Raw genomic sequence first — 115343 nt, 5'->3', positions numbered from 1 at the left:
TTACTTGGAACATTTACAGGAGAAATTACGTCCGTATTTTAACAGTGTTAAAATACGTTGCTAATTTTCACTTTTGAATTGGCACTTTTAGCAACAATATGGTATTATAACCACATTGCAATTGAATGGAGAGGTAAATATGCGAAAAAAATTTATGCTAATAATTTTAGCAGTATCTTTAGTTTTTACAATGGCTGCTTGCAAAAAAGAAGTTGCCCCAGACCCCAATAAAGTATTAGTAGTTGTGAATGATGAAAATATTATTCAATCCGAATTTGATATTGAATATACTAAAAATATTGAGTACTTACAAACTAATGGTACAACCTTAACTAAAGAACAGGACACTCAACTTAAAAACAATATTTTAGACTCAATGATTAGAGAAATGCTGATTGAACAGTATGCAGCTAAAGATGAGTATGAACCAACTCAAGAAGACATTGACAAAGCATACCAAGCTATAATCGACAATTATGAATCAGTAGAGAAATTTAATGAAGCTCTTAAAGAAGCAAAAACAACTGAAGAAGAGCAAAAAGAAATTCTTAAAAAGAAATTAAATACAGATAAATATTTAAATGACTATGTTAAAGAAAATAATCTATATAGTCAAGTGGTTGTAACTGACAAAGAAGTTGAAGATGAGTTTTTACGTATAGTAATGCAGTCTGGCAATAAAGAGTTAAAGCTTGAAGATGTAAAGGATTATATTTCAAGTCAAATAAAAAATGCTAAAATGAGTAAACTTATAACAACAATTACAACTACTTTAATGACAGAAAGTAAAATTGAAAATAAAGTTATATTTGAGTAATAAAACAGGGCATTGGGAAGTAACTTTCCAATGCCTTTTGTTTTGGGTGCTTTTGGCACATTGTACTTACACTAAATCCACAATTGTTCATTATTAATAATTATTAATTCTATTATTTCTCGCTAATTTTCTTTTTTCTTTTTTTGCCATATAGGCTGCCTCTTTTTGCAGTTTAAAATAATTATTTAACCTTGTTTGGGTGAGCTCTCCATATTCTATTGCCTGTTTAACAGCACAGCACGGCTCTGTTTTATGCTGACAATTCTTAAATTTACAGTGTTTTGCTAAATCTTCTATATCCTTAAAGGTATTACTTACAGCATTAGATACTGCTAATAGATGAAACTCACGCATACCTGGAGTATCTATTACTATTGCTTTATTTTTTAACACAATTAATTGTCTGTGTGTTGTAGTATGTTTTCCTCTATCGTCTTTTTCTCTTACCGTATTGGTTTTAAGAAGCTCTTCTCCCGCTAAATGATTAATTAAGGTAGATTTACCTACTCCAGATGAACCAACAAGGGCTATTGTGTTACCCTGCTTGCAATATTTGTTAAGTTCACAAATGCCTTCTCCTGTAACAGAACTAATTGCATGTACATTCACTGCTACTGCTATGTTTTTTACTTCATTTATTTTACTATCTTTGTCTGTAATTAAATCGCATTTAGTAAGAATGATAACAGGTATAACACCACTATTAAAAACCATTGTTAAATAACGCTCTAACCTGCTAAGGTTAAAGTCATTATTAAGAGAAATACAAATAAATAAGTAATTAATATTTGAGGCAATGATTTGCTCGTTTAGTTTATCTCCTGCCACTTTGCGAGAGAATTTACTAAAACGTGGTAATATATCGTAGATAATTGCGTTACTATTGCTGCATTGACTTTTTTTATAAACTACCCAGTCACCAACGGCTGGCTGACAATCAAAGCCATTTACAAACAAATATTTGCCAGTAATTGTTGCTGGTATCAAACCATGTTCACAATATACTGTAAATAAGTCTCTTTGCACAACAGCTACTCTGCCAGCTTTGTAGTTAGTTTGATGTTGTTTATTGTAGTTTAAAAGTGCTAATTTAAGTGATTCATTAAAACCTAAATCAACTAATGTTATTGTGTTGTTCAATAAAATACCTCCATAATTTTGTTGCCAACTTTATGGATTATTAATAAAATATAAAAAAGTCCCTATGTCATAGGGACTCACTTTATTATTAAGCTATAAATAGCTACCTATTTAAAATCCCTAAAGCCAGCATAGGCCTGCTATAGGGATATAAGTTTACTTTATCCTAATATGCAAGGCATTCAGTTTACTAGCTAAAATATTATTTTGTAGTTTTTTCATTGTGAACACCCTCTTTCATGTTATTACTTTTAGTATAGTTTAGCTTAATATTAATGTCAACAAATAAGCTAATAGTATTTATTATATAGCTTTTTTGTGTAGAGATAGTATGAAATAATTATGTGAATTGCTATTGTAGCTATACAAGTTAAGATACTAGTTGTTGTTATATTATTAAAACTTAGCAAACCCTTAAAGATTGGATAACTAGGCAAAATATTAAATAATATTTTTACTTTTTGTAGGTTATCTGGCATTATAATAGCAATAAATGGTAAAAAAATAAATGCTAATAACACAACTTTTGTGTTAACGATTGCTGTAATTAAATCTTTAGATAAAGACCCTATAAATAATCCTAAGCTAACAGTACTGAGTGATGAAACTGTAATAAATAAAAATAATAATGATATGTTACTAGTGTCTACTAAGAATAGAGCTACTATAAAACTAACTATACATGTAAGAGAAAATCCTAAAATAATTTTTATTAAAGCAAATTTAGATTTTGAAATTGGTGATATTTTAAATACCTGATTTAATCCCTGCTCTTTTTCACTTACTATAGTAAATGTAACAAATGTACTTCCCATATAAAAAGCAATTAAAATGACAATAGCAGAAATTAAATCTTTGCTATTGAGTCCTTCTGAAGAACACTTTAAGATTTTAATATTACCTATAGTGCTGTAGCCATTGGCATTAAAGGCAACTAATGAACTTGCTATTTCTTTGGTACGGTTTGTTTCGTTTCCTTGCAAAATGTAACTATATATATTTGTTTTTTCATCATATATAATGCCAATGGTTTCATCACTAGTTACTTTTACTTTATTCTCTAATTCGTTTACACTCTTAAACAATTCAACATCAGCATAGTTTCTTAATTTTTTAACCATTACGTTACTTAAATTATTCTCTAAAATGGCTATTTTAGGATCAACAAGTAAGCTTTCTGGAGTATAAAATTTTATTATAATAGCCAGTACTAAAGGCAAACAAACTGAAATAATAATAATTTTATCTCTAAACATATTTTTTAGTTGTAGTTTTATCATAGTAAACATTTTATCAGCTCCTTTTCATTTCATTTCTTATTAACCTAGTATTAATTATAAATAAGAGTATCAACACTAAGATATAAACTAGGTAGCTTACTAGAGACATGTTTAGCTTGTTATAAAGCGCTTTATGTAAGTTTGTATATAAATAGTAGGTAGGAAAATACTCTATGGCAGACCACTTAAAAGGGGTGTTAACAAATAAAAAAACAGGTGAAGTAAACAAAATAATTATACCAGTATAGGCAAATATAAATTGTTTAAAGTTTCTATACAATAATGAAAAAATAAATCCTAACATAACCATTATTGGTGATAACAATAACACTTGAATTAGCACATTTATTAACACAGTCATAAAATAGCTATAACCTATGTTTAGTAAACACAATATCACAACAAAACAAATATCTAGTAACAGAAAAACTATAATTTTTGATAAAATAAGGTAGTGTTTTTTAATTGGCATAATAGAACTTATTTTTAAGATACCCTGCTCTTTTTCTTTAAAAAATAATGCAGCAATGGTTAAAAAGCTAATGGCTGTAATCTCGAAAAAAATCACTACACTAGTCATTTCTATTCTCTTATGTTGTTTAAAACTAATTGTACCAAGCACCTCAAAATCTGCTTTAATGTTTGTACTTTTAAGCTTACTTGTTACATATAGCTTTTTTAGGTTGTTAATTTTTTCACTACCAGAATCAATTATTACGATTTCTGATTTTTTATTAGCTGTTTTAACTGCTATAGCTTCCTTATTATTTTGTAATTCTTGATATAGCTGTTGTTCATTATCAACATAGCTTACATGTGTATCACTAATTAAACTGGATTTGTAGGAATCCAAAATTATTATGGGATATGGATTAACATTATTATTAATATAGATACAGTTAATATACAGGGTGTAAACTAGTAATGAACATATTAATATAAGATACTGATTGCTCTTTATTACACATTTAAAATCGTTTTTAAGAATGGCTATAAATTGTTTAACCATTGTGTAACCTCTTGCCAGTTAGTTTTATAAAAACATCTTCCAGATTATCTTGTTTAGAATTAATACTTACAATATTATCGAAGCTAGCTGCTATGCCTCTTTTAAACTCTTCAATGGATATAACCTGAACTTCTTCTATCCCTTCTCTTAAATATTTAATTTCTAGAGTATTAGCTGCATAATCTTGTTTTAATTTTTGGGGAGAATTTAAAGCCTTTATTTCACCGTCAACTATAAATGCAACTCTATCACAGAGCTGCTCTGCCACAAACATATTGTGTGTTGTTAAAAATATAGTTGTTCCTTTCTCTTTTTCAGCTCTTATTATGTTTTTTATTAATACAGCTCCACTAGGGTCTAAACCACTAACAGGTTCATCTAAAAATAATATTTTGGGGTTATTAACTAAACACCTCGCTATACTTGTACGTTGTTTCATGCCTTTTGAATAATGCTTTACCTGTTTGTGAAAGTACTCAGACTTTAGACCTACTAATCGTAATAATTGAACTATATCTCTAGTTTTTTGACTATAAAAACTAGCAAAGTATTTTAGGTTATCTACTGCACTTAGTGTATTATAGAGATACGGCATTTCAAACAGAACCCCTATGTCTTCATAATAATGTTTATTTATTTTCTTTAGATCTGTATTATTTACTTTTACGTTTCCAAAATAATTTGGTAATATTCCCATTAAAATTTTTTGAGTAGTTGACTTTCCTGATCCATTAGGTCCTAAAAAACCAAATATTTCACCTTTTTTAACACTAAACTTAAGGTCGTGTAAAACTATATTATTGCTATTGTAGGCAAATTGGAGATTACTAACTTTAATCATCTTTATGTTTACTTTCTTTAGTTGATTTATTTAATAGTCTCTTGGTTAGCTTAATCTTTAAAGGCAATGCACCTACAAAAAGCACTATCAAAACCAGCCACCAATACCATTGTAATCCTAAAAACATAAAAACAACTCCTTCACTTTATTTATTTGCACTATAACAAATAAATTTGTTCCGGAGTTTTCGAGCATGTGTCCTACATGTGAACTTTTATATTATTAATGAAAAATGAAAGCCATTATTTTTATATTTAGCAGTAAATTGGTAATTATGAAGTTTTAATATATGATAAACAGTTGACAATCCTAAGCCACTTCCACCAGTATTTTTACTGCGTGATTTATCTATTCGATAAAACCTTTTCCATATATTTTTTAACTGCTCATTGCTAATAAACTCACATGAGTTATACAGCTCAAACAGTACTGTATTATTTTCATTTTTTATGGTAATTTTTATTGTGTTATTTTCATCTACATAAAGATAAGCATTCAATACTAAATTTGTAAGAGCTTTTGCTAGCAAGTCTTTATCTGCCTTAATAAAAATACTCTGTGGTAAATTACATATTATATTTAATTCCTTTAAAGACTGATCTATTAAAATTCTACCCGCTATTTCCTCTACTAATTCTACTAAATCAAAAGATTGGGCATTTATGTTTAATACACCAGACTCATATGCAGATATATTTAACAGCTTAACCAACAGGCTATTTATTTTTGTTACTTCTGAGAGTATTGTACACAAGTAAGCATTATTTAATTGAGGATTGATATTATCTTTTATTGCCTGAGTATAGGCAGTAATTATACTTAGCGGAGTTTTTATTTCATGAGATAAATCGTCTATTAATTCTTGTTGTTGTTTCAATAAATTTGTGTTTTTATTTAACTCATTTTCAAGCTGATTAATAGTAATTTTTAATTTTTTAGACAATAAATTAAGATTATGACCCAGTTCTCCAAGTTCATCTTTATGATGAATACTTATGTTAGTTTGAAATTGCAAATCAGTTATTTTCGCTACAGCCTCATTTATTTTAATTAAAGGTTGGGCTAACATTTTATTATAAGTGTAAAATAGTATGAGTATAAAACAAATACTTATTATTGAGATTAGGTTGATTTCAATAGTAGCAAAACTAAAAACTATAATATTAGGGGTAAAGCTTAAAAGAAGCAAAATACAGATAAAGATTTTAGCTATTAAAAATAATTTTAGAGAAATTCCATGAAAATATTTCTGTTTTACTTTATTTAAATTTATCATCTTTAGCCTCAAATTTATATCCTGATTTTATAAGAGTTACAATATGTTTAGACTGAGTACCTAACTTGTTACGCAGTCTTTTAATATGGGTATCTACTGTTCTTAAACTGCCTTGATAATCATATCCCCAAACTTTATTTAATAGTTGTTCTCTTGTAAAGACCCTGCCAGCATTTTTCATTAGAATTTTTAATAACTGATATTCTTTATAGGTTAAAGTTATTTCTTGATTATCTGCTATTACCGTTTGAGCTGAGCTATTTAAACATACCCCACCTAAGTTAATAAAATCAATATTACTACCCCTGTTAGCCCTAGTTATCATGGCTTTTACTTTTGCAACTAATACCTGGGGATTAAATGGTTTTACTACATAATCATCTGCTCCCAAATCATAACCTTTTAGTTTATCATGGTCAGTGCTTTTTGCTGTTACCATTATAATTGGCACTGTATTTGATTCTCTAATGTATTTACATACTGTAAAACCATCTAAATGAGGAATTAAAATATCTAAAATTACTAGGTCTATATTTTGAGTCTTTATGATAACCATAGCTTGCAAACCATCACTAGCTTCAAGCACCTTAAATCCATTTACCTGTAAGTATTTTTTGACAATACAACGAATAGCTTCATCATCTTCTACAACTAAAATATTAGCTAACATTTAGTTCACCTTTTTATTAAAAAGAATTTCTACAAATGGTTTTAATTCTGGTTTTAATTTGTTATATATTAAACCTATGTCTAATTCGTCTAAAAAGCGTTTTGTGTAATGCCCTTTATAATATAGCTTATTGGCTTTATAAAAAAGCCTTTGCATACGCTCATTTGCATCTTTGCCAGCTGGTACAACTGTATTTAAGGGTAAGCCTAAGTGTTTACATAAACCCTTTGAGTCTAGTAAAAACCAATCTTCTATCATATATTGTTGTTCTACGTGAATTACATCTAAGGCTCCATAAGCTCTAAAAGCTTTGTCAACCTTTTTCCAATTAACTGGTGGTTGGTTACTATACTCAAATACATCAGTATCATAAGCTAATACAACATAAAATTTAGTATTTACTTGTTTAGGAAGTATTTTATTTAAGTAATAACGTAAGGCAATCCTTTTAAACCCACCAATTCCGTGTAGATTTTTAATAATAACGGGACCCTTTGTTTTTGATTTATAACCATGTCTTTTTAACCACTCTATTAAAAATTTATAAAACTCTACTTCGGTGTCTCCCTCAACAAATATGATTACTCCATAGTTCTGTTTAACCATGTTTATAGCCACTCCATTAATACTTGGGGATCATAAAAGGACTCTATTAATAAATCAAAAAGATAAACACCTAAAGATATTTCAAGTTCTTCAGCTTGCCTTAGTAATTTTGCTTGTAAATCGGTGTTTATGGTTTTAAAACTTGCTAAACCATTTTTTAATGGTAAAGATAAATAAATACTATTGATTGGAAGATGTTGTATTAAATAAGGTGAATGACTGGTTAACACTATATTACTCTCTATTGCTAGTTTACTTAAAGACATTAAGAGTAAAGGTATTAGTCTGGGGTGTAAACATGCCTCTATTTCTTCAAAAAACAGGACTTGAATATTAAGTTCTTTTGCTTTTATAGCCATGTATAATAGTGCTAAAAGTCTACGTGAACCCATAGATAATTGCTCAAATAGGGTTTCTGTTTTTACATTATCTTCTTTTACAAGTATTCTATACTCATTATTTTGGATTTGTGGTTTTAAGTATTTAATGCTGGGCATTAATGATGTATAAGCTTCCATTAATAGTTGGTACTCATTGCTAAAATTATTCTGCAAATCATAAAGTGCTTTGGCAAGTGTAGAGTGGTGCTCTTTATGTACTACTGTATTTGATTTTATGTCTGTAACTAAATCAGCTCCATAAGCAGAAATTGTTTTAATCCACTTATACAACTCTTGTAAGTTACTATCCTTTTTATCTATTAATAAACCTAAATTAGGTACTACCTGAGTGTTTGTGTTTCGGTAGTGTATTACTAAATTATCTCTAATAAGTTCTTCGTTGTAAACCTCATCTGTATTCCAATACCAACTATACGAATACGAATAACAATGTTTGTTGTCTTTAAACTGGATAGAAAATTTGAAAGGCTTACCTTTTAAATCTATTATAAGTGGCTGTACTTGAGAGTTAGACATCATTTTTTTTCTATTGCTCATGTTTGCTTTAATGAACTGTAGACCAAAGTTAATTGCATCAAGAACATTTGATTTACCATAGTTATTAAACCCAATTAGGGCAGTAATTTTATTACTGAAATTTAGTGTTACTGTTTCTATGTTTTTAAATCCACCAATAGATACTCCTGTTATCTTCATTGTTATCCCCTTAATATATTTTGATAATAACCCACATTTCTCTTACTATTAAAGCTCTAACCATAATAAATGTCAATATACTGTTTATGACATTTTCTAGTTAGCAATAATTTCTTATATAAAAAGCTCGCATAATAGCGAGCTCACTAAGATCTATAGTTTAATAAAAATCATCTCTTCTTTTCTGCTTACTATAAAACAGTTTAATAAGCACCATACCTGCTACAAATCCGCCAATATGAGCCCACCATGCTACCGATGAAGCCCCACCAACTGTAGATACACCATTGATAAATTGCAGTGCAAACCAGCCTAATAAATAAACAAAAGCTGGTATTTCTACAGTTGTAAAAAAGAAAAAGATTGGTATTAAAGTTACTACTCTTGAACCAGGACAACAAATAAAATAAGCACCTAAAATACCCGCAACTGCTCCACTTGCACCAATAACAGGAACAAGGCTATTTACATCAGTTAACATTTGGGCGAATCCAGCTATAGCAGCTGCTAATATGTAAAATAAAATAAACTTAAAATGACCTGTTTTATCTTCAACATTATCACCAAATATCCATAGATACAACATATTACCTATTAAATGCAACCAACTACCATGTAAAAACGCAGAGGTTATGAATCTCCAAGGTTGGTAAAATCCTAACACTGGTATTATTGAATATTTTGCGACAAACATTTGATAAGCTCTTGTACCAAGTGAATTTTGATATAAAAAAACAACAATATTTATTGCAATTATGATTATTGTTATAATAGGCTTTCTTCTAGACCTAACAGTATCTCTTATAGGTATCAATTCTCCACCCCAATTCTGCGGCATTTTATTACTATGTATAGTATAGCATATTACAAAAGATTTATTATTATAAGGAAATTAAAAAAATAATCGAAAACATTTTCGATTATTTTTTAGGTTATTATTATTATACTAGCTAATTAAAGCCTTTATTTCAGCTAGCTTTGGAATTCTGCCAACAATCTCTACTTTACCATTAACAGCTAAAGCGGGTGTTTTCATTACTCCATAGTTAATTATTTCAGTCATATTTTCAACCTTCACAACCTCGGCATTTATACCTAACTCTGTAACAGCCTTTTGTACACGTTCATATAACCTGCGACATTTTGTACAACCTGTACCTAAAATCTCTATTTTCATGTTTTTGTCTCCTTACATTAAATAGTTGCTCATAAAATTCATATAATAGCCTACTATTATTATAGCAATACCTGTAATAACTACAAATATGGCAATTAACTTGGTCTTTATAACCTTACGAAGTATTATCATTTCGGGTAGTGACAATGCTGTAACAGCCATCACAAATGACAATGCTGTACCTATGCCTACCCCCTTATCAATTAAAACCGCTGCTATCGGTAATGCCCCCATAGCATTAGAGTATAATGGTATGCCAGCAACAACACCAATAAGTACAGCAAAGGGGTTGTTTGGGCCAGCATGAGTTGCTAAAAAGTCTTTGGGTACTAAACCATGAATAGCGGCCCCTATTCCTATACCAATTATCACAAACAGCCAGACCCTTTTCACTATCTCAATAACGTTTTCTTTAGCAAATTCTAAACGTTGTTTTAGGGTTAATACCTCTTCTTTGTGTGAACCCATTTTCATTTTATAAACATATTCTTCTACGTATTTTTCTAATTTTAACTTATCTATAATAATACCGCCAACTACTCCTATAACTACACCCGCAATAATATAGGTTAAAGCTATTTTCCAGCCAAAAGCTATAAACAACATGCCCATAGCAAATTCATTAACAATAGGAGAGGTTATTAAAAATGAAAAAGTAACTCCTAATGGTATACCAGCCTCCACAAAGCCAATAAATAATGGTACTGATGAACAAGAGCAAAAAGGAGTAATTATGCCCAACAAAGAGGCCACAACATGAGCCTTTACACCAGTTATCTTTTCTAACACCTTTTTTGTTTTTGTAGGTGAGAAATAACTACGGATATAGGATATAATAAAAATCATACAAGACAATAAAATTAAAATTTTTGTTACATCCCACACAAAAAAGTGAACAGCTCCTCCCAGTTTACTGGTTAAATCCATTTTAAATATATCTCCGACTAACCAGTCTGCAAATGCTTTAAACATTTTATATCCCTCCATATAAGTTAAACATTATATGCGTAATCTCTTATATAACAATCACATTATATGCATTACTATATTGTTTTGTCAATAGAATAACGATATAATATAAGAAAATTATTATATAAGGTGATAATTATGAACATAGATGCATTTGTAAAGGGATTTAAAGCCTTAGGTCAGCCTACCAGATTGCAAATAATAAGGCTTCTTGCTGAGAATGATTTATGTGTATGTGAACTTACTGAGGTTTTGCAAACTAGTCAACCTAGGATTTCACAGCATTTAAAAGTGTTAAAAGATGCTGGTATAGTTCAAGAAAGCATTGAGGGTTCTATGAGGATTTATCATTTACAGTGCAATGATCTACAAAATTTTCTTAGTGGTTTTAGTTCTTTTTTAAGAGATGATAATATAAAGGATCATAATATGGCTAGTATTGTTAAGAGATTAAAGGAACTTGAAGATGGCTATCGATATAACAGATAATTTAATAAAGACCTATTAAAGATGATAATTTCTTTAATAGGTCTTTATTAATAAACCAGCTATTGATGTTGTTATTATTGAGGATCTATAATTTGCTCTTCTTCAACCTTCTTTTGCTCTTCTTCTAGTATTACTTCACTAGCCTCTGTGTCTATAACAGTTGTTTGATTTTGTTGTTCAGCAAGTTCTTCTTCTTCTATTTCTTTTTCTAACTTAGTACGTAGCTCATCTAGTTTTCTACGCTTTAGTGTGCGTTTATTTAAGTATGTTGCAAAAAATACTATACATGCGGTTATAAACATTTTTACGAATTTATCTTCAAACATCTGTACTAATACTATACCGCCAATTATTATTAATAAAGCTGCTAATATTCTCTTAATAGTTTTTGACACTTATGGCACTCCTTTTAAATGATTGCTATTATAGTTCTAGCTTTAAAGAAATTATCCTGCACTAGTGTTATAATTATATATCAAAAACTGTGATTAAGCTATTTTTTGTCAATATCTCGTAAACAAGCTGGGTACGTTTTAATTTTGCGATGATGAGCAACACACTCACAACACATACCATGGTTAGTACAATTAGTTTTAACACAAGGACAGTCCTGTTCATTTTTTTCTTTATTTACACATTTTATTGTCATTATGTTCATTCCTCTCTACTCTTTTTCAATATAAATAAATATATTACCATTGTCAAGTATTTAGATAAGCTAAATTTTTACAATTTGCTATATTAACAACCTTATTTGACTTTTAACATAAAATATTTTATAATTACCGACAAAGCTATGATTAGGAATAGTACAAATGTATGTTTATGTAGAGAGTTGCTGGGTGGTGTAAAGCAATTAAACATAGTTTGGAACTCGCCTAGGAGCTAATAATATGAACAGCAGAGTAGTATTATTCGTTAACATGCGTTAAATGTTCTTTAAGTGCTAAGTTTTAAACTTAGAATAAGAGTGGTACCGCGGAAGCATTCCTTTCGTCTCTATGTGGAGATGAGGGGTTTTTTATATTTATAGGAGGGTTTTTACATGGAAAATAGTTATTCACGCCAAACTGATTTAAAATGGCAACAAATATGGCAAGATACTAACCTATATAACTTCAAAAGTGATAATATTGATAAAAAGTTTTATTGCTTAGAAATGTTCTCTTATCCATCTGGCTCTAAGCTTCATTTAGGTCATTGGTATAATTATGGCTTAACTGATTCTTTTGCAAGATTAAAGAGAATGCAAGGTTATGAAGTATTTGAGCCTATGGGCTTTGATGCCTTTGGTTTACCAGCCGAAAACTACGCTATTAAAACAGGTATTCATCCTAAGACTTCTACAGAAAACAATGTTAAAACAATGCAAAAACAATTAAGGTCTATGGGTGCTATGTTTGACTGGGATTATGAACTTGCTACCTGTGAACCAAATTATTATAAATGGACCCAATGGCTATTTTTACAGCTCTATAAAAATGATTTGGCTTATAGATCAGATGCACCCGTTAACTGGTGTCCTTCTTGCCAAACAGTCTTGGCTAATGAACAAGTTGTTAATGGTTTTTGTGAGCGTTGTGATGCTGAAATAATTAGAAAAGATATGACTCAATGGTTTTTCCGTATTACAAAGTATGCTGATGAACTATTAGCAGGTTTAGATGATTTAGATTGGCCTTCACGTACTATAGCAGCCCAAAAGAACTGGATTGGTAAATCTGTTGGAGCTGAAATAAAGTTTGAAGTATGTGGTGAAAACAATTCGTTTAAAGTATTTACAACAAGAGCAGATACCTTACTGGGCGTTTCTTATGTTGTTTTAGCACCCGAACATAAGCTTGTTGCTAAAATTACTACTAAAGAGCAAGCTGAGGCTGTAAAAGAGTACCAACTTTATGCACGTAAACAAAGTGAAATTGAACGCATGTCTACAGATAAAGAAAAAACAGGTGTTTTCACTGGTGCTTATGCCGTTCACCCCTTAACTGGTGATAAAATTCCTATTTGGATTTCGGACTATGTATTAGCTAGTTATGGTACTGGTGCTGTTATGGCGGTACCCGCACATGATACTAGGGATTTTGAATTTGCAACAAAGTTTAAATTGCCTATACCTCGAGTAATTAAAGGTAAAAATAATAATAATGATGACTTACCATTTACAGAATATGGAGTTATGGTTAATAGCGAAGAGTTTAACGGGCTAAGCTCAGAGCAAGGCAAAAAAGCTGTTGTAGAAAAATTAGCAAAAAAACAAGCAGGAGAGTTTTCGATTAATTTCCGTTTAAGAGATTGGTCTATATCTCGGCAGCGTTACTGGGGCGCTCCTATACCAATTATTCATTGTGATAAGTGTGGTATGGTTCCAGTTCCTGAAAAAGATTTGCCAGTAACATTACCCTTTGATGTAGACTATAAACCACAGGGTAAAGCTCCACTAGCAACAAATGAGCAATTTATAAATACAACTTGCCCTATTTGCGGTGCAAAAGCTAAGAGAGATCCAAACACTTTAGATACTTTTGTAGATTCAAGTTGGTATTTTTTACGCTACCCAGACAATAATAATGAGAATAAACCTTGGGATATAGATTTAGTAAATAAAATGTTACCAGTAGATAAATATGTAGGTGGTCCGGAACATGCTTGTATGCATTTACTGTATGCTCGCTTTATTACTAAAGCATTAAGAGACTTGGGTTATTTAAACTTTGACGAGCCTTTTAAATCATTAACCCACCAAGGTATAATTTTAGGTCCCGATGGTAAAAGAATGAGTAAGTCTAAAGGAAATGTTGTTTCTCCTGATAGATATATTGAGGAAAATGGTTCAGACGTTCTTCGTTTATTCTTAGCCTTTGGTTTTGCTTACACTGAGGGAGGTCCATGGGACGAAAAGGGAATAAAAGCCATTGTTCGTTTTGTGGAACGCGTTGAAAGACTAATAAAGAGAGTTAACCAACTTTCTATGTCGTGTAAAAACACTTCAACAGAAATGGGTAAAGCTGAAAAAGACCTTAACTATATACGTCATTATGCTATTAAAGGTGTATCTATAGATGCTGCCAGAATGCAATATAATACCTGTGTATCTCGTATGATGGAGCTAACCAACGCCTTATATAAATATGACCAAAATGTTGAGAGTAAAAATGTTAAGCTAATGAGTGATTGTGTTCGTGACTTAATGTTAATTATGGCACCTTTCGCCCCTCATTTTACTGAAGAAATGTGGAGCCAAAGTGGCTATGAGTACTCTATATTTAATCAAGAGTGGCCTAAGTATAATGAAAAAGCCCTAGTGCTAGATACTGTTGAGATTGCAGTGCAGATTAATGGCAAGGTGAAAACCAGATTAACTATAGATAGCTCTTTAAGCAAAGATGAAATAGAAAAATTAGTATTGGCTAATGAAAATATCACCAGCTCGCTTGAAGGTAAAACTATTCGAAAAGTTATTGTAATACCCAAGAGATTAGTAAACATTGTAGCTAATTAGTAGGATGTTAGTTTTGTTGAATTGCGTTTTACTCTTAGTATAATGTAACTTCTATAAATGCGTTTTTTCATAAGAATAAAAAAAAGGGTAATTGCACATTTATGTTTTGTGCAATTACCCTTTTTATTGTTAAATAAATTCATACTTTTGTTTTTATTTAACCAAAAATAAATTTCAGTATAGAAACTACTATAACCAGTATAATAGCAATCAAAATGAATGGACTGGCTATTATAAATGTTATTATTGTTGTGGCAATTGTTACTCCAATTGCACTTAGGATAATTAGGGCAACTACAATAATAATTATAAAAGTTATTAAACAACCTAATGGTCCTTTTACATTACCCTCATAATGATATCTCATATTAGTATCTCCTATGTAAAATATATTTTAATTATACTGCAAAAAGATACAATGTTATATAATATTGTTATAAATATATTTATTATGTTAGGAGATATAAAATGACTCTAATACTTGGACATAGAGGTGCAAGTGGATATGCACCCGAAAATACAATGAGCTCTTTTAAGTTAGCCATACTTCAAAATGCTGATGGCTTAGAGTTTGATGTTCACTTAAGTAAGGATAATATACCAGTTGTAATACATGACAGAACAATAAATAGAACAACAAATGGAAGTGGCCTAGTAGCTGAATACACTGCTAGTGAACTACAGCAATTTGATGCTGGCAGTTGGTATGGCAAAAAATTTAGAGGATTTAAAATTCCATTATTAGCTGAAGTTTTACAATTATGTAAAGTTGTAGATAAACAATTATTATTAAATATCGAGCTCAAAGCTGGCTCTAAGATGTATAAAAATATTGAAAGAATAGTAATAGATATGGTTAGCGAATATAGGCTTGAAAAGCAGGTTATTATTTCATCTTTTGATCACTTCGCTCTGCAAAGGGTTAAAGAAATAAACCCCAATATTAAAACAGGTGTATTGTACGCGGCCTCATGGATTAAGCCGTGGCGATACCGAGAGGTATTAAACTTTAATGCCCTGCACCCAGCTTGGCACACCCTAACACCCGAATTATTAAAACACTGCCATGAAGCTGGCTTAGCTGTAAATACCTATACCGTAAATGACACAAAGTATGTTGACCAAATGATAGCTCTGGGTGTTGATGGCATTATTACAAATTACCCGAATAAGCTAATTGCTTGTAGAGATGAAATTAAATATAAAGAGTAAAAATTAAAAATAATTTTACTGTTATGTGATATTGTAAATTTGCATCCCTGATAATTAATTCTTTTAACAGTATTTAATACACATTACCTAAGTATCCACAACGGAATCACACAGAGGTGATTCCCTACATAATATTTATTATAATGACAACAAATATATAGGTAGTTTTGAGTGCCTTTATACAGCTTTAAAACTAAAATTAAAAAAATAACTAAATACTCTAGTGGAGTATCATAGGCAAAGATATTGATATCTCTCTGGAATAAGTGGAATATTGTAATTTTTATGTTTGTTTTAAAAATACCTTACACTTAAATAAAACGAAGATACTACAGCTATAAATACTAATATCTCCATAAACATAACCGTCACTTTCAGTATGAGTTTCCCTCTTGACATTAATTATAACAGAAAAATAATTAAGAACTGCGCAAACAGTTCTTAATTTTTAATAAATTATGTACTACCACCTAATAGCCTCAGAGTGTCATTATGTCGTGGCTTTCAGAATTGAATCTAGATTAAGGAATAGCAAAAAAACACAAAAATATAATACAAACTGGTATATATTTTTGTGTTTTTTTGTGTATGACGAAGATATAGATTTAATTATGAAAGCGTCCGTGGAAATAAACTATAACCTAACTATAGTGACCTCTATACCTGGGACTCATCAACTCGGCAATCTTGCCCATACAAAAATCTGCAGCATATCTATTAAAGTCTTCTACCTGCACTTTGCGTTTATCTGGTAAGGTAAATGCCTCACCAAATTTCACATGTACAGTTGCTTTATGTAGTTTTTCTCTACCCATATTACTATCGTTAATAGGTAATAATACCTCTGTTCCTTCTAAAGCTATAGGCATAATTGAGGCACCACTTAATCTTGCTAATAATACAAATCCTTTTTTAGCTTCACTCATTGCTGCACTTCTGCTACGTGTTCCTTCTGGAAATATCACCAATGAGCCACCACTTTTAAGAAGGGCTACACAATTTTTTATAGCCTGTTTATCTGGTGTACCAGGGTTAATGGATATTGTAGATAAAGTCTCCATAATATATCTCGTAACGGTTACGTCATTTAATTTTACACCTGCTACAAAGGTTGCTTTGTATGGTTTAAGATAAAGGTTTAAAACTGGGGCATCTATATTGCTTAGGTGATTGGCAATATAAATAGTTGGTTTACCCATTCGTTGTTTTAAGTGTTCACGCCCAGTAACTTTAAGATCAGCATGATACTTAATTGCTGTTTTTAAAACATTATGAATGATGGGCTTTCTTACTCCAACAGGCAACTTTGATACTAACTCAACTGTTCTATTAAACCTATTAGGCATAATTACCCTCCCGATCTGTGTTTGGAGCTTTAAATACTCTTGGTATTTTAGCATTTACAGCTGCTTGTAAAATTCTTACATTAGCTATATCGCCTTTGTGTATATCATTATAATCTGTTATATCTAATGCCAAATGCTGCATTCCTACTTTTCCAATGTATGAAATTTTATGCCCATTTATTAATGCTGTTTCTAAAACTCTCTTAAATCCAAAAAACCTAAGGGTTGTTTTAGCTATATCTTTTATTAACTCTTTTAGAGTGCTTTTTCGATGAACAGGCCACATACTTATACCGTCTGCAAAGCCTAATTGAATAATAGCTAATCGTGAGTTTCTTTTAACTTTATACGTTGCTCCATATCCTATGGCTGAACCTTTAGGAACATTTATTATATTAACAATTTTTGCTTGCAAGTGCCATGCCCTTTTTAATTTTAACTTACTATTAACTCGGCATTGACCTATTAGCAAAGTACCAACTCTTACCATATCAAGGTGAGTTTCAGGCATATGGGCTGTTGCACTACTATTAGCACAATGTAGTATTGGTACATCTATACCTGTTTGTTTTATACTTTTTACAATTTGCATAAACTGCTCTAGCTGCTTTCGAGTGGCTACTTTGCTTTCTGCTTTCGCAAAATGAGTATACAAACCTTCAAGCTCTAGGTTCTCTTGATCTATTATTTTTTTGGCCAAAGCAAGTGCCTCGTCAGCATTAACTCCATAACGATACATACCAGTATTTATGTTAATATGAACCCTTACAGTTCTGCGAGCATTGGCTGCTACTTGTTGAAGATATATAACATCAGATATAGAATTAATTGTAAGGGTACATCCAGCAGCCACAAGCTGTACAAACTGATCTGGTAATGTTGGACTCATTAATAATATAGGCACAGCAATACCTGCTTGTCTTAGCTCATATACCTCATTTGGTAATGCTACCCCTAAATAATTTACTTGTTCTTCTAACATTAAATGGGCCATATTAACAATACCATGACCGTAAGCATCTGCTTTAACAACACCTAATAATCGGGTATCTCCAATATGTTTTTTAACCTCTTTAATGTTATGCCGAATAGCTGACTTATCTATATATATCCAGCTATTGAAATTCATATCTGACATTAAATTTTCCTCCCTAGCGACGTAATAACTTTAAGATTTGAGCTCTCTTTTTAATTGCAAATGGCATTAGTTTGTCCCACATTGAGTAATGTAATTTAGAGAACACTAAATCATATTCGCCAATAAATTCAGTTACACCGCCACCAAAACCTTTTTTAAATCTATACACACCATACATGGGGTGAGTTTCATCGGCAAATCCTGATACTCCACCAAAATCATATATATCACAGTTATTTTCAATTGCCCATTTTATCATGGTCCACTGAACTAAAGAGTTGGGCTGTTTGTTGCGCATTTTATTATCAGATGCTCCATAAGCGTACCATACTTTATTACCACAAATTAAGTTAAAAGCACCGGCAATATAAGTGCCTTCATATTCCGCCATAAACAATTTTCCATAACCATTTTTAACTAAATGATTCCACATGTTAACGTAATACTCGTAACCCCTTGCTCCAAAGTTATCTCTATTTGCGGTAATTTTAAGTAATCTATAAAACTCTTTTAGGTCGTCTATACTACAGTCATCTTTAATTACAACACCCTTTTTAGCCGCATAACGAATATTGTAACGGGTTTTACTCGACATCTCTGCTAACAATCTATCTTCGTCTTTATTTACAGCTAATCTGTGTACAAACTTAGGCTGTATTTCTTTATAATCTTTACGATTAGCTATATGTTTAAAATCTCTACTAGTTAAATAATTGTGCAGTTCTTCATCACCTGCATAAGCACCTGGATCTATTTTCAAAAATGCTACATGTTGCTGTTTAGCAATTTTGCTAATGTTCTCCCATAAAAAATCCATTGTTTCATAATCAGTTAAACTACATACCGGCCCCCTCGGAGCATAAAAAAAGTATTTACCAATTGCAGGTATTCTTTTTTTTAATAAAGATATAGCTGCCTTTGCTGTATCTCCATCATAAACCATATATCTATAGGGAACCCAGTTGGTTTCATTTTTTAGTTCCCCCCACTCATATAGTTGATAAACATGACTTTGATGTGATTCTTTTATATAGTCATTATATTGCTTTTTATTATTTTCATTTATTTCAATAAACTTCATGCTATCCTCCAAAGTTAGTAGCTATTTTTTTATTACTTTAAGAACTTTTTTACGAAGTTTTTTGGCAGCAGGCATTGCCTTTTCCCAAAGGGTATACATTAATGGAGAAAATACTAAATCGTATTCTCCAATATACTCAGTAAACTCTGCACCAAAGCCTTTTTTAAATCTATATAGTCCATATAAAGGATTGTTTTCATCTAGATCTCCAGATATACCCCTAAAATCATAAACATCACAGTTGTTCTCTAATGCCCACTTTATCATATTCCATTGAATTAAATAACTAGGCTGTTTATTACGGTGTTTATCAGAAGCTCCATAACTATACCATACTGTTTTACCACAAATTAAGGCCAATGTACCAGAGATTATCTCTCCTTCATACTCAGCTAAAAAGAGTTTTCCATGTCCTGTTTTTACTAAATATTTATACATATTCTCAAAGTACTCAAAGCTTCTAATACCAAAATTATCTCTTTTAGCTGTTTCGATTAAAATTTCGTAAAACTTCTTTAAATCACTATCATTACATTCACTACGTATGCTAACACCTTTTCGGGCTGAATAGCGAATATTATAACGAGTTTTACTGGCCATTGCTGCCAAAAGATCTTGCTCAGATTTATCCAGTTTTAAACGCATTACAAACTTTGGCTGTATACCATTAAAGTCTTTACCTGTAGATAATTTTTTAAATTTTCTACTCTCTAAATACTCTTGAAAATCTTTGTTTTCTACACTAATATCAGGATCTATTTTAAGAAAAACTGCTTTGTGTTCTTTAGCTAATTTAGCTATTTCAGCCCATAAAAAATCCATTGTATCATAATCTTTAATATCACAAATAGGTCCTCTTGGAGCATAAAATATGTTTTTATTAAGACCTGGAATTTTTCTTTTTAGTATTGATATGGCTGCTTTAGGTTTATTATTGTCAAAAACCATAAAGTATAGTGGTTTCCATCCTGTTGTGCTTTTTAGCTCGCCCCATTCATATAGTTGAAATACATGTGCTTTTGGAACGTTTTGTATATAGTTATTAAACATTTCACGCTGTGAAGCGTTTATTTGTTGTAGTCTCATAATTACCCCCAGCTTAACATCTTCTTCTTAGCTATTATACCACTTTTATATGATATATAAAGCATACTAACCCTCCTCTTTATGTTAAAATATATATTATAATAACGTTAAAGGTAGGTTTTTTTAATGACAATGAATATTAACCCTAAAGTTAAAGAAATTGAGATCTCTGGAATTAGAAAATTTTTCAATATGATATCTGGTAAAGATAATATAGTATCTTTAACTTTGGGTCAGCCTAATTTTGATACCCCTCAGCATATAAAAGATGCTGCCATTAAAGCTATTAACAATAATACTACTCGTTATACCCATAATGCTGGTTTTATGGAGCTAAGAGAAGCTACCTCAAACTGGATGAAAAAAAAGTACCAATTAAGCTACCAAGCAGAAGATGAAATTATTATTACTGCTGGCTCTAGTGAAGCTATCGACATTGCTTTAAGAGCGTTATTAACTACTGGTGATGAGGTTATTTTACCGGCTCCTGTTTACCCTGGTTATGAACCTGTAATTACAATGTGTGGAGCAAAAACAGTTTTAGTTGATACTACTGAAACAAACTTTAAACTAACAGCCACTCAGTTAACTAAACACTTAACTAAAAATACAAAGGTAGTTATTCTACCATACCCATCTAATCCAACAGGTGCAATTTTAACAGAGCAAGAGCTCAAAGATTTAGCACAGTGTTTAAAGGATAAAGATGTAGTTATTATTGCAGACGAGTTATATAGCGAGTTGGTTTTTGAAGGTAATCATAAAAGTATTGCTAATTATGAGAATATGCGTGAAAAAACTATAATTATAAATGGTTTATCAAAAAGCCACGCTATGACAGGCTGGCGTGTAGGTATTTTATTGGCCCCTAGCTACTTGGCAAATCAAATACTTAAGGTACATCAGTACAATGTAACTTGTGCTAGCAGTGTAAGTCAAATAGCTGCTTTAGAGGCCTTAACAAATGGTTATGAAGATGCCTACCCTATGAGAGACTCATATTATGAGCGTATAGAATATACTTGGAAAAGATTAAATGACATGGGCTTAAAAACCCACAAACCAGGTGGAGCATTTTATATTTTTACTTCTATAAAACACCTAGGTGTAAAGTCTTTTGATATGGCATTGCGTTTGGTTGAAGAAGCTGGAGTAGCTTTAATTCCTGGAGACGCTTTTTCGCAGTATGGAGAGGGATACTTACGCATATCTTGCGCGGTATCTATGGAGAGTTTGGTTGAAGGGTTAAATAGAATTGAAGAGTTTTTAAGTAAATTGTAGTTTTAATTTACAAATTTTCTTTTTAATATACACGGGCTGGCATGGAAGCCAGCCCGTACATTTGTTTAAGTATTTATTGACTTGCTATTAAATCATGATACATATTTTCGTATTTTGCTTGCAAAACAATACTCCAGGGGTAATCATGTTCTTCAAATAACATACCTGTGTAAATATCTGCTATCTCTTGTTTATTGATTGTTTTACCACTTTTAAAGCGTTTATAGTATTTATTTAAGGTATTTATGTCTATCTCTATTTTTTCGGTGTTGAGCCTCATTTTACCCCTAACGGATTCTATGGGTATGGTAATATTTTGGGCCTGTTCTTGTTGCCTAATATAATATAGTGTTGTATAAAGGCTACTCATTGCTTTTTTACAATTGGAGCCCGGCCATAAGTTATCTATTATTTTATCTTTAGAAACATAATTACCTTGCTCACATATTAAATAGGCTATTAATTCATCGGCTTTTTTGGTACGCCAATTATTATTTATTATTTTGTTGTTAAAATACATTGTTAATCTTTTAAAACACTGTATTTTGAATTTACTATTAGTTATCTCTGTTTTCTGCTCATTTAATTGATAAAACTCTACGGCCCTGTTTACAGATTTTTTTAGTCTTTCAAGTTTAAAAGGTTTTAATAAGTAGTCTATAGCATTTAACTCAAAGGCTTTAATGGCATATTGGTCATAAGCAGTAGTAAAAACAATAGGAATAAAGCGCTCAATATCCATAATTTTTTTGAAAACCTCTAAGCCATTCAGAGGCATTTCAATATCTAAAAATATGATATGGTGTTTTTTGTTTTGCATATAACTAAGTGCTTTATTGGCATCTGTAAAAGAGTTTATTTCAGTAATATCAGGTATCTGTTGTAGTAGTTTTCTTAATCTGTTGATAGCATGTTGCTCATCATCTATTACCAAAGCTCTCATTAATATTCCTCCCCAATAATATTCTCTGGTATTTCAATTATAAATCTACACCCTTTTTGTATGCTACTATCTATTTTAAGACCAACACCATAATAGTGCTGTAATCTCTTATTGATATTTTTTAAACCAACACTTTTACTTACTGTATCTGTATCACTTAAGATTGTGTTAAGTTTATTCTTAGAGATACCCACACCATCGTCTTCAACAATTATATATATCTTTTGGTTTTTTTTATAAATACTAATGTTTATTTCACCATTACCAACCTTTTTAAGAATACCGTGTTTAATACAATTCTCCACTAAGGGTTGTAGTATTAACGGTGGAATCATAAACCCTGTGTATTTTATATTAAAATTGCACTTTATTTTATTCTCAAAACGTACCTGTTCAATAGCTAAATAGGACTTTATATATTCTATTTCACTCTCAATAGGTACAAAGTTTTTAGTATTGCTAAAATCGAAGCTCTTTCTTAAATAGCTACTAAAATCTATTAGCAGGTCACTGGCTTTATTTGGGTCAGTATCGCATAAAGAAACTATTACATTTAAGGCATTATAGATAAAATGGGGTTTTATTTGAGCTTGCAAAAAAGCAACTTTATTATTAATTACCTCTATTGCTGATGTTCTCATATTTATTAAGGTACTAATTCTGGCTTTTAGCTCTTCACTACTAAAAGGCTTAGTTAAAAAGTCATTAGCGCCTAATTTAAAGCCATGGATCATTGCCTCAGTATGGGTTTGAGCTGTAATCATTAAAACTGGTAACTGATATAAATTATAGGTTGACCTTATTATCTTACATAAATCATAGCCTGAGATTTCATCCATCATGATATCTAGTATTGCAATATCTATTTTATATTGTTCAATAGCTTTAACCGCTTCTTTGCTATTGCATGTAACTATTAATCTATAGTCTTCGGTAGATAATATATTAATTAAAACTTGCAAATTAGCTGAATCATCATCAACAATTAAAATTGTGTTTTTATTATTCTTTTTAAGAATTTTTATCTTTGAAAAACTCTGTTGCTTAATGTTTTTAAGCCTAGGTTTTGATCTAAAATTAAGGGATAGTTGCGATACTGTGTTTTTACTTGCTTGTAAGGTAAAGTAAAATTTAGAGCCTGTTTTAGAATCGGATTCAGCCCAAATTTCACCTCCATGTAATTTTACAAGCTGTTTTGAAATACTCAAACCCAGCCCTGTTCCTAATACTGAGTTTGTATGATTCACTTGATTATAGGCCTTAAATATTTGCTGTAGTTTATCTAGGGGAATTCCACACCCTGTATCTTCTACACATACTCTTATCAAGGTATTCTGTTTAATACAGCTAATTTTTATCTCACCTTGTTTAGTAAACTTTAGAGAGTTAGATACTAAATTAGTTAGTATCTGTATAAGTCGATTTTCATCTCCATAAACTCTTATTTTAGGGTCTATATTGCAACTTATTTCAATATCTTGATTGTTAGCTAAGTATTTTTGAGTATTAATTACAAAATGTGCTACGCTTAAAAGTGTTACATTTTTTAGTTGCAGTTTTATATCATTATTTTTTAGTTTTGCATAATCAAGTATATTATTAACTAACTGCGATAATCTTCTTCCACTCTTCACCGCATAAGTTAGGTTTTCTTTTTGGGTATCATAAAGATTCTCGCCATTTTCAATAATATGTTCTATCAACCCAATCATTCCTTGTAAAGGAGTTTTAATTTCGTGTGAGGTATAGGCTAAAAAATCATCTTTTATTTTATCCTGTTTAATTAACTCTGTAGATAGTTTTCTAATATCCTCAAACGACTTTTCATAACGATGTGCTACTATAAATACCTGTATTGTTAGTATTGAAAATACTGAATAAGGGGTTATTCCTCCATCAATTATATTTATAATATTCATATAGTATAAAACATCTAAAATACAGGCACATATTACTGATGAGTAACCTATAGTACATAAAACCGAAAATGTCTTATCTTTTTGAATTGCTTTATAATTACAATATATTAAATAGATAAATACTAATATATAGATAATTTCTAATACAATAACATAGTTTGTATAAACATAGGTTGGTAAAATAGTAATAATTATTGTGCAAAATACGGCATAACCAATTGTTAATTTTATACTTAATTTACTTACAATATCTTCAAAAAGTGTATAATTAAACAGTGCAACAGCTGATGGACCCCAGATTATAGTTAAGTACTCTACCCTAGCAATAAAGGCAACGGAAATATTAGGAAACAAACTTGTAATTATATAATCACCAGTAAATAGAATTCTAATAAGCATAATTGATAAGCTAATAATTAAGTATAGATTAGTTTTGTTATTTTTTTTCTGTAAAAAAAAGATTCCAACATGATAAATAAGGGTAAATAAAATACCACCCAATAAAAACACTGCTCTATGAGTTGAGTGTTTTTTAAGATTCATTACTTGCTGGTATTCTCCCAAAATCATGCTATGCCACATACCCGTACGATTATAGGTGTAATTAGCAACCTGAACAATAATATCAAACTCATGATTAGTATTGTTAAAGACAACAATTTGGGGTCTAAAACTACTTTTATACCCTTGTTTATTGGTTGCTACTATGCCATTAGTTGCTACAACTTCATTATTAATCATTAGCTTATATGAGGTAGACATTGTTAAGATTTTAAGGCCTAGAATTTTGTTTATATCGTTTGTTTTTACTTTAAGGCGATATGTACCATATCCATAACCTTTTATGTTAGAAATGTGGGTTGGTTGAAAACTACCTGGCACATTTTGCAGCTGTGCTTGATAGTGATTATTTTGAAAGTCTTCATAGGTAAGTAATTGGTTTTTATACAACTCCCACTCGCCACTTAATTTAATTGGTCCTTCTTGAAGATTATAATGAGATAAATCTAAACAACCATTAACCACTTGCAATGTATTTGTATTTGATATTTTTGTTATATCAAAAACAACACTCACAACTAATATTATTAATGAAATAGTGATAAAAAGTGAGTATTTTTTTAACATTTTCATAGTTTATGCCTTTCAGGAAGGGAATCATTTTAGGTGTAAATAAAGATTATTTTATTAAAATTTTATACTAACAAGTCTGTGTTAGCAAGAGGGTGCAGCTATGTTTGATTGATTATATTTATTATATTGCTATTTCAACAATTTACTTTAACATTTTCACTTAGTATTTCATAGTAATTGCTTTAAAAAAACGGGTGAAAATGGATTTCAGCCCGTTCAATGCATAATTTTATTTAAGTTGTTGGTATTAAACTTGTTAAATCTAATTAGTTTTTAATAATATCCAATACCACTTCTAATGCCTTTTGAGGATTGCACTCAATATCGGGTGGGGTTCCCTCAAGAACAGTTCGTATAGTGCCATCTGGAAACAGTATTCGGGTATTAGATATTCTTACTTGTAATTTTGTATTTGGTAGGGTATACATTTTACTATAGCCTGAATCTATTCCACCTGATTTTGAGCCAACAATTGTACCTGTATTGGAGTATTTAACCCAGCTAATTAATTGCTCTGATGCAGATAAACAATGTTGATTAACCAGTAAAAATAATTTATCATATCCTTTTTTACTGTTAACAGGTTTTACTTTAGTTTCAACTTCAAAAAAATGTGAATAATTAGCTGTGATAAATGGATCAAGAGTTGCCACTGGTAGGTTACTAAGCTCAAGAATGTTCTGTTCCTTAAGTTCATTGGTAACTTGGCTTCTCTTTAATAGCCCATATTTTGATACGCTAGTTTCGTTCTTTATAATTGCAGGTAAGATATATTCAGACCAATCATCAATATAACCACCAGCATTGTCTCTGATATCAAGAATAATATTTGATGTTGCTTTATTTAATAAATACTGTTTAATTTCTTCTCGCTCATCTGTAGTTAACGTAAACATTGGAATCTTTACATATATTGTATTTAATTCTGGATATTCTTTTACTGAATATCCGCTACTTGAATATGAATAAGCCTTATTCTTTTTATAGTTATGAGATATCACTCTACTCCAATACTTATAATTCTCACTACTTAAATCATTTAATTCTTTGTATGTATTGTATGCTTCTTCACCTATGTACTCTCTTTTTAACTCTATATTAGAAGCTATTATCCAAAACTCTTTTGGATTAACAAGATAAGAATGGGGATCTCTTATTTCTATCATAAACTCGTTTAATAAGTTTAAAAATTGTTTATCAGTATCTGTTTTTAATATTTTAGTTTTAAATTGTTCTCTTAGTTTTTCAAAACTTAAAGGATAACTCTCTTCCCAATCTTCAAAAAAACAATAATCAGCTTCAATTGTTTCACATAAGTAATTAAAGTCTTCCAGCTTTTGATCCACTGAATACAACCTAAATAAATAGTCTCTAACTATGCCAAAATATACTAAAGCTACTACTAAACATAAAGATACAACAACTATAATGATTTTCTTTGCATTAAGTTTTTTAATATTTTTCACTTTACAGCTCCTTTCATGTTGTCTTTAAACCCTAAACCTATGGATGTATAATTATGTTATCTCGTATATTCATTGTATTATCTAAATAGCTATATGTCAAATATATTTTACATATTTCCACATAAAATTATTAATTAACATCTTTTAAATTATTTTAAAATAATGTTTAATTGCATATTGAGTTCACTTAATATAATTGGAGAGGCTATGGATTGTAGTATAAAACAAAAGTTTAGAGAGGTTATTTAATAATTTGTGTAGATACTATATATTACTGACTACCAAAAAGATTTGTAAGAAGCAAAATGGTACAATATTTTTTAATTATAAAAAAAGAAATGCTCACAATTTGTGAGCATTTCGTATTTTACTACATCATTGGCATTCCGCCACCCATGCCTGGACCTGCTGGCATTGCTGGCTCTTCTTCTGGAATATCAGCAACCAATGTTTCTGTTGTTAAAATCATAGCAGCAATACTTGCAGCGTTTTGTAAAGCTGAGCGAGTAACCTTAGCTGGGTCAACAATACCAGCTTCTATCATGTTCACATAACGCTCATTTAAGGCATCAAAACCAACGCCTGAATCAGATTTAACTACTTCTGATACAATAACACTGCCCTCTAAACCAGCATTAAAGGCGATTTGACGAACTGGCTCTTCTAAAGCACGCTCAACAATTTTAGCACCTGTTTTAGCATCGCCTTCTAGTCTCTCTACTACCTCTTTAACTTTAGCTTGAATCTCAAGTAAAGCTGTGCCACCGCCAGAAATAATTCCTTCTTCTACAGCTGCACGTGTAGCAGATAAAGCATCTTCTATACGTAGCTTACGCTCTTTTAACTCTACCTCAGTAGCGGCACCTACCTGAATAACTGCAACACCACCAGATAATTTAGCTAAACGCTCTTGAAGCTTTTCGCGGTCATAATCAGAAGTTGTATCTTCTATTTGGGCTTTAATTTGACGAACACGGTTATCAACTCCACCTTGCTCACCAGCACCATCTATAATAATTGTTTCTTCTTTAGTAATACGTACTTGATGTGCTTTTCCTAACATGTTCATATCTGTATTCTTTAGCTCTAAACCTAAGTCTTCAGAAATAACTTGAGCACCTGTTAAAATAGCAATATCTTCTAACATAGCTTTACGACGATCACCAAAACCAGGAGCTTTAACAGCTACAGCATTCATGATACCACGTAGTTTGTTTACTACTAATGTAGCTAATGCTTCACCTTCGATATCTTCTGCAATAATAATTAAAGAGCTTCCTCTTTCAACCATTTGTTGAAGTAAAGGTAATAAGTCTTGAATATTTGTAATCTTGCGATCTGTTAATAAGATATATGGATTATCTAAAATTGCTTCCATTTTTTCAGCATCTGTAACCATGTAAGGAGATACATAACCACGATCAAACTGCATACCTTCAACAACCTCTAAAGTTGTTTTCATGTTTTTAGATTCTTCTACAGTAATAACACCGTCGTTACCAACCTTCTCCATTGCCTCAGCAATTAACTCACCTATTTGAGCTTCATTTGCTGAAATAGAAGCTACCTGAGTGATATCTTCTTTACTACGTACGGTTATGCTTCTGCCTTTAATTTCTTCAACAGCGCAAATTACTGCCTCTTCAATACCACGACGTAAAATCATTGGATTAGCACCAGCAGCTACGTTTTTTAGTCCCTCACGTACCATTGCCTGAGCTAATAAAGTAGCAGTTGTTGTTCCATCTCCTGCTACATCATTTGTTTTTGTAGCAACTTCTTTAACTAATTGAGCACCCATGTTTTCAAATGGATCTTCTACCTCAATTTCGCGAGCAATTGTTACACCATCATTAGTAATTAATGGGGCACCAAATTTTTTATCTAATACTACATTACGACCTTTAGGTCCTAATGTAACTTTAACTGCATCAGCTAATGCATTCACACCACGTTCTAAAGCTTTACGTGCATCTTCATTGTACTTAAATTGTTTAGCCATTTATGTACACCTCCTGTTTAGTTTTCGATAACAGCTATTATGTCTTCTTCTTTCATAACAAGGTATTCACTACCATTGTGTTTCACTTCATTACCAGCATATTTTGAGAATAGTACTGAATCTCCTGCCTTTACTTCCATTGGCATTAAGTTTCCGTTATTATCTCTTTTACCTATACCAACAGCAATCACTTTACCCTCTTGAGGTTTTTCTTTTGCTGAATCAGGCATTATAATTCCACCAATTTTGGTCTCTTTTTGTTTAAGTACTTCAATTATTACACGATTAGCCAAAGGTTTTATAGCCATCTGTATGCCTCCTCTGTATAGTTATTTTTTGATTATTAGCACTCTTACTAAGTGAGTGCTAATCATATACATTAATATACCAATATTATTGAAAATGTCAAGTGTATAAATAAAAAAGCTTACGACAAAAAGTCACAAGCTTCATGTTTTTGTTGTAGCTTAATAAAAAAATGGTTAATATAAAGTTAATATATAACTAAAACTTTACAAAAGCAACCTGAAAAGCTTTAAATAAATATTACCTGTTTTTAGTTTGTTTATTATATGCAAAGCAGTATAAAGCTCCTACAAAAAAGGCTCCTCCTATAATATTGCCTATAGTTACAGGAAGTAAATTAGAGGTAATCATACTTCCCCAGTTAAGTGAGCCTAAATCACCAAACTGAGCTATATTAGCAATATAACTAGTACCTTTTAACATAATTCCAGCAGGAATATAAAACATGTTAGCAATTGAGTGTTCAAATCCACAGGCTACAAATGGAGTTATAATTGACACACAGGCAATAATTTTACCCCACACTGTTTTAGCCGATGTGGCAACCCAAACAGCCAAACATACCAACCAGTTTGCTAACAAACCCCTAATTAAGGCTTGCATAAATGGCATACTTACTTTTGCCTTGGCAACTTTTAAGGCAACATTAGCAGCAAATCCATGGTTAGTTGCCCATAAACCCGATTTTGCTATTAAAAATGCTACAAAAACAGCTCCTATAAAGTTTGATAGATAAACTAATGACCAATTTTTTAACATAGCACCTACAGAGATTTTTTTCTTTTGACAAGCCATTATTAACAAATTGTTGCCTGTAAATAATTCTGCTCCTGCTAATAAAATTAAAATTAAAGCTAAACTGAATATAACACCCGCCATCATTTTAGACATACCATATCCTAAAAATTGGGATACATCTTGTGAAATTATAATTGAAGCAAAGCCAGCAAAAGAAATATAACAACCTGCTAAAAATCCTAACAATAAGGTAAGCCAAGCTGGTCGAACTGATTTTTTTATGCCAACATCTATTGTTGCTTCTCTAATTTCTCCTGGTTTTAAATTCCTCATCCTTCTTGTTCCTCCCAATAATTCTATTCTCTGTAATTATAAAGTTAACTGGCACATCAAATATTCCAGTAGGAATTTTATCTACTATTTGTGTTTCGTATGCTAATGCAATTCTTGAACAAGTAGAGGATAGTTTAGCAACTAATCTGTCATAATAACCTCCTCCGTAACCTAGTCTATTACGGTTTGTATCAAAGGCTACTCCTGGAGTAATTACTAAATCTATTTTTGATAGGTCTATTGCTGTGCAGTGCTCTTTGTTAGGCTCCATAATACCGTAGTTTCCTTTTATTAAATCATTTTTAGATTTAATTTGGTAAGCAAGAATACTTCTGGTTTTTGGTATAGTTATAGGCACGCATACTATTTTATCAGCTTTTAAGGCTGTGTCAATGAGTTCTTTTGTGGACACTTCACCACGAAAATCAACATAATACAGAATTATATTTGCTTGTTGATATTGGGCAGTTTTCTCAAGATTTTCTTTTATTTGTAAGTCTGCCTTTTCACGTGTATCTTTATTAATAATACTGCGTTTTTCAATAATTTGTTTTCTTAGTTTTGTTTTTATCTCTTTTAAGTTTGCCATTGTATTCTCCTTATTGGGGGTGTTCAGTAATAGGCAAGGTAGCATAGGCATTGGCATTTAACTTAGCTATTAAACCCTGTTTATAGTAGTGATAACCAGCTACTCCTACCATGGCTGCATTATCTGTACAGTATACTTTTTGAGGGTAAAATAGTTTTATATTATGTTTCTGCAACGCCTTAGTTAACTGCTGTCTTAAAGCAGTGTTTGCGGCCACACCTCCGGCTAATGCAACCTGATTAACTTGTTTGAGTTTAGCAGCTTTTATAGTATTTTCTACTAATACATCAACTACCGCCTGCTGAAAAGATGCCGCTATATCATTTACGGGTAACTCTATATTCTTTTGCTCGTGTTTATGAATTACATTAATAACAGCAGATTTTAACCCGCTAAAACTAAAGTCAAGGGTATCTTCTTTGGCAAAGGCTCGCGGAAAAGCAAAGGCTGTATTATCCCCTTTAAGGGATATATTTTCAATTACTGGTCCACCTGGATAACCTAAGCCTAGTCTTCGGGCAATTTTATCAAAGGCCTCGCCCGCCGCATCATCACGGGTATGAGCAATGCGTTCAAATTTTAAGTGTTCTTCCATATATATTAATTCTGTATGTCCACCCGATACTACTAAGGCAATTAAGGGTAGCTGTAGGTTTGGTCTATCAATAAATGATCCATATAGATGTCCGGCTAAATGATTAATTGTAACAAGTGGTTTATTGTATCCAAAAGCTAATGCCTTAGCAAAAGATAAACCTATTAATAAGGCTCCTATTAAACCTGGACCTGCGGTTACTGCAATGGCATCTATATCTTCCATAGTTAAGCCAGCCTGTTGTAAAGCGGCTTTGTATACTGGTACTATGTTTTTAATATGGCGACGAGAGGCTATCTCTGGCACCACCCCTCCATATAACCTGTGTAGGTCTATTTGAGAAGAAATTTCATTGGCTAAAACCCTGTGGCCATCTTGAACAATAGCAACTGAGGTTTCATCACACGATGTTTCGATAGCTAAAATTGTTGTAGTTGTTTTCACCTTAAATCACCAACTCTACTAGAGGTTTATGCAGTTTATTAATATCTTTTTTCCACATTACTAAGGCATCTTCATTATTATCACTGTAATATTTTATACGCCTGCCACCCACTAAAAAACCGTTCTTTTTGTAGAGATTTATGGCCTTTTCATTAGATTCTCTAACCTCAAGGGTAATAGAGGTGGCTCCATTAGTAACTGCCTTCGAAAATAAGATGTTAAGCATAGTATTACCATAACCTTTGCCCTGATAGTTAGGGTCTACTGCTATTGTTGTTATATGAGACTCATCCAATACCTGCCATAAGCCACCATAGGCAATTATGGTTTCGTTTTTTAGTAATACCATATAACTAGAGTGATCGTTATGAGTTAACTCTGTGATAAAGGTATTTTTACTCCAAGGATTTGTGTATGTTAAGTGTTCAATACGAGTAATATTATCTAAATCACTTTGAAGCATGGGTCTATGATTTAACATTTTTAGTTTCTCTTTCTAGCCGCTGTTCTTCAGCTGCAGATAATCTCATATAAAATGGTTCTACTGTTTCTGTATTACATGGTTTTTGTTTGTTTTTGATTGCATCAACTACTAAAGGCAAAATTAAAGATGCCCTGGAATAGCTATGAAAAGGGGTATTATTTATAACTTTATCAGCAAATAAACTAACAATCTCTTGCGCATTTGCCTTATTATCATTGCTTATTAAGTGTACCTTATCATGTGCCAAAATTAAATCACTTATTTCGTTTTGTAATTTACCAATAAAGTAGTCATTTATAAGCTTAGGTTTACCCTCACTGCAATTAAATTGACCAACATATACTTGTCCTCGTTGAGCCGGAATAGTTGCTATTACGGGTTCTTTTACACCCCAATAAGATGCGGCTAAAACCTCAAGCGAGGTAAAGCTATATATAGGGCAGTTAGCGGCTATTGCTAAACCCTTGGCTACAGTTAAGCCAATTCTTAACCCCGTAAATGACCCTGGTCCTTTTACTACCCCAATTGCATCTAGCTCATTGATTGTTAAATCAGCCACTCTTAAGGCCTCTTTTATTAAAGACAATAGGTAATCTGAGTGAGTGTAATCAAGGTTTAGGGTATACTCTATAAGTAACTTTTCATTAGTACCTAAAGCAATTGTACAGGCTTTGCTTGAGGTATCAAAGGCTAAGATTGCCACTTATTTTCAGCTCCTTTAGTAAATGTTTTTTTGTTTTAGGAGGTATTATTTTAATTATTCTTTCATTTATCGTATCCGTATAGCTTATATTAATTTGCCAATACGGGTCTAGTATTTCGGCGATAAATTTATCCCCCCACTCCATTACAATTAAGCCATTGTTATATAGCTCTTCGTATCCAAGCTCATATACATCGCTAAAACTATGTAACAGATACACATCCATATGAAAAACTTTTATGGGTGCCTCATATATATTTAAATAGGTGTATGAAGGACTCGTTACCATATCCGCACTGCCCCCTACCCCCTTAAGAATACCTCTAACAAAAGCAGTTTTACCTACCCCTAACTCTCCATTTAAAAGTAAGATATCATTTTTAGTTAAAATATGCCCTACTTTTTGCGCTATATTTTCAGTGTTTTCTACAGAATTAGATTTAAGCGTTAACATAACATAACCTACTTTCTCTGGGTCTAATAAAATCTAATTTCTCAATACCCTATTATAACAGACATGCTTAATTGAAAAAACTAGCTTGACATATTTATTAATATAATACTATACTGTTGTTGTAAATAATATTTACCTTCGGGGCAGGGTGCAATTCCCTACCGGCGGTTAAAGCCCGCGAGCAGTAATGCTGAATTGGTGAAATTCCAATGCCGACAGTAAAGTCTGGATGAAAGAAGGCTTGTTTTTAAACAATTTACCCCGACTTTAAATATAAGTCGGGGTTTTTATGTTTTAAACATCAAAGTATAGACTACTGTATATATTCATGGATAAAGTGAAAAAGTTAGTCTATGGGCTCCAGAGGTTTTGGGAGGATAATTATGCGATACCAAACAAAAACAATGGTTGCTATAGGTTTTTTAGCAGCCCTGTCTACTGTTTTAATGTGGTTTCAAGTACCACTACTACCTGCTGCTCCTTTTTTGGAGTATGATTTAAGCGATGTGCCAGTTTTAATGGGTGCTTTTTCTTTAGGACCTGTTGCGGGGTGCTTAATATCTATTGTAAAAGCTTTTGTTTTTTTACTAACCAAAGGCAAAAGCGGCATTATCGGAGCGTTTATGAACTTAGTTTCTACCGTGTCTTTGGTTTTTGTAGCTAGCTACATTTATAAAAAGCTTAAAAAGAGCTTTACAGGCTCAGTAATTGGTTATGTTTTGGGTACAATCACAATGACTATGCTTATGGTATTAACAAATATGTATATCGCCTTACCTATTTGGGGTATTCCAGTTGAGCAAATTAAACCATTAGTTATATCTGCAATTATTCCATTTAACTTATTGCGTGGTTTAATAAGTTGTATTATAACTGCTGTGTTATACAAACGTTTTAAAAATATCATGGACAAATTTGTTTCACAATAAAGTATTAGTCATATATTAATTATGAGCTATACAATAATTTGGGTCATTAAAATTATTTACTAATTTTAATGACCCTATTTCGTTAAAACTACTATAACATCTTTAAGGCATTTATTACAGCAGTAACTAAAGCACATACTCCAGCAAGAGCCAGCCATTTATACCATATACTTGATTCTGTTTTATTTTTACTTAAGAAAAACCCTATTAAACTAATTAAGAGTAAAACAATGCCCAATATAGCACCTAAAATTATCCCTATTTTCATTTTACTAAACCTCCATTTTGTTAATAACCTTATTCGTAGAATAAGCAGCCAAAATACCTACTGCTAAAAGTACCATACTACCAATAACCATATAGAGATTTGGGTTGATACCAATAATTACATTTCCAAAAATAACAGATAATATAATTGCTGTTACAATTGTTGTTGAAACTGATTTTTTAATAAAACCTATTCTTAATGATATTAAGCCAACTGTCATAATAGCAAAAACAGAGGTAATAACTCTTAGATATTGGCTTAGAATATGTTGGTTTGTGATCTTACCACTTAATATTGGTTTGATGTTTTCAGTTAAGAAAAAAATACTACTTGGTATTAAGGTACATATTAAAAAACCAAAAGCAATAAAGCTTGTGACCAACATAACTTTACTAAAAAATACTTTGGTTTTAGATACCGGATACGAAAACATGAGCATAGCTTTTTGGCGACTGTAATCTTCTATAATAAATTTAGAAAAAAGAACTACAGAAAAAACTGAAAAGACGATAAAACATATACCCGTATGCATCTTTAACAGATTATCGTAACTCTGAAACTGTATATCATTTTCAACTTTAGCTATCATAGCGATCATATATATAAAAGCAAGCATTAATATGGAAATAATAATTAAAGCAATATAATATGAGGTAAGTCTATTGCGTTTAATCTCTAATTTAATTAGTTTTATCATTTGCTTTTTCTCCTACAATACTAAAATAGTATTCTTCTAATCCGCCTCTATACTGCTTTTTTATATCACTCATTTTTGCTTGTTTTGTTATGCCATTTGCTAATACTACTATAAAATCTGCCACCTGTTCTACTTCGCTTAACGTGTGGCTTGATAATAAAATTGTTTTATCTTCTTCTTCACAAAGCCTTTTAAACAACACCCTCATATCCTTAATACCTTGAGGGTCTAGCCCATTAACTGGTTCATCTAAAATTAATAGTTTAGGTTCATGTATAATAGCCCTTGCAATAGCCAACCTAGCTCTCATTCCTAAAGAGAATTTAGAAACTGAGCGGTTATTCACACCCTCAAGTCCTACCATTTGAAGAGTATTTTTAATATCAGCTTTAGAGTCCATGTAAGCTAAGTGAATCTTTAGATTCTCTTCTGCGCTTAAATGCTCATAAAATACGGGTGTTTCTATAGATAGTCCAATATATTTTAATATTTCATTACGCTGCGTATCGATATTTAAATCAAAAATACTTATTGAACCCAAATCTCTTTGTAGTAGTCCGGTAAGCATTTTTAATACGGTTGTTTTTCCTGCCCCATTAGCACCTAAAAGACCATATATCTTTTTTTCTTTTACTGAAAAGCTACCATCTTTAATTACTTTTAAATCACCAAAACTTTTTTGAAGCGTTTTAGCTTCTATTACAATAGTCATAAGTATCTCCTACTCACAAATATCGTTAATGAGGTTATCAACCATAAAATCAAAAACCTCCAAGTGGTCATAACACATTTTTTCTTTTGATGAAACCATAGCTAGCAACGCTGTTATCACAGAAATAGCTTTTTTTTGATTGATTTTAAATTTTATATAGGGCTTGTTTAAAAAGACCTGCCCTGCTTTTTGACTATACTCGGCTATTGCTGTTAATTGTATTGGTGATAATTTATTAGTAAATGATATAAAATCAACACTTGTTGTATTGCATATAAAACTATGTTTACAATACTGTCGATACGTTACTTTTAGTACCTCTGCTAAACCATACTTGTTGGGAGAGTTAGCCATTATTTCATTTGCTTGTTTATAAAGATTATCCTGAACTAAACATAAAGCTTCACAAAACAGGGCTTCTTTTGAGTTAAAGAATGTATAAAAAGCTCCTTTAGATATTCCAACATTAGCACAAAGGGTGTCTATACTTGTTTTTTTATATCCATATTTCGACCATTGTTGAGTACATTCTGTTAGTAGTTTGTGGCGTATGTTCTTTTTTTGTTGTTCACTAAAGCTTTTTGGCACAAAATCACCTCCATATGACTATTTATATTATTTTAGTCATATAGATTATAAATAAATTACCTTGCTCTGTCAATTAATAATTCTAATATCAACAATAAACTGTAATTAATATACAACTAAGTATCCACAACGGAATCACACAGAGGTGATTCCCTACTGGCGGACAATTTATACTTTAGGTTTAAGTAACAACAAAAACGAAGGTATCTTAAAGTGCCCAACTTTGTATCCTTGGAGTTCTTAGTGGTTTCTCAATTAAATGTTTATTATCTAAGTTGTGTCTGATTTTTCAAGCTTTAATTACATATTTAAACGTTCTTTGCTAACCTTGTGATAAAAATACTATTCTACTATTACATCTGTCATACTATTCTGTTTCAAGCACAAGGTATATGCCTGTTTTAGATATTTATATAGCTACAAAGCTTAAAATTGCTACTGGGAGTATTCTAAATTCTGTAATAATATATCAAATCATAGCTTTTACTAAAATGTGATACAGAGTGAATATACGCGAGGTTGTACTATATAGCAAAAAGAGATAGCCAGCAAACTGAAAAAAATTATTGCCGACTATCTCATTTTTGTTATATTTTGTAGGTTTATTGTTTATCTAAAAAAACCTTTTTTAGGTTCTTTAGCTTTCATTTCTTCTAATCTACATTGAATTTTTTCTATATTAGCTCTTTTCTCAATAAAAAATGCATACTGCTCAACGGTTTTAAAGTCTAAAAAAGGTGATAAAATTGGATTAGCACCGTGTACTATAGAGCTTAGTATAAAGGAAAAGGGCTTAGCAATTTCTCCTAAGAAAATTGCTGGTACCTCTAATTGACGTTTATAAATCTCACGGGCTAACTTATCTATAATCTCTTCTTCACGTTCTTTAGTAATTTCATCTTCGTTTAAAAAATAATGATACTCTCTTTTCATACCTTACCTCCTTTTGTTTATTGTTTGAAAAAGTCTTTGCTAAATATGCAGTGATATAAATAAATTTTATTTTTTTTGTTTAAACACAACAATGTATAGTAAGATAAGGTATAACATTATCATTATTACTTAAACTAAAGTAATTATGATAGCTTTTGTTAAGCAGTATTAAGTTAGCTGTAAAGGAGCATATTATGGATAAAGTAAAGGTTGCCTTTGTATGTGTGCATAATTCATGTAGAAGCCAAATGGCAGAGGCTTTTGCTAAGCAGTTAGGCAGTGATGTTTTAGAGGTTTATTCAGCAGGAACTGAAACTTATTCACAGGTTAAACCCAAGGCTGTGGAAGTTATGCAAGAAATAGGCATTGACATAAGCGACCAGTACCCTAAACTGCTTGAAGACATTCCTGAGGAACTAGATTACTTAATTACAATGGGTTGTAATGTAACCTGCCCATTTGTGCCTTGTAAACATGAAGAAGATTGGGGTTTACAAGATCCCTCTGGTGGTTCTCTTGAGGGGTTTAGGCTTACTAGAGATTTAATTAAAGATAAGGTTATTGATTTAATTAAGAGAGTATCCTCCCAGTAGGGACACATTTCTTGAGGCAATAACAAACGTTAGCTTTACAGCTTTACGTTTTATTAGTTTAATTAGAGAGATAGGAGCTGCAGCCCTAATGATGTGTGCCAGTGTTTAAAACTGGTATTTGTAAACCGTTGCTATTTAAATACTAGCAAACCATGAGGTTTGGGGAACAACTTTCAATTAAGTTGATGTATAGCAAAACATCTTTTCTCCGTACCGTTACTTATTGATTCAAGCTTTAATTACAATAAGGGTCAGGCCTCTTGCATATAATTTAGTTTGTACTTTCAGCGTAATGTTAACTTTGTCTACCAAGAAAAAGTCAGTCCTGTTGAGGCCAGACCCTCCCGTGAGATTAAAAAGACGCCCACTGGGCGCCCCTACATTGTTTATTTTTAGATGTAACACTTTTTACTCTTTATCTGTTCTCATCTCAATAATTGGTATATTGAGATATGATGTATCGTTTTCTATGTAGTAAGTAGAACCTACAGCTACTCTAATTGAATAGGTTTTACCATTTACTCTCCGAATTCTGTTTTTAATTAAAGAACTGCTTATTTTTAACACTTCATATGGATAACCTTGAAAATTTGTAAAGTGACCGTAATCTGTATCATACTGTTCTCTTAAGGAAATATAAAAGACCAGTGCATGATTATTATTTGATCTATTAGGTAAATATATATTCTCAATTAAAACGCTATATCTGTCAACATTTTTTTTACCGGGTGATATTATAAGATATAAATCATCAATATCAAAGGATGTTACTGCTGTATCTGATGGTGAAAAAACGTATGCAGCTGGGACATCTTTAAACTCATAATAATTTAACTTATCTAGTATAACATCAGGTATATCTTTTTTGTTATTAATAAATTCATAAGAAAACTGCTTTTTTGATAAATCTCTTCGACTACTACCCCACCAGTTAATAATAGGGACTTTATCACCATTATTAGTGGCTACAGATACTTCAAACATTAGAGATTTTTCTGATATTCCTGTATAGTCTTTAACCCTGTAAACTACTATAGGATATTTATAGTTAGTACCATATTCAACCTTTTTTTGTGAGTCAGATTCTTTAATTAATACATTATGAAATGTGTGAAAGTTATTCTTTTTTGACAGCTTTTTAACTGTTACATCATAGTTATTTTTGTAATGTTCTCCACCGCAAAATACTAAATAAACATAACCATCAACAAAATTCCTGGTAAATACATAAACACCTCTCTCTAAATTAGTGTTATTTAATTTTTCTAATACAGCCTTTGGAATATCACTTTCTTTTATGACTTTCTCATATGAAACATGATTTTCGAAAAAAAGACCAACAACTATAACAACAACTATAAAAATAATTATACAAACTAATTTTTTACTCATAATTACCTCTGTTTTTTTAAGTTTTTATATCATTTAACTATTATGTAAAGTTCTCACTTTAATCATGTTATAGTAGTATAATATAATTGTTTATTAATTTCTATATTTATGCAAGTTATTTATTAATTTCTAACCAGAAATAAACAAAGATAAATGTAGCATTTACTCTACAGAAATACAAAAAGAGCTTTTTCCTTAATGAAAAAGCTCTTAATTATTTGATTTATATTATTGTGAAGTAATTATTCTTCAATTAACTCAACGTTAGCACGTGGAACACGAACTACTGAGCCATCACCTAATTTAGCAAATAATACACGAACCCATGTTTCAGATTCTACTTGCTGTAACTCTGGTGGTAAACTGTCAACTGTTGCAATCTGACCAAAGTAAGGAGCACGGATAATACGGATTTCTTTTAACGTACTTGAGTAAGCTTATAGTTACTTATTCTATATTCAGCGCTACAATAATCAGCTACTTGCTGACTATGGGTAGCAATTATAATACGTTGACCTTTCTCTATGAGTAAGGATAAAACCTTTAAGACCTCTTGTTCAGAGGTTTCATCTAAAGCCCCCGTTGGCTCATCAGCAAGTATTAAATCCGGATTTTTAACTAAAGCTCTAGCTATAGCTACACGCTGACACTGACCTCCAGATAGCTGACTAGGGTATTTTTTTTGCAAATCACTCAGTTTTAATAAATCCATAGTTACTCTTACCTTATCTAAAATATCATTCCTTTTCATCTTTTTACATTGAAGAGGAAATGCAATATTGTTAAATACATTTCGGTCAGTTAGCAAATGATAGTTCTGAGTTATGATACCTATATGCTGTAAGCGGTAATCTGCCATATCCTTTCTATCTTTACTGAGTAGTTTTTGTTTGAAATAATAATCACCAGAATATTTTAAATCCAATCCTGCTATAATGCTGAGTAAAGTTGATTTTCCAGAACCGCTTCTTCCTCTAATAGCAACTGCGCTATTGTCTCCCATGTCATAATCAGTATTACTGAACACCTTACAACTATTATTTTTACCGTAATTATATTCTTTATTAATATCAACCAATTTTATCATAGCTTTCTCCTATTACATTATCTTATGAGTTTCTTCGATAAATATCTTTTTACATGAGTTAAATGTAATGATAAATATTAAAATTGCAACTACAAATGTCGAAATAAGAGCAAATAAATCAACATAATCAAAACAATTATTAATAATAATATTAGCAAGAACGTATGCTACAGGGTAAGGTATAAGTATATCCCACTTAAAAATATTTTTTGATTTTTGGTAACCCATAAGTTGGTATGTTTTATATAAGTTTAAGCGCCTTGTTAAAACCATGCGAGCATTTCCGTGCTGAATAAATGTAATTAAAGTAAATAATATGATAATGCTATATGCTAAATGTTTTTTATTCTCATTTATAACTGAAATCATTTCAGCATACCTATAGGTTAATCGTTGTAACCCAAGTATGTCATATTGCTGAAAACCAGTTTTTTTTCCAATTTTCTGAAGCTCTAAAAGTATTTCTTTTTGAGAACTAGAGCTACTAACCAAATCTCCGTTAATCATACTTAAGGATATTATATTTAATATATCTCCTTTAGAGTAATTAAAATCTTTTATTTTAGGATAGGGTATAATAATATGCTGATCTATATAATATTCTGGATTACTTTGGTTATTAATGAATGTATTAGGTGCTATGAATCCTTTTATAACAAAGTTAAAATTTTTGAATAAAAACTTCCCAGTTAACTTATCTCCCAACTTATAAACACCTTTATAATTAGAGCCTAATAAGATAGGTAATTCATGGCTATTAAAATTTATATCATTCCAATCAATCCCATCACCAGTTGTCAATTTAATTTTATAAAAATCAAATAAGTCTTTGTTAACTTGAATAGACTTAATATACAATGGCGCTTTGGGGTTAGCTTCACGAAAAGCCTTTGAACTTTGATAAAACTGCTCATTACCTTGAAAATTATTTATGACAACTGCCTGATTATACCTAGAGAGAAACTTAAATTTCGACGATGACGTAAGTGAATTGTAAAAGTTAATTACTCGAATAATTCTGTCACTACTTTTAAGATGACTACTAAATGCATCAGACTCATATAATGAATCTACTATAGTGTACGATTTTATTCCATTTAAAGTTTGTTGCATATAATTTTCTCTACTTTGAGCTGATGAATACAATGTTGTTACTAAACCTACAATAACTAAGAGAGAGGTAAGAACAATAATACTCAGAATATAGAATAAGCTATTTGTTTTAAATAAAATAGCTATTTCACGGATTTTATTAGTCATAAGCTGTCTCCTTAGTTACTCGTTTAGTAGATAGTTTAAAATAAGTTACTACCATAGTGCAATAAGACAATAAGCAATTACATATGACTTTCAAAATTGTCAAACTAAAGATACTATAATAGGCTAACAAAAATAAAATTATAATAGATATCAAAGTAGTAGTAGTTAACATTATTAAACCTCTAAGAAGAATATTTTTTAAGTTTACTCCAGTTTGATAACGTAACAAATTAGCTTCACAAGTTGCTATTTCAAAAAAATAAGCAGCCAAAGCCGACGCACCTATTATAACTATTAAAACTGTCCAATTAATTAATTTTGAAATAAATGTAAGATTAAACCAACGTTCTACACCCTTAGTCTCAAAAGACTGACCCTTAAGCCAAGTTATATTTTTAATGTTATTACCATCGAACACAAGAGGAATACTGGGCTTATTTAGTAAAGCTGTATCGTTAATCAATACATGTTTCTTCAATGGGCTATCTTCAGATATACCTATTTTACCTATAACTCTATATTTTTTATCGTGATAATAAAAATATTCTTTATTATCTATAGTTATGGTTTGAACATCTCTACCTACCACTGCCTCTTGACTATTGGGTCTAGAAAAAGATATACCACTATGTAGTGGAGGTTTAAACTCAGTATAATCTGTTGAATAAATGCTCATAACAGTATATCTTACACTTTTTTCAATCAACCCAAAAACTCTAAAATTATCTTGCTTATTTTGTAGGTTATTCCACTCTAAAGCAACTGAATTATCTGCAAGGAGGTGATGTGGTGAAAATAAATCATTGCTTTCTAAGATGAGTGCATTATGTACATTTTGAAACTGATTCTCGTAACACATTAATAATAAAATAAATGTTACTGTTAAAATAAAAGATATAAGCTTTTTGTATTTCATTTTCTACTCCATCTCCTCCTACAAAGATTATAATCTATATCTTAATATTAAGGTCTACCATAGTAAGTGCGGGCTTTTTCATTAACATCTGGATCAAATGGCCACCAAGGTGACTTTGCTTCTGTACCACTAGTACCATATTGTTGGCCAGAATCCGTTAATACTCTTTTTAGCTGACCAAAAATATTTCTTTCTTCCATTCTTGCTCTAGTATAGTGGTATACATCAACCCATGTTGTCCATCCGTGAGCCCTATAGTTAGTTGTACCGTCAATATCCTCCCTCTCTCGTTTACCAGTATGCTTTGGATCATTTTGTGCACTTAGTTTTATGTTCAATGAATCCCTATTTACTAACTTAGTTTTAAAATACCCTGTATCTTCATCCCATCCACCATGCACGTCAGCAAAAGCTGGCACAATCATAGCTACACTAAGAGCCATTACAAGCAAAAATACTGTAATTTTACGCATCATTTGTTTATCCCCTTTTGTAGTAATTTGAATTACATTCTCTTATTTACATAATTTTGAATATAATCCAATTAAAATTTATATTATATTATGCTTATATATTTGTCAAGTTTTTTATTAACTAATTAACAGTACATATTTTTTTAACATATTTTATATTTTGAAAATAATAACTATTTAAATACTCTAATAATCGTTATTTTTAGGAGAAAGCATAACAAAAAGAGCTTTTTCCTTTACGAAAAAGCTCTTTATTATTTGTTTTATAATTGTGAAGTAATTATTCTTCAATTAACTCAACGTTAGCACGTGGAACACGAACTACTGAGCCATCACCTAATTTAGCAAATAATACACGAACCCATGTTTCAGATTCTACTTGCTGTAACTCTGGTGGTAAACTGTCAACTGTTGCAATTTGACCAAAGTAAGGAGCACGGATAATACGAATTAATGTATCTTTACCCATTCCACCTTCTTCAATATGAGATTTAGTCTCAACGTAAGCAGTATCATTAGCTACGATGATTTCAGGTCTCATTACACCAGCACGAATTTGTGTAGCACCATTTATAGAAGCCATTCTACCATTAAACTCTTTTAACATATTGAATGTTTTAGTAGCCATACGGATTTCACCAAAACCTTCAGTTAAAATTAAAGTAATAGGAATATCTTCTGTACCTGTAATAGCAACACCAATATCGTATCCTAGGTATTCAATTAGGTCTACGTCAATGATTCCGCCACCTACAATACCTGTACATCCAACTTCACCAGCTTTTCTTAAAGCTTCTGCTGTTACTAGTGAACCACCAACAACAATTTTATCTTTACAAGCTGGAGTTATCATATCTGCTGTTAGTACTTGATCTGGAGAACTGGCTACAACCATAATTTCGCCATAAGCCTCGCCACCAACACCAAAAATACCTTGAATCAAACCCGCGTGAGTTTCTACTACAACGCCTTCTTCTGGAAGAACGTCAATAACTTCGCCAGGAATATATGCTTCCATCTGAATTGGTACTGGAGGTTTACGAATTGTTAACTGACCAGTTATTTCAGATAAACTATCTATAACGCCTGAAATTGGAGATTGAACTTTTGTTGCAAAAAATTCAATACCAAACAAGCCTTTTTTCTTAGCAAGTAAATCGCCTTTTTTTACCTCTTGACCCATTTCAACTACTAATAATTCTTTAAGCATTTGAATCTCTTCAGCCATACTTACATCGTAGTTAAAAATTTGAGCTAGGTTCATAGTAACAGGTTCACCAGGTAAAAATGTTTTAGCCACTTCGTCATGAGGCTTAACAGTTTGACCTTTTTGAACTAATACGTCACCCTTAAGAGGCAGTTTACGAACTTTGCGTACAATTGTTGATCGAGTAACTTTCAAACCCGGTGTATATGCACTACCCATTATTCTTCACTCCTCTTACACTTATTTCAAGTATTCCTTAAGTGTTTCAAGTGGATATACGTTCATAGCTTCAATCCACTCTAACAACTTAGCAACACGCTCTTTTGGCTCAGTAGGTAAGTACATAGGACGACGACCACGGGCATCAATAATAACACCACATAATCCGCCTTCAACTTCCATAGTAATGTTTGTACCAGAACCTTTACCACAATCAAATCCTCTAGCTGGTTTAATCTCTGCAGAAGCGGTCTCACCAACTTCAAGATCCAAACGAGCAATTGAACCAAATGGAACACTTACAGAATCTGTAGATCCATCTTTACGCTTTAATGATACAGTTACACACTCAGTACCAGGCTTAACTTTACTGTTAGCACCTTGAACTGGAGCAATAGCTGTACCTAAGTGAATTAGACAGTCACGTTCAAATACCTGAGTAGCAGCAACAGGATGAACCTCGGATAATACACCAAGCTGAGGCATCATAAAGATACTATCTACTGTTAACTTTGTAACACCCTCTGGTTGGAAAGCGTCTAACATCATCATAACTGATTGTACACGACGTGGAGCATGTGATAATACACCACCTGAACCAATAATCATATCAAGATGCATCATGTTAACCAATGTTTGACCAGAACCTGTTTGATCAAACGCTTCAGAAATATCACGCTGGGTTTGTACACCCTTTAGACCTACTGCTAATGTCTTGTGATGTTCAAAAGCTAAACGTAACGCTTCACGAGCAATAGCTTGTTCAACTACTAAATCTTCTAATGATTGAGGAATAGTAGTTGGACGAATCATCTTATTACGAATACGGTTACGTAATTCAGAGATTTCGATGTGTAATGGAACCCAACGTAATAAGTTCTCAATACCAGCTTCGTTTAATACGTTACAAATACTATAACTCATACCTAAGTTAGCACTTACAGTACGGTTGAAAATTTCATCGAATACAGAGAAAACGTCTGTGGTAGCTCCACCAATATCTACACCAACAATTGTGATGTTATTTTGACGAGCTGTTTCTTCGATAAGTTTACCTACAGCACCTGGTGTAGGCATGATTGGGTTGTCTACCCATTCCATTAATTTATTATAACCTGGAGCCTGAGCCATAACGTGTTCCATAAATAAATTATGAATTTCGTCACGAGCTGGACCTAGGTTTTCTTTCTCTAATACAGGACGAATATTATCTACAATACGTAAATCTGTTTCTTCGCCTAAAATTTTATCTACCAATGGTCTTGCATCTTTATTACCTGCAAATATAATAGGAATTTTAAAACCAATACCTAAACGAGGGCGAGGCTGCGCAGCATGTACCATTTCTGCAAGTTCAGCTACGTGAACTGTAGTACCGCCATCGATACCTCCAGATAATAAAATCATGTCAGGACGTAACTCACGGATACGCTGAATCTTTTGATAATCAGCACGACCATCATTCTGAGCAATAACGTCCATTACAATAGCACCAGCACCTAAAGCTGCTCTCTCAGCAGATTCAGCTGTCATAGAGCTAACAACGCCAGAAACCATCATTTGTAATCCACCACCAGCAGAACTAGTAGATACATACAAATCAACACCTGTATACTCATCTCGGTTGGGTTTACGACTTCGTGTAATAACACCCTTGTCGTCTAAATAGTTTACAGCAGCACCTTTAGCTTTAAGGTCTTCATTTTTAAGCTCTGCAATCTCAGTGATAGCATTCCTAACACCCATAGTTACATCTTCAAATGGAGCCTCAACAGTTGTTGGTGCTTCGCCACGTTTAACTAAACGGTACTCACCATTTACAAACTCAATTAGAATTGCTTTTGTTGTAGTACTACCGCAGTCCGTAGCCAAGATAGACTTAATATTCTTCGGATCTATAGCCAATAGACTCTCCTCCTTCGCCAGTTATGCACCTTAAAGATTATAGCACAATAAAAACACTTTTAACAAGACATTCAGTTTATATTGTATGTTTTTACACCCATAATACTAGAGAAAATTTTAAAATTTTCACAATTTATGACTATTTAGACCAAGGGAATTTAAAACCTTTCTTTTTTTTGGAATTACCTCCAATATTTTCATTTTCCTCTTTCATCTTAGCTTTTAATCTCTTAATTCTAATTTTTTCCTTCTCTTCTTCAATTTGAACTTCAGCAGCACGATCTTGCATACGTTCAATTAACACATTAAGATTTTTTCTGTCTTCGAATATTTGAGCATAGTCTTCTACTCTGGTTTGTCCATCCTGAACTAATACCTCTGTAAATGGTGCTCCGCCATAAGCAAGCTGACTAAATACAAAGCTTAATGGTTGTCCGGTTTCAAGTAAAAATAATGCAGGTACAAATACCCCATATTTTTCAACTTTAGAAATTATAAAGCTAATCATTTCATCACGACGTTCATCTGAAATTTCCTCGTATTCTTTAAAAAATGGCACTATATCTAACCTCCTTTACAAATTAATTTAAAAATAATATAACTATGCTTGTTTCTTAGTTGATTCTTTTATGAACTCATTAAATAAGTTATCATAGTTGTAACTACTGTTCCACATTCCCTCAGGATGCCACTGAACTCCAATAATAAACTCCTCTTTATTTTTTGACTCAATGGCCTCAATTATTCTATCTGGAGCATATGCAACAACTTTTAATCCTGGGGCTACGTCTTTTACAGCCTGATGATGGTAACTATTTACTCTTATTTCAGTACCCAGTAATTCTGCTAATTTACTATCTTCTTCTATTTTAACAGAATGAGCTGCGTATTGTCTTGGGGCTTGCTGTCGATGTTGAATTGTTGTATCCAACTGGCTGTAGATGTCTTGATATAGTGTACCACCTAAGGCAATATTTAAAACCTGTTCTCCTCTACAAATTCCTAAAATAGGAACATTTTGAGCTGCTGCTCTTCTGATTAACTCGATTTCGAATTCATCCATGAGGGGAGAAATACCACCTAAGTCTTTATGGGGTTCTTCTCCAAAAAGATGAGCACCAACATCTGGGCCACCAGATACTAATAATCCATCAATTCCATCTAACATACCTTGAATAACCTCTTCATCGTTTACTGATGGTAGTAAAACTGGGATTCCACCAGCCTTATGCACTGCATTAACATAGGTTTGATTTTGTCTCATTACTTCGTTTTTCCAGTCATAAAAACATGTTATTCCTATCATTGGTTTCATAATTAGCTTCCTCCATTTTGCTCTTTGAAATTAATAATAACTTCAAATTTCTTTTTATTATTATGCACTTTGTATTTTTTTTCGTGGGCGTTTTATTCTAGATTAAAGGCTAAAATCCCTTCTTTTTTTGATATAAAGCTTATGTATCAGCAATAACATATTTTGTTTAATTATTTATTCTATCCATAAAAAACTTAATGACAGTGTAAATATTGTAAAAAAAATGTGTACACAGTTAATCTACTCTAAGTATTTTTAAGGAATGTTTAGCCGTAATTTCTAAAAGCTCATACTATTATATGTTATCAATAGCCCATACCCCTATTTTTTAAAACTAATAAAGCACTAAAGGAATTACCTTAGTGCTTTCAGTGTATTTATTGGTTTATTTAATTAGAAACATACTAGACCTAAACTTATTTTTAAGGCTTCATTTACATAAGACATTATTTTAGGGTCAAGTTCTGTAATTCTTTGTATTAATCTTTGTTTATCAATGGTTCTGACTTGCTCTAAAAGTAGTACCGAATCTTTCTCTAAGCCACATTCTTCTGCTAGTAATTCAACATGGGTAGGAAGGCGTGATTTATTAATTTGAGATGTTATTGCGGCAACAATAACCGTTGGACTATAGGCATTTCCTATATCATTTTGAATCACTAGAACGGGTCTTTTTCCTCCTTGTTCAGATCCAACAACTGGGTTTAAATCTGCTTGATATACTTCTCCACGTTTAATAATCATCATATGTTATCCTCCGACAACTTATGACAATATATGAATTCTTGCATGACTTCAGTCTCAGCAAAGAATGCCTCCGTAGCTAATAATAAGTTAATCTCACTCATTGATTCATAGCCATTCTTTAACCTAGCTATTAATTCTGCTATATCAATATCCTCCAGCTCATAGCTTTCGGCAGTTATGAAGATTCTTTTACGCTTATCCTCATCTTGATGTATTTTCATATGATGTAACTCCAGTTGATCAGAGTAAACCCATCTCCCCGATCTTGACATAGTTTTCACTCCCGCCATAGGCAGATATTGAGCTTGCCATAAGTATAGCATACCTGCATAAAATATTTCATTACGTTTCTGTTGGAAACATAAACCATAAAACCATAAACATTCATTTTTACTATAAATTTCAGCAACCAACAAATAAACTAAGCCACTACGTTTAGTAGTATTGATTAATATTATTTCGCACTACTAATGTATTATGCATTTACTATGTAAAGCATAAAGATGTATGAAGTTAGCCTAGTACTCACTGTACTTTAGTTTATTAGCCTATTTTAATTATGTTACAAAAGGCTCCATAATACTCGTATCAATTTTAATATTTGTTTTGTATTCTCTAAACACTATCTCCCATGAGCCAGCTTTTTCGTTTACTGTAATTTTAATAGGTTCTCCTTTTTTACTAAACTCTAACTTGATCTTTGGTTTGTTTAACCCTGGCAGAGCTAAATAATAGCCATGCTCTTGTTTAAACGCTGGCTGACCAGCTAGTTTACTAAAAGATTGCCAAACAGTTGATGGTACATATTGAGCAACTTTTAATGAATCACTTTGAACTACATTCCTCCAGACAGTGCCATTACTGCTACTCCAAATTTGAATTGTTACCTCTCCATTTACTGATCGCTCTTGATAGTATTGATGGGGGCTAATATACCACTCTCTTACTAAAACTTGGTCGTTGCTATTGCTATAAAATAAATCGTATTCTATGTAATAGCTTTTTGCATCTAAAAATAGTGATATTATATTTTCCCCCCGTTGCCAGTAACTTATTACAAGATTTCCAATGAAAATAAGTATAAATATTAAACCAATTAAAACTACATGCTTTTTTTTAATCATTTTTTTACCTACCTAAACCTAAATATGTTTAAATTTATGATTTAAGCAAGACATATATTATAATTTTTTTTGAGCTGTTATGAAAATTAAAGCTGCAGATTAAATAGAGAAAGAGATTATAGTTTCTTAAAGAATCAATAACTATTTAGTAACCATCACTTTTTTGAGTAACTTTGTTGTTAAAAATCCTAATATCATTAATACTGCTAAACTAATAATTGAGGTTATTACAATATGTGTAAACATGCTTGTAAAAAATTTTAAGGGCATTATTTGAATTAAGGTATCGGTTTGAGGATTTAACAACCATGAATTATTAGTGAATATAATTTTATGAAAAATGTTAAACCAGTAATTAAAGTCTAGTAAAACAACCGATATTATTATTACGCTCATTATTATTAAAATAAAGGGTGTTATTACTGTTATTTTAATTATTGATTTTAGGCATTTATTTAATAGTAGTTTAATAATTACTATAACAATTATTAAACTAGCTACTGCTACAAAAACATAACCATATATAAAAAGTTTTTTTACATCTACCATATGAGATATTTCTTTAGCATTAAAGATATGAGTTGATTGAATTGGACACTTTATATCTATACTATTTAACCTTAAGGTTAAGTATTTTATAATACTTTTATTTATAGTATTAATTTGCTGCTGATTTAGTTCTACTACACTACTAACCTTATTTTTAAGTTGTGTTTGTTCATAAAACTCACTATTAGTAGCCCAATAAAACAGGTTAACTAACAGTATTGTGGAAAAAATTAAAGCAGCTATAGTTAGGAATGCTATAGTACGCCGTATTTTTTTCAATATAAAACCCCTTTTATTATTAACTATATATTTTTTATATTTTTAACTAATTTTAGTGGTTTTAAACTTATATTTGTTATAGTACTAAATAACTGAATTTTTAAAAAATAAATGAACAACACAGAGTTGTTCATTATAGTAAATATCGTTACACACGATACTAAATTATATTTAAAGTAATGTGTTAAATAACAATTTAAATGTACCCTCAAGCTGAGCTCTAAAATGAACTGGAACTGATAAAAGAATAATATCACCTTTGCCATGATGAGTTTTAATAGCAGCTGCCTGACCTGACAATAGTTTTTCGCCATTTAATTGTCCACTTTGAAGAATGTTTTTTTCTACATACCTCATATATACCTCATAGTTTTGGGCGCTAAAGCGATCATCTACTTGAAAAATAGGACTATCCCAATTAAATACAAGGGCTTTTTTAGGCATGCCATACGCTAAGCTATGATTATTATTTACGTCTACCCAAAGTGTTGAGCCATGAGTCATATATTCTTTTGAAGATTTTTCTTTTACAATATTATTAATCTTTAGATCAAAGGCTTTAATAGCAATATTACAAGATTCATCTAGCGTAACTAATCTACCACCATTTTGCACAAAGTCTTTTAAGGCTTGCAAACCATGATCACCAATACCACTTCGATACTGTGGTGGTATAGTATCACCAAACCATTTCAACAACATTTTAGTTTCTTTAGATTTGGCTTTTGTAACATCTATAACAACGTCTTCTTCGTCACAAGGAATAATCAACACATCTATTTTTTCGTTAAGGCTTGGTAAGTCATTGTCTTTTATAGTGATATATTTAAAGTTATATTTCTCTAATACTAAACGGGTCCACCCCTCATCGGTGTTGCCACCCCAATAGCGCTGGAACAAGCCTATTTTTAGCTCTTTAAGCTCTGTTTTATGATAGTCTTGTAATTGTATATCATTAGCTTTTATAAAGCTTACATCTGCTAAATTTGCCACCTCACAAGCAATACTATGATTACACTCAACATAAAAGCTACCAGCAGGCCAAAGCTCTTTGTTTACATATACACTGCTGTTTATTCGATATACCTTAAGACCCTTATTTTGCAACAAGTTAAGTGCCTTAAAGCTATTATTAATTCGGTTATCAAAAACGTAACAGTTGCCCTCTTCTACAATAATATTGGTATTTGGTACAAAATCCACTACTGCAAACTGCCCTTCAAACTCATTACCTAGTGGAATCACTGTAACTCCCATATACTCTGCTATTGTATCAGTGGCTGTATCAAAAGCCATAGACTCTCCATTTAAATTTTCGGTATAAAAATTATCTGGATAACTGGTTTTACTTAACAGGCTTTTTATAACCCCCATTTTGGGTTGAGCTAAAAATACAATATATGAACCCTCAGGATAAACTGCACTTGCTACTGTTAAATCTGCTGTATTTGTTTTGACCTCAATTCCTTGGTTTAATAGCAGTTGAATAAGCTTTTTAACTACTTTACTATCATGTTGTTTAGCTGGTATTAAATAAGCATACTCTTCGTCTAAAGAGCCTCTCTCAGTTTGATTTACAGCCTTTATATAGGTATTTTTAAGTATTGTTTCTTTGTTACGGGCAGCCATATCTAATAAAGCCCAAGCGGATATTTTTTGCTGGTTAACTATATCACTTAAATGCCACCAACCACCTTTCCAAGGGTTAGGAAAGTTACTTTGAGCTTGGTACTCTGGAAACGACTTGCTATTACTGCCGGTTAAAAGTGTTGGCTCTATGTATTTAGGGCTTGCCAAATTGGCACTTGCAGACTCGGTTAACATGCCTGCTATATTGTGATGGTTAGTAAGCCAATGGTAGCCAAAGTGACCCCAGCCAGGGAATTGACCTCCACTTAAAACCCCAGCAATACCTTCTTCTTCTAGTTTATAGGCCATATGAGAGCCATACCAAGCTAGTTCTCTCCAGATTAAGGGGTCTGCATAAGGGCGTATTGGATCACAATAAGGTGCCACGTAAAAGCGAGCCCCATAACTACCCATATGGTGGTGATCTTGAAATGCCTGTGGAAACCATTGTTTAAACAATAGTTGAGCCATATACTGTGATTCTATAAGATTTAAGGCAAAGGCATCACGGTTATTATCATGACCTGCATATTTATGGTAAAGCCATGGCATGCTACAACCCTCATACTCTGTATCAAGCCAATCATTATACCAATCAGTAACCATTAGCTGACCATCTGGATTAAAACAAGGTACCATTATAAATATTACATTCTCTAAAATGCTGTTAGTCTCTTCATCTGTTTTGGTAAGCAAATCATAGGCAAGTAAAGGTGCCATTTGGGTGCCTCCAATCTCTGATGCATGCAGGCTCATGCTTTGAACAATTACGGCCTTACCCTCTTTAATTAAATCATTAATGTTTTCATTAACTATGGTGTTGGGGTTGGCTATTTTTTCACTTATATTGCGGTAGTGTTTAAGATTTTTTAGGTTATTTTCAGCAGTTATATATACCGCTAAAAATGGATTACCTTCTGTTGAAGGACCCATATTAACAACTTTTATTTTATTACTCTCTGATTCTAGCTTAAAAAAGTATTCTACAATTTTATCCCAACGTGCTATTTTGCGATCTGCTCCCATTTCATGTCCAAAAAAGTCAATAGGGCAGGTTAAGTTTTTTGCCAATGTTTACCCCTCCAATTTATTGTAATACCTTGTTAGTTCTTGATAGACTTGAAAAAACCTTTTTAATACAGGATATTTAGGTTATATAAATAGATTGCTCAAACAAGACCTGTGCTGTACTTGCCTAATATTTATATTGGCTTCGCCTGTTTTTAAGGTAATGTTTTATTTCTTTGCTTACCTTTTACTATTTCTTTTTATAAATAATCTTGATATAATTATATTTTTTTATCTTGAATATTCAGTAACTCTTATATATTATTGTTTTGAGGCATAATCCCAGTCCTTTCGTTTTTTTCTTAGCAATTAAAACTACTACGTTCTGGGGTTATGTCCTTCTTATTTTAATAAAAAAATAGTATGGATGTTTTTTCACCCACACTATTTCTTATAAGAGCCCTTTATTATAGAGCCTAAAAAAACTAAGGTATTAATACCTCAGTTTTTTTAAACTTTAAATAATCACGTTTACAAAACAAACTCACCACACTCAACCAAAGGTAAGTACACTACGTATTTCACCTTGTAAAATACACACTACACGATGCAATATGTTTTATGGAGAGCAACGGAATAAAATAATTACCTTAAACAAACAGGCAAATCCTAAATATTAGGCGAGTACACAACAGCGCTTGGTCTTATTGCCCTAGCTCTTTAGTTACTGCAACTTGGTTAGTAGCTTGAGCCTCTTGGCAAATACCTACAAAGTTACACATTTTGCAATGTCTACCCACATTAGCCTCAAACACTAGTTCATTTTTAGGTTGATTTTGCTCTTTATTCTCTAAGTAGTTTTCCATTTTAGTTATACTATTTTCTAACATATCTCTACAGTCCACTACATCTTCACTTGTAAAGTTATATTCTATGGTTTCACCTGAGAGTAAGTATTTATTAATCCCTTTTATATTAGCAAGAGATATATTTTGGTATTGGCTTAAAACGTATAAAGCATACACTACCATTTGTCTGCGATTTTCTTCAGCTGCAGGTTTACCTGTTTTCCAATCTACTATATAGTAGTTGTCACCCTTTTTATAGAGCATATCAAGGATACAGTATATTTTATAATCGTTAAATGTAAAATGAGGAAAACCTTGCTCTTCATTTTCTATTATTTTAATAGTTCCAGCTTTAAAATCATGATATATATCACTCTTAAAAAAGTTAGTTAAACAGGTTTTCATACGATCTATTATTTGATTCCCTAACTGTTTATTTATGCCCTTACCATAGTAGTACTCATGTAACATAGTAAGCCTATTAGGCTTTTGCTGCCAATAAGACTTTTTGTGTATTGAATTTTTAACAGAGTCATTTAAGCTAGTTCTAATAGCTGTCAACATGGTTTGAGGGTTATCAACTCGATAATTAAATACATTTTTAATCTGTTCGTGTAATAGTTGACCACTTAAGGTGTAGCAATTTTGAATCTTTTTTAATCTATATATTTGTTTTGTACGCTCGTCTGCATCAAACTCCCAACCATTCCAATGACCATAGGCATTAAAGTAGTACTGTCTTTTACAGCTATAAAAAGACTCTAACTTTGAAGCTGACCAAGATTTTTCGGGATAATCACGATGTTGATACATGGTATTTACTCACCCCATATTGTTATTTTATTTACATAACAAGTTATTAGCTAACGCTTTTTGTAATAATCTTAAAGGCTGTTGTGCAAAAAAGTGCAAATCGTGTAATGCTCTGGTAGTTAATGTATATAATAATCTACGTTCTGTTTTACTGTTGTAAGTAGCTTCATCTGCATCTAAAACTATAACTGCATCAAACTCTAACCCTTTACTAACATAAGAGGGCAATATGGTGACGCCATTGGTAAATTTGCGTGAAGAACCTGTTAACATTTTTACTTGCATACCCTGCTGTTCTAGTTCTTTATAAACTTCTTTACACCTACTAAGGGTTTTGCAAATAACTGCAATAGACTCATACTTACTTAGAGACCTTAGTAGATTTACAAGTTCGGGCATAAGATTATCTTTAGCTATAGTATGCAGTGTGGGTTTTTGACCCTCTCTCTTGATAATTTCGAGCTTTTGTTGAGGTAATATAAATTTAGCTAATTCAGCTATTTCGATGGTTGATCTATAACATCTGTTAAGTTCAACTATTTTGCAGTTTTCAGTAAAGGACTTGCTGCCTTCTGCTAGTTGCCAAAAATTAAGAGGATGAATACTTTGATTTATATCTCCTAAAAGTGTGTAATCAGCATCAGCAAACATTGCTCGAATTAACCTAAGCTGCAATAAGGTGTAGTCTTGAACTTCATCTACTACCACATGGTTTACAGTTGCATCTATATTGAGTCCTTCTATAAAATTCTGCATATACATTAAGGGAGCTACATCTTCATATAACAGTTTTCCTTTGTTTAAACTCTCTACTGTATATCTACACAGTTGATCTAACTTTTTGGGCAGATCTTTTACCCCAATTTCACTCCATAATTGGGGGTTATGATAGAGCTTTTTATAAAGTCTAAAGGCATTTATTTTAGGAAACGCTTCTATTACTGCTTGTTTTAGTTTTTCTTCATGTACACTTTTATACTTTGAACTAATTAAAAATACAATTCGATTTTTTACTTGTTCAATTCTCTCACTTAAAGGTAAATGAGCATACTCTTGATTGAATAAATACTCTGCATCTGAGGCAGTAAAAACTTTGCGTTTGGCAAAAATAACATTCCTAAATTTCCATTTAAACTGTTTTAGATACTGTAAATATAAATCCAGCACCTTTATAAACTCTGGACTCATTTTATATTTTGCTATCTGTTTTCTTTTGTTTGGTTTTTGTTGCATTAGTAGCTCTAATTGCTCACTAACGTCTTCTATTTGCAAGTTATAATTAGCTAGTGTTTTAACAGCACAGTCAAAAAAGGTTATTTGACGAGCATTTTCCTCACCTAGTTCGGGTAAAACATCTGAAATATAATCTATAAATACCTGGTTAGGAGAGAACACAATAAAATTATCTGATTTTAAGTGTTTACTACGATGGTATAATAAATAAGCAATTCTATGCAAAGCTATTGAAGTTTTGCCACTACCCGCAACGCCTTGAATCCATAAATATCTACTGCTTCTATCTCTAATTACTCGATTTTGCTCTCTTTGGATGGAATAGACTATTTGCTGCATGTGCGGATTACGAGATTTACTTAGGGTTTGTAATAATATTTCATCATCTATACGTATACCAGTGTCTACTGCCAAAACTAACTTGCCGTTTTTTATTTTAAACTGTCTTTTTAAGATTACCTCACCTTCAATTAAACCATCGGGTGCTGTATAGGATGCTGGCCCTACTTCAAAGTCGTAATACATACCTGCGGCTGGGGCACGCCAATCTGTAACAAGTATTTCAAACTGTTCTCGATTTATGATTGAGGCTAAGCCAATATATAGGTTATCTGTAATTTTTTCTCCTGTTTCTATAAAATCCACTCTTCCAAAATAAGGCATTTTTAAGGCTCTCTCTAGTACCTTCTTTCGATGCATAGAAACCTCATAACCTCTTAAATCTTCTCGTAAGCGGTCTTCATATTCGGCTATCTCGAATAAGTTATTAAAATCTCTTCGATTTTCCCATAAATACTTACGATAGTCATTTAGCTCTCCAGATCTTTTATCACATTGGGCAGTGGTCTGCTCATAATCGTCTTCTATAACTTTCATTACTCTATTAAGGTATTTTTCTTCTTCATTCCACTCTGGTTTTGAAATCATACTCAATTTAACCCCTCCGATCTGTTGAACCAATACCACCTAACCGTTGCTGTGATACAGGATTTTCTCCATCTACACATAAGTATTTCATAAATATACCCTGAGCAAAGGCCTGTGAGGCTTTAACTTGCCAAGTTCTGTTTCCCTCATTTTTTAAGGCCACAAAAATGTGCCCCTCATTACTTGGGTTATTGTAATAATCTGCATCGATGACTCCAACTTGATTCATTAATCGCAGATTATATTTAAATCCGTGGCTACTTCTCACTAATATAGCAAGCCACTCATCTGGTTGCATATAAGCTTTTATACCAGTAGGCACAACAATTTGCTCACCTGGCTGTAGCGTTATATTTTGCAAGGCATAAAAGTCGTAACCAGCTGATACAGCTGTACCTCTTTGGGGAACTTGATAATTTGCATAACAAGTTTTAAGATGTGATTCGGTTATTTTTATATCTTTGACAAATTGGTTAATGCTTATTTTCTCAAAGCCTCTTACTTTACTCATATAACTCTTCTCTTACCTCCAAGCAATGGCATTATTTTAAACACTATTATAAATAGCGAAAGAGTATCATTATATCAATTACTAGGTCTAAAAGTAAGTGTTTTTACTATTTTTTTGATATATTTTTAATTTTGGGTTGTTAGAGTAAGTAGGCTATTGATATCAATAGCCTACTTTAATTAGTTATTAAAATGACTCAATAATCTCAGGGGTAATATTTTTAATAATTGCCAAAGCCCACTTAATAGAATTCACATAATCCTCATAAGCAGCATAACAATAATGAGTATGAGCATATCTGGTTGGAATGCCAATTACAACTGTAGGAACTGCTAAATTACCTAAATGAATTTTCCCAGCATCTGTTCCACCAGCCCAACGTACTGCATCTTGAAAAGGAATATTGTTTTGCTGCGCAATCTTACGAGCCCATGCAGTAAAACGTGGATTGCTAATCATTGATTTATCACGGTGTCGTATTTGTGGTCCTTTTTTTAAGGCACATTGAGTTGTATGTTTATTTTTATACATGTCATCAGAAGGGCTTCCTTCAAATACTATAGCTAAGTCTGGCATAACAGTTCTTACAGTTACTTCTGCTCCCCGAGTACCAATTTCTTCTTGAGCAGCTGCCGCTGCCACTACATCCACAGGAAGTTCTTCATTTTGTAGTTTTATTAAAGTCTCTATAGCACACGCAGTACCTAACCGATTATCAAACGCCTTACCCATCATAATGTCTGTATTTTCATTGTAGTTAAAATCAACTAAAGGCACTATAGGAGAGGCCACATCAATTTTATATACATCAACAACCTCTTCATAACTTGAAGCACCCACATCTATAGTCATTTCATTGATTGGTTGCAAGCGACTTCTTTCATCCACTGACATAAAGTGTGGAGGTTTAGAAGCAATTATACCTGTAATATACTTACCATCTCTATTTTTTATTTTTACTAAATGGGCGGGTACATTTTGGGCATGCCATCCACCAAGTGGTAAAAAATTAATTGAACCATTGGCGTTAATTGACTGAACCATAAAGGCAACTTCGTCGGTATGACCATCTAACATTATTACTGGCTTATTTCCTTTATGGTTTTTTCGATAAGCTATCACATTACGCATTTTATCTTCATATATTTCACCACAATAGGGTTTAGCATAACGCTTTACTATTTCTACTATTTCATCTTCAAAACCTGGAGCACCATTTGCATTTGTTAATTCTTTTATGAAATCTAAAGAATTAAAGTTCATCTTAATTCACCCCTACTCACTTCTTTTTATATAGTAATAGTTTTTAAAACTATCACAAACTACTTTAATTATTTGAATAAAATAGATTTTATAAGTAAATCAGCAAAGCCCTTGTTTTTCTGCCTCTTTGTAACATAGCCATACAGCTACAGTATCATACCTAGCATCATGTGCACTAACAGAAGATTTAAATAGTTCAAGTGTTTTGCTTTGTACTCGCTCTTTAGTAATCTTAAAAAAATCCATAAGTTCTACTAACGATGGATATTTGTAACCATTTTTTTGAGAATGTGTTAGCTTGCAAACATTAGTAAAATGGTACATTGTACAAAACCATTCTCCTTTAGGTAGGGCTACGCCACTTCTACGTAACTCTGTTTGCAAAAATATACGATCGAAGTTAACATTATGGGCTACTTTTCTTGCTCCATCAAAAATATTGGCTATTTTAAGAGCATAATCGTCAAACTCATCACCATTAGATAGTTTTTCTAAATCTTTACGGTTTAAACCGTGTATTCTGAAGGCGGTTGGCGTTACATAGCGTACAGTAAAAAACCAGTTACCATTTGTTAGTTTATTATTCTCCTCACAAATATAAGCCAGCTGACAAATTTGACCTGGTCTTAAATCTGTAGTTTCTAAATCAAAAAAAATCTTCCGCACACCATTCGCCTCTAATTCTGTATAAATTTTATTCTATTATTATATCAAAAATAATGATTGTTAGCAGAAAAATATTTAACAACCCAAATTTAGTTATTATTATTAACTGTGCTAATTAATAAATTAAGCAGATATTATAGTAATTTTTATAAAATCTATTTATTTGCACATTGTTGTTATTAATTATTTATTTTTGTTATGTTCTTGATAAATTATATGGCTTAAACCCATAAATAAAGCATCTTGAAATACCTCTTCATAGTTACAATAATCATCTGAACATTCTAAAACCTTATCAAATACCTCTTTTATTTTTCCCTCTATCATTAGTGTTAAACCTTCTACCTGCTGTTCTGTTTGAGAGTTATTAAATTTCTCTTTTAAGATAGTCATTTTATAGTTATCCATAGTTTATTCCTTTCAAAACATTGCTAATTATACTAAACATGAATATATCCTATTTTGCAGTTTTGAGCAAATGCATATTAGCTGTTATTACAACATTAACATACTTTCATTATGTTATACTAATAGATATTAAAAAAGAGGAGGGTAAAAACATGACTAGTAAGAAACGTATTGATTTGGTTAGAGGGATTGTAAATGAGGTTTTAGAAAAACAAACTGATAAGATTCACGCTAATTGTGGCTATATTCATTTATATGGGGTTTCAGCGTTGTGTCATCAATTAGCTCTATCAAGATCACTTGACCCTGAGCTAGCTATGATAATTGCGATGTTACATGATATATATACATACCGTACTAAAATATCTAAACTCCATGCCCACAATGGTGCTAAAGATGCCCTTATAATTTTAAAAAAACTAAATGTTTTTACCGAAGAGGAGCAGCAAATTATTACCAATGCAATATATCACCATAGCTCAAAAAGTGAAATAAATGATAGTTATGATGAGTTATTAAAAGATGCAGATACACTTCAATACTATTTACATAATCCTAATCGTGCCTGTACTTTAGCAAGATTTAATAGATTAAATAGCATATTTAAAGAGCTTGGTTTAAACACGGAGGTGCTTAGTAATTGTAAGATAGTTGAAAAAATGTAGAGTTGTTTAAAATCTTTGGTATGAAGTGTTACTATATCATATGCTTTTACCGATTCTCATGCCCTTGTTGCAATTAAAGCCTGTAGTTATTACCTCACTTTTGCAAGCTAAATGTTTGATTAACATAACGTATATTGAAACTCTCTTCCGCAAGCCTTATGGCTTGCTAGTTTTTAAATAATCAACGGTTGCGAATGCTATTGTTTATACAGGACACGTCATTCGGATACAGCCACCTACCACGGTGCAAATATAATATTAATAAGTGCTGTAAAGTTATATGTAGTTATGCCTCAAGATGTGTCCCTTCTTAGAGGATATTGATACTTTTGACTGCTAGTCTTTGTCGGAGCAAATTCCATATCTCCTGTTTTTATATATCGATAATTTCCTAAAAATCTCCAACACAATTCTATGCAAATTGCCGCTAAAAAAAGATATAAATACCAATTAATATAATCTAATTCAATTTTTAACTGAATAAATGCAATATATATTTGACATAATGTAATTTAAATCATATAATAAAAATACAGGAGATGATTTTGTGTGAAAAATAAGAGAATGAAAATTGCTCGGGTTGAGTGCGATGTTTCACAAGAACAGCTGGCTGATATAGTAGGTGTAACAAGACAAACTATTAGCATGATTGAGTCTGGTAACTATAACCCTAGTCTTAAGCTTTGCACTGCTATTTGTAAAGCTCTTAATAAAACCTTAAATGACTTGTTTTGGGAGGTATAATTATGAATTATTATGAAGAAGATTTTAGACTAAGAATTAAAACTAACCTAATTATCGGTTTTATATTGTTAGGCTGTGCTTTATTTACATTGTGGTTAGATATTAAAATATTTGCCAAACCATTGTATTTATGGGTTCTAGTAATTTTACCATTCGCTTGGACTTTACTACACTATTTAAATTATTTATATAACAAAAGAAGTGAGAAGGCTTTAAAAAAGGCTAAAATATTAGCTAATGATGAAAGGCTGAGGATTCTTAAATACAGAGAAGAAAGTTTTATTTATTATACTATGGGTGTTATTAATGTATTATTCTTTTCAGGTTTTTATTTTTATTTAGGAGCTGAGGGCATTGGCAATATTTTTTATCATCTTTGGGGTTTATATGCATTAGTATTAATAACAGTATCTAAACTAGCAAAAAACTATGTGAAAAATGGTTTAAAGACAAAGGAGGAAAAAGATGAATACAACAAAATTCACTAAGACTCAAAAAACATTAATTATTAGCAATACAATATTATGTTTAACCCTCTTTACATTAGGATATTTTATTAAGCCCAATTTGCAACATATATCAAACAAATCCTTAATTGCTTTAGCTGTTTTTCCTTTTGGTATTGTTATAGGCTCAGTATTAAACTTACTAATACTAAAGCGTAAGCCAAAATCTATGAAAAATATAATTTTAAATGAAAACGATGAGAGATTAGTTTTAAGAAAAGTAACTGCTGAGGCAATGTCATTTAGGGTAGTACGTTTTATGCTTTATTTATTCTTTATGGCTTATACCTATAGTAATCCTAACGAAATATTTGTGTCAGCAATATGGTGGATACTATGCGGCATTATGTTTGCATCAATGTTTTTAACTGTTATTTTTGAAGTAGTTTATGATTATAAAGAAACAAAATGCGATTAGAACTTAATAATAAAGGGAATATACAAGTGGGATATTTTAGAAGTATTCCACTTTATCTTATTTAAGGAGGCTTTTTATGAAAAAGCTAAAAATTTTGGCTTTAAGTTTAGTTGTTTGTTTGCTTATAGTTACTTCATGTTCAGCGCCTGTTAAAAGCAAGCCAGAAAGTCCTACTACCAATATTACTCAAATAGCTTACAATGAAACTCTTACCGTTAAACAAATGCAGGAAGATGTAGATTTTTTAGTAGAAAAATTAAATTACTATCACCCACTTACATACAAGAATAGCCCAGACAAACTGAAACAGGCTATTAAAGAAGTTAAAGAGGCTATAAAACAGCCAAAAACAGCTGGTGAGTTTTATTTTTTAGTTTCAAAAATAGCAGCCAGTCTGCAGGATGCCCACACAGCTTTTAGCTACTATTCTACAATTGGCACTAAAGAAATAAATTTACCTATTATTTGGCTTAATGAAGGAATATGTATTAATAAAAAGACGGATATTTTTGAATTAGGGGACCAAATTATAAAAATTGGTGGAAAAAATAACACTGAATTGTTAAATGATTTGAGAAGCTTTACATCTGCTGAAAATGATAACTGGATACGATACAAGGCAGAAACGAGTTTAAAGCAGGAGTTAATATTAAGGAATTTTAATTTAGTTAATAAAGACAACACTGTTACTATATACTACCTAAGAGATAATAAAGGCTATGAGGTTAATCTTCCCTTTAACACTATAAACAGCAAACATGCTAGTCTTAGTGAATTAAGCAAAAAAAACAATTGGATTAGTTGGAATATCAATAAGGAAAAATCTATAGGCTACTTTAGATATGATTTTTGCTTATGTAATGACTATTTTAAAGACGAACTAAAAGCCTTTTTTACAGAGGTTGCTAAAAGTGAAGCAAAAAACCTTGTTGTAGATCTACGTTACAATGTAGGTGGCGGTAGCCGAACAATGGACTATACTATTGCCTATTTATCTGGAGTAAAGGAATATAAAATGTATGGTGGAACTAGTAGAGTTAATAAAGCGGCCGCAAAAGAATATGAAATTAAAGAGGGTATGAGAGAGCAATTAGCTTATGTTGCTAAGCCAGTTATAGAAGTACCTGAAGAACAAAAGTTTAAAGGCAAGTTTTATATGCTTATATCAAATAGAACCTTTAGTGCCTCAAACATTGCTGGCTTTATGGGTAAAGACAATAATTTAGCAATCCTTGTAGGTGAGCCAAGTGGTAATAAACCAACCAGCTATACATCTCGTGTAGAATGCTTTTTACCTAACACAGGATACAGGTTTATTGTATCTAAATTTTTAGTTAAACGAATAGACCCAAGCAAAGAACATGAAGATGCTTTAATGCCTGATATTACTGTTTATGCTACTCATAATGACATAAAAACTGGTAATGACGCAGTTATGACAAAAATTTATGATTTAATAAAGGAAAAGCAATAGTACTAAAAGGCTGTACACTAAACCAGTGAACAGCCTTTTTATTATAATTTATTTTTAATCTATCGGCTCGAAGAGTCTTATAGTTTTAATTTTAACATCATTAGGTAATGTATCTTTAGATTCATAATGACCTTCTTCTGAGTCATACTCCCAAGTAATAACCAAACTTGTTTCTACTAAATCACCATTACTCTTTTCTTGGTACTTAAATACATCGAATCTATGCTGTTCATTATGGTGATTAAACAGTTTTTCTAGCTTATTAGCTTCACATAATTCAATTGCCGATACTGCTGTATCTCCTACCTTAAATTCATAGTTAAATTTATAGTTATTTGAAGTTATTCTTATCTCACTTAAGTGGGGCTTTTCAGGTACTTCTTCTTCATCGTGTCCATATACAAAGGTAATGCCATCATAGGCAATTGTTGTAGCATAGTTATAAGCAAATCCATCTTCTTCTGTTTTTATTGTGTAATTTTCACCTAAAAGAGATGTTATATCTTCTCTAGACATTAATACCGATAAGGTTGTAACAATTGGTTCTGGTTCTACAGGGTCGGGTACACTAGGTGGAGTTGTAACAGGTGCTGGATTATTATTATCTGTAGGATCTTGTTCACTTAGATTAGCATTTTTAGTACAGCCACTAAAAATAACTAACAGAATCATAACTACAGCTAATATACTACTTAGTCTTTTCAATATTAATGATTCCTCCTTAAGTAGATATCAATAAAATTTAGTTCTTTTGTTATCATGGTAAGCATTTTTTATAAGTTGCTCCTATTAGGCTACTTTACTATGACTACTGCTATTGTGCAATACCATAAGTAATAATTTAATAGAAATGATACATTAAATTTAGCCAATCTTTAACTGATTAAAATTGATATATACTTAAGACACTATAATATTTTTTTTTGTTCCACCTATAAAATACTGAGTTTTAATCTAAAACTTCGAAAATAAAAATTGTTTTTATAGTTTCATTATGGGGAAATTCAGTTAGTGATTCATATCCACTACCCAAGTTATACTCAAATTTAATTGAGAATTTTGTTTTAATTAAATCACCTTTTTTATTACACTCTTTATAATCAAAGATATCTACTAAGTATTTATCTTGGTGATGAGTATAAGCATTTTCATAGATATTGCTGCATTTCTTAATAGCATTTAAAGCATTCTCTCCAACTGTAAACTGATTGCTAAAGGTATATTTATTAGATGTTATATAAGCTGAATCAATAGTTTTAAACTCACTTAGTTCTCCGTTTTCATGGGTAAAAATTAGGCTGATACCATCGTATATTAATTCAGTATATTGACCTACATAATCACCATAGCTAGTCTTTTCTTCGTAATCTTCACCTAAGGCTTCAATTATATCTTTTTTGGTCATAAACATAGATAAGGTAATTACATTTTTACTGTTGTTAGCTGTTACCTGTTTTTGAAGATTATTTTTATAATATACAGTAATTATTAATAGTGAGGTTATTAGAAATAAGATAATTATTTTATTTTTCATTTTATATATCCCTATTTAGTTTTTAAAAGCTTTTAACTTAAACTTGTTAGTCACTCATTGAAAATAAATGGATTAACTCAATGGTTGATTCTTTATCTATGGCGTCTTTGTTTTCAAAGTATTTATCTGAAGTATATTCAAACCTAATTTTAAAATCAGTATTTATTAATTTATTATTTTCGTTAAACTCTTTATAATCAAAAATATCAAAAAAGTAAGTATCATTAAGTTCATTAAGAGTTAAATCAAAGAGTTGCTCACATTGATTTAATGCCTGAATAGAGTTTGTGCCTATGGTAAAACCATTACTAAAAGTATATTTTTTAGAAACTGTTATTATAGTGCTAGGTGTTATATCTTGAGGGCAGGTCTCTTCTTTATGACTAAAGCCAAAGTATAAGTCTTGGTAGGACAAGGTACTGTAGTAATTAGTACCGCTTTCATCTTTTTCGGTTGTGAAGGAATAATTGTCACCTAATAGCTTAAGTATTTCAGCTTTAGTCATAAAAACAGATAAACAAATTGGCTTATTGGGATCTTGGATCTGGTTGGTGGTTGGTATTACCTTAACGTTACTTATTGCTAATATTAAAAGAAAAATAACTATAAAAGTTAATATTATTTTTTTCATAACCTACCTCCGAGAAGAATGATTTTATACCATTTTTTTCATGGTAGCATGACCTTTAAATACTAACAATGACCCAAAAAGTGAACAGTTTTTGGGCCATTTTATAGTTAGACAATATTCTTCACAATACTTTGGTATATGTCGTTTAGTGAAGTTTTTTATATTACAAAAAATAAATTAATATGTCGAGTAGCTAGGGTTTTAGCAAATACAGCCCAAAGAGGAACTCTTGAAGTATTATGAATTACGAGGTGGTCTATTAGCTATAAATTCAAAAAGAGTCTTTCAGACTATCCACATCTAAAAAACTCTTTTTAATAATTTAATTTAATTACCAGAATCAATTGAGCCTTTATTACTAAAGCGTTGCTGATATTTTAGTAAAACCTCATTTAAACAGCTTTGTAAGTTAGTATTCGTACTATTTGCTATGCATAATAATGCAAAAATACATCACCAAGTTCGGAGCTAAAGTTTTCGGTAAGCTCTATATCTTTTTTACCATAACTAGTAGCCTTAAGTACTTCTTTGCTTAATTCTCCTACCTCCGAAACTAAATCTAAAAGTCGCGTTGCTAAATCAGTTTGCAAATTGTAACTATCAACAAACTCTTTCACTTTGTGTTGCATTTTGCTTATACTCATTGTTTATTCCTTTAATACACTAACAAAATAGTTGCTTAATACTGTAGCGCCTTTAAATCTGCTCTCAAGTTCTGTTTGTAATTTATGTTTTGATTGCTGATATTCTTTAGTAAATTGCTGTTTATTAGTACCATAATATAATACTTTATTTAAATCATCGTGAGGGTTTAAAAACTGTGCTTTTTTAAGCATTTTAGTACCCTGTTGTTGTTTTTGCTGGTAATCACCAAAGAATAGTGGATATTGCTGTATCATATAGCCAAATATCATTAAAAACTCATTGTGATGATTAAAGTTGGTTTGCCCAAATTTACTAACCTCATTCAAGATTAAGTTTACATCATCTTTACTCAGTTCATTTATAGTTAAGTTATCCCAATAAACTAAGAGATACCAGCTTAAAAAACCAAGCCTAATTAAATGCATTAGTTCAAGCTTATTATCTACCCACATATTATATGCATATAGTAATGCCTCATGCCACTGCTTATTTTGCTCTAGTTTATCTAGCTCTGGATATCTCCAGTCTATTCTTTTATTATTACTATATTTATTTTCGTTTAAATCAAAGACATTTACAAAAAATTCTTTAAACTTTTTAGCAAGGTTATCGTCTCTGCTTACTAGTGTTAAATAACTACTGTCACAACAGTCTATTTCTACCATAGCTTGGGGATGTTGAATATTCACATCATCCCAAAAATCATAATTATCTCTAATATAGGGTTTTACTTTTAGGTTTTTAACATTAAGCGAAAAGTCTTTAGGAAATGCCGAAAAAACTGCCCAAATAAATTGCACATCTGTTTTATTTAAAATCTCTGTTAGTTCTTCATCCGACATAAAACTGTTCTCAGTTATTTGGGCAATCTCTGGATAACACTCTATGTCAGTTATTAGCCAATTATATTTGTTTTGCAAACCATCAAGCGATTTAAACACTATTCTCATATCATTAAAGTATTTTATTTTGGTATTATCTTTTAATAGGTACTTCATAATATCTCCTTTAGCAATACTACTTTTCATACCATGAAATTATAATTGATTCTCTTAAAAAAAACTAATATGTTTAGCAGTGAATCTATTATATCTCATTTTACTAAAAAAACAGAGGTGCTTATAGCAACCTCTTCTACTTATTATTATGTATCAATTATTGTCTTGCAAAATTTTATTTGCTCTATCAGTCATATTTGGGTATAAATCTAATGGTACAAACTTTTTACCTAAAGCTGTAGCCACTTTGTAACGAGCACAGTTTGTTTTATCACCTTCACAGTATTTTCTTCGATATATTTTACCTATTGCAGATTCTATGTTCATTTTACCTTGGTAAAACGGACAAGCTGCAAACTTTTCACATTGAGCCATAATAAGTACCTCTTTATTTATATTTTATCTATTTATTATAGGACCATTTGTAGCTCTAGTAAAGTGACAATATAACCATATTATTTACACTATACATTGCATAAATATTAAATAAATATATTATTTATAACTTTTTTATTAACTTGCAAAGGGTAACAAGATTTATTGTCGAATGTTGAACAGAGTATTTCTACTGTAGAAGGAGTGTGAAATACAGCTATAAAATTTGGGGGTTACAATATGTACGACATTATAATTAAAAACGGAATACTAGTAGATGGACTGCGTAACAAACCATATAAAGCTAATATAGCAATTGCAAATGGAAAAATAGTAAAAATATCGCCAGATATTAAGGAAGATGCAAAGCAAATAATAAATGCTAATAATAGTATAGTATCTCCAGGGTTTATAGATATTCATACTCACTCTGATGCTTCATTTATTGAAGATGATCGGTCTGAGTCAAAAATATATCAAGGAGTGACTACTGAAGTTGTAGGTGAATGTGGTTATACAATGTATCCAACTACTACTGCCAATATTGATAATTTACGAGCGTATTTAAAAAACACTAATGATGTTGATACAGATTTTTATGCTTCATGTTCTTTTATAGAATTTTTGGAGAAAGCCAAAAAAAATCATAAAAAGCCTGCAAACAACTGGTTAACTCTTATTGGTCATAATGCCTTAAGAACCAGTGTTATGGGTTTAGAGGGTCGCAAGGCAACTAAAGATGAAATTAATCAAATGGTAACTTTACTAGAACAAGAAATGAAGGCAGGGGCTTGGGGTTTGTCTTTAGGTTTAGGATATGCACCTGGTATCTTCGCTGATATTGAAGAGTTAGTTGCTTTAGGTCATGTAGTAGCTAAATATAATGGCATGGTAGCCTCACATATGAGAAATCAAAATGATTATATTTACGATGCCTTAGATGAAATGTTTGAAATTAACAAACAAAGTGGCGCCCATGTTCATATAGCCCACCTAAAAGTTGGTGGCAAACAAAATTGGGGAACCTCAGATAAAGTGCTAAAACACATTAGAGATGCCCAGCAACGTGGCATAAATGTAACCTGTGACATGTATCCTTATGAAGCAGCTTCATCGGGCATAACAAATGTTTTACCGAAGTGGACACTAGATAATGGTGTTGAAGGTGCTGCAGCTAAGTTTAAAGGCCCCGAAAGAGCTAGACTTATGGCTGAGCTAAATGAAAAATTTCAAGAAGATGCTGATGGTCATAGAGTTTATATTGTTTCAACCAATGGGCTTTATCCTTTTGCAGATGACAAAACAATTACAGATATTGCTAAGCAGTTAAATATAACAATGGCTGAAGCTATTGAAAAGGTAGTAATAGAAACAAACGGACATTGCCGAGAAATAAGCTTTGCTATGGATCCTAAAGATGTATTAAACTTTATTAAGGAAATTGATATTGCCATAGGCAGTGATGGCTCAGGTATGCCATTAGACTCTAACCTAGCAGATGGCAAGCCACACCCACGTAGTTATGGTACTTTTCCTAGGTTCTTAAAGCTAGCTAGAGAACATAACTTAATGCCAATTGAAGATGCTGTATACAAAGTGACTGCTTTATCTGCCTCTTTCATGGGAATTAAAAATCGTGGAGTATTAAAAGAGGGTTATGTTGCTGATATAACAATCTTTGATGCAGACAATGTAAGCGATACAGCCACCTATAGAGATCCTTTTAGTAAACCTGAGGGCATAGATTATGTTATTGTTAATGGTGAAATTGCTGTCGATAATGGTAACCAGACAGAGGTTAGAAACGGAGAGTTTTTGTTTAAAAGATAGGGTTTATTTTATAGGGATAAGTAAATAATAGATAGCCGTGGGTGACCACGGCTTTTTGTTTATTTTACCACGTTGTAGGGGCAAGATGGTCTTCGCTTTTTTTGTTGTTTGAGGTATTACTTAGGTGAACACGAGGTTCGCCACTACGAAGTCACTTTGAGGTTTTATTTTAATTAACCAATAGAGTTAATACTTTTTATTGATTTACTATATATATTTATTTAATTACACCAACAATAACACTTACTATTAATATGCATAGAAAAACTACTACCCTTATCTTGTTTTGTTTAGATGTTTTACCATTACCTCTTAGGTAACGATCAATTTCTTTGATAACTGGCTTTAGCTCTTCATATTTTGGCCTAGGTAATTTGAGTATCATTGAGTTATCTTTATATTTTAATTCTATGTTATAACCTTGTTTAAGGTATTTATTTAATATTAAATTTATATCAGTAACGTTTTCATTGGCAACATTTATTATTTTATATGATAGATATGGATTTTTATATTTATGTATAGCAGCAATAAGCATTATAATTAGTATGATACATAGGAGTACATCATATTTTTTGAAATATGCTAGCCAATAGGACATTAGATAATAGTTAATATTAAAAGTTGATGTTATATTTGTGATTTTTAACATCATTAAAATACTCTCTATGCTTAAGATTACTGCACAGATTATTATATAGATATTTATGTAAGTCATAGTTTCCTTTCTCGTATATTTGGCATAGTACTTAATTTTTCGTTTTAGTATGAATGCTTATATAATTTATATATAAAATTATAACTAACTAAAATATAAATAGTGTAAATACCCAAACCATAAGGTATTAAAATACATCATATACAACAATAAATATTGTAAAGACTATAACCAATAATTCTTGTCCTATAGACGATAATGATACTGTTCCATTTCCTCTTAAATAGTAGTTAATTTCTTTTAACATAGGTTTAATAATTTGCTTTTTTCTTCTTGGAATTTTTATTATAATAGAACTTTTTTCATGCTCTATAAATATATCCTTATCTGTTGTTAAATGCTTAGCAGTTATCAACTTAAAATCTTCTAAGTTATTATTGGTAATATTACTTATTGTATATGAATATTCTGCATTTACATATCGATAAATTTTTTTTAATATCACATATACTAAAATCACATAAAATGTTATATCAGTTTTAAAAAATAACGCTAATCCAAGATATATAAAATCTAAATTATCGGCATTATTAGATATATTCTTTATTTTTAGCACCTGTAGTAGCATATCTATATTCATAATAATTAACAGAATAATTCCGTATATATCTTTTGCTGTGTATGTCATTATTTTTCCTCTCAAGTTTTTACTATTAATAATTATTTACAAACTATTTTATCATTATTTGATTTTATTAGATAGTATTTATAATAATTAAAGATATTACTAAGAAATATTTCTTAATTTACAATTAATGCTTGATATGTATTATTTTTTAATTTATATTAATAATGTAGTACATATTATAATTGTGAGGTTTTTTAATGAAAATTGAAAATGAAACATGTAGTATTGGGTTAAATTATCACCATGCTGAATATCTTAACAACCTTGAATATAATAAATTTATTCAATTAGCTTTACAAATAGCCACCTACATTGATAGTCATCAACAAGAGCCTGTGTCTAAAACAAGAATAGTAAGAAATTGCATAGCGCAAGTAATACCGCCTTTAAAAGTAGCTAAAACATCTGTGAGTGATGTAGCAAAATATGAATATATGAGTGTTTCATCGTATTATAATTTAAATTTATATAACATGTTATTAGACTTCTTACTTGGTTTTTATATTTCATCTACAAGCAAAATTAAAATGGTTATCAAGCCACAAATAATAGAATGTATAAATATAATTCAAGCTAAAATAAGCCACATGGAAAAAATTACAGATAATAGTAAGCTATTAAACATGCCAAATTTAACACTGTTTTTTAATAAATATGGTTCAAGTATTAATGACTTTAAAAGTCTCCTTGTAAAGAGTAATAGCTTAGAAAACAACTCAATCTCCAAATTAAAAAAGTTACATAATAATATAAAAATGGCCTTAACCAATCTATTTAACGAAACTAAAAAAACTAGTCCCCAAAAAATTAAATCCCTAAAAGACAAAGCAAATGATTTTTTTGATGATTGGGAAAAAAGCCAAGATATTGATGACGCTAAGGAATTTGTTGAAAACACATCAAACATAATTACTGGAGTTATGGAACTAGGCACTCTTATTGCAGGCAGTAAAGGTAATAAAGAACTAGAAGAGACATTAAATTGTACAGGAGTAATAGTTGGGGCAACTCTTAATGTGGGTTTAGCACTTATTAGTTGTTGTTTAGGACCCTTTGGAGTTCTGGGAATACTAGGTGTAGCCTCTAGTTTAGTTGGGGGAGTAACATCAATCACTTCTTATTTTGTTAATAAAGATAAGAAATCACCTGAAGAAATAATTATAGATCAAATTGCTCAATTAGGTAAGATGATAGAACAAAATTTTAAATATGTGTATAAATATTTAAGCAGTATTGAAACAACTATGATTGAGAAATTTATTGATTTAAAATATGATTTAAAAAATATTGATAAAAATATTGATGAAATAAAAAGTATGCTAGATACTATGTTTGATATTCTTTTAGATGAAGAGTATTTTAATAATCGCAATAAAATGTTAACATATCATGAAAACTTTGATACAGATATGCCTTATGATATGCAAGTTAACAGCTTTTTTAACTTTGTAAACTGTTGCACAGTGAAATCCAAAAATAAATCTAAACATTTAGCCGATGGTATAACCTACTGTATAAATGGTATTAAAGAAAAAGGCATTGATTTTTACATACCCTTTTTAGCTGAGTACGCTAACATGTATCTATGTAATATTAAACTATGTAAAGAGTATATATCCCCTATGTACTGGGGAGAAGGGTGCCTTAGCTTAGTAGAGTTTATTTTAAGAAACCCTGAGTTTAAAACTATCCCTAAGCAAAAAGAGACTTTTAACGAAATTATGCAGTTAGGCAGTGATGTTATAGAGCTTACTGAACAGCTTTATAATAAGAAAGTTTTAGAAAAAATTATTTTAAGATATATTGATTGCATTGAAAATTATCTTCCTGAACTAGCACACCTAGACTTACTGAAAGTAGATAGTAAATATGTGAATGAGTATCTCGAAAACGTTACAAAAGCAATTGAACAGGTCAAAAAGTCAGGTATAATTCAGCAACTAAATGAATACTGTATTTTAGTTAAAGCCTATTTTAAACTAATACATAATGATGCTTATATTAATAATATTGATGTAATTGAAGCTTTAAGTAATTTATGCAGTGGCCAAGACTTACTCGATTATCTTAATGACATTATTAAGTATATTAACAATAATATGTTTTCAATTAATAAGGAGTACGATAAATTAGTAGTTTCACAGGCTGGTTACACCGAGCAAATTACATTGTTTATTAAAAATAAATATGGAGTTTGGAAAAGACTTCAATATATTAAAGAAGAGTCAAAAAGAAATTGCCGCAAACTAATAACTTATAGCAAAGCACCTAAAGAGTCTATAGGAGACTTATTGACTAAAAATATTTTAAGCTATTTATTAAGGTTTAGTTCAGAATTTTATGGAACTGAGTCTGCCTCTTATAAATCAGCTCAAAATAACGTATTAGATTATAATTTTATAGACTTTGGTAACGTATTAGATTTTAATAGTAAAATTAACTTTGATAATAAGGAACTTAAAATTATTGGTAATGGTAATGCTATAGTAAAATGTTTAAGTAAAGACTCTATCAGCTCTTGGCAAGTACTAGATGGTAGTTGGCATACGCCATTAGAAAGAAGTAATTCTTTTAGTATACTTTTTAATCTTAATAATACAAATAATCCTCTTTATTTTCGTTTGAATAGTAGATTTATTAACATGGATAATGAAGGTTATTTTAACAGACATGTTTCCTTAGTTTTGACTAATGATTTAGGCAGTTATGTTATTGCTGACCAGTATAGGCCTGAAACTTTTATTAACAATGAAAAAGAACAGATAACCTGTTTTAATGGCTGTGTTGTTAATAGTAAATTAAAAAATCCTTTCTTTAGCGAAAGTGTATTTGTTATTCCTGCAGAAAATCTTTGCGAAAAAAATAATGAGATAAGTGTAGTTACTAAAAAGGAATTAATGATTCAAAATATAGAAATAGCAACAGCTGTTTTTAAACAAAATGATTGTGAATATGCTTTGTCTATACCTAATAGTAAATTATATTTAACTATAGAAGAATATGAGAAAGGTAAACATAGAGTGAATTTCACACCACAATTAGATGAAAAATGTTATTTTAAAATTGAATATAAACCTTTTACTAACTATATTCAGTTATACTCTACTTATTTAAATGATTATGTTATTTCAACAAATTATGATACAAAACAATGGGATAAAGAACTAAATTTATGCCCTCTTAATGAAGTAAAAGAACAAATAGCTAAAACAATGCTTCCGGAGATTTTAAGAAATCCTTGGCTGTATTTAATAACTTATGAGGCAAATAAATTTGCTATTATAGTACCAAAATTTAGAAGAAAATATCTGGATAACTCTTTTGGCTATTTATGCAAAAATAAAAACAAGAATAAGTATATTTTTGCAGCTGAGGAACATAGTATTTGTGATCCTTTATATATTGAATTAGAAGAAAAGTGATGTTGTTATAGAGATTAAATTAGGCTTGTTAAATGCATATTTATTGGTATTAATAATCTGGCAAATCGTGACCTTATAAATTTATAATAAAACCGTGGATTTTGTCCACGGTTTTTGCCTGTATTGATTAGGCTGTATTAACTAATATTTATCTTCAATTCAAGAACTTTCTTACTAATAATCTTCTTATCTGCTAATTGTTTAAATAGAAGAATTAGGCATTACTTCGTAGCCTTATTATTTTCCAGCTTCTAGCATTCATTCGTCTTTTCCAAAAGTCATTATATTGACCTTTTTGTTCTATAAGCTCATTATGATTACCTCTTTGAATAATCTCACCTTTATCTATAACTAGTATTTGATCAGCATTTTTCACAGTGGATAGTCTATGAGCAATTACAACAAGGGTTTTGTCTTTTACAAGCTCATTGATTGCCATTTGAATATATTTTTCGTTATCGGGATCAACACTTGCAGTTGCTTCATCAAGTAATATAATTGGTGCATCCTTAAGGATAGCTCTTGCAATTGAAATTCGCTGTTTTTCTCCCCCAGAGAGTGTAGATCCTCCTTCTCCTATCATGGTATCATAACCATTTTTAAGCTCTGTTATAAAGTCATGGCATCTTGCTTTCTTAGCTGCTTCTATTACTTCTTTTTCGGTAGCATCTGGCTTACCAATTTTTATATTATTTAAAATTGTATCGTTAAATAAATATACCTCTTGAAATACCATACTAATATTTTTAAGAAGGCTATCGCAGGTCATTTCTTTAACATTAATTCCACCTACTAATACTTCTCCTTTTTGTACATCCCAAAACCTTGCAACAAGATTAGCTATTGTAGTTTTACCACAACCTGAAGCCCCTACAAGGGCTGTCATACTATGCTCAGGAATCTCAAAGTTAATATTCTTAAGTACATTCTTATCTTCATAAGCAAATGAAACATCTTTGAACTCAATATTAAAGTTATTAAGCTTAATATCTTTTCCATTTTCATCAATAATCTTTATATCTTTAATATCATCATATCTATTAAGCGCGGCTTCCATAACACGAATATCAGCTGTAAGTCCACCTAATGCTTTAAATGGAATATAAATTTGAAATATAAATATTAACATCATTAGCATAAATGATATGTTTATAGTTTGATTAAAAGCAAAATATGAAGATGCTAAAATTGTAAATCCTATTCCTATAGAAAAGCAACTTTCGTAAAGAAAATTAGGTGGTACAAATTTTTCTTCAAATTCGAGGCATGTATCCCGAAATTTGTGAAATTCTTTGGTAATTATTTTTGATTTATCACCTACCATATTGAGTGATTTAATAACAGAAATACCTTTTACATATTCAATCACAACATTAACAAGCCTAGATTGAGCCTCCTGCCTAATTGCCGAATGGTATTCTCCCACATTCTGAATTTTTTTAAGAGCTAAAATAGCTAAAATAATGGTTATGATAGAAATAATCCCTATTCTATAATCTAAAATGGTTATCATTATTGTACCAAGTGTAACACTTAAATACCCTGAAGTTATTTTTGAAAGTGTTTCCATAGACCATTGTTCTACAAACTCAAAATCAGATGTAATTACTGCTGTAATATTACCAATGTTACCCTCCGTAAAATATCCCATTGGAAATCTTTTTAATCTATCACCTATCTTCATTCTCTCTCTTGCAAAAATTTTATAACCTGTACCACTTTGTAACATATCTACTGACCACTTAGCTAAAGTTCTAAATATTATACTAACAAACACTACAATACCTGCAACCCAAGCATCTTTAATCGTTACACTTTTTGAGACTATTTTAATGAGTATATATAAAACTGTCATAATAGGTAATTGAGCAAATATTGATTCTAAAATACTAAAAACAAATGCAATCTTAATTTTACCAGCATATTCTCCTGCTAATTTTAAAACTGTTCTAACTATTCTAAGCATTTTGAACCCCCTTAACATTAATGTTCCAGTTAACTGATTTTATGTAAGAATCCCATAATAGTTTATAAGTATCAGACTTTGATAATAATTCATCATGGCTTCCTTGTATAAGTAAATTACCTTTATCCATTAATATAATATTGTCTGCTTCTACAATGGTAGACAGCCTATGTGCTATTACTATAATTGTTTTTCCTTCTATTAATTTGTTTAAGGCTTCTTGTATTCTATCTTCATTTTCTGGGTCTGTAAAAGCGGTAGCTTCATCTAAGATAATTATAGGTGCATTTTGTAAAATTGCTCGTGCTATGGTAATCCTTTGTTTTTCTCCACCCGATAGTTTGTTTCCTGTATCACCTACATTAGTACTATAGCCTTTATCCATATTCATAATAAAATCATGACACATTGCAAGTTTTGAAACTTCAATAATTTCTTCATCAGTAGCATTTGGGTTACCCATACGAATATTCTCCATAATGGAAGTATTAAAAAGAAATGTATCTTGGGAAACATAACTTATTGAGTTCATGAGCTTTTCAAAAGACATGTCATTAATATTTACATCTCCTATTGTAATTTCTCCATCTTTGACATCCCAAAAATGAACTAATAATTTAGCAAGCGTGCTTTTACCACTTCCTGATTCACCGACAATAGCAGTTACCGAATTTTCCTTTGCATAGAAAGAAATATCTTTAATCACGTCTTTTGCCTCATAAGCAAATGTAACGTTTTTAAATTCTACATTATAATTTTTTAGTTCTATATCCTGATTATTAGTCTTTAATTCTTCTGCTCCAAAAATTTCTTCTAATTTATTCATTTTATATTTTACTTGCGGAAATAATGGGAAAAAATAGTATAATTTTGTTAAGGGCACTCCTATGCTCATAGATAACAATAACGAAAAAACAAAAGTGGAAAATTCCAACGTTCCATTAATGTATAGTACGGTACCAACAGGTAATAAAAGTACAATTGTACATGGAAGAACTGCACCATATATTGCTATATATATCCATGTTTCCTTCCACCAAGCTAAAGTAGATTCTTTATAATCTTTTACTGTTGACACATATTTTTTAAAAGATTTTGTTGTCCTATTAAAAATCTTAATGACTTCCATTCCAGAAACATATTCTACTATAGCAGAGTTCATCTTTTCAGCTGAGGTATGATGTGGTCCCATTCTTTTTTTAGAAATTTTCATCATTATTGTCATTGCGACCATACCTATTGGAATTGAAGCCATGGAAAGAAGACCTAACCTCCAATCTAAGCTAAACAAAATTATGAACACTATTATTGGTGCAACTGCATAAGGTATACCTTCTGGCAACATATGAGCAATTAAAGCTTCTATACTCTCTATATCATCTACAAGATATTTCTTAAAAATGCCTGTTCCTCTTTTATTTATATCTCCTAGTGGTAATTTTGTCATCTTATCTGCAAATTTTATTCTCATACCCATTAAAGTATCATATGCCGCTTTATGAGCTGCAGAAAAACCCTTAAAGTACAAAAAAGATTGTAACAATAAACAGAGTATAATTCCTGTAGCCATTAGCAATAAATAAACCAATGTAACAGAATTTTTCACCGTAAAGCTTAAGATAATATCATAGGTAATTATATATGGCAACATTCCAACTATTACACTACAAAAAATAAGAAACATTGCTAAAAATATTTTATTTTTGTATTCCTGTGAATAGAACAGTATCCTTTTTATAAGATTCATTCAATTGGTTCCTCCTTGTTATATCTATATCATTAAATTTTATTTATTGGTTTATTTTAAATTTCACACCAGATATATCTACATTAGAAGGTTGACCATTATACTCATAATCAGCTATTTTTTCAGAATTGAAAATAACTAGTTCCTTCTTATATGAAATTGGAACAAACGAAACATTTTTATGAATTTCATTTAGTATAAATTTATATTTATCCTGAACTTCATTTTCATCTACCAAGGATGATAATTCCATTATTATCTTATTACTATCTTTAATATGAGCAAGTCCTTGAGCTGGTATATTTTTTGCTATATCTGAATTCATGTTTACCACAAATGTGAACGGATCATAAGGTATACCATAAGTTTCCTCATATGCCATACTGAAATTTCCCTTTTGAATTTCTGCAATACGAGACAAAAAATCAAATCCCTTTATTTTTATATTCATGCCAATTTTCTTTAGATACGACTCAATTAATAAAACTATTTCATCTACGGTTGCATTTCCAGTTTTATAGATAATTTCGCCTTCTAATTTTTTGCCATCTTTTTCTCTTATACCATCTTGATCAGAATCCTTCCACCCTGAATCTTCCAGTATTTTTTTAGCCTTTTCAATATTATATTCATATGGCTGTATTTCCACATCACAATAAGTCCATGATGTACTTAATAGTGTATCTGCCTTTGTGTCAATACCATATAATAAATTATCACAAATGTTTTGTTTATCAATTGCATGACTAATAGCTAATCTAACATTTTTATCGTTAAATGGATCTTCAGTTAAATTGAAACCTAAATATCTAGTCATAAAAGGTGAATTGGATTTTTTGGCAATATAACATTTATTATCTGAGAATTCTTTAAATGTATTATAAGATATCTTACGTGATCCAAAAATCATATCTATTTCACCACTTCTTAGTGCTAAGGCCTTCGATTGATTATCTGGAATAACTTTAATATTAAATTTATCAACTTCGGGTTTTTCACCCCAGTAGTATTTATTTCGTATAAAAGTATACATGTTTCCATTAGTCTCATCATAAAACATATATGGCCCGGTACCCATAGTTGATGTTAATAACTTATCCGATAAAGTTCCATCTTCATTAAATGCATTTGGAGACATTATACTCATTGGATTTAACATTGCAAAATCTTGCAATGCTCCATAGTAAGGTGAACTAAGATAAACTTTAACGGTGTATTCATCAATAACTTTAACTTCTTTAAAAAGTGTAGTGACTAAACCAAAAGATCCGTTATATTTTCCTAATAGCTTTGGTATCATTTCTAAGTTTTTTTTAACAACTTCTGCATTAAAATCTGCTCCATCTGAGAATTTCACCCCTTTTTTAAGACCGAATGTATACACTAGTCCGTCTTTTGAAACACTCCAAGATTTAGCAAGCCCTTGAACAATCTTTCCATTTTCAGAATTAACTAATGTTTCATAAAAGTTTCCCAAATAATAAGCAATTCCCTGATTAGTACTATTTTCAGGAGTTATAACAGTAGGGAATCCTTTCTCAAATCTCCAGCTTTCACATAAAGTGATTTCTTTAAGTTTGCCAGCCCCAACTTGAGATATGTCCCTACTATGTGTGTTAGAGCAACCAGCTACTAGTGTTAACATCATTAACACAGCTACCATTATTGTTGTTAATTTTTTTATCATTATTTTTTCCTTTCTTGTTTAAAGTTTTTTATTAAAAATAAATGACTGTTGGGTAGAATCATAAATTTTATTAACATGTTAAACCATTAAAACTCGCCCTTTTCATTAAGCATTTTGGGATTAATTATAATACTTAAGATATCTGCAACAAGATTACATAAAACAAAAATAACTGCTATAACTAAAACACAACCATTTATTGTAGGCAAATCTCTACCTATAATTGCATCTACTAAATGACTGCCAATTCCTGGCCAAGAAAAAACATTCTCCATAATTGCACTTCCTGCTATCATGTATCCTAAGTTTTGACATAAAACAGTTACCATAGGTGGTAGGGAGTTTTTTAAAACATGTCTGCAAATTATATTTGCGCTTGAAATCCCTCTTGCTTTTGCATATGTTACAAAGTCTTTATTCATATTTGAAATTATAGTAGCCCTAAATAGTCTTATAGAAGTTGATATAATAGGAATAGCAAGTGTTAATGAGGGTAATATTAAACTTTTTAAATTACCATAATCTACTACATTAAAAACTGGAAATATTACAGCAAACGTAATAAGCATTATAAACCCTAACCAAAAGCTAGGTACAGACATTCCAATAATGGTTATCATTCTCAATAAATGATCAAAAAAACTATCTTTTTTAATAGCAGACAATATACTCATGGGAAATGTTATTGTAATAATCCATATAAAAGAAGCTGCAACCATCATTAATGTAGCTGGCAATTTTTTAGCTATGTCTACACTAACAGGATTTCTTGTAATTAATGATATACCTAAGTTACCTTTTATACATTGACTTACCCAGCTGAGATATTGCTTATGTAATGGTAAATTCAGTCCCATTTCCTCTCGTATTTGTTCTATTTGATCAAGTGTAGGATTTACCATGTTACGTCTTGCTAGTGCCTCAGCAGGATCAATAGTGGATATATTTGAAAATACAAATGAAAGGATAGTTACTCCTATTAAAACTATTATTAAACTAATAAGTCTTTTTCTTATATATCTAATCAACACTTAACCTCCTAATGGATTAAGTTAGTTTCAACTAACTTCTATTCTTTTGAATATTAACATAAAAAAAATAACCCTGTTTACTCATTCAGAGCAACCAGGGTTCCAAACAGATAATTAATCATTAAAAACTCTACGCTTAATTTTATAATAGAATATAAGACTTAATCCTAATGTATTCTACAGCGTTTTTGCACTATCATTGATGTAAATTTCTTACATCACTTGGGGTAATATTGTAATGTTGTTTAAATGCTTTAGCAAAACTATGATGATTACTATATCCACAATCTAAGGCAATTTTCATTATACTTTTATCACTATTTTCTAATGATTCTTTCCCTTTTTCCATTCTAGCTTGTTTAATATAGGCGTATATACTAGTTAAAAACGTTTGTTTAAAGCACCCTTTCAGTGTGTTAGCTGAAATATTAAATCTATCACAGATATAATTTATAGTAATCTTTTTATCTAAATTCTTTATTATATAGCTTTTAATAATTATCACCTTATCAATTGTAGAACGATTATAATAAACTACATTAAATCTTTTGTTTTTATCAAAATTTTTTACTTCATAGAATACTAATTCAATCGCTTTTAATCTCATAATTTCATTATCATTATTGTAAATAGCTTGTTTTATCTCATTTAAAAGACTTTTTACTGTACTATTATATTTAACAACTATTGCTTTACCCTTATTAATCATTTTATAAAAATCAGCAAAAAAATTTTTATCTACTTGAAATATTTCTTTAAATACTTTTATTATTTCATTACTGTATCCTAAAAATGTAATGCTTTCATAATGTTTATCATAAGGCACCATTGCCCTAACATTTCCAGTTCCTTGATAGTACATAGCTATACCTTTACTACCTAAAAATACTTTGTTCTCTTGATTACTGCTCAAGAGACTTCCCTTTAAACAATACTCAATTTTTAAATAACCTTGGGAAACCGTCTTATATTTCGAAAAGCAGTTAACAATCTTGCCTTGTAACATTAAATCATTAAATACTACTTTTAAGCCTGGTATAATATTGAAAATTGTAATTGTACCTTTTCCGTATTTAGGCAAAATTGTATGTATAGTATAGTTTTTTGTTGTCTTATTTAAAGTAGCCATCTTATTAAGAAAAAATGAATCTTTTTTAATGTCATTCAAATCTAACTCACCTTCTTTAACAGTTTATCAATGGCTATTTATATATTAAATATGATTACCATTATTATTTAACTCTGGACACATGGGAACAGCTAGCAGAACTTAAAACTAATCTATAGTTAGTCTGCTTTTACCATATTGTCTTTTTTATTCTTGTAGATATTTTTCTTAAGTTTTTCAATTCCAAAAATTTCTCCATGTGCAGGATATATCATCTTAACATTTTGATTAATAAGCTTCTCCCAGCTTTGATAATATTGTTTTAAATCAGCAATAAAAATAACACAATATTTTGTTCCCATAAATCCTAGCATATTTGCAGCAGCATCACCTACAAAGCAAATCCCATTATCAAGTAATAATGAAATTGAATCAACTGTGTGACCCGGTGTATAAATAATTTTTCCAGGAATATCTATGCCAATTTCTCTTAATGTTGTTTGATCGCTAATAATAATATCATTACTATCTATTTTATAAGCTGGAAAAGTAAAATCCCATTCTTTATTCATCTTCTTAAATATTTTAATCATCATATTAACTCTCCTGTTAATATAACCACCACCAGAAGACATATTATTTTTTCCCTTTTCAAGAAGAGCTACACATTTTTCATGCATAATAATTCGGCAAGATTTATTACAAGTTTTAATTTCATTTAATAAACCTGCATGATCATCATGGTGATGAGTTAACAAAACATAAGCAATATCATTAATACTAATATTTAAATTTGATAAGCTTTTATAAAACAAGGCTTTATCTTTTTCATATCCTGTGTCTACAAGTAAATACTTATTTTTAATTGGAATTAGATAACACATTGTAGCAGATAACTTTAATTTAATTATTTCCATACTTTGTCCCCTCTTTCTGTTTTAATAATTGTTCCTTATTTTTACTAACTAACTCTATAGCTTTTAATTATGAAAGTCGAGGTAAATGATTTTCAGCAATAGTTATAAGTCCTAATATTCCATTAATTTGTTCTTGACTTAATTCTTTTAGATATGCAACTATTTTATCATTTAGTTCTTGATGAAATAGTTTATGATTTTCATATGCAATTTTACCTTCTACTGTTAATTTAAAATACACTTCTTTTTTGTTTGTTTCTTTTTTATATTTTTCTAGTAATTTCTTCTGTAATAGTTTTTGAGAAACTTGTGTCACTGCCCCATTTGTTATATCTAGTTTACTTGATAACTGAGAAGCATTTATTTCTTTACTAGTTCCGATTGCATCAATAAAATGAATCTCAGAATGATATAAAAGCTGACTTGTACCAAAATTCTTAGGTTTTTTATCATTTAGATTAATTCTATATTGAACAGCTGCCATCTTCTCAATTATTTTAGAGCAATCATTCATTTTAACTTACCTCACAGGTGTTTTTTTTCTTATAGATAAATTATACCTTTTGAATTGTCTATTTCTTCTTTTGTTGTTTTATGAAATTTTAATTTTTGAGACCAAGCATGAGATAGATCATTTGTTTTTATTACTTTCTCAGGACAATTTGCAATGCATTTAAAGCATGCAATACAGGCCTTAGGATTAGCAGTACCTTTCTTTGCATTCATAGCATTTGTTGGACAAATACTTTCACAAATTCCACACATACAACAACTTTCGGTAACTCTTGTTGGAAGCTGTTTTATTAAGTTAAATCTATATTTTTCTGCCATATTTAATTGTATTTTACTATACTTTGGTTTTTTAAACTTTCTAAGTTCTCCTGGATCTTCTCCAGTAAATCTTTTAACTGTAGCAACTGTATATTCTTCAGCAAGCTTAAAATCTGATTTATTAGGACGCTCTGTAGCTGCTTGCCATCCGCTGTAATTAAATGTATGAGCTCCTAAAAACTCTGCTGTAGAAACAAGCTTAAAATTTTGTTTATCCAATAGCTCTTTTATATAATAATGAGCTGGATCTTTTCCAAAACCTCCATATGTAAAAAAAACTGAACATTTTTTTCCTTGACCATTAAGCTTTTTTAGCCAATTTCTACATACACGTGGTGCCCTTAAGGAGTAAATAGGAAAGCCAAAAATAAAGGCATCATAATCACTAATCGATATATCTTCTTCTCTAATAGATTTTGCAGTAATGTCAATTACAGTTATTGACACATTAATATCTTCTAATTTTTTTGTAATTATATCTGCAATTTTTTTTGTGTTATTAGTACCAGAAAAGTAGGCCATCATTACTTTTAAATTTTTCACTGTATAATTCCTCCGTTTTAAGTTTATAATACCTAGTTAATTTGTTTTAGCAACTAAAACATATCATATATGATAATGATAGTCAATATCATATAGATACTAAAGTATTTTAAACTGTAATTAAGCAAGTAAATTTATTATCATATGGTTATAAACAAATATTTTATAGTTATCTATTTGTAAGTTATTTTTATTATAATGACCCTTACTGGAAAATACTTGTACTAATTTTTAAATAATACTAATAGTATATCAATGTGTATTTTATTAATTAGGAGGTATCAAAATGACTCAAGAGCAAGGAAAATTTTTAAACAGCACTATTCAACAGCATTACATTAAAAAAAATCAAGAAACATTAGAGTGTGATAGGTTTATTTATAGGGCCCTTTTAATAGCCAAATATCTTGATAAAAATGAGCAAAACCACCAATGTAAAGAACGAATTATAAGAAACTGTATTGCATCTTCAATGCCAAGTATTAATAAGGCAATTACATCCGTTAGTGATGTGGAAAAGTACAATTTTGTTTCGATACCATCGTTTTATAATTTAAATTTATATGTTAAAATACTTGAACATTTGTTAAATTTTTATTTAAATGTTGAAGTTATTCTTTTAAACAAAATTAAGACTGCACTCGTTGAATGTATTGAAATTACTCATAAAAAAGTTAACGAATTAATATTAATAACAGGTAATCCTAAGGCTTTAGACATGGCTATGTTGTCTGAATTATTTGTTAAATATAATGGTGATTTAGATAAATTCAAAAAGTATATTGAGGGACATTTAAAATGTGTTAATGATGAAGATGTTGACGCTCAAGAGATTTATGATGATTTAGTAAATGATATTTTAGGTATACAACAAGAAACTTCAAAAACTAAAATAACTAAAATAAAATCTTTAAATGAAAAGGCTAATGACTTTTTTGATGATTGGGAGAAAAGCCAAAAAGTAAGTGATGCTCAAGACTTTATCAACAATACATCTAGCATTATAACTGGTATTACTGAATTAGGAGGTTTAATAGCAGGTGCAACAGGCAATGAAGAAGTAGAAGAGGCGTTTAATTGTGCTGGTGTTATTATTGGCGCAACTCTTAGTGTAGGGATTTCACTAATTGGGTGTGCTGCTGGGCCACTTGGACTTATAGGGGTGGCTGCTAGTTTAATTGGAGGTATTACATCTATAACATCATATTTTATTAACAGAAACAAAAAAACTCCAGAGGAAATGATTATTGATCAAATTGCTCAATTAGGTGATATGATACAACATAATTTTAAGAATGTATTTAAGTATTTAAATCATATAGAACAAACAATTATAGAAAACTTTGTAGATATTAAAAATGACTTAGCACATATTGATAAAAATATTTCAGTGATAAAAAAATCTTTAGATAATATGTTTGATATCCTCTTAGATGAAGACTACTTTAATAATAGAAATGAAATGTTAACTTACCATGAAAACTTTAATAATGATATGCCATATGAGATGCAGATTAAAGGATTTTATAATTTTATTAACTGCTCTACCATAAAACCAATGTTAAAATCAAAACATTTAGCTGATGGTATACCCGAGTGTATTCAAGGTATAAAAGAAAATGGTATTGATGAATATATTCCATTTTTAGCTGAGTATGCTGATACCTATTTGTCGCCTATCAATAGATTAAAAGAGTATATATCACCAATATACTGGGCAGAAGGTAGCCTTAGTTTAGTTGAGTTTATTTTAAGAACCCCAGAATTTTGTGTATTAAATAAACAACAGCAAACTTTTAATGAAATTATTCAGCTTGGCAAAAATGTAAATAATTTAACTGAGGAACTATATGATAATAACATAATTGAAAAAATTATTATGAAGTATATATCTTGTTTAGATGACTATATGCCTGAACTATCAGTTACGCAAATAAAAGGTGTAGATACAGCTAGCATAGCTGAATACATAAATGAAATTAAAACAGCTGTTAATAAGTCCCTTGAATTACCTGTGTTTAATGAAATTGATAAATATGCTACTTTAATAAAGGCTTATTTTAAGTTAATACATAGCGATGATTACAGAAATAATTCAGAGTTACTTCATTATGTAAACTGCTTATGGGATATAGCTGATTTTAAAAACTATTTATGCTCTATAAGTTTTGATACCTATAACTGGATGTCAGTTATTCCCGATGAATATAATCATTTAGTTGCAACATATGGTGAAGAATACTTAGAAGAGATTCTTTTGTTCATTAATAACAAGTACGGTTTATGGAAAAGAGTACAAAATATTAAAGACGAATTAAGAAGAGTTTGTAGGCAGTTAATTTGTTATAGCAAATTAAATAAAAAACGTATTAATTATACACTTGTCAGTAATATTATTAGCTATTTGGAAAGGTTTAAGAATGAATTTTTTGGAGATTTGCCTTTAGAAAGAAATGCAGTATATGCTGAAAAAGAAGCCATAGATTATATCTTCTTTGACTTTGGTAACATTTTAAATTATAACAGTGTTGGAGATTTTGCTAATAAGAATTTAGCTATTATTGGTAATGCAAAGTTTTGTAAGGAAAAGTCTGCCCTTGAACCATGGAAAATTTTTGACGGTAGTTGGCATACTGTTAGTAACAATACCAAAGTAAGTAAGTTTAGTATAGAGTTTAATTTAAGTAAAATAGACAAACCCATTTATTTAAGGCTTTGTAGTAGATTTATTAATATGAATAATACTGATTACCTAAACAGAAAGGTTTCTATTACATTATCTAATCAAGAGGGTGAGTATGACATTGAAAAAGAATATAGACCAGAAACCTTTGTTTCTAACATGAGTGATTGTATTTCTTTATTTGATGGAAGTACAATAGTTAGCCCTTTACGAAATAGGTTCTTTAGAGAAGATGTTTGGAGGATATCAGCTGATAAGTTATCCAAAAATAATAGACTCATAATCTCTTCTAATGAGCCTTATATGGTTCATAATATTGAAATAGCCACAGATATTATGCCAACTTATAATAAAAAAGTATATGCATTATATGCACGTGAATTAAACAGCTATTTAGCTATAGAAGATTTAGAAAAAGACGAACACAGACTTAATACTCAAAAAGATTTAAACGATAAATGTCATTTCATTATGAGGAGAATGCTGTTTACTAATTATGTTCAACTTTATTCTCCTTATGTTAAGGATATTATTGTTCCTACAGTAGAAGATTTTATGTGTTGGTTTAATAAGTTTAATTTTAGACCTTGGGAAGAAGTATTAAATAATAGTGAAATAGCAAGAAATAAGTGGCTATATGTTAATCAAAAAGAAGATAATACACTAGCCTTAATTGCTCCAAAATTCAGTCAAAATACTTTATGTATTTCGTATGGTTATGTTTGTGAACAACTCTTTAAAAATGCAGCCAAACCTGATTCACTATTATTCTATGCCGGTAATATTAACCACTCTAAACCACTATGGCTTGAGCTAAAACAGGTAAAATTATAACTACTAAAAAGACTGTAACTTTTTTTAAACAAATATAACATACCTAATAACTACAGTTATTGGGTATGTTTTTATTTCTTTAGACTTAAAGTTCTTCTTTTTGAAAAATTGATAACTCATAGTTAAGTGGCAAACTTATCATTAGTTCTTTTATTTCACTAAAATTATTTAATATATTTAGGTAATCATTTTCATCTCGTTTTTTAGAAATTAGTAATTTAGCAGTGATGTACAAAATACTATTGAAATCAGAATATTTCATACTAAATACTTTCATACCAAGCTTAGCTAAAAATAATGCATCTTCACAATAAAATTTGTTTAATGTTTTATCATCACTACTTACTCTTAAGTAAAGAGGTGTTAGTTTTTTTAAATCATTAAAGTATTGCTCTTTATTTTCTACAAGTAAATTTAACAAGCAAGAAAAATAATATTTTTCATACTTAGTACTAGCTGCACTTATAGCCTTTTCAATTTGATTTAAGACCAAATTTTTATCTTCGGTTTTATTAAATACATAATATATAAAATTATGTTGTGACTTATTGTTGAATAAACTAGATTGGCTTAACTGTGGATATTTTTTAAAATAAACATTTATAAGCTTATTATCCTCCAGGATTATTGCTTTTTTCATTCCTCTCATATGATAAGTGTCACAACCACCTACATACTTTTGTTCATCTTTGATAGCTAGATGATGAAGATAGTTCAGTCTTACATGTGTATAAAATGACTTGTTATAAAGGTCTTCATTATTTTCTGCAAATAAATGATAAATACCATAACTTAATATTTCATTAGCACGTTTGTGGAAAAATGCTGCATAGTTTTTTACTGTATAAAACTTATTTAATTTAGCAGTAAGATATTCAGTAGTATATCTTTTTTTAAAAATGTTATCTTCACAAATAAATTTATTAATTACTATTTTATCTTTTTGCTGTACATTTAATAACATAACTTTTATTAACCTTTTTTAATATTTTAATTGCTACCTTAATTATAGTTTTCTATTATTGTATTGTCATAGGTACCCACTGGCATCATCAATATACCATCATAATAATTTTTAACTTGTAACGGTTGTTTGTTAATGTAGAACCACAAATTATTATCAAAATCTTTGTTTTGAAGTGGTAAAAATCCAGACTTATTTTTAATTAACTTTGCCATAAGCACTGGTAAATTATTTTTTAATCTTAGTTTCAATAAATTATAATTACCTCTGTAATTACTTCCTTTGCTATAACATAAACGTATGCTATAGGTACTATTTTTAGCATGTAAGTTTCTATTGCTTAAATATTCACCCACCCACTCTATGTCAAAGGTATTTGAATTATTTTTTATATGTTGAGAACCCATATGTAACATAATTTTAGTTGTATTTTGCAAATACTGATCTACAGTTTTTTTAATATACTCTTCTCTTTCATAGTATCTTTGCTCTTTTTTGCCTATTTCAATGAGATTTCTACAATTGTGGCTTAAAATCTCTACTTCAATCATTTTATATAACCTATTATACCAATTATCTGTGAGTTGCTCTGTTAGTATGCTTTGATTACTTTTTATTTCTAAAAGTGTTGTTTTTAAGGCTTTAAGATATAGTTCATTATCCATATGGTTTGTGTACTTAGTTAGTTGATCTTCAATATATTTAGATTTTAAGATAGAATTCATAAATTTTAAACTGTTAGTAAAGTAGAGTTTTTGATGATTAATATCTATAGTATGTACTTTAATTTTAGATTCATGAGTTAAGTTATAGTCTTTTAAGATATCTATACGGTGTAACTCTAAAAACATTTTTTTCTCATCAACTTCTTTAAGTAATCCAGCAACATAGTCTTCGTATACCCAGTTAAAGCAATGTGGCATTTCTATTAATAAAGTATTAAAATTACTTTTTTCATGAAGCTTTATCATTAGGTTAGTTAATACTAAACCATTTTCTTTTATGTAATGGGTTTCACCTGTCATTACAATTTTATATTTTGCTAAATACTCTATCATGTCATTAGGATACTCGTATTGCTTAAAAGTTATTAATTCTTTTTTAACAAGCCTAGTTAACTCAGAGTACGTCATACAACCTTTCATTTCATAGGTAATATTGGCTCTGTAAATAACAAAACAAGCTATAATTACTATAAGCATTAGTATTGCTATTAACAGTTTTTTTTCATTCATAAGTACTCCTTGATGTTTGCATAAAGTAAATACTATTTGTATAGATTTACCTAATTTTTAATGCGTAAACTTTTTATTGACTATAATATTATAATTAATTGTACATGGTTCGGCAATATTCTATATTTATCAATTTTAATATGTTAAAAATTATTTGTTATGTTATTGATTGATTTATCAACTAATATTCCTATCTTAGATAATTGCAGGTTTGACAACTGACGCCCAATGGGCTCCCCTACGCTTTGTTTCCAAAAAGGGTTTTTTTTATCTTTTGTACAAATCGTTATAAAGTAATACCCTGCTTGGGAATAATCGTAATTTTTTAATCTATTATGTTTTCGTTTTGGTTTGTTCATAATTTACTCGCTATCAACTAATATTCCTATCTAAAATAATTGCATGTTTGACGACTGACGCCCAATGGGCTCCCCTACGTTTTGTTGCTAAAAAAGGTTTTTTTACCTTTTGTTCATATCATTGCATTACCCTGCTATGTAATAAATTATAACTAATTAATAATTAATTAAAAAGGCCTCTAAACTTTTATTTAGAGGCCTTATTTTTAATTTTTATTAATAGGGTTTTTATGTTAAACAGTCTTACCTACTCCACAGTTACACTTTTTGCCAAGTTTCTTGGTCGATCTGGGTTTATACCACGTATTACTGAGGCGTGGTATGAGAGTAATTGTTGTGGTATAACACTTAGTATGGGTGAAAGCCAAGATGATACTTTTGGTATTGCTATTACTGTATTAGCAATCTCTTGAGCTTTGTTAGGCTTGTCGGTTATTAGTATAATGTTACCACCACGAGCTTTTACCTCCATTATACTGCTATGCATTTTATCTCTTATGCTATCTTGAGTTACAACTGTCACTATTGGTGTACCTGGTTCAACTAGTGCTAATGGACCATGTTTTAACTCGCCTGCTGCCTTTGCTTCGGCATGGATATAAGAGATTTCTTTTAGTTTTAGGGCTCCTTCTAATACTACAGCATAGTCTAATAATCTACCAATAAAGAAACAGTTTGCGTTATTTCTCATTGTTTGTGCAATATTCTCTATTTGGTTCTCTTGTTTTAATAGTTCAGCTGCGTATTTACTTAGCTTTGGTATGTCTTTTACTATTTGAGTAGTATCTATAGCTACCTTACGAATATCTTTTAAATATAAGGTTATTAATGTTAGTAATACCAACTGAGAAACATAGGCTTTTGTAGAAGCAACTCCTATCTCTGGTCCAGCGTGTAAGTAGGTCACTGCGTCACATTCTGCTGCAATGCTACTATTTACAACATTCACTATACCTAATACAGGTATATTAAGTTTTTTTGCTAATCTTACAACTGCTAAGGTATCTGCTGTTTCGCCAGATTGGCTTATTACTAATACAACATCACCTTTAGCTAAAAGTGGGTTTCTATAACGATACTCACTTGCTACATCCACTTCTACAGGTATTTTCGCTAAATTCTCAAATAGATATTTGCCTACTATACCTGCATGATATGATGTACCACAGGCCACAATATGAATTTTTTGAGCATCTTTTAACACATCTTTTATATTATCTAACTCAGGTAAAGATATAGTGCCATCATCATTAAAACGCCCCCTCAGAGTGTTTTCAATTACTTCTGGCTGTTCTTCTATTTCTTTACGCATATAGTGGTTAAAACCACTACGTTGAGCTTCTTCTATATTCCAATCAATTTCTTGAATTTGCTTTTCAATTTTTTCACCCGTTGCTGTTATATAAGCTTGGGCTTTATCTGGAGTTATTACTGCCATCTCACCATTCTCTAAGCGCCAAAACTTCTTGGTATATTTAACCAATGCTGAGGGATCAGAGGCTAGTATTTTTTCTCCTTCACCTAAACCTATTAACAGGGGTGTTTCTTGGCGAACTGCTACTATTTTATTAGGCTCATAGGTGCTTACTACTGCAATTGCATAAGCTCCCTCAAGTTTATTTGCTACAGCTCTTACAGCGTTAAACAAATCTCCAGCATATAGTTGCTCTACTAAGTGAGCTATAACTTCGGTATCTGTTTCCGAATCAAATTTATGACCTTTTTTTATCAGCTCTTCTTTTAGCTCTAAATAGTTTTCTACTATTCCGTTGTGAATTATAGCAAAGTTATTATTGCAATCAGTATGGGGGTGAGAATTTACATCCGAAGGTTTACCATGGGTTGCCCAACGGGTATGTGCTATACCACAGTTACCTGTTGAATCAGCTACCTCTAATACCTCTGCCAGTTTACTTACCTTGCCCTCTTTTTTTATAACCTTTAGGTTTTCATTATGAAGTACTGCTACTCCTGCTGAATCATAACCTCTATACTCTAGTATTTGTAATCCATCTATTAATATTTTAGCGGCCTGTTTAGGGCCTGTGTATCCAATTATTCCGCACAAATTTTTAACCTCCAAAATAATGTCACCTGGTCAGTTTTAGGCTGTAGTTACCTACAGTTTTGTCTGCCGTTAACGGGTATGACAACCCGGAGGGCACCCGCCGACTATTCGATAAACCCTCTCCTCGTCAACTCTTAAAAGAGTCCGGGCGCTTAAGTATCACCATAAAGCTAAAGAGCTAAAAAGCCTAGTAACTTAATAGATACTATACTATTTTGATAATTTAAATGTTCTTAATAATTTACTACCTAAATATTGTATTAAATAATATTTAATTTTAGTACAGTTATTTACTTACCTCTTCAACAACTGTAGCAATTTTTTTAGCAGTTTTTACTGCTAGTTCTTCACTTTGGGCCTCAACCATTACTCTTATTAGCTGTTGAGTTCCAGACGGTCTTAATACTATTCGACCTTTATCTTGTAGTTCTTGTTCAGCCTTGGCTTTGTTATTCAATAGTTTTTTGTTATTCATTGTTTGCTGTTTATTAGCAACTTCAACATTAATCAAACACTGAGGATAAACCTGCATACCAGAAGTTAGTTCTGCCAAGGTTTTACCACTCTGTTTAATAACTGCGGCTAACTGTAAACCATTTAACATGCCATCACCGGTTATCGCCCATTCACTATTAATAATATGCCCCGATTGCTCCCCCCCTAATATGATATTTTTACTCTGCATTTGTTGCCAAACATAACGGTCTCCTACTTTAGCACGTATAAGGGCAATACCCTGTTCTTGAAGTGATTTTTCAAGACCCATATTACTCATTACAGTGCCTACTATAGCTGACTCTTTAAGTTTGTTTTGTTTAAACAAATGAGTCGCCAGAGTATATAATATAGAATCACCATCAATTTTGTTACCTTTATTATCAACGGCAATCAATCTATCTGCATCTCCGTCGAATGCTAAACCTAAATCTGCCTTATTTTTTAACACTTTTTGCTGTAACTGATGTATGTTTGTAGAGCCACAATTAACGTTAATTTTTGAGCCAAGTGCTTCACCATTAATGGTAGTTAAGTTGGCACCAGCTTTTGTAAATACTGTATTAACCCAAGGTGCTGCTGCACCAAAGGCAGCATCACAAACAATATTCATGCCATTAAGATTTACTGGTAGCTTATTTATTAAATAATCTATATAGAGGTTTACTAACTCTTTATTAGACTCTGGTAAAGGTATGTTTGTTCCAGTCACTCGTTTTGATGTTGTTTTACCAGCTAATCTATTACTTAGCTCTTGCTCTAGTTTAAGCTCAAGGTCATCTGCTAATTTATGGCCTGTTTTGTTGAATAGTTTAATTCCATTATCTGGAACTGGGTTATGTGAAGCAGAAATCATTATTCCTAAATCTGCTTTAGTAGTGGCTGTTAAATAAGATACTGCTGGGGTTGGTACAATGCCTAAACACACTGGTTTTCTTCCCATCGATGTTATACCCGCAACTAATGCTGACTCTAACATAAGTCCTGATACTCTGCTATCTCTGCCTATTAGTATAAATCCATTTTCTGTACTAGGTAAGGTATTCGCTATTGCCTGACCAAGTGCTAGTACAAATTCAGGCGTGAGCAGTGAGCCATTAGCTACACCACGCACGCCATCTGTTCCAAAGTATTGTCTTTTCAAAAACAGTACCTCCTATTATTCAAAAGTAATATTTACAGTCTTATAATCTGGTGAGCTAGGCTCTAAGTTATCTTGAAAAGCAATCTCTTTTTCTATAACATCGCCTTTTTTAATATCACTTATATCTATCTCTGTTGTAAATACTTCTGTTATTACATCTAGCTCAGCCTTTTGACCAAATACTTCTATTCTGGCTGGTTTTATTGTGTATGTTATATCCTCAGGTAATTCACCATTGAATGTGGCTTTTACTGGCAACCACTTTCTGTATTTAATTTTTAAGTTTACATTTACATTTTGATTAATTAATACTTTATCTATTGTTTTATTACTAGAATCTCTGGCTTCTGGCTTTATTTCTACAGCTGATATACCTTGCAACTCTAAGTTATATGGAACTACTACTTTTTTTATTTTTTCCATCTCACCACGCGTGCCTCTAACTTTAACTGTTTTAGGCTCCAAAACTACCTCTTCAATTATTAGTTCACTAGGTAATTCATTTAGGTATTCTATCTCTAATTGTTTTTCTTCCGTAATCCATTTATCTAGTACTATATCAATATTATCTGGCGTAATACTAGTAAGTTTAACTCCAAATGGTAATTGCGGCGTTAACTTAATATTATATTTACCATCTTTATACGATCGCAAATCTAATTTCATAGTGATGTCACCATCTTTTATGTTACTAATTTTTGAGGATTGCCCTCTTACTATTATATCTACATATTGATTAGTAACAGCTACCACATCGTAATTTGGATCTGTCATCCATTCTATTTCTACCTTGGTAAAGCTTTGAGTGGTGTTATCTATAGGTTCTACTTGTTGAGCTTGAACATAAATCCAAAGAAAAAAAGCAAAAAATAGTGCAAATATTTTTAGTAATGTACCTTGTTTAATATTAAAGCCTTTGCTTTTCATTCTTACACTCCTCCAACATGTAGCTTTAAGTTTATTTTAGTATAGTATATCTATATTGCTTTCTCAAATATTATCTCTAGATATTAAGTGTTTTCTTCATTATTTAATCTATCTGTAATATATACGTAAAACAAGTTAAAAAGTTCACTTTAAATTTAGCTTTACTCTTACAAAAAACCATAAAACTATTGCTAATATAATGGCTATTATTTTAGTTAAGTTATTATTGTTTTTATTTTCCATTGGAAGAAGCTCTCCATAGCTTATCTAGTCTTCTCTCATGTGGCTCTTGCATAAGATACTGCTGGAGTAAATCTGCTAATGTTTTAGAATCTATATAACGTTTTAGTTGACCGTCTACTGCTAATGATATTCCACCTGTTTCCTCCGAAACTATTATAGCTAAAGCATCTGTGTTTTCTGTAATACCTATAGCTGCTCGGTGGCGTGTACCAAGCTCGGTACTTAGTTCATTATTTGATGTTAAAGGCAAATAACAAGCAGCAGATACTATACGCCCTTTTCTTATCATAACAGCGCCATCATGAAGCGGTGTTTTTGGTATAAACATATTAATAAGCAAGGAACTACTAACCAAACTATCTATAGCAATGCCAGTTTCCATATAGTCACGCATTCCTGTTTCACGTTCCCATACAATAAGTGCCCCTATTTTATTTTTAGATAAAATGACTGTTGATTTTGCAACCTCTTCTATAGCCTCTGATATATTGGTATCTGGTCTGGTCCTAAAACTAGTTGGTAACAAACCTGTTCTGCCAAACTGTTCGAGTGCTCTTCTTAGTTCGGGTTGAAATAGTATAACAATAGCTAATAATCCTACTGTCCAAACATTGTTTAAAAGCCAACTTAGTGTTGTAAGTTGAGCAATTTCACTTATAGCTGTAATCACAGCAAGGGCTACAATACCTTTTATTAAAGGCACAGCCCTTGTTTGTTTAAATACCAACATAACTCTATATGCTATATAAGCAACAATAATTATATCGAGAAAATCAATTAATGAAAAATTTTTTAATATTCCTAAAATTTCTCCCATAACAATTACCCCTAACAGTTATTTAAAAACGCGTTTATCGCGTTTATCGCTTAATAAATTTATTTAAGATTTCTGAAACACCTTTTCCTGTTTTTTCTTTATTTTTTTTGTTTTTAGACTCTGATTCTATAGCAACTTTAATTAAGTTAACCACACTGCCTTCTTCTCCACCATTTTTCATTACGTTATTAAGGTGTTTTTGGGTAAGACATTTAGTTATTAAGGTGTTTGTTAATGTAAACACATTTTCATCTATATCATAACCCTGTTGCCAAGCAATAGCTGCCTGCTCCCACTGCTCAAGCATAGCATAGGCACAGCCCGAAAGAACAAATACAAGTGGATTAGTTTGCTGTAATCTGGCAGCTATATGAGCCTGCTCTAGTGCCTCTTGCGGCTTTTTTAACATTAAAAGTATTTCAGCTAAATTACCAATAATTGCAGGATTTTCTGGAGCCTGCTCTCTTGCTTTGAGCATATATTGTTCTGCTAAGTCATAGCTTCCTAAAACCAAGTAAGCTGAACCAGTGCTAACAACTGCTGGTAAGTAGCTTGGGTCTATTTTTAGGGTTTTATCCCAAGCTTTAATAGCCCGTTCATATAGTCCGTGATCATAAAAAAGCATACCAATATTGTAGCTAGCATAAAGGTTTTTAGGATCAATAGCTAATACCTGCTCCCATGCTCTTATTGCTTCATCAATTTTACCCTCACGTGCGTATGCTTCTCCTAAGTTAACTCTTATATTAATATCTGTTAAGCCGTTCACTAAAGCTTTCTCAAAATTTTCTATTGCTTTATTGGCTTTATTAAGTCCTAAATGTGCCAACCCCATATTATAATAAACAGAGGGGTCTTCGCTACCTAATTTAAGTTCTTTTTTGCAGTAGTTTAATGCCTTATTCAATTCATTTATATGCAAGTAAAGCATACTTATTTCATGTAAAACTTTTATATCTTCTTTATCTATATCGAGAATTTTATGCAAAGCTTTAATTGCTTCTTGATAATTACCTTTTAAGGTGTATACTCTCGCTAAAGTTTGATGAATGAGTTTTAATGAACGATTAGGGTTATATCTATCTGCCTTTTTTAAATGCATAATTGCTGCGTCATATAGTTTTTTAAAAGCATAACCTTTCGCTAATGAATAGTGGGCAAATACATTGTGCTCATCTATTCTAATTACCTGTTTCCATTCTTTAATAGCTTTATCTATATCACCCTGTTCAGCATATGCTGTACCGCGATGGTAAAGTGAACTAACAGCCTCTTTGCCATTAACATATTGTAAGCTTTCTGTAAGGCTATCTAGAGCTTTATCCCACTCTTGTAAATGCATATACGCTACACCTAAATCATGCAAATACATTGCATTCTCTGGCTCTTGTTTAAGTTTATTTTGTAAGTCTTCAATTATTTTATTTATTTGCTGACGTGATATTGATTGCATAGCCTAATCCTCCTACATAACTCTATATACTTTATTAGGTGTTAACATATAAATTCCTGCCTCATTTATAACTTTACCCAAATAGCAGTGATATAATCTGCTTTTGCAAAGTTTATCATATGAGCAATGTTAAAGCCTTAAAATTAGTCGTTGTAAAGTTTTATTATACCATAAAATAGATGAATGATTAATTACTTATTTAATTTGCTTACACTGAATTTTATGGGTCATTAATTGTTATTAACTATAAGTTTATTGTAGTGTTTTATGTAATGTTTACTAAGATATAAACTAAAGGGCTATTGCTTAGTTTATTAGCAACAGCCCTTTTGTAAACCTTATTCTCCTACTGCAAAGGTAAGCTCTGCAGTAGCTACTATTTTACCATTTACTTTAGCAATGCCTTTACCTATACCCACTCGACCTTTCATGGAGGTTAGTTCTGTTGATAGCTCTAAGGTATCTCCAGGCATAACTTTGTCTTTAAATCTGGCCTTTTTTATACCGCCAAAATAGGCTATTTTGCCCTTAAACTCTGGCATACTTAATAAGGCTACAGCACCGGTTTGAGCTAGGGCCTCTATTATTAATACCCCTGGCATTACCGGCTCTTGTGGAAAATGTCCTTGAAAATAGTATTCATCTATTTTTACATGTTTTTTACCTACAGCCACTTTACCTGGGATTAAATCTGTAATTTCATCTATGAGCAAAAAAGGGTGTCTGTGAGGTATTATTTGTTTTATTTGTTCTTTATTAAACATTTTTAGTTCTCCCAACGTTTAAACACTAGGGTAACATTATGTCCCCCAAAGCCTAATGAGTTAGATAATGCGTATTTAATTTGCTGCTTACGGGGCTCATTTGCAATATAATCTAAATCACATTCGGGGTCACTAACTTGGTAATTAATTGTAGGTGGTAATATGCCCTCTTGTAGAGCTTTAAGGCATACAGCCGCCTCTACTGCGCCAGCAGCACCCAATAGATGACCTGTCATTGATTTAGTAGAGCTAACAGGAACTTTAGCTGCATAATCTCCAAACGCTTTTTTTATTGCTAGGGTCTCTAATTTATCATTCATAGGAGTACTGGTGCCATGGGCATTAATATAGCCTATATCTTTTGCCGATATGTCTGCACTTTTAAGGGCCAAGTTAATAGCATTAGTTGCTCCTTCGGCCTCTGGTGATGGGGCTGTTATATGATAGGCATCAGCAGTAGACCCATAACCTACAACCTCACCATAAATTTTTGCACCCCTAGCTTGAGCATGCTCTAGCGACTCTAAAACTAGGGCTGCTGAGCCTTCACCCATCACAAAGCCACTACGTTCTTTATCAAATGGAATAGAAGCTCTATCTGGATTATCGCCATCATTTAAGGCATTCATTACCTGAAAACCAGCTATAGCAAGCGGAGTAATGGTTGCCTCTGCACCACCTGCAACTATTACATCTACATCGTTATTTTGTATTTTTTGCATGGCTTCGCCTATAGCCGTACTGCCAGTAGCACAGGCAGTTTGTACAGAAGAATTTACTCCTTTAAGATTAAGAGCAATTGCTATATAACCAGCAGCCATGTTTATGATACTCATTGGTATAAAAAATGGTGAAACTTTTTTGGGCCCAAACTTATTTAATCTTAATGCCTGTTTTTCAATAGTCTCTAATCCACCTATTCCACTACCAAATATTACACCTGCTCTATCTGCCTGTGGTGGATTATCACACAGCTTACAATCCTGCCAAGCCTGCTTTGCAGCAGCTAAGGCAAACTGGCAAAATCTATCCATACGTCTAGCATCTTTTTTTCCCATATATTCAGTAGGATCAAAATCCTTAACCTCAGCTGCTATTTTAACTGGAAAGTCGGTTATATCAAACCGCTTAATAAAGTCCATGCCATTCTTTCCAGTACTAATAGATTGCCAAAAGCTCTTTAGGTCATTACCTACAGGAGAAATTATTCCTATTCCAGTTACTACCACTCTTCTTTTCATGTTTACCTCCTACATCACCATTCCGCCATCTACACACAGTACTTGTCCTGTAATGTAAGAGGCAGAATCGCTTACTAAAAAACCTACAGCTTCTGCTACATCACTAGGTTTTCCGTAACGTTTAAGGGGGATATTTTTTAACATCTCATTCCTTATTTCTGTAGATAGTACCTCAGTCATAGAGGTTTCAATAAACCCAGGTGCAATGGCATTAGCTCTTACTCCTCTTGAGGAAAATTCTTTAGCTACAGACTTTGTGAAACCAATTAAGCCTGCTTTAGAGGCAGCATAGTTTGCTTGCCCCAAGTTACCAGTTATACCCACAACAGAGGCAATGTTTACAATTGATCCACTGCGTTGTTTTAACATAATTCTACTGATGTGTTTAGTACAGTTAAAAGCACCCTTTAAGTTAACAGCTAAAACTGAATCAAACTCAGCCTCGCTCATTCGCATTAATAAATTATCTCTGGTAATACCAGCGTTATTTACTAATACATCAATTCTGCCAAAGTGTTTATGGGTTTGTGTGATTAATTCTTTAGCATTGTTAAAATTGCTAATATCGCTGTTATTTATAATACATTCTGACCCATTTTGCTCACAAAGCTTTAGGGTTTCAGTTATTTCATCATCTTTTCCATAAAAATTAAGGGCAATATTCATGCCCATTTTACTTAAATGTATAGCGATAGCTTGACCAATGCCTCGGCTAGCGCCTGTTATAATAGCTATTTGCTTCATTAATTTGCCTCCAGTGTTTCAATAGCTTTATTGAGGGTTTCGATGTTATATACGTTAATGACTTTGGCCTTTTTATCTATTCTTCTCATAAAACTTCTTAGGGTTTTTCCTGGACCCACTTCAATAAAGGTATCAAAGCCTTCATTTAGTAAAGTACGCATAGCCTTCTCCCACTGCACGCTACTACATACTTGTAATGCTAATAGATCTCTTATTACTGTTTTATTACTAATAAAATCACCTGTTACACTTGATACAACAGGCATCGTAGCTTTGTTTATGTTTACTTTAGTTAATTCCTCAGCTAGTAACTCTTTGGCAGGCTGTAACATTGAGGTATGAAATGGGGCACTAACAGCTAATCTAACTGCTTTTTTTGCTCCCTTTTCTAGGCATAATTTACAGGCCTTTTCTACTGACTCAATTTCTCCGCCAATAACAATTTGACCCGGGCAATTGTAGTTAGCAACCTCTACAACACCCTCAACTTGCTGACAAATGTTATTTATTGCATCAGCATCTAAGCCTATTATTGCTGCCATAGTGCCAACCCCAAAAGGTACTGCCTCCTGCATATATTTGCCTCGTTTTTGAACTAAAACTACCGCTTCTTCAAAGCTTATAATGCCAGCAGCAACTAGCGAGCAATATTCACCTAAGCTTAACCCAGCTGTAGCTTTAACCGTAATTTCTTTTTCCTTTAAGGCTTCATACAATGCCATACAAACTGTTAGCATTGCAGGCTGGGTTATCTCTGTTTTTTTTAGGTCTTCTTCCGGACCATTAAAACACAAATCGGAAAGTTTATAGTTAAGGCTTTTGTCTGCAAGGTCAAATATCTGTTTACTTTGCTGAAGATTTTGATATATATCCTGCCCCATGCCTACATACTGTGACCCTTGGCCAGGAAATAATACAGCTATTTTGCCCATTTATTTACCTCCATTATTTTGGTTAAAACACTGGGGATATTTTCAATAAGGTCATGTATAATTTCTTGCACACTCTGTTCTTTTGTTACTAAAGCAGCGATTTGACCTGCCATAGGAGAGCCAAAATTCATGTCACCTTCAATAGCAGCTTTTCGTAAGCTACCTTGTCCTAATTTGTTTAGTTCTTCATGACTTGCTCCACTTTTTTCAAGCTTTTGATATTCACGAGTAAGTTTGTTTTTTAGTGACCTTACAGGGTGACCTGTGCTTACACCAGTTATTACAGTATCTCTATCTCGAGATTTTATTACTTTTTCTTTATAATTTGAGTGAATATTGCATTCTTTTGCTACTAAAAAACGAGTACCAATTTGCACGCCGGTTGCTCCTAAAGCTAAAACAGCTAAAACACCACGGCTATCTGCTATTCCTCCCGCTGCTATTACAGGGATATTTACTGCATCAACTATTTGGGGCACTAATGCCATAGTTGTTAAGGAACCAATATGACCTCCGGCTTCCATGCCTTCACATATTACGGCATCTACTCCCTTTTGCTCTAGTCTTCTTGCTAGTGCTACAGATGGAATAACTGGTATTACTTTAATACCGGCTTCTTTCCACATGTTAAGGTAAGTACCCGGATTTCCTGCTCCTGTTATAACTACATCAACCTTTTCTTCGCATACTACTTGAGCTACCTCATTAACATGTGGACTAAGTAGCATTATGTTTACCCCAAGGGGTTTAGAAGTTAAGTTGCGGGCCTTTTTTATTTCAGCCCTGAGCCACTCTGCGTTATGATTGCCAGCGGCAATAACTCCTAAACCACCTGCATTAGATACTGCTGAAGATAGGTTAGCATCAGAAATCCATGCCATACCACCTTGTATAATAGGGTATTTTATATCTAGTAATTCACATATGCTATTTAACATTTTTACACCACTTAGTTTTTGTGGCTATCGATGTATGTTACTAAGTCTTGTACGGTTTTAACACTGCGAATATGGTCTTCTTCCACAGCAACGCCAAAAACATCTTCTACACTCATAACGATTTCAACGATATCTAATGAGTCAGCACCTAAATCATTTTGAATATGACTCTGTATGGCAACTTCATCTTCACTCACACCAAGGTTCTCTACTAAGATTTCTCTTACTTTATCAAATGTCATTTTTTAATACTCCTTATATTTAAGTTAATGTTTTATTTGCTTTGTTTTGGTTTGTAAGTTTTATAGTTCTACTAACACCGCCCCCCAAGTTAGGCCTCCTCCGAAGCCAACCATAATTACTTTGTCTCCTTTATTTAATAAGCCTTGTGATATCATTTGGTTGAAAGCTATTGGTATTGTTGCAGCAGATGTATTACCAATATTTTCAATATTTTTATAGAATTTTTTGTTATCTGCTTTCATTTTTTTAGCAACATAATCTATTATTCTATTATTGGCTTGATGTGGTATTACATACTTTATGTCTTTTAAAGTTAATTTTGCATCATCAAGAACTTTTTCTATGCTCTTACGCATTGCTTTAACAGCAAATTTAAATACCTTTTGTCCTTGCATGGTAATATAGCTATTTTTAATTTCACCTTTTATAAATGGGTTTCGCAAAGGCGCTGCTGGAATAGTTAATAAACCGTCAACATCTCCTGCTGTTCCCAAATCACTAGCAAGTATTCCTTGTAATCTTGAGGCCTGTAATATTACTGCACCTGCACCATCTCCAAATAACACGCAGGTATTACGATCTTGCCAGTTGGTTACCTTAGACAATGTCTCTGCTCCAATTACTAAGGCATTTTGTACATTTCCATTTTCAATAAAATTTTTGGCAATGTTCATACCATAAATAAACCCTGAACAACCAGCAGTTACGTCAAAAGCTACAGCTTTTGACGCACCTAAAGCTGCCTGGACCAAACAGGCAGTTGCTGGAGTGTAGCTATCGGGGGTTACTGTTGCTACTATTATTAAATCTAGCTCTTTTGCTTTTAAGTTACTATTTACTAATGCCTGCTTAGAGGCCTCAATTGCTAAATGAGATGTATTCTCACCTGTTGATATGAATCTATTTTTTATGCCAGTTCTGGTTCTAATCCACTCATCACTTGTATCTACGATGGTAGATAGAAAATGGTTATTGACCTTATTATCTGGTACATAACCGCCCCAACCTGTAATAGCTGCTCTCACTATTTTTGATCCCCTTTTACTCTATATTTTCATTTTTAATACTAAATCCACTTACATCTCTATATTCTTTGTCAAAAAAATGTTTAAGATTACGTAGACTTCTCATTAAAACCACTTTATCCTGAAGCTTTAAATCGTCAGTCATTTGACCAACCATTCTTTTATGAAACTCAGAATGAACTATATCTGCTTCTTTACCCTTTTGAGTAAGCTCAACAAGTACTTTGCGCCTGTCTTCACTGTCTCTGTATCTTGTTACATAACCCTTTTTAACTAAGCGATTTATAGATGTTGTTAGTGTACCCAGAGTTATACGTAAATACTTTGCTATGATTGACATAGTGCAAGGTTCATGGAAACCAACCGCCTCAATAGTATGCATTTCTGTCATAGATAAATTAGTTAGTCCTGCATCTGTTAAAGATTTTTCTTCTATAGCTAATATTTGATTAAATAGCCGTACTAAATAAGTATTAATTAAGTCAATCCTTGTATCTCTATTATCCATGTACACACTCCGCTTTGTTATTATTTGAAATTCCAATAGTTTGAATATCAAAGTATTGGAACAAAAAAAAATAGACTTGTTGAAAGTCTATAATAATTTATTATGTTTGTCAAGATTTTGAAACTTCGATTTTGTTATTTGTGTAAAAATATGTAACGCAGTTATTTTTGGAATTTCTTTAGTACTTCACAGAGTTTTGGTTCGCCAATTTCTTCGAGTTCATAGTAAACTCTTAACATTGGTTTATTAACTTTTATAACTCGAGTTAAATCTATAGGAGTAGCCGCTATTACTAAATCACAAGGAATTGAATCAATTGTTTCTTGTAGATCTTTCATTTGTTTTTCGCCATAACCCATGGCAGGTAAAATCTCAGTTATATGACTATATTTTTTAAATGTTTCTGCTAAAGTCCCTTTAGCGTAAGGTCTTGGGTCTACTAATTCACCAGCACCAAACTTTTTAGCAGCAACAACACCAGCTCCATAAGTCATTTCACCATGTGTTAGGGTTGGACCATCTTCAATTACTAAAACACGTTTACCTCTAATCTCTTCTGAATTATTAACAAAGATTGGAGACGCACCATCTATGACAACTGCTTGCGGATTAGCCATACTTATATTTTCACGTACAGTATTAATATCATCAAATCTGGCAGTATCAACTTTATTAATTAAACAAACATCGGCGATTCGTAGGTTTGTTTCGCCTGGGTAATAAGCAAGTTCATTACCAGCTCTATGGGGGTCTACTAAAGTAATTAGCAGGTCTGGTTTATAAAATGGGGTATCATTATTTCCACCATCCCAAACAATTACATCGGCCTCTTTTTCAGCCTCACGTAAAATTGCCTCGTAATCAACACCAGAATAAACAATAATGCCTTTATCGATATGAGGTTCGTACTCTTCACGCTCTTCAATAGTACACTCATGTACATCTAAATCAGCATAAGTAGCAAATCTTTGAACTGCTTGTTTAACTAAGTCACCATAAGGCATTGGGTGACGAATTGCAACCACATTATGACCCATTTCTTTAAGCTTTTTGCATACTGCTCTAGTAGTTTGACTTTTACCAACACCAGTTCTTACTGCACAAACAGCTACTAAAGGTTTAACAGATTTTATCATTGTAGACTCTGGATTTAAGAAGGTAAAGTCGGCACCAGAACCATTGACTATAGATAAACGATGACCTAAATAGTCATACGGAACGTCACTATAAGCAAAAACTACTTCCTCAATATTATGCTCCTTGATTAATTGTGGTAACATTTCCTCATCATATATAGGAATGCCATTAGGATAAAGTTTTCCAGCTAATTCTGCAGGATATTTTCTGCCATCAATATCTGGAATTTGAGTTGCTGTAAATGCAACTACCTGATAATCCTCATTATCACGATATCTTACGTTAAAGTTATGAAAATCTCTACCAGCAGCGCCCATAATAATAATTTTTTTCAACACATTACCTCCTGTTTTTTTATCTTTCCGCTTATATATATTCATAGTATTGAATATTTATAAATTATGGAAGTTTTAACATATATTATATTATAGAATGAAGTTAAAATTCCTGCTGTTTTTTTCTGATTTTTCAGAATTATTATATTATTTTGAGTAAATTTTATACTTCACTTGACATTAAAAAGAACTGACTCTTATAATTGTAAGATTTATCAGTTCTATAATAATATAAGTATGTAAGTTTATTTAAAGTATACCAAGCAATTATTTTCACTCAATTTATATTGGGGTAATTTGTACAAAAGTTAAATGTCTGCTACTCATTTAACAATAGTTTTATTGTTTATTTGGCTTCTGTTGATGTAACACGCCAAGATGTTTTATAAACACTGGCTACTAAACCAACTATAGTGAAGCCTAAAAGTATTAAAATATTTAACCAATAGCCTGTACTATAAGGGGTAGTTATAGCCTGACGCATGCCCCTCGCTACATAGGTAGTTGGAATTACATGTGAGCTTATTTGCAAAAATCTTGGCAATTTAAATAGTGGAAAATAAACAGGAGCAAATAAAACTATTAAGGGACTAACTATTTGAGTTATCATACTGGATGAGTAAGGGGTAGACCCATAAAAACCAATGATTGCACCCAATCCAGCTAAGCTAAAGGCACCAGCAAAGTAAACAATAAAGATTGGAATAAGGTTCGATATAACTGGAACCCCTAATACTGGACCACCTATTACTAATATTATAATTGCTGATGGAATAGAAAATATCACGCCCTTACTAGCTAAAGCAAGTATAAAAGATAGTTTGGAAATAGGATAAGTAGCGTAGTATTCCATAACGTGGCTTAAACGCAAAGAACCAATGCTTTGCCCTAACCCAAGCATTGCTGCTGTTACAGCACTATTAGCCACCGAACCAGTTACTATATAGAGATTTTTACTATAATCACCCATGCCTCCATAAAACCATAGGAAAAATAAGTAGCTTAATGGAGATAGAGAAATTAGTATTATGTAAAATTTCCACTCAAGACGCATATCATACAGTTTACCTTTTAGTATCCACCAGTAGTCTATAAAGAATTTTTTAATTTTATTATTTTCCATCCCACTCTCTCCTTGTTAGTTTAGTATAAACATCCTCTAGGGTTGGTGTGGTTACTCTAAAATCGTCGATTTTTGTTAAACCTACTGATTTAACTAGGGAGTCGAATACAACAGACATATTAGAGCTATCGGTATAAATGCAATACTTATCTTTTTGGATTTGTTTGTATTCATTTTTAATGTTACTTAAATCAACTTGACCTTTAAATGTAACTATAATTTTTACCTCGTCACTTACCTGTTTTTTTAATTCACCCTGTGAACCATTAGCGCAAATCTTGCCGTCATCAATAATAGCTACTCTATTTATCACATTTTCTGCTTCTATTACATTGTGAGTTACTAAAACAATTGTTGTATTTTGCTCTTTATTTAGTTCTATAAGATATTGCCAAACCTTCGCTCTGTGTCGTGGGTCAAGTTGATTAGTGGGCTCATCTAATATTAAGATTGGATTATTACCTATAAAAGTAGCCAATAACATAGAAAGCTTACGCTCTCCCCCTGATAACTGATATCTTAGTCTTTTTCTTTTTTTATTCATATTAAATCTATCGATTAAATAATTTGTTTGCTTTATAGTTTCTTTTTTAGATAATCCCCTATGCATACCAGCATGTAAAATAACATCTTCGAATCTATATGTTGAGAAAGCAGCTGTAGCTTGTCCTAAATAAGAAATATTGTTAATAGCTAAAGGAATATTCTCATAAAGGTCTTTACCAAATATATCAATAGTACCTGACGTAGGCTTTATTAGGGTAGTTATTTGTTTAATAAGGGTAGTTTTTCCCGCACCATTTGGGCCAAATAAACCAAATATTTCGCCTTTATCAATGTTTAAACAAATATTATTATTAGCTTGTACACCATTTTTATATGTTTTACAAACATTTTTTATCTTAAATATATTTTCCATTATAATATTCCTCATAATTTTGGTTTTACTAGACTTATAAAAAAAAAGTCTCTAGTATCTATTTATTAAGTTAGACTTTAATTAAATTTCTGCTCGGGCTCTGTTGGTTTACCATTACAACAATCTCCTGCACCACAACCTCTTGATACTTCTTCTAAAGATTTAATTCTAGGTACGTTGTATTTCACATTTATCCCTCCTTTCCTATGTAATTTGGTTAATAAAATTAACTACTATAATACACTTAATAGATACCAGAGACTTTATAAACGCATACTCATTAGTTAAACTTGATAGCTTAAATTTTTGTTTATGTTAATAAAGCTGGTATTATTGTTAAATAAGCATATTACTCTATCTGCCATTGCCTCAAGAGGTATTGTGCTAACAGCTAATTCAGCTTTTTCTTTCGTTAAATCAATTTCAATCCATTGATCATTTAATAAATATATTACAGATGCATGAATAGAGTTATAAAAATTATGCCCTGTATCGTGACATATCAATACATATATATCTTTTTTTGCAAAGTTCTTTAATAATAATGCACACAAAACAGTTGAGTACTTATAACAAATTCCATACTTAACCTGTTTATTACCCCAGTAACATTCAACAAGGTTGTTTAAATCTTGCCTTTTAAATTCCATAACAAATCGTTGCAGTTCACTTAAGTTTTGCATGTTAATGTTATAGCTTTTTGTAATAAACCACTCGTGATCTATATTTATGTCTAAACAATTTTTTGTTTCTAAAGGTAACAAAGAATTAGACTGTAAGATATTCATTTGGAAATAACCCCTTATCGTATAGTAGCTGACAATCTCTAAATGACTTGTTAAAAGCACCACTATGGTTATATACTGCTGCTGGGCAAATATTGCCACAGTAATTTTTAAATACACAAATTTTACAAACACCTACTAAATCACTGGGTTTCATTTGGTGTAATTTTATTATTTTTTCATGCGAAGTAATTATTTGTAGTAAGCTTTTTTGTTTCAAATTATAAGATTCATCAGATCTACTTCTTTTAATACCACATGCAGTAATTACACCGTCCGTAAACAGACCTACTACTTTATGATAATTACATACTCTGCGTGCTAGTTTTAGATTACGCTGCTCTAAAAAGACATAGGGAATGGCAGTATATAACTTATCTCCATATTCACTGTAGTGTTGTAAGATATACTTTACTAAATTTTGATATTTATCGTAATCAAGACTATGTAGATTAAAGTAAAGCTTTACTCTTCTAAAGCCATGTTTATAGATATAGCTATCTATAATATCTGGTATAAAATTAATATTATTGTTGTTGATATTTATATTTACTAATAAACCCTTACAATTAATGTTTATATCATTTAAGTTATAGGGGGGCGTTATATTTAAACCAAATTTAACTGAGGCGGCATGCTCTTTAATGAATTCTACTAACTCTAAATCAATATCAGTTATATTAATGTCTATTTCAACAGCCATATTTAACGCCACAATTTGTTTTACTAGTCGTTTAAAAAGCTCTTTATCTCTGGTAGAGTTACCAAAAAACTTGATGTTTTTAGCACTTAGCTCTTTGGCTTCTTTAATACCCTTTATTATTAAGTGTTCGTTAATAGCTATACTGTCTGCAAATCTGAGGTATAAGGTATCTAGTTCTATCATACAGCTGCTTCACCAATAACATATTCTTGAGGGAATAAACCAGCTTCATATAGTTTTTGGCAAATAGGATATGGCCCAAAATAGGTATTATATGACGAGTAAGAGCTTGCAGGACAAATATTGGCACAAACTTTGTTAAAAATACAAACCCCACATACTCCGGTATATACTTTGTTCTGACTTCTTATTTTCTCTAAAAGCATGTTGTTTTCAACGATATTTGAAATAGAATCTACACTAATTTTACCTAAGACAGTTTCGGGGTTGTTAATACCAATGCCACATAATGCTATAGAGCCATCTGGTAAAACACTAATTATTTTATCAAAATCACATGTTCCAACAATTAATTCGCTATCTATTTCTTGGAATGCGGTTGGAATCATAGCCGTTATTTTTTTGGGGTATTTATGGGCTATTCTAATCACTTCTTTATAGAAATTGATTATTTCACTAGGATTTAATAACTCATTAAGCATTTCTGTTTCTGCTCTTCCAGATTCTCTACAAACTAGGTACTTAACAAATGTACCACCAAACTCACCTATTACTAAGTCGGCAAGCTGCTCCATAAAGTGATAGTTGCCTTTATGAACAGTCATTACGACTGAGTTTGATATATTATTTTTATTGAGCTTAATTAAAACATTTTTTATAATGTTAAATGCATCTGGAAACTTTCTAAAGCTATCATGCATGTCATTGGGAAAATCTAAGCTTAAGCCTAGCTCTATATCTTTAGCATTTTTAAATAACTCAAGATATTCATCATCTATAAGTAAGCCATTTGTTTCTACGTTAAAGCTTAAAGATTTTTCATTACAATAGGCTAATAATGATTTAACTAAGTCTTTTTTGATGAGTGGCTCTCCACCAGTTACTTTAATTGTTTTAAGACCATAATTTAATAAAGAATCAATTACGTTTTTATACTCCCTAAACTCAATTTTTCTTTCATCATGAGCCTCACCTGCTGATATCCAGCAATGTGGACATCTCATATTACATTGATTTGTAAGGGTTATGTAAAGTCTGTCTATTTGTTTACGCATAAATAACCCTCCGACTGCAATTGGTTTATAAAGCTATTTATATCTCTGTATAGGTCTTCTCTCTTAGTATCTTTATAACGTTCAGTCATATTATCTGCTAACTCTTCCATACTGCAATTTGTTATGTTTTGTAAAATATAGACCCCTGTTTCATTAATAACTTTAACACTTTTATCTTCAAAGCTATAAATATAACCTCCGCTTTCTTTTAAAATCCACTTAAATTTATCGCTTAAACTAATATCCATTTTCGCCCTCCTAATTGTATGATAATTTTATTAATAGAGTAAAAAGCTCTATTTTAGTTACTTTAATAATTCTGGTTTGAAGATTCTTATATAAATATAAAAAGTCTCAGCCATCTATATTAGCTTAAATTAAGTTGTTATTAACTATCTTTGTTCTAGCTCTTGACCTGGCTTGCCATTACAGCAGTTACCACCACTACATCCTCTAGATATCTCTTCAATACTAATTAAGCTAGGAGTTTTGTACTTCATAGTTTTCACTCCTTTCGTAAGTATTTTTGATAATAATAAATATAAAAAATCTTAATATTATAGATACTGAGACTTCTTAACATAATAAATATAATAAACTATAATTTAATAGTTAATTAGTCTTATATAACCATTATAAGTTATTATTTTACATTTAACAATATACTTTCTAATATTATTTTTATTTTTCTAAAAAATAAAAACCTTGCCATAAAGCAAGGTTTTAGCTTATATTTTTGTAGGTATTATTGATGAATAACGTTGTTATCTAGCCAATTTAAAATACCACTAACAATGGCCCAAGCTATTTGTTTTTGGTACCCTAAATCTGCCAAAAGCTTTGCTTCACTAGAGTTAGATAAAAAGCCAGCTTCTACGATAACACTAGGCATGTTTGATTCTCTTGTTACATAATAATCTCCTGTATTACTAAGTCGTTTTCCATTGGTTACTTTGTTAAGCTGCTTTTGAATAATATCTGCTAAGTATTTACTGTCTTTTTTCTCTGGGTCATAAAATACTTGTGCTCCACGCCATTTACTGCTTCTAATACTATTAATATGAATAGATATTAAGGCGTTGGCATTTGCTTCTTGAGCTATCTCTACTCTACGGGCTAAATCAAGCCGCCAGCGGTTACGATATGTTATATCATCGTTTTTTTCCTTTAAGGCAACATCATCCACTCGCGTACAAACTGTCATGATACCACAGGCTCTTAAAAGCCGTGCTGTTTCATTGCTTAAAGCTAATGTAATATCTTTTTCGAGTAAGCCGTTGCCCGTACAACCCGAGTCTATACCCCCATGCCCTGCATCTATGACAATAACCATTTCTCCCCAACTAAACATTTCTCCAGAAACCTGCGCAACGTAGTAGTCGCGTGATAATAATAACAACACTAACATCATAAAGATTAAAAATATGACTTTTAGTTTTTTTAACAATCTCACTCACTCCATTGAAGAACGAACTATTAATAAATTCGTTATAGATATAATTACTTTACAATTTTATGAGATGGGAATAGGTATTATGATAAGTAAGCCAATTAATGCCTTAAACAACTTAATTACTGACAATTTAATATAAGTCATTACTACATGCTTAAATTACAACAAGGGTCAGACCTCTGCCTGCTCACTCCAAAACATACGAAGTAGATGGTTCTCCGTTCGTAATAGTATATCATTTTGTTTTATACTCTAATGACCACTCATTTATGATAAAGTTTTTGATCCATACCTCTGTTTATATATTGTATTTTATGGTATATTTATGAAAAAAAGAAACAGAGGGAATTAATGTGAAAAAAATGTTTTTTACTTTAGCTATAATATTATTGTTAGCCCCTTTAGCTAATGCAGAAGAAATGCCAAAACTTAAAGTTGATGATTGTATTGTTTTAGCACTAAAATCTAATCGAAATTATTACATCGACAAAGATAGCAATAGACTAATGATACCAATGTCTATTGCTATGCAGGCTTTAAATGTTAACTATGTAGGTTATGATAAAGAAACTAAACAAAGAACTTTTAGGTTTTTAGGTAATGAGATTAAACTTGCCATAGGATGTAAAACCGCTTACATTAATGGTAAAACCCACATAATGGATGTTGCTCCAGCTAAATTTAATGGTGTTTTTGAACTAATGTTTATTCCTATAAGGGTTTTAATTGATAGTTGTGATTTGCAAGTTAGTTGGAATAGTGAATGGAAGGAGCTATGCATTCATGATAAGAGAATACAGAGCCCTAAAAATTATATTATATATTTTGATGGCAACTATCCTGAAAAAGATAAAACAACACCCTATTTTAGGCTTATATCTTACTGCTTACCTGTTAACGACCAAAACACTAATATTTTTTTGAGCTTAAAAAACATCTCTGGTAAGCAGAAGCATGATTGTAAAATTGGATATTTTGCTAAAGGTAATTTTAATAAAAAATATTTTGAGATAGATACGTTAGCTGAAAATGAAGTGATTAATGTTTGTTGTAATACTGAAGTAGAGTCTCTTAACAATTATTTTCTTAGTATAATTGTTGATTATTAGTAGCTTTAATTTTGCTAATCAAAGAATTATAAATACCGGAAACATATTATTAAATACTTTTTAGTTAGTTGATATTTTATATTTCTCTAATATTTTTAAGGCCTCTTCACGGTTATTAGCATTCGCCACCAAAAAATAGTTACCTAAAGGCCATCCACCTCTTTTACCATTTTCATTGTAATCCCGTATTCTTATTACTGTTTTTTTCATAAGTGGCATAGCATAAAGTGATCCTAAAGGAGTTATATCGTAATTATAACATCCACCAGGTCTAATAGAAGTTTTATACTTATAGTTTAAACAGCATGAGTATTCTCGAAACTTAAAATCACGCAATTCTTCAGTTGTTGGTCCATACTCAAAGGCATTTATTCGACCTCTAAAAATATCGCTGATAAATAAGTTAAAATGATATTTTCCTACAATATTAATAGTTCTCTTCTCCATATAGTTAGGGTCATCTAGCTTTATTTCTATGGCTTTAATCTTCTTATTAATATTAAAAGGAATATTATATAATAAAATAAACAACGTAAGGATAGTTAAGATAGTTGTTCTTATTCTTTTTTTATAGACTGTTTTCATTCATTACCCTCTTTTAAACTTATTCTTCAATTTTCTTAATATAAAATCAATATCTATTTTTATGTAAATTATTTCTATTTTTATCTGTTTTATATATAAAGCTAGATTGCACTAGGCTGAGTTAAAATGGTAGGTCTTATTGGATTTACTAAGGATTGTTTAGAGGAGTGTAGTACGATTTTGTATATTAATAAGTTAAATATAACTTTGTTGTCTGTATATTGTAACTGTTTTTATTATATTTTACCTTACTTTAAGTTATATAATTTAAATTTTTGTTAAGTCTATAATTTATTAACGCCAATAAACTGTTCCGTATCTAATGTCTCCAGCAATTTCACCTAAATTAGGGCCACTTTCAAAATACACTGGTCCATTTTTAACATTGTTATTCCAAACCTCTAATTGAAAGTCTATAGCTTCACATATTATGGTTACCATTACACCATCATCATTAAGTCCTTTATAAAACAGCATTGTCATAGGATCAAATGGTGGAATAAATGGGTTAGCTTGGGCAACAACTGCAAAGTTTAACACTAAAATTGAAGTTATTAAAAACATAGATATATATTTTTTCATTTTTACAGCCTCCTATATTACTACACCCCTTTTTAAAATTGTATAGTTAGCTTTAGTAAAAGTCAATATATGGAAATTAAATAATATTATTTATGTATTGCAAATATAGTGATATGTACTATTATTTTTTCTTTCTAAATGAGTATTGTTTACCAATTACAAGACAATGAGCATTTTTACCGTGACCTAATTCACTTGTTCTAATAATCGGTATATTAAGATCACTAGTTATATTTAATACCATTTCCTCTTTTGTTGGTTGAGTTTGTTCTAACTCAAGCTGTGAAAAAGTACCTAGTATTATACCGCTTATTTTTTGTAAATAATTCATTTGCTTTAGCTGTGCTAATAAAGAACCTATTCTGTTGACACTACCACCCAAGCTCTCTAAAAATAATATTTTACCATTTGCATTAGGTAGGTACTTTGTACCAGCTAACTTAAGAAAGCATCTAATATTACCGCCTATAACCATACCCTGCATTTCATTGCCATTTACCCAATTATAGTTAATATTATAGATATCATCTTTGCCTATCATAAAGCTATTTTGGAACAGCAGTAGCTGCCTATCCGCATATTCATCAACTAGGTTTCTTATCATATAGTGATAGGTTGGTATGTTACTACAGGTAGTTAATGCATTTAGTAAAACTGTAAGGTCACTTATACCAAAATAAGGTTTAGCGTTTTGTTGTATTGCTTGATAGTTTAAG

At 31.2% G+C, this 115343-nt stretch carries 116 protein-coding genes, 1 riboswitch and 1 other annotated feature (2 of these 118 only partly in view); of the genes, 18 read left to right on the top strand and 98 right to left on the bottom strand.

Annotated elements, in window-relative coordinates:
• Positions 1-64: the 3' end of an anaerobic ribonucleoside-triphosphate reductase activating protein gene (locus IMX26_RS14780; protein WP_195159137.1), read on the top strand. It extends 623 nt beyond the left edge of the window; 64 of the gene's 687 nt are visible here — the last part of the coding sequence; the start codon falls outside the window, past its left edge; it ends in the stop codon at positions 62-64.
• A gap of 75 nt (positions 65-139) precedes the next feature.
• The gene (locus IMX26_RS14775; RefSeq protein WP_195159136.1) at positions 140-817 is read left to right on the top strand and encodes a SurA N-terminal domain-containing protein; all 678 of its coding nucleotides are present in this window, start codon (positions 140-142) and stop codon (positions 815-817) included.
• A gap of 93 nt (positions 818-910) precedes the next feature.
• Here IMX26_RS14775 and rsgA read toward each other — a convergent pair whose 3' ends face one another.
• The 6 genes from rsgA to IMX26_RS14750 all read right to left on the bottom strand — a co-directional run bounded on the left by rsgA (position 911) and on the right by IMX26_RS14750 (position 6156).
• Positions 911-1957 (bottom strand): ribosome small subunit-dependent GTPase A, encoded by a 1047-nt coding sequence (gene rsgA, locus IMX26_RS14770; RefSeq protein WP_207729291.1) that lies wholly within the window; start codon positions 1955-1957, stop codon positions 911-913.
• Between the two features lie 290 nt (positions 1958-2247).
• Positions 2248-3237, bottom strand: a complete 990-nt coding sequence (locus tag IMX26_RS14765) for an ABC transporter permease (protein ID WP_195159135.1) — start codon at positions 3235-3237, stop codon at positions 2248-2250.
• Between the two features lie 13 nt (positions 3238-3250).
• Positions 3251-4246, bottom strand: coding sequence for an ABC transporter permease (locus tag IMX26_RS14760; protein WP_195159134.1), 996 nt, complete (start codon positions 4244-4246; stop codon positions 3251-3253).
• On the bottom strand, positions 4239-5087 hold the full coding sequence (locus IMX26_RS14755) for an ABC transporter ATP-binding protein (RefSeq protein WP_195159133.1): 849 nt from the start codon (positions 5085-5087) through the stop codon (positions 4239-4241). Before IMX26_RS14755 ends, IMX26_RS14760 begins: the two co-directional genes overlap by 8 nt.
• Positions 5080-5214, bottom strand: a complete 135-nt coding sequence (locus IMX26_RS18195; RefSeq protein WP_279324867.1) for a hypothetical protein — start codon at positions 5212-5214, stop codon at positions 5080-5082. The genes IMX26_RS14755 and IMX26_RS18195 overlap by 8 nt, the downstream gene beginning before the upstream one ends.
• 87 nt (positions 5215-5301) lie before the next feature.
• On the bottom strand, positions 5302-6156 hold the full coding sequence (locus IMX26_RS14750; protein WP_195159132.1) for an ATP-binding protein: 855 nt from the start codon (positions 6154-6156) through the stop codon (positions 5302-5304).
• Between the two features lie 22 nt (positions 6157-6178).
• Here IMX26_RS14750 and IMX26_RS14745 point away from each other — a divergent pair, with 22 nt between their 5' ends.
• A complete protein-coding gene (locus tag IMX26_RS14745; protein ID WP_195159131.1) occupies positions 6179-6328 on the top strand; it encodes a hypothetical protein in 150 nt (49 codons plus the stop codon).
• A gap of 18 nt (positions 6329-6346) precedes the next feature.
• On the opposite strand, the gene IMX26_RS14740 is transcribed toward IMX26_RS14745, so the two are convergent.
• The 6 genes from IMX26_RS14740 to IMX26_RS14715 all read right to left on the bottom strand — a co-directional run bounded on the left by IMX26_RS14740 (position 6347) and on the right by IMX26_RS14715 (position 10885).
• Positions 6347-7033: a response regulator transcription factor gene (locus tag IMX26_RS14740; protein WP_195159130.1), complete on the bottom strand. Its 687-nt coding sequence runs from the start codon at positions 7031-7033 to the stop codon at positions 6347-6349.
• Complete coding sequence (locus tag IMX26_RS14735) at positions 7034-7639, bottom strand: hypothetical protein (RefSeq protein WP_195159129.1); 606 nt, start codon at positions 7637-7639, stop codon at positions 7034-7036.
• 2 nt (positions 7640-7641) lie between these two features.
• A complete protein-coding gene (locus IMX26_RS14730; RefSeq protein WP_195159128.1) occupies positions 7642-8736 on the bottom strand; it encodes an ATP-binding protein in 1095 nt (364 codons plus the stop codon).
• A 160-nt stretch (positions 8737-8896) separates the two neighbouring features.
• A complete protein-coding gene (locus IMX26_RS14725) occupies positions 8897-9550 on the bottom strand; it encodes a rhomboid family intramembrane serine protease (RefSeq protein ID WP_195159127.1) in 654 nt (217 codons plus the stop codon).
• Positions 9551-9682: 132 nt separating this feature from the next.
• Positions 9683-9913, bottom strand: coding sequence for a thioredoxin family protein (locus tag IMX26_RS14720; RefSeq protein WP_195159126.1), 231 nt, complete (start codon positions 9911-9913; stop codon positions 9683-9685).
• Between the two features lie 12 nt (positions 9914-9925).
• The gene (locus IMX26_RS14715) at positions 9926-10885 is read right to left on the bottom strand and encodes a permease (RefSeq protein WP_207729290.1); all 960 of its coding nucleotides are present in this window, start codon (positions 10883-10885) and stop codon (positions 9926-9928) included.
• Positions 10886-11020: 135 nt separating this feature from the next.
• On the opposite strand from IMX26_RS14715, the gene IMX26_RS14710 reads away from it, so the two are divergent.
• Complete coding sequence (locus tag IMX26_RS14710) at positions 11021-11371, top strand: metalloregulator ArsR/SmtB family transcription factor (RefSeq protein ID WP_195159124.1); 351 nt, start codon at positions 11021-11023, stop codon at positions 11369-11371.
• 74 nt (positions 11372-11445) lie between these two features.
• Here the strand turns inward: IMX26_RS14710 and IMX26_RS14705 are convergent, their stop codons facing one another.
• Both IMX26_RS14705 and IMX26_RS14700 read right to left on the bottom strand, forming a co-directional pair.
• Positions 11446-11766: a hypothetical protein gene (locus IMX26_RS14705; protein ID WP_195159123.1), complete on the bottom strand. Its 321-nt coding sequence runs from the start codon at positions 11764-11766 to the stop codon at positions 11446-11448.
• 98 nt (positions 11767-11864) lie between these two features.
• The gene (locus tag IMX26_RS14700; protein ID WP_195159122.1) at positions 11865-12020 is read right to left on the bottom strand and encodes a hypothetical protein; all 156 of its coding nucleotides are present in this window, start codon (positions 12018-12020) and stop codon (positions 11865-11867) included.
• A gap of 138 nt (positions 12021-12158) precedes the next feature.
• Positions 12159-12375, top strand: a binding site (T-box leader).
• 41 nt (positions 12376-12416) lie between these two features.
• Here IMX26_RS14700 and leuS point away from each other — a divergent pair.
• A complete protein-coding gene (gene leuS, locus IMX26_RS14695) occupies positions 12417-14873 on the top strand; it encodes a leucine--tRNA ligase (RefSeq protein ID WP_195159121.1) in 2457 nt (818 codons plus the stop codon).
• Between the two features lie 157 nt (positions 14874-15030).
• Here the strand turns inward: leuS and IMX26_RS14690 are convergent, their stop codons facing one another.
• Positions 15031-15240, bottom strand: coding sequence for a hypothetical protein (locus IMX26_RS14690; RefSeq protein WP_195159120.1), 210 nt, complete (start codon positions 15238-15240; stop codon positions 15031-15033).
• Between the two features lie 101 nt (positions 15241-15341).
• Between IMX26_RS14690 and IMX26_RS14685 the strand changes: the two genes are divergently transcribed.
• Entirely contained in the window at positions 15342-16085 is a 744-nt protein-coding gene (locus IMX26_RS14685; protein WP_195159119.1) for a glycerophosphodiester phosphodiesterase, read from the top strand.
• Between the two features lie 641 nt (positions 16086-16726).
• Here IMX26_RS14685 and IMX26_RS14680 read toward each other — a convergent pair.
• Genes IMX26_RS14680 through IMX26_RS14665 form a run of 4 tightly spaced genes read right to left on the bottom strand, consistent with a single transcriptional unit; the run spans position 16727 to position 20736 of the window.
• The gene (locus tag IMX26_RS14680) at positions 16727-17431 is read right to left on the bottom strand and encodes a lysophospholipid acyltransferase family protein (RefSeq protein ID WP_195159118.1); all 705 of its coding nucleotides are present in this window, start codon (positions 17429-17431) and stop codon (positions 16727-16729) included.
• Entirely contained in the window at positions 17424-18569 is a 1146-nt protein-coding gene (gene alr / locus IMX26_RS14675; protein ID WP_195159117.1) for an alanine racemase, read from the bottom strand. Before alr ends, IMX26_RS14680 begins: the two co-directional genes overlap by 8 nt.
• Positions 18570-18582: 13 nt before the next feature.
• Positions 18583-19650 carry a peptidoglycan bridge formation glycyltransferase FemA/FemB family protein gene (locus tag IMX26_RS14670; RefSeq protein ID WP_195159116.1) on the bottom strand — a complete coding sequence of 356 codons (1068 nt, stop codon included), beginning with the start codon at positions 19648-19650 and terminating at the stop codon, positions 18583-18585.
• 21 nt (positions 19651-19671) lie between these two features.
• The gene (locus IMX26_RS14665; protein ID WP_195159115.1) at positions 19672-20736 is read right to left on the bottom strand and encodes a peptidoglycan bridge formation glycyltransferase FemA/FemB family protein; all 1065 of its coding nucleotides are present in this window, start codon (positions 20734-20736) and stop codon (positions 19672-19674) included.
• A gap of 126 nt (positions 20737-20862) precedes the next feature.
• On the opposite strand from IMX26_RS14665, the gene IMX26_RS14660 reads away from it, so the two are divergent.
• Positions 20863-22017, top strand: coding sequence for an aminotransferase A (locus tag IMX26_RS14660; RefSeq protein ID WP_195159114.1), 1155 nt, complete (start codon positions 20863-20865; stop codon positions 22015-22017).
• A gap of 73 nt (positions 22018-22090) precedes the next feature.
• Here IMX26_RS14660 and IMX26_RS14655 read toward each other — a convergent pair whose 3' ends face one another.
• From IMX26_RS14655 to tsaE, 11 genes are all read right to left on the bottom strand, one after another.
• The gene (locus tag IMX26_RS14655; RefSeq protein ID WP_195159113.1) at positions 22091-22960 is read right to left on the bottom strand and encodes a response regulator; all 870 of its coding nucleotides are present in this window, start codon (positions 22958-22960) and stop codon (positions 22091-22093) included.
• Complete coding sequence (locus IMX26_RS14650) at positions 22960-26013, bottom strand: ATP-binding protein (protein ID WP_195159112.1); 3054 nt, start codon at positions 26011-26013, stop codon at positions 22960-22962. Before IMX26_RS14650 ends, IMX26_RS14655 begins: the two co-directional genes overlap by 1 nt.
• 266 nt (positions 26014-26279) lie before the next feature.
• On the bottom strand, positions 26280-27479 hold the full coding sequence (locus IMX26_RS14645; protein ID WP_195159111.1) for a S41 family peptidase: 1200 nt from the start codon (positions 27477-27479) through the stop codon (positions 26280-26282).
• Positions 27480-27849: 370 nt separating this feature from the next.
• Positions 27850-29481, bottom strand: a complete 1632-nt coding sequence (groL, locus tag IMX26_RS14640; RefSeq protein ID WP_195159110.1) for a chaperonin GroEL — start codon at positions 29479-29481, stop codon at positions 27850-27852.
• 17 nt (positions 29482-29498) lie between these two features.
• Entirely contained in the window at positions 29499-29789 is a 291-nt protein-coding gene (gene groES, locus IMX26_RS14635) for a co-chaperone GroES (RefSeq protein ID WP_195159109.1), read from the bottom strand.
• Between the two features lie 238 nt (positions 29790-30027).
• The gene (locus IMX26_RS14630; RefSeq protein WP_195159108.1) at positions 30028-30858 is read right to left on the bottom strand and encodes a formate/nitrite transporter family protein; all 831 of its coding nucleotides are present in this window, start codon (positions 30856-30858) and stop codon (positions 30028-30030) included.
• On the bottom strand, positions 30830-31447 hold the full coding sequence (locus tag IMX26_RS14625) for a 5-formyltetrahydrofolate cyclo-ligase (RefSeq protein ID WP_195159107.1): 618 nt from the start codon (positions 31445-31447) through the stop codon (positions 30830-30832). The genes IMX26_RS14630 and IMX26_RS14625 overlap by 29 nt, the downstream gene beginning before the upstream one ends.
• A gap of 10 nt (positions 31448-31457) precedes the next feature.
• Positions 31458-32486 (bottom strand): tRNA (adenosine(37)-N6)-threonylcarbamoyltransferase complex transferase subunit TsaD, encoded by a 1029-nt coding sequence (gene tsaD / locus IMX26_RS14620; protein WP_195159106.1) that lies wholly within the window; start codon positions 32484-32486, stop codon positions 31458-31460.
• Between the two features lies 1 nt (position 32487).
• Positions 32488-32967 (bottom strand): ribosomal protein S18-alanine N-acetyltransferase, encoded by a 480-nt coding sequence (gene rimI / locus IMX26_RS14615; RefSeq protein ID WP_195159105.1) that lies wholly within the window; start codon positions 32965-32967, stop codon positions 32488-32490.
• Positions 32954-33673, bottom strand: a complete 720-nt coding sequence (gene tsaB / locus IMX26_RS14610; RefSeq protein ID WP_195159104.1) for a tRNA (adenosine(37)-N6)-threonylcarbamoyltransferase complex dimerization subunit type 1 TsaB — start codon at positions 33671-33673, stop codon at positions 32954-32956. Before tsaB ends, rimI begins: the two co-directional genes overlap by 14 nt.
• The gene (tsaE, locus tag IMX26_RS14605; RefSeq protein ID WP_195159103.1) at positions 33654-34127 is read right to left on the bottom strand and encodes a tRNA (adenosine(37)-N6)-threonylcarbamoyltransferase complex ATPase subunit type 1 TsaE; all 474 of its coding nucleotides are present in this window, start codon (positions 34125-34127) and stop codon (positions 33654-33656) included. The genes tsaB and tsaE overlap by 20 nt, the downstream gene beginning before the upstream one ends.
• Positions 34128-34257: 130 nt before the next feature.
• A riboswitch (FMN riboswitch) is annotated at positions 34258-34372 on the top strand.
• A gap of 138 nt (positions 34373-34510) precedes the next feature.
• On the opposite strand from tsaE, the gene IMX26_RS14600 reads away from it, so the two are divergent.
• Positions 34511-35056 carry an ECF transporter S component gene (locus IMX26_RS14600; RefSeq protein WP_195159102.1) on the top strand — a complete coding sequence of 182 codons (546 nt, stop codon included), beginning with the start codon at positions 34511-34513 and terminating at the stop codon, positions 35054-35056.
• 91 nt (positions 35057-35147) lie between these two features.
• Here the strand turns inward: IMX26_RS14600 and IMX26_RS14595 are convergent, their stop codons facing one another.
• From IMX26_RS14595 to IMX26_RS14575, 5 genes are all read right to left on the bottom strand, one after another.
• Positions 35148-35324 carry a hypothetical protein gene (locus IMX26_RS14595; protein WP_195159101.1) on the bottom strand — a complete coding sequence of 59 codons (177 nt, stop codon included), beginning with the start codon at positions 35322-35324 and terminating at the stop codon, positions 35148-35150.
• A 4-nt stretch (positions 35325-35328) separates the two neighbouring features.
• Positions 35329-36021 (bottom strand): ABC transporter permease, encoded by a 693-nt coding sequence (locus IMX26_RS14590; RefSeq protein ID WP_195159100.1) that lies wholly within the window; start codon positions 36019-36021, stop codon positions 35329-35331.
• Positions 36005-36733 carry an ATP-binding cassette domain-containing protein gene (locus tag IMX26_RS14585; protein ID WP_195159099.1) on the bottom strand — a complete coding sequence of 243 codons (729 nt, stop codon included), beginning with the start codon at positions 36731-36733 and terminating at the stop codon, positions 36005-36007. The genes IMX26_RS14590 and IMX26_RS14585 overlap by 17 nt, the downstream gene beginning before the upstream one ends.
• Positions 36734-36742: 9 nt before the next feature.
• Complete coding sequence (locus tag IMX26_RS14580) at positions 36743-37321, bottom strand: TetR/AcrR family transcriptional regulator (RefSeq protein ID WP_195159098.1); 579 nt, start codon at positions 37319-37321, stop codon at positions 36743-36745.
• A gap of 609 nt (positions 37322-37930) precedes the next feature.
• Positions 37931-38254: a hypothetical protein gene (locus IMX26_RS14575; RefSeq protein ID WP_195159097.1), complete on the bottom strand. Its 324-nt coding sequence runs from the start codon at positions 38252-38254 to the stop codon at positions 37931-37933.
• Positions 38255-38448: 194 nt separating this feature from the next.
• Here IMX26_RS14575 and IMX26_RS14570 point away from each other — a divergent pair, with 194 nt between their 5' ends.
• Positions 38449-38847, top strand: a complete 399-nt coding sequence (locus tag IMX26_RS14570; RefSeq protein WP_195159096.1) for an arsenate reductase ArsC — start codon at positions 38449-38451, stop codon at positions 38845-38847.
• A 408-nt stretch (positions 38848-39255) separates the two neighbouring features.
• On the opposite strand, the gene IMX26_RS14565 is transcribed toward IMX26_RS14570, so the two are convergent.
• From IMX26_RS14565 to IMX26_RS14470, 20 genes are all read right to left on the bottom strand, one after another.
• Entirely contained in the window at positions 39256-40239 is a 984-nt protein-coding gene (locus IMX26_RS14565) for a hypothetical protein (protein ID WP_195159095.1), read from the bottom strand.
• A gap of 418 nt (positions 40240-40657) precedes the next feature.
• On the bottom strand, positions 40658-41326 hold the full coding sequence (locus tag IMX26_RS14560) for an ABC transporter ATP-binding protein (RefSeq protein ID WP_195159094.1): 669 nt from the start codon (positions 41324-41326) through the stop codon (positions 40658-40660).
• Positions 41327-41338: 12 nt separating this feature from the next.
• Positions 41339-42586 (bottom strand): hypothetical protein, encoded by a 1248-nt coding sequence (locus IMX26_RS14555; protein WP_195159093.1) that lies wholly within the window; start codon positions 42584-42586, stop codon positions 41339-41341.
• Complete coding sequence (locus IMX26_RS14550) at positions 42579-43502, bottom strand: hypothetical protein (protein ID WP_195159092.1); 924 nt, start codon at positions 43500-43502, stop codon at positions 42579-42581. Before IMX26_RS14550 ends, IMX26_RS14555 begins: the two co-directional genes overlap by 8 nt.
• Before the next feature lie 47 nt (positions 43503-43549).
• A complete protein-coding gene (locus IMX26_RS14545; RefSeq protein WP_243259168.1) occupies positions 43550-43978 on the bottom strand; it encodes a hypothetical protein in 429 nt (142 codons plus the stop codon).
• A 277-nt stretch (positions 43979-44255) separates the two neighbouring features.
• Positions 44256-45401: a hypothetical protein gene (locus IMX26_RS14540; protein ID WP_195159091.1), complete on the bottom strand. Its 1146-nt coding sequence runs from the start codon at positions 45399-45401 to the stop codon at positions 44256-44258.
• Positions 45402-45422: 21 nt separating this feature from the next.
• Positions 45423-47306, bottom strand: a complete 1884-nt coding sequence (locus tag IMX26_RS14535) for a glutamate mutase L (RefSeq protein ID WP_195159090.1) — start codon at positions 47304-47306, stop codon at positions 45423-45425.
• Positions 47307-47445: 139 nt separating this feature from the next.
• A complete protein-coding gene (locus tag IMX26_RS14530) occupies positions 47446-47865 on the bottom strand; it encodes a hypothetical protein (RefSeq protein ID WP_195159089.1) in 420 nt (139 codons plus the stop codon).
• A gap of 42 nt (positions 47866-47907) precedes the next feature.
• Complete coding sequence (locus IMX26_RS14525; protein WP_207729289.1) at positions 47908-48621, bottom strand: gamma-glutamyl-gamma-aminobutyrate hydrolase family protein; 714 nt, start codon at positions 48619-48621, stop codon at positions 47908-47910.
• 393 nt (positions 48622-49014) lie between these two features.
• Positions 49015-49365 carry a type II toxin-antitoxin system PemK/MazF family toxin gene (locus IMX26_RS14520; protein WP_195161420.1) on the bottom strand — a complete coding sequence of 117 codons (351 nt, stop codon included), beginning with the start codon at positions 49363-49365 and terminating at the stop codon, positions 49015-49017.
• On the bottom strand, positions 49365-49640 hold the full coding sequence (locus IMX26_RS14515) for a hypothetical protein (RefSeq protein ID WP_195159088.1): 276 nt from the start codon (positions 49638-49640) through the stop codon (positions 49365-49367). The genes IMX26_RS14520 and IMX26_RS14515 overlap by 1 nt, the downstream gene beginning before the upstream one ends.
• Positions 49641-49925: 285 nt before the next feature.
• Positions 49926-50492 carry a hypothetical protein gene (locus IMX26_RS14510; protein ID WP_195159087.1) on the bottom strand — a complete coding sequence of 189 codons (567 nt, stop codon included), beginning with the start codon at positions 50490-50492 and terminating at the stop codon, positions 49926-49928.
• Positions 50493-50633: 141 nt separating this feature from the next.
• Entirely contained in the window at positions 50634-51320 is a 687-nt protein-coding gene (locus tag IMX26_RS14505; RefSeq protein ID WP_195159086.1) for a TIGR01906 family membrane protein, read from the bottom strand.
• Positions 51321-51491: 171 nt separating this feature from the next.
• Entirely contained in the window at positions 51492-54020 is a 2529-nt protein-coding gene (locus IMX26_RS14500; RefSeq protein WP_195159085.1) for a M14 metallopeptidase family protein, read from the bottom strand.
• Between the two features lie 641 nt (positions 54021-54661).
• Complete coding sequence (locus IMX26_RS14495; RefSeq protein WP_195159084.1) at positions 54662-55618, bottom strand: PD-(D/E)XK nuclease family protein; 957 nt, start codon at positions 55616-55618, stop codon at positions 54662-54664.
• Between the two features lie 27 nt (positions 55619-55645).
• On the bottom strand, positions 55646-57778 hold the full coding sequence (locus IMX26_RS14490) for a UvrD-helicase domain-containing protein (RefSeq protein ID WP_243259366.1): 2133 nt from the start codon (positions 57776-57778) through the stop codon (positions 55646-55648).
• Positions 57779-57785: 7 nt separating this feature from the next.
• A complete protein-coding gene (locus IMX26_RS14485; protein ID WP_195159082.1) occupies positions 57786-58289 on the bottom strand; it encodes a dUTP diphosphatase in 504 nt (167 codons plus the stop codon).
• 186 nt (positions 58290-58475) lie between these two features.
• Positions 58476-59552 (bottom strand): M20/M25/M40 family metallo-hydrolase, encoded by a 1077-nt coding sequence (locus IMX26_RS14480; RefSeq protein ID WP_195159081.1) that lies wholly within the window; start codon positions 59550-59552, stop codon positions 58476-58478.
• 99 nt (positions 59553-59651) lie between these two features.
• Positions 59652-60218: a 3'-5' exonuclease gene (locus tag IMX26_RS14475; protein WP_195159080.1), complete on the bottom strand. Its 567-nt coding sequence runs from the start codon at positions 60216-60218 to the stop codon at positions 59652-59654.
• A 183-nt stretch (positions 60219-60401) separates the two neighbouring features.
• A complete protein-coding gene (locus IMX26_RS14470; RefSeq protein WP_195159079.1) occupies positions 60402-60626 on the bottom strand; it encodes a hypothetical protein in 225 nt (74 codons plus the stop codon).
• Positions 60627-60778: 152 nt separating this feature from the next.
• On the opposite strand from IMX26_RS14470, the gene IMX26_RS14465 reads away from it, so the two are divergent.
• The 5 genes from IMX26_RS14465 (at position 60779) to IMX26_RS14445 (ending at position 64433) form a co-directional block, all read left to right on the top strand.
• On the top strand, positions 60779-61291 hold the full coding sequence (locus IMX26_RS14465) for an HD domain-containing protein (protein ID WP_195159078.1): 513 nt from the start codon (positions 60779-60781) through the stop codon (positions 61289-61291).
• A gap of 549 nt (positions 61292-61840) precedes the next feature.
• Complete coding sequence (locus IMX26_RS14460; RefSeq protein ID WP_195159077.1) at positions 61841-62035, top strand: helix-turn-helix transcriptional regulator; 195 nt, start codon at positions 61841-61843, stop codon at positions 62033-62035.
• Positions 62036-62037: 2 nt separating this feature from the next.
• Positions 62038-62523, top strand: a complete 486-nt coding sequence (locus tag IMX26_RS14455) for a hypothetical protein (protein ID WP_195159076.1) — start codon at positions 62038-62040, stop codon at positions 62521-62523.
• Positions 62501-62959, top strand: coding sequence for a hypothetical protein (locus tag IMX26_RS14450; protein ID WP_195159075.1), 459 nt, complete (start codon positions 62501-62503; stop codon positions 62957-62959). Before IMX26_RS14455 ends, IMX26_RS14450 begins: the two co-directional genes overlap by 23 nt.
• A 76-nt stretch (positions 62960-63035) precedes the next feature.
• The gene (locus IMX26_RS14445; RefSeq protein WP_195159074.1) at positions 63036-64433 is read left to right on the top strand and encodes a S41 family peptidase; all 1398 of its coding nucleotides are present in this window, start codon (positions 63036-63038) and stop codon (positions 64431-64433) included.
• 54 nt (positions 64434-64487) lie between these two features.
• On the opposite strand, the gene IMX26_RS14440 is transcribed toward IMX26_RS14445, so the two are convergent.
• The 6 genes from IMX26_RS14440 to IMX26_RS14415 form a co-directional block, all read right to left on the bottom strand.
• On the bottom strand, positions 64488-65138 hold the full coding sequence (locus IMX26_RS14440; protein WP_195159073.1) for a hypothetical protein: 651 nt from the start codon (positions 65136-65138) through the stop codon (positions 64488-64490).
• A gap of 244 nt (positions 65139-65382) precedes the next feature.
• Positions 65383-65967, bottom strand: a complete 585-nt coding sequence (locus tag IMX26_RS14435; protein WP_195159072.1) for a hypothetical protein — start codon at positions 65965-65967, stop codon at positions 65383-65385.
• A gap of 46 nt (positions 65968-66013) precedes the next feature.
• Entirely contained in the window at positions 66014-66598 is a 585-nt protein-coding gene (locus IMX26_RS14430) for a hypothetical protein (protein WP_195159071.1), read from the bottom strand.
• Positions 66599-67026: 428 nt separating this feature from the next.
• A complete protein-coding gene (locus tag IMX26_RS14425; protein WP_195159070.1) occupies positions 67027-67242 on the bottom strand; it encodes a MazG-like family protein in 216 nt (71 codons plus the stop codon).
• Positions 67243-67245: 3 nt separating this feature from the next.
• Positions 67246-68241 (bottom strand): hypothetical protein, encoded by a 996-nt coding sequence (locus IMX26_RS14420; RefSeq protein ID WP_195159069.1) that lies wholly within the window; start codon positions 68239-68241, stop codon positions 67246-67248.
• A gap of 153 nt (positions 68242-68394) precedes the next feature.
• Positions 68395-68616, bottom strand: a complete 222-nt coding sequence (locus tag IMX26_RS14415; RefSeq protein ID WP_195159068.1) for a hypothetical protein — start codon at positions 68614-68616, stop codon at positions 68395-68397.
• Positions 68617-68856: 240 nt separating this feature from the next.
• Here IMX26_RS14415 and IMX26_RS14410 point away from each other — a divergent pair, with 240 nt between their 5' ends.
• Positions 68857-70446, top strand: coding sequence for a D-aminoacylase (locus IMX26_RS14410; protein ID WP_195159067.1), 1590 nt, complete (start codon positions 68857-68859; stop codon positions 70444-70446).
• A 217-nt stretch (positions 70447-70663) separates the two neighbouring features.
• Here IMX26_RS14410 and IMX26_RS14405 read toward each other — a convergent pair whose 3' ends face one another.
• A complete protein-coding gene (locus tag IMX26_RS14405; RefSeq protein ID WP_195159066.1) occupies positions 70664-71164 on the bottom strand; it encodes a hypothetical protein in 501 nt (166 codons plus the stop codon).
• A gap of 127 nt (positions 71165-71291) precedes the next feature.
• Positions 71292-71792 carry a hypothetical protein gene (locus IMX26_RS14400; RefSeq protein WP_195159065.1) on the bottom strand — a complete coding sequence of 167 codons (501 nt, stop codon included), beginning with the start codon at positions 71790-71792 and terminating at the stop codon, positions 71292-71294.
• A gap of 197 nt (positions 71793-71989) precedes the next feature.
• Here IMX26_RS14400 and IMX26_RS14395 point away from each other — a divergent pair, with 197 nt between their 5' ends.
• A complete protein-coding gene (locus IMX26_RS14395; RefSeq protein ID WP_195159064.1) occupies positions 71990-75214 on the top strand; it encodes a hypothetical protein in 3225 nt (1074 codons plus the stop codon).
• Between the two features lie 214 nt (positions 75215-75428).
• Here the strand turns inward: IMX26_RS14395 and IMX26_RS14390 are convergent, their stop codons facing one another.
• From IMX26_RS14390 to IMX26_RS14355, 8 genes are all read right to left on the bottom strand, one after another.
• On the bottom strand, positions 75429-77180 hold the full coding sequence (locus IMX26_RS14390; protein WP_195159063.1) for an ABC transporter ATP-binding protein: 1752 nt from the start codon (positions 77178-77180) through the stop codon (positions 75429-75431).
• Positions 77173-78927, bottom strand: coding sequence for an ABC transporter ATP-binding protein (locus tag IMX26_RS14385; RefSeq protein ID WP_195159062.1), 1755 nt, complete (start codon positions 78925-78927; stop codon positions 77173-77175). The genes IMX26_RS14390 and IMX26_RS14385 overlap by 8 nt, the downstream gene beginning before the upstream one ends.
• Positions 78928-78970: 43 nt before the next feature.
• On the bottom strand, positions 78971-80575 hold the full coding sequence (nikA, locus tag IMX26_RS14380; protein ID WP_195159061.1) for a nickel ABC transporter substrate-binding protein: 1605 nt from the start codon (positions 80573-80575) through the stop codon (positions 78971-78973).
• A 125-nt stretch (positions 80576-80700) separates the two neighbouring features.
• Positions 80701-81642: an ABC transporter permease gene (locus tag IMX26_RS14375; protein ID WP_207729288.1), complete on the bottom strand. Its 942-nt coding sequence runs from the start codon at positions 81640-81642 to the stop codon at positions 80701-80703.
• Between the two features lie 199 nt (positions 81643-81841).
• A complete protein-coding gene (locus IMX26_RS14370; RefSeq protein WP_195159060.1) occupies positions 81842-82813 on the bottom strand; it encodes an AraC family transcriptional regulator in 972 nt (323 codons plus the stop codon).
• 119 nt (positions 82814-82932) lie between these two features.
• Entirely contained in the window at positions 82933-83670 is a 738-nt protein-coding gene (locus IMX26_RS14365; protein ID WP_195159059.1) for an MBL fold metallo-hydrolase, read from the bottom strand.
• A gap of 67 nt (positions 83671-83737) precedes the next feature.
• Entirely contained in the window at positions 83738-84184 is a 447-nt protein-coding gene (locus IMX26_RS14360; RefSeq protein WP_195159058.1) for a MarR family transcriptional regulator, read from the bottom strand.
• A 29-nt stretch (positions 84185-84213) separates the two neighbouring features.
• Complete coding sequence (locus IMX26_RS14355; protein ID WP_195159057.1) at positions 84214-85044, bottom strand: EFR1 family ferrodoxin; 831 nt, start codon at positions 85042-85044, stop codon at positions 84214-84216.
• A 286-nt stretch (positions 85045-85330) separates the two neighbouring features.
• On the opposite strand from IMX26_RS14355, the gene IMX26_RS14350 reads away from it, so the two are divergent.
• Positions 85331-88561, top strand: coding sequence for a hypothetical protein (locus IMX26_RS14350; RefSeq protein ID WP_195159056.1), 3231 nt, complete (start codon positions 85331-85333; stop codon positions 88559-88561).
• Between the two features lie 85 nt (positions 88562-88646).
• Here the strand turns inward: IMX26_RS14350 and IMX26_RS14345 are convergent, their stop codons facing one another.
• The 24 genes from IMX26_RS14345 to IMX26_RS14230 all read right to left on the bottom strand — a co-directional run bounded on the left by IMX26_RS14345 (position 88647) and on the right by IMX26_RS14230 (position 112345).
• The gene (locus tag IMX26_RS14345) at positions 88647-89525 is read right to left on the bottom strand and encodes a hypothetical protein (protein WP_195159055.1); all 879 of its coding nucleotides are present in this window, start codon (positions 89523-89525) and stop codon (positions 88647-88649) included.
• Positions 89526-89563: 38 nt separating this feature from the next.
• The gene (locus IMX26_RS14340; protein WP_195159054.1) at positions 89564-90760 is read right to left on the bottom strand and encodes a hypothetical protein; all 1197 of its coding nucleotides are present in this window, start codon (positions 90758-90760) and stop codon (positions 89564-89566) included.
• 143 nt (positions 90761-90903) lie between these two features.
• The gene (locus IMX26_RS14335) at positions 90904-91119 is read right to left on the bottom strand and encodes a hypothetical protein (RefSeq protein ID WP_195159053.1); all 216 of its coding nucleotides are present in this window, start codon (positions 91117-91119) and stop codon (positions 90904-90906) included.
• 247 nt (positions 91120-91366) lie between these two features.
• On the bottom strand, positions 91367-93187 hold the full coding sequence (gene glmS / locus IMX26_RS14330; RefSeq protein WP_195161418.1) for a glutamine--fructose-6-phosphate transaminase (isomerizing): 1821 nt from the start codon (positions 93185-93187) through the stop codon (positions 91367-91369).
• 286 nt (positions 93188-93473) lie between these two features.
• Positions 93474-94826 (bottom strand): phosphoglucosamine mutase, encoded by a 1353-nt coding sequence (gene glmM, locus IMX26_RS14325; protein WP_195159052.1) that lies wholly within the window; start codon positions 94824-94826, stop codon positions 93474-93476.
• Positions 94827-94841: 15 nt separating this feature from the next.
• Positions 94842-95753 carry a CdaR family protein gene (locus IMX26_RS14320; protein WP_195159051.1) on the bottom strand — a complete coding sequence of 304 codons (912 nt, stop codon included), beginning with the start codon at positions 95751-95753 and terminating at the stop codon, positions 94842-94844.
• A 232-nt stretch (positions 95754-95985) separates the two neighbouring features.
• Positions 95986-96813, bottom strand: coding sequence for a diadenylate cyclase CdaA (gene cdaA, locus IMX26_RS14315; protein WP_195159050.1), 828 nt, complete (start codon positions 96811-96813; stop codon positions 95986-95988).
• Positions 96814-96856: 43 nt separating this feature from the next.
• Positions 96857-98266, bottom strand: coding sequence for a tetratricopeptide repeat protein (locus tag IMX26_RS14310; RefSeq protein WP_195159049.1), 1410 nt, complete (start codon positions 98264-98266; stop codon positions 96857-96859).
• 338 nt (positions 98267-98604) lie between these two features.
• Positions 98605-99030, bottom strand: a complete 426-nt coding sequence (fabZ, locus tag IMX26_RS14305) for a 3-hydroxyacyl-ACP dehydratase FabZ (RefSeq protein ID WP_195159048.1) — start codon at positions 99028-99030, stop codon at positions 98605-98607.
• 2 nt (positions 99031-99032) lie between these two features.
• Positions 99033-100271, bottom strand: a complete 1239-nt coding sequence (gene fabF, locus IMX26_RS14300) for a beta-ketoacyl-ACP synthase II (RefSeq protein WP_195159047.1) — start codon at positions 100269-100271, stop codon at positions 99033-99035.
• Positions 100272-100280: 9 nt separating this feature from the next.
• Complete coding sequence (fabG, locus tag IMX26_RS14295) at positions 100281-101015, bottom strand: 3-oxoacyl-[acyl-carrier-protein] reductase (RefSeq protein ID WP_195159046.1); 735 nt, start codon at positions 101013-101015, stop codon at positions 100281-100283.
• Positions 101015-101947, bottom strand: a complete 933-nt coding sequence (gene fabD, locus IMX26_RS14290; protein ID WP_195159045.1) for an ACP S-malonyltransferase — start codon at positions 101945-101947, stop codon at positions 101015-101017. The genes fabG and fabD overlap by 1 nt, the downstream gene beginning before the upstream one ends.
• Positions 101935-102885, bottom strand: coding sequence for an enoyl-[acyl-carrier-protein] reductase FabK (gene fabK / locus IMX26_RS14285; RefSeq protein WP_195159044.1), 951 nt, complete (start codon positions 102883-102885; stop codon positions 101935-101937). The genes fabD and fabK overlap by 13 nt, the downstream gene beginning before the upstream one ends.
• A gap of 11 nt (positions 102886-102896) precedes the next feature.
• On the bottom strand, positions 102897-103127 hold the full coding sequence (acpP, locus tag IMX26_RS14280; RefSeq protein ID WP_195159043.1) for an acyl carrier protein: 231 nt from the start codon (positions 103125-103127) through the stop codon (positions 102897-102899).
• Between the two features lie 60 nt (positions 103128-103187).
• Positions 103188-104156, bottom strand: coding sequence for a beta-ketoacyl-ACP synthase III (locus IMX26_RS14275; protein ID WP_195161417.1), 969 nt, complete (start codon positions 104154-104156; stop codon positions 103188-103190).
• Between the two features lie 13 nt (positions 104157-104169).
• The gene (locus IMX26_RS14270) at positions 104170-104661 is read right to left on the bottom strand and encodes a MarR family transcriptional regulator (protein ID WP_195159042.1); all 492 of its coding nucleotides are present in this window, start codon (positions 104659-104661) and stop codon (positions 104170-104172) included.
• A gap of 161 nt (positions 104662-104822) precedes the next feature.
• Positions 104823-106136: a cyclic 2,3-diphosphoglycerate synthase gene (locus tag IMX26_RS14265; RefSeq protein WP_347707867.1), complete on the bottom strand. Its 1314-nt coding sequence runs from the start codon at positions 106134-106136 to the stop codon at positions 104823-104825.
• Between the two features lie 343 nt (positions 106137-106479).
• Positions 106480-107256 carry an ABC transporter permease gene (locus tag IMX26_RS14260; protein WP_195159040.1) on the bottom strand — a complete coding sequence of 259 codons (777 nt, stop codon included), beginning with the start codon at positions 107254-107256 and terminating at the stop codon, positions 106480-106482.
• On the bottom strand, positions 107246-108175 hold the full coding sequence (locus tag IMX26_RS14255) for an ABC transporter ATP-binding protein (RefSeq protein WP_195159039.1): 930 nt from the start codon (positions 108173-108175) through the stop codon (positions 107246-107248). The genes IMX26_RS14260 and IMX26_RS14255 overlap by 11 nt, the downstream gene beginning before the upstream one ends.
• Positions 108176-108459: 284 nt before the next feature.
• Positions 108460-108963, bottom strand: coding sequence for a hypothetical protein (locus IMX26_RS14250; RefSeq protein WP_195159038.1), 504 nt, complete (start codon positions 108961-108963; stop codon positions 108460-108462).
• On the bottom strand, positions 108944-109846 hold the full coding sequence (locus IMX26_RS14245; RefSeq protein WP_195159037.1) for a hypothetical protein: 903 nt from the start codon (positions 109844-109846) through the stop codon (positions 108944-108946). The genes IMX26_RS14250 and IMX26_RS14245 overlap by 20 nt, the downstream gene beginning before the upstream one ends.
• Positions 109843-110898: a radical SAM protein gene (locus IMX26_RS14240; protein WP_195159036.1), complete on the bottom strand. Its 1056-nt coding sequence runs from the start codon at positions 110896-110898 to the stop codon at positions 109843-109845. The genes IMX26_RS14245 and IMX26_RS14240 overlap by 4 nt, the downstream gene beginning before the upstream one ends.
• Positions 110883-111146 carry a PqqD family protein gene (locus IMX26_RS14235; RefSeq protein ID WP_195159035.1) on the bottom strand — a complete coding sequence of 88 codons (264 nt, stop codon included), beginning with the start codon at positions 111144-111146 and terminating at the stop codon, positions 110883-110885. Before IMX26_RS14235 ends, IMX26_RS14240 begins: the two co-directional genes overlap by 16 nt.
• A gap of 497 nt (positions 111147-111643) precedes the next feature.
• The gene (locus IMX26_RS14230) at positions 111644-112345 is read right to left on the bottom strand and encodes an N-acetylmuramoyl-L-alanine amidase (protein WP_195159034.1); all 702 of its coding nucleotides are present in this window, start codon (positions 112343-112345) and stop codon (positions 111644-111646) included.
• A 368-nt stretch (positions 112346-112713) separates the two neighbouring features.
• On the opposite strand from IMX26_RS14230, the gene IMX26_RS14225 reads away from it, so the two are divergent.
• A complete protein-coding gene (locus tag IMX26_RS14225; protein ID WP_243259365.1) occupies positions 112714-113460 on the top strand; it encodes a copper amine oxidase N-terminal domain-containing protein in 747 nt (248 codons plus the stop codon).
• A gap of 60 nt (positions 113461-113520) precedes the next feature.
• Here IMX26_RS14225 and IMX26_RS14220 read toward each other — a convergent pair whose 3' ends face one another.
• The 3 genes from IMX26_RS14220 to IMX26_RS14210 form a co-directional block, all read right to left on the bottom strand.
• Complete coding sequence (locus tag IMX26_RS14220; protein WP_195159032.1) at positions 113521-114045, bottom strand: hypothetical protein; 525 nt, start codon at positions 114043-114045, stop codon at positions 113521-113523.
• A gap of 294 nt (positions 114046-114339) precedes the next feature.
• Positions 114340-114627, bottom strand: a complete 288-nt coding sequence (locus tag IMX26_RS14215) for a hypothetical protein (protein ID WP_195159031.1) — start codon at positions 114625-114627, stop codon at positions 114340-114342.
• Positions 114628-114748: 121 nt separating this feature from the next.
• On the bottom strand, positions 114749-115343 hold the 3' portion of the coding sequence (locus IMX26_RS14210; protein ID WP_195159030.1) for an LD-carboxypeptidase. It continues 281 nt past the right edge of the window; the window shows 595 of its 876 coding nt (coding positions 282-876); its start codon lies off the right edge, out of view — the gene reads right to left on this strand; it ends in the stop codon at positions 114749-114751.

It is taken from the genome of Clostridium sp. 'deep sea' (assembly GCF_014931565.1).
Taxonomy (GTDB): Bacteria; Bacillota; UBA994; order PWPR01; family PWPR01.
This window is presented reverse-complemented; position numbering and strand designations above follow the sequence as displayed.

What these genes read in the sequence shown, in the direction of transcription:
- IMX26_RS14775 (WP_195159136.1), top strand. Translation starts at nt 140, where the DNA reads ATGCGAAAAAAATTTATGCTAATAATTTTAGCAGTATCTTTAGTTTTT.
- IMX26_RS14765 (WP_195159135.1), bottom strand. Translation starts at nt 3,237, where the DNA reads ATGATAAAACTACAACTAAAAAATATGTTTAGAGATAAAATTATTATT.
- IMX26_RS14760 (WP_195159134.1), bottom strand. Translation starts at nt 4,246, where the DNA reads ATGGTTAAACAATTTATAGCCATTCTTAAAAACGATTTTAAATGTGTA.
- IMX26_RS14755 (WP_195159133.1), bottom strand. Translation starts at nt 5,087, where the DNA reads ATGATTAAAGTTAGTAATCTCCAATTTGCCTACAATAGCAATAATATA.
- IMX26_RS18195 (WP_279324867.1), bottom strand. Translation starts at nt 5,214, where the DNA reads ATGTTTTTAGGATTACAATGGTATTGGTGGCTGGTTTTGATAGTGCTT.
- IMX26_RS14750 (WP_195159132.1), bottom strand. Translation starts at nt 6,156, where the DNA reads ATGTTAGCCCAACCTTTAATTAAAATAAATGAGGCTGTAGCGAAAATA.
- IMX26_RS14745 (WP_195159131.1), top strand. Translation starts at nt 6,179, where the DNA reads ATGAGTATAAAACAAATACTTATTATTGAGATTAGGTTGATTTCAATA.
- IMX26_RS14740 (WP_195159130.1), bottom strand. Translation starts at nt 7,033, where the DNA reads ATGTTAGCTAATATTTTAGTTGTAGAAGATGATGAAGCTATTCGTTGT.
- IMX26_RS14735 (WP_195159129.1), bottom strand. Translation starts at nt 7,639, where the DNA reads ATGGTTAAACAGAACTATGGAGTAATCATATTTGTTGAGGGAGACACC.
- IMX26_RS14730 (WP_195159128.1), bottom strand. Translation starts at nt 8,736, where the DNA reads ATGAAGATAACAGGAGTATCTATTGGTGGATTTAAAAACATAGAAACA.
- IMX26_RS14720 (WP_195159126.1), bottom strand. Translation starts at nt 9,913, where the DNA reads ATGAAAATAGAGATTTTAGGTACAGGTTGTACAAAATGTCGCAGGTTA.
- IMX26_RS14715 (WP_207729290.1), bottom strand. Translation starts at nt 10,885, where the DNA reads ATGTTTAAAGCATTTGCAGACTGGTTAGTCGGAGATATATTTAAAATG.
- IMX26_RS14710 (WP_195159124.1), top strand. Translation starts at nt 11,021, where the DNA reads ATGAACATAGATGCATTTGTAAAGGGATTTAAAGCCTTAGGTCAGCCT.
- IMX26_RS14700 (WP_195159122.1), bottom strand. Translation starts at nt 12,020, where the DNA reads ATGACAATAAAATGTGTAAATAAAGAAAAAAATGAACAGGACTGTCCT.
- leuS (WP_195159121.1), top strand. Translation starts at nt 12,417, where the DNA reads ATGGAAAATAGTTATTCACGCCAAACTGATTTAAAATGGCAACAAATA.
- IMX26_RS14690 (WP_195159120.1), bottom strand. Translation starts at nt 15,240, where the DNA reads ATGAGATATCATTATGAGGGTAATGTAAAAGGACCATTAGGTTGTTTA.
- IMX26_RS14685 (WP_195159119.1), top strand. Translation starts at nt 15,342, where the DNA reads ATGACTCTAATACTTGGACATAGAGGTGCAAGTGGATATGCACCCGAA.
- IMX26_RS14680 (WP_195159118.1), bottom strand. Translation starts at nt 17,431, where the DNA reads ATGCCTAATAGGTTTAATAGAACAGTTGAGTTAGTATCAAAGTTGCCT.
- alr (WP_195159117.1), bottom strand. Translation starts at nt 18,569, where the DNA reads ATGTCAGATATGAATTTCAATAGCTGGATATATATAGATAAGTCAGCT.
- IMX26_RS14670 (WP_195159116.1), bottom strand. Translation starts at nt 19,650, where the DNA reads ATGAAGTTTATTGAAATAAATGAAAATAATAAAAAGCAATATAATGAC.
- IMX26_RS14665 (WP_195159115.1), bottom strand. Translation starts at nt 20,736, where the DNA reads ATGAGACTACAACAAATAAACGCTTCACAGCGTGAAATGTTTAATAAC.
- IMX26_RS14660 (WP_195159114.1), top strand. Translation starts at nt 20,863, where the DNA reads ATGACAATGAATATTAACCCTAAAGTTAAAGAAATTGAGATCTCTGGA.
- IMX26_RS14655 (WP_195159113.1), bottom strand. Translation starts at nt 22,960, where the DNA reads ATGAGAGCTTTGGTAATAGATGATGAGCAACATGCTATCAACAGATTA.
- IMX26_RS14650 (WP_195159112.1), bottom strand. Translation starts at nt 26,013, where the DNA reads ATGAAAATGTTAAAAAAATACTCACTTTTTATCACTATTTCATTAATA.
- groL (WP_195159110.1), bottom strand. Translation starts at nt 29,481, where the DNA reads ATGGCTAAACAATTTAAGTACAATGAAGATGCACGTAAAGCTTTAGAA.
- groES (WP_195159109.1), bottom strand. Translation starts at nt 29,789, where the DNA reads ATGGCTATAAAACCTTTGGCTAATCGTGTAATAATTGAAGTACTTAAA.
- IMX26_RS14630 (WP_195159108.1), bottom strand. Translation starts at nt 30,858, where the DNA reads ATGAGGAATTTAAAACCAGGAGAAATTAGAGAAGCAACAATAGATGTT.
- IMX26_RS14625 (WP_195159107.1), bottom strand. Translation starts at nt 31,447, where the DNA reads ATGGCAAACTTAAAAGAGATAAAAACAAAACTAAGAAAACAAATTATT.
- rimI (WP_195159105.1), bottom strand. Translation starts at nt 32,967, where the DNA reads ATGTTAAATCATAGACCCATGCTTCAAAGTGATTTAGATAATATTACT.
- tsaE (WP_195159103.1), bottom strand. Translation starts at nt 34,127, where the DNA reads ATGTTAACGCTTAAATCTAATTCTGTAGAAAACACTGAAAATATAGCG.
- IMX26_RS14600 (WP_195159102.1), top strand. Translation starts at nt 34,511, where the DNA reads ATGCGATACCAAACAAAAACAATGGTTGCTATAGGTTTTTTAGCAGCC.
- IMX26_RS14595 (WP_195159101.1), bottom strand. Translation starts at nt 35,324, where the DNA reads ATGAAAATAGGGATAATTTTAGGTGCTATATTGGGCATTGTTTTACTC.
- IMX26_RS14590 (WP_195159100.1), bottom strand. Translation starts at nt 36,021, where the DNA reads ATGATAAAACTAATTAAATTAGAGATTAAACGCAATAGACTTACCTCA.
- IMX26_RS14585 (WP_195159099.1), bottom strand. Translation starts at nt 36,733, where the DNA reads ATGACTATTGTAATAGAAGCTAAAACGCTTCAAAAAAGTTTTGGTGAT.
- IMX26_RS14575 (WP_195159097.1), bottom strand. Translation starts at nt 38,254, where the DNA reads ATGAAAAGAGAGTATCATTATTTTTTAAACGAAGATGAAATTACTAAA.
- IMX26_RS14570 (WP_195159096.1), top strand. Translation starts at nt 38,449, where the DNA reads ATGGATAAAGTAAAGGTTGCCTTTGTATGTGTGCATAATTCATGTAGA.
- IMX26_RS14565 (WP_195159095.1), bottom strand. Translation starts at nt 40,239, where the DNA reads ATGAGTAAAAAATTAGTTTGTATAATTATTTTTATAGTTGTTGTTATA.
- IMX26_RS14560 (WP_195159094.1), bottom strand. Translation starts at nt 41,326, where the DNA reads ATGATAAAATTGGTTGATATTAATAAAGAATATAATTACGGTAAAAAT.
- IMX26_RS14555 (WP_195159093.1), bottom strand. Translation starts at nt 42,586, where the DNA reads ATGACTAATAAAATCCGTGAAATAGCTATTTTATTTAAAACAAATAGC.
- IMX26_RS14550 (WP_195159092.1), bottom strand. Translation starts at nt 43,502, where the DNA reads ATGAAATACAAAAAGCTTATATCTTTTATTTTAACAGTAACATTTATT.
- IMX26_RS14545 (WP_243259168.1), bottom strand. Translation starts at nt 43,978, where the DNA reads ATGATGCGTAAAATTACAGTATTTTTGCTTGTAATGGCTCTTAGTGTA.
- IMX26_RS14540 (WP_195159091.1), bottom strand. Translation starts at nt 45,401, where the DNA reads ATGGGTAGTGCATATACACCGGGTTTGAAAGTTACTCGATCAACAATT.
- IMX26_RS14525 (WP_207729289.1), bottom strand. Translation starts at nt 48,621, where the DNA reads ATGAAACCAATGATAGGAATAACATGTTTTTATGACTGGAAAAACGAA.
- IMX26_RS14520 (WP_195161420.1), bottom strand. Translation starts at nt 49,365, where the DNA reads ATGATTATTAAACGTGGAGAAGTATATCAAGCAGATTTAAACCCAGTT.
- IMX26_RS14515 (WP_195159088.1), bottom strand. Translation starts at nt 49,640, where the DNA reads ATGTCAAGATCGGGGAGATGGGTTTACTCTGATCAACTGGAGTTACAT.
- IMX26_RS14510 (WP_195159087.1), bottom strand. Translation starts at nt 50,492, where the DNA reads ATGATTAAAAAAAAGCATGTAGTTTTAATTGGTTTAATATTTATACTT.
- IMX26_RS14495 (WP_195159084.1), bottom strand. Translation starts at nt 55,618, where the DNA reads ATGTATCAACATCGTGATTATCCCGAAAAATCTTGGTCAGCTTCAAAG.
- IMX26_RS14490 (WP_243259366.1), bottom strand. Translation starts at nt 57,778, where the DNA reads ATGATTTCAAAACCAGAGTGGAATGAAGAAGAAAAATACCTTAATAGA.
- IMX26_RS14485 (WP_195159082.1), bottom strand. Translation starts at nt 58,289, where the DNA reads ATGAGTAAAGTAAGAGGCTTTGAGAAAATAAGCATTAACCAATTTGTC.
- IMX26_RS14480 (WP_195159081.1), bottom strand. Translation starts at nt 59,552, where the DNA reads ATGAACTTTAATTCTTTAGATTTCATAAAAGAATTAACAAATGCAAAT.
- IMX26_RS14470 (WP_195159079.1), bottom strand. Translation starts at nt 60,626, where the DNA reads ATGGATAACTATAAAATGACTATCTTAAAAGAGAAATTTAATAACTCT.
- IMX26_RS14465 (WP_195159078.1), top strand. Translation starts at nt 60,779, where the DNA reads ATGACTAGTAAGAAACGTATTGATTTGGTTAGAGGGATTGTAAATGAG.
- IMX26_RS14455 (WP_195159076.1), top strand. Translation starts at nt 62,038, where the DNA reads ATGAATTATTATGAAGAAGATTTTAGACTAAGAATTAAAACTAACCTA.
- IMX26_RS14450 (WP_195159075.1), top strand. Translation starts at nt 62,501, where the DNA reads ATGAATACAACAAAATTCACTAAGACTCAAAAAACATTAATTATTAGC.
- IMX26_RS14445 (WP_195159074.1), top strand. Translation starts at nt 63,036, where the DNA reads ATGAAAAAGCTAAAAATTTTGGCTTTAAGTTTAGTTGTTTGTTTGCTT.
- IMX26_RS14435 (WP_195159072.1), bottom strand. Translation starts at nt 65,967, where the DNA reads ATGAAAAATAAAATAATTATCTTATTTCTAATAACCTCACTATTAATA.
- IMX26_RS14430 (WP_195159071.1), bottom strand. Translation starts at nt 66,598, where the DNA reads ATGAAAAAAATAATATTAACTTTTATAGTTATTTTTCTTTTAATATTA.
- IMX26_RS14425 (WP_195159070.1), bottom strand. Translation starts at nt 67,242, where the DNA reads ATGAGTATAAGCAAAATGCAACACAAAGTGAAAGAGTTTGTTGATAGT.
- IMX26_RS14420 (WP_195159069.1), bottom strand. Translation starts at nt 68,241, where the DNA reads ATGAAGTACCTATTAAAAGATAATACCAAAATAAAATACTTTAATGAT.
- IMX26_RS14415 (WP_195159068.1), bottom strand. Translation starts at nt 68,616, where the DNA reads ATGGCTCAATGTGAAAAGTTTGCAGCTTGTCCGTTTTACCAAGGTAAA.
- IMX26_RS14410 (WP_195159067.1), top strand. Translation starts at nt 68,857, where the DNA reads ATGTACGACATTATAATTAAAAACGGAATACTAGTAGATGGACTGCGT.
- IMX26_RS14405 (WP_195159066.1), bottom strand. Translation starts at nt 71,164, where the DNA reads ATGACTTACATAAATATCTATATAATAATCTGTGCAGTAATCTTAAGC.
- IMX26_RS14400 (WP_195159065.1), bottom strand. Translation starts at nt 71,792, where the DNA reads ATGACATACACAGCAAAAGATATATACGGAATTATTCTGTTAATTATT.
- IMX26_RS14395 (WP_195159064.1), top strand. Translation starts at nt 71,990, where the DNA reads ATGAAAATTGAAAATGAAACATGTAGTATTGGGTTAAATTATCACCAT.
- IMX26_RS14390 (WP_195159063.1), bottom strand. Translation starts at nt 77,180, where the DNA reads ATGCTTAGAATAGTTAGAACAGTTTTAAAATTAGCAGGAGAATATGCT.
- IMX26_RS14385 (WP_195159062.1), bottom strand. Translation starts at nt 78,927, where the DNA reads ATGAATCTTATAAAAAGGATACTGTTCTATTCACAGGAATACAAAAAT.
- nikA (WP_195159061.1), bottom strand. Translation starts at nt 80,575, where the DNA reads ATGATGTTAACACTAGTAGCTGGTTGCTCTAACACACATAGTAGGGAC.
- IMX26_RS14365 (WP_195159059.1), bottom strand. Translation starts at nt 83,670, where the DNA reads ATGGAAATAATTAAATTAAAGTTATCTGCTACAATGTGTTATCTAATT.
- IMX26_RS14360 (WP_195159058.1), bottom strand. Translation starts at nt 84,184, where the DNA reads ATGAATGATTGCTCTAAAATAATTGAGAAGATGGCAGCTGTTCAATAT.
- IMX26_RS14350 (WP_195159056.1), top strand. Translation starts at nt 85,331, where the DNA reads ATGACTCAAGAGCAAGGAAAATTTTTAAACAGCACTATTCAACAGCAT.
- IMX26_RS14345 (WP_195159055.1), bottom strand. Translation starts at nt 89,525, where the DNA reads ATGTTATTAAATGTACAGCAAAAAGATAAAATAGTAATTAATAAATTT.
- IMX26_RS14340 (WP_195159054.1), bottom strand. Translation starts at nt 90,760, where the DNA reads ATGAATGAAAAAAAACTGTTAATAGCAATACTAATGCTTATAGTAATT.
- IMX26_RS14335 (WP_195159053.1), bottom strand. Translation starts at nt 91,119, where the DNA reads ATGAACAAACCAAAACGAAAACATAATAGATTAAAAAATTACGATTAT.
- IMX26_RS14320 (WP_195159051.1), bottom strand. Translation starts at nt 95,753, where the DNA reads ATGAAAAGCAAAGGCTTTAATATTAAACAAGGTACATTACTAAAAATA.
- cdaA (WP_195159050.1), bottom strand. Translation starts at nt 96,813, where the DNA reads ATGGGAGAAATTTTAGGAATATTAAAAAATTTTTCATTAATTGATTTT.
- IMX26_RS14310 (WP_195159049.1), bottom strand. Translation starts at nt 98,266, where the DNA reads ATGCAATCAATATCACGTCAGCAAATAAATAAAATAATTGAAGACTTA.
- fabZ (WP_195159048.1), bottom strand. Translation starts at nt 99,030, where the DNA reads ATGTTTAATAAAGAACAAATAAAACAAATAATACCTCACAGACACCCT.
- fabF (WP_195159047.1), bottom strand. Translation starts at nt 100,271, where the DNA reads ATGAAAAGAAGAGTGGTAGTAACTGGAATAGGAATAATTTCTCCTGTA.
- fabG (WP_195159046.1), bottom strand. Translation starts at nt 101,015, where the DNA reads ATGAAGCAAATAGCTATTATAACAGGCGCTAGCCGAGGCATTGGTCAA.
- fabD (WP_195159045.1), bottom strand. Translation starts at nt 101,947, where the DNA reads ATGGGCAAAATAGCTGTATTATTTCCTGGCCAAGGGTCACAGTATGTA.
- fabK (WP_195159044.1), bottom strand. Translation starts at nt 102,885, where the DNA reads ATGTTAAATAGCATATGTGAATTACTAGATATAAAATACCCTATTATA.
- acpP (WP_195159043.1), bottom strand. Translation starts at nt 103,127, where the DNA reads ATGACATTTGATAAAGTAAGAGAAATCTTAGTAGAGAACCTTGGTGTG.
- IMX26_RS14270 (WP_195159042.1), bottom strand. Translation starts at nt 104,661, where the DNA reads ATGGATAATAGAGATACAAGGATTGACTTAATTAATACTTATTTAGTA.
- IMX26_RS14260 (WP_195159040.1), bottom strand. Translation starts at nt 107,256, where the DNA reads ATGGAAAATAATAAAATTAAAAAATTCTTTATAGACTACTGGTGGATA.
- IMX26_RS14255 (WP_195159039.1), bottom strand. Translation starts at nt 108,175, where the DNA reads ATGGAAAATATATTTAAGATAAAAAATGTTTGTAAAACATATAAAAAT.
- IMX26_RS14250 (WP_195159038.1), bottom strand. Translation starts at nt 108,963, where the DNA reads ATGAATATCTTACAGTCTAATTCTTTGTTACCTTTAGAAACAAAAAAT.
- IMX26_RS14245 (WP_195159037.1), bottom strand. Translation starts at nt 109,846, where the DNA reads ATGATAGAACTAGATACCTTATACCTCAGATTTGCAGACAGTATAGCT.
- IMX26_RS14240 (WP_195159036.1), bottom strand. Translation starts at nt 110,898, where the DNA reads ATGCGTAAACAAATAGACAGACTTTACATAACCCTTACAAATCAATGT.
- IMX26_RS14235 (WP_195159035.1), bottom strand. Translation starts at nt 111,146, where the DNA reads ATGGATATTAGTTTAAGCGATAAATTTAAGTGGATTTTAAAAGAAAGC.
- IMX26_RS14225 (WP_243259365.1), top strand. Translation starts at nt 112,714, where the DNA reads ATGTTTTTTACTTTAGCTATAATATTATTGTTAGCCCCTTTAGCTAAT.
- IMX26_RS14220 (WP_195159032.1), bottom strand. Translation starts at nt 114,045, where the DNA reads ATGAAAACAGTCTATAAAAAAAGAATAAGAACAACTATCTTAACTATC.
- IMX26_RS14215 (WP_195159031.1), bottom strand. Translation starts at nt 114,627, where the DNA reads ATGAAAAAATATATATCTATGTTTTTAATAACTTCAATTTTAGTGTTA.